The following is a 113984-nucleotide window of genomic DNA, read 5'->3' on the forward strand; positions in this document are numbered from 1 at the left end:
GAACTCGATTAAGCGCGATGCGCTTTAAGGAGTAAGAATGAAAAATACGACCGAGCCAAATGCGAGCTCGCCCTTATTGTCTTCAACACCCGCTTTTCAGGCTGATCCCGAAGGTGAGGGCTCATGCCCTATTCGCGAGGTGCTGGATCGCGTCGGTGATACCTGGAGCATTCTCGTGGTTTTCAATCTGCAAACGGGTTCATTACGTTTCAACGCTTTACGTCGCGCGATTGAGGGCATTTCCCAGCGAATGCTGACCGTTACCCTGCGATCTCTCGAACGCGATGGATTGGTCGCGCGTCATGTACGTCCAACATCTCCACCGGAAGTGACTTATTCACTTACCGAGCTTGGTCATTCGCTGGCCGTGCCGATTGATGTGTTGGGCCAGTGGGCGGTTAAAAATCGCGAGGAAATGCGTAGCGCCCGTTCACGCTTTGATGCAGCTACGGAAGATTAAGGAACCTGATATCGGCGCGCTCGTTGTTCTCTTGAAAAAGGGAGTAGGGATCATGCCAGCAAAATCACAGGCGCAGCAAAAAGCTGCCGGTGCAGCACTCGCTGCCAAGCGCGGTGAAATCAAAAAGAGTGAGCTGATCGGTGCATCGAAAGAAATGTATGAGTCGATGACCGAGAAGGAACTGGAAGAATTTGCGGAAACCAAACGCAAGGGCTTGCCGGAGCATGTTTCAGACAAGAAGAGCAGCTGACTTTTAATCAGCTGCTCTCCAAGATTACAAAACTATAGCCTATTTTGCCCCTTTTCCGGTCGCAAGCTCAATAGCTTTCAGCTTGCCGCCGGTAATTCCACAGCGCAAAGTGATTGTATCCCACTGCGCACCGCTTCTATTGCGCGCTTCTCCCGGAACAGAAATCACCGCAGAAACCTTGCTTGCGTCTTTCGCGCTGAATTTCGATGATTTGTCATTCGTAGTGGCTGCTGCAATGTCCGCTTTGGTGAAGCCAAGGCGGTCGTATTTTTTGCTTTTCTTCACATAGTCATAGGCGCTTGCAATGCAGTCGGCCACCTGCGGCGATGCCTGCTGATCTTTTGCGAGCGTTTGGTAGTTTCCGGTAAAATCTTTCGAGCGCTTAGGTACCGCATCTGCATGGGCTGCGCCCGCAATTCCAAGTGTAAAAATTGCAGAAAGTATAAGTTGGGTCGATTTCATGGATCGCTTCCTTTGAACAGCTACCGCGCAAAGTGCGGTAAGCAAATCGATAATGACGATGCTATTAGAAACGCAGATTGGATTTTTTTGTGTTTTCCCCGTCACCTAGAGCGCATCCCGAAAAGTGCGAAGCGGTTTTCGGAAAAAGATGCGCGTAGAAACAAATGGATAGAGCATTTCCAATAATTCAATCAAAACAGGAAATGCTCTAGCAGAATATCTTACTGGCAGATTCGAGCAAGGCAGGATTTGCCGTGACAGCCCTGATCCAGATGCATGTTTGTGCGATGCGCAGCATCGCCGTCGGGCCCGATCACAGTCATGAAAAGCTTGCAGCTCGCACCATGCACCGCGCGCCAGAAAGTTTTCTCTTTTTCAGACCCATTCCAACCGCTTTCGAGCTCCGTCTTCGAGCCATCTGAAAACTTAAATGACATGATATCAAGCGCATTGGCGAAAGCGTGTTCTGACACTCGCCCCGTCGAAGCACCATTGACCTTGCGGCACTGGTAATCCGAACCGGTGCCGATTTCAGTGATCTTGATGCTGTCGCCGTACACTTTCTTCGCGGCGTCACTGACATCTTTCGACCACTCAGCAAGCGTCACAGCCATGGCGCAATTTGTCGTGACTGCGGTGGCGAATTTCAGCGGCTCGGTTTTTCCTATAGCTGTGAGCGATAGAGGCGAACGAGCGCTGCATTGCGGGCCATCTTCAATCGGTGGCAACAGCTTGCCCTCTACGTCTCCGGCCATCAGTGCAGGACATGACACTTGATAGACACGTTCGGACTTTGCAGGGGGTGCTGGTGCGGGGGGCGGTTCAGCGCTTTCTACCGGTTGCTCTGGTTTTTTATCGGGAAGTGGAGCCTTTTCAGTAGGAGGTGTTTGAGTAGGCTCCGATTGTTCAGGCTGCTTTGCTGTTTCCTCTTCGCGGCGAGGTGATGGCGTCGGTAACGGAATAACCACGGGTGCGGGGGTAGCTGAAGGGCTAGGCGCAGCAGGCAATGCTTTTGATTGCTTTTGTTTGGCTATACGCTTTTTCTTCGGTCGCTTGTGGGAAGATGTGTGTCTGGCGTTACCGTTTAACACCCTTTCGATAAGGTTCTGCGCGTTAGCGCTCGAAAGACTGCCCCAGTTCTCTTGCGGAAACACCACAATCGCGAAAGTAGCGAAGGCGATAATCATCAGCCTTTGAAGGAAAGCGAAGGAAACGGCCATATTCACCTCTTTTGATATCGGGCGCTAACGAGTAATGTTGAAAGGTGATATGTCGTTCCTTCACGCTTGATGGCAGAACGTTGCAATTGGCTTCGATCAGACCCAGTTCGACGTGCTTCTTCTATAAATGATGCCTTGTGCCATTTAAGATCCGCTTTGAACTGGCCAAATGGCTTAAAATCAGGGCTTCAGCCTTGACAAGATGACACTCCAATGACTAAAAGCCGCCATCGCTGGAGCCTAAACGCTCCGGCGTTTCATTTGACGTGTCCCGTGGATGAAGATCGCAGCTGCGCGCTTCATTCTGTCAGTCCTTGAAACCCAAGGGCAGAGGAGGGCGCGTTTCCTGTCTGCGCCGTAAGGTGCACTAACTTTTTAAAGGAAATGCGATGAGCAAGCGCGAATCCGCTAAGTACAAAATTGATCGCCGCCTTGGCGAAAACATTTGGGGCCGTCCGAAGTCCCCTGTAAACCGTCGTGAATATGGCCCAGGCCAGCACGGTCAGCGCCGTAAGGGCAAGCTGTCCGACTTCGGTGTACAGCTCCGCGCAAAGCAGAAGCTCAAGGGCTTCTACGGCGATATCTCGGAAAAGCAGTTCCGCAAGACCTATGACGAAGCAGCTCGCCGCAAGGGCGATACCGGTGAAAACCTCATCGGCCTGCTCGAATCGCGTCTGGACGCTGTTGTGTACCGCGCAAAGTTCGTTCCAACGATCTTCGCTGCACGCCAGTTCATCAACCACGGTCACGTCAACGTAAACGGCCGCCGCGTCAACATTCAGTCCTACCGCCTGAAGGCTGGTGACGTTGTTGAAGTTCGCGAAAAGTCGAAGCAGCTCGTTGTTGTTCTCGAAGCTGTTGCGCTCGCAGAACGCGATGTTCCTGACTACGTTGAAGTCGATCACAACAAGATGGTTGCGACCTTCGCACGCGTTCCAGTTCTCGGCGACGTTCCATACGCCGTTCAGATGGAACCAAACCTCGTCGTCGAATTCTATTCGCGTTAATTTTGAGCCTCTGGCTCATTTAGCTGAAATAAATGGCCGCCCTCGGTTTTCCCGAGGGTGGCTTTTCTGTATGTAAACATAATCTCTCTTATTCGCAGGAAGCATCATGAACGCTTTTGATCCTAACATCGGGTCAGATATCGCAGACGAAAACGGAGGCGATGGCTGCCACCCACTTTTCCGCGATGTGCCAGCCTCGGTTGAGTTCAACAAGCTGCGTAAACGTCTCCTGCGTCATACGCGCCAGGCTATCGAAGACTTTGCCATGGTAAAGCCTGGTGAGCGTTGGATGGTTTGCCTTTCCGGAGGTAAGGATTCCTACGGTCTGTTGGCGCTTCTGCTCGATCTCAAATGGCGCGGTGTGCTGCCGGTGGAATTGCTGGCGGTCAATCTCGATCAGGGTCAGCCAAATTTTCCGAAGCACATTCTGCCGGATTTCCTGAACAGCTACGGTATTAAGCATCGCATCGAGTATCAGGACACCTATTCCATTGTTACTGAAAAGCTGCCTGAAAACAGCACCTATTGCTCCCTTTGCTCGCGTTTGCGCCGCGGCAATCTCTATCGCATAGCGCGAGAAGAAGGCTGCTCGGCCGTTGTTCTTGGCCATCATCGCGAAGACATTCTCGAAACCTTCTTCATGAATCTTTTCCATGGTGGCCGTCTTGCCGCCATGCCGCCGAAGCTTCTCAATGACGAAGGTGATCTCATGGTTTTCCGTCCACTCGCCTATGCGGCGGAAGAGGATATGGAAAAGTTTGCGACTGCGATGCAGTTTCCGATCATTCCTTGCGATCTCTGCGGTAGCCAGGAAGGCCTGCAGCGCAATGCAATGAAGGCGATGCTGACCGATATCGAAAAGCGTATGCCGGGCCGTAAGGACACGATGATCCGCGCCATGACCAATGTGCGCCCGAGCCATCTTCTCGACCGCAAACTGTTCGATTTCGCAGGCCTGATGGCAAATTCCGACGTGGAGAATGATAGTGCAGTTTGATGAAAAGCAGATTGATTGGCTGGCCGATCTTCTGGCAGACGCAGCCAACGAAGAAATCATGCCTCGCTTTCGCCAGCTGGGGCAGGGTGATATTCGACAAAAGACTTCTGCTGCCGATCTCGTCACAGAAGCCGATGTGAATGCCGAGCGCTATATCACGGCGCGCCTCAGTGAACGCTTTCCCAACGCGCTGATCGTGGGGGAAGAGGCTTGTTCTGATGATGAGGCTTTGCTTGATGGGCTCGGTGATGCGGATCTTGCATTCACGATCGATCCAGTCGATGGCACCTTCAATTTTGCTTCAGGTGTTCCCCTGTTCGGCGTAATGCTGGCGGTTGTATCCAAAGGCGAGACAGTTGCCGGCATTATCTATGATCCGGTCGGCAAGGACTGGATTCTTGCTTCAAAGGGTAGTGGCGCGCATATTCGCCATGCCAATGGTTCAACGAGCCGCGTGAGTGTGGCTGAGCCTGTTGATATTTCGCAGATGACCGGTGCGGTTTCCTGGCAATATACTGTCGATCCGATCCGTTCGCGCCTTGCACGCAACCAGACGAAGTTTCTCTCCAAGATCGGCTATCGCTGTGCGGCACATGAATATCGTATTATCGCGACGGGCGGCGCGCATTTCGCAGTCTATAACAAGCTGATGCCTTGGGATCATTTGCCCGGTGCGCTTATCCATCAGGAAGCGGGTGGGTATCTCGCACGCTGGGATGAAAGCGACTATCTGCCGTCGCACACCGGCGGTGGGCTGCTGATTGCACCTGACAAGGAAAGCTGGAAAGCCATTCAGGCAGCTCTTTGGGAAGAATAAGAAAAGCCCGCCATTTGGCGGGCTTTTCAGTTTCTAATCAGATTGGCTTGTTGTGCGGCTTGAACATCTTGCCGCGCTCAGCAATCAAAACGCAGATGAATGCGATGAAGCCCAGCACACAATAGCCTGCGGCGACCGGTGTTGTCGTTCCATCGAATGCCTGACCGATGACTGCGCCGAGTGCTGCGCCGATGACTGTCTGTGCAAAGCCCAAAACGGAAGATGCCGTACCGGCGACTTCGCCCAGAGGCTCCATAGCCAGCGCATTGAAGTTAGCCGTTACAAGGCTGAACGAGAACATGATGGTCATATAGATCGTCATCAGCATCCAGAATGGCACGGGACCACTAAACGTCACAGAAAGCACGACCCAAAGCAGGCTGAAGCCGACAAATACCAGCAGCATTGTTTGTGAAATGCGGCGCATACCGTAGCGACCAACAAGGCGGGAGTTGAGGAACGATGCGAGAGCAAGCGTCATGGCGACGGCAGCAAAGGCCAGCGGAAACAGCGATCCAAGCTTGTAGATATCAACAAAGATCTGCTGCGCCGAGTTGATGTAGCCGAACAGCGCTCCAAGAATGAACGAGGTACCGAGCATGTAGAAGAGCGCTACGCGGTTGGACAGAACGATGCCAAAACCACCGATTACACTCTTGACTGTCAACGGACGACGATGGCTGACGGGCAGCGTTTCGGGCAGGCGCAAATATGCCCATACACCGATTATAACAGCCATAAGCGCCATAGACAGAAAGATCAGATGCCATTCACCGAACAGCATAATCAGCTGACCGGTTGCTGGAGCGACCACTGGCAGGATCATGAAGACCATCATGACGAGCGACATGACTTCAGCCATCTGACGCCCGGCGAACTTATCGCGAACAACTGAAACGGCAATTACACGCGTTGCTGCAGCACCCAGTCCCTGCAATACGCGCAGAACAATAAGTGTTGTGAAATCCGTTGCAACGGCTGCACCAAGTGCTGCGAGTATATAGATCAGCAAACCGCCAAAGAGAGGCAATCTTCTGCCGAAACGGTCGCTCAGCGGACCATAGAACAGCTGCGATACGCCAAAGCCGAGCAGATAGGCCGTAATGACAAACTGTGCGTGATTTTCTGAGAGCACGCCAAGGCTGGCACCAATTTGCGGCAGACCAGGCAGCATAATATCCACTGCCAACGCATTGATTGCCATGATCGCTGCAATGAGAGCGATGAACTCGCCGCGCCCGCGCATGGAAGTCTTCTGGTCCGGAGAACCATTTTGAATGTCGATTGGCATTTGGGTAGTCCTCGATAAACGGCACACCGGTCAGGGGAGTGCCGGTGTAGTAGTCAGAATTTAGAAAACAGCGGCCCGGCAGCAGATGCTGCCTATGATGGCTATGCATCGGGCAATAGAAAAGGCGCCATGAAACGGCGCCTTTTAGAAAAGGTGAGCTTTAAAAGCCGTATGAGGGGTAATTAATCCTCAAGCGGCCTTGGTTGCAATACCCTTATCGGTAAAAAGTGCCTGTAGTTCGCTGGACTGGAACATTTCGCGGATGATGTCGCAACCGCCAACAAATTCGCCCTTTACATAGAGCTGAGGAATGGTTGGCCAGTTGGAGTAATCCTTGATGCCCTGACGGATTTCGTCGGAAGCAAGAACGTTCACGCCCTTATAATCGACGCCGATATAGTCGAGAATCTGAACGACCTGACCGGAGAAACCGCACTGTGGGAAACCTGGTGTGCCCTTCATGAACAGCACGACGTCGTTGGTCTTCACTTCATTGTCGATGAAATCGTTGATTCCGGTCATTTTAGTTCCTTTCAGGATGCCGGTTCAAATCCCGGCCCGCGTAGGGAGAGGTTCTACCCCAATATAGTAAGCTGAGCTTTGGTAATCACCCTCTAAAGGTGAAAGCAAGTCAAATTAGCGCGAAATCCGGCTGTTTTGGGGGCAACATCTTGCCGCAGGAAGAAAATCACCGCCCGGATTGTCGTTTCCAAGTGCCATTGCGTGTATTTCAACACTTGGCTAAAGGCTGGAAAGCTCAACCGAGGGCGGTGTTGGATTAGTTTATTCTGGTACGCTGGTCTGGAGGGCAAGGGCGTGAAGCACGCCGCCCATGTTGCCCTTGAGGGCGTCATAGACCATCTGGTGCTGCTGCACGCGTGACTTGCCACGGAAACTTTCCGCAACAACTTCCGCCGCATAATGATCTCCGTCTCCGGCAAGGTCGCGGATCGTAACCTTTGCGCCGGGAATACCTTCGCGTATCAGTTTTTCGATCTCATGAGCGTCCATAGCCATACAAAATCTCCTGCCTTTTAGGGCTTCTTCTTGTTCGTTTCGAATCGTAACGCATCATCGTGATACGTCAATATTCAACTGTCTAACGTTTAAATTGCCGACAAGCAAACGCCCGGCGCGGTGTTCCCGGCCGGGCGTCAATTGGTAACAGTTCTAACCAATAACGATTAGTTGTCGACTGCAGCTTCTCCACTCATGAAGCCCGGGAACCAGCCTTCAAAAGCATTGTTAAGCTCTGCAATTGCGACATCAACCGTTGCACCGAACTTCAGGCGGTCGCCGCCGACCGTGCCGAGTACACGGAACGGAACGCCAGCACCTTCTGCATTGAGCGCAATGAGTTTCGCCATTTCAGGTGTTGCTGCAACAACATAACGCGACTGATCTTCGCCAAACAGCGCGGCATGTGGCAGGCCGTCGCCCGCATCAAGAACCGCACCCTTGTCGGACTTGATTGCCATTTCAGCAACAGCAACGGCAAGACCACCATCGGAGAGGTCGTGACAGGCTGTCACCTGGCCATTGCGGATCGCCGAACGGACGAACTCGCCGTTACGCTTTTCAAGCGCAAGATCAACCGTTGGAGCAGGGCCATCAGCACGATCAAAAAGATCGCGCAGATAGACTGACTGACCCAAATGGGTGCCGTCGCCGCCCAGCAGAACCAGCGTGTCGCCATCCTGCATTCCGCCGATCTTGGCCATCTGCGACCAGTCAGGAATGAGGCCGACGCCGGCAATGGTCGGAGTTGGCAGGATCGCCTGACCGTTGGTTTCGTTGTAGAGCGATACGTTGCCCGAAACGATTGGGAAATCGAGCGCACGGCAAGCTTCGCCGATACCTTCAATTGCCTTGACCAGCTGGCCCATGATTTCCGGCTTTTCAGGATTGCCGAAGTTGAGATTGTCGGTTGATGCAAGCGGCTCAGCACCGGTTGCGGTAATGTTGCGCCAGCATTCGGCAACAGCCTGCTTGCCGCCTTCAAACGGATCAGCCTCGCAATAGCGTGGTGTTACGTCTGACGAGAAAGCGAGTGCCTTGGTGGCATGACCTTCAACGCGGATCACACCAGCATCGCCACCCGGGAGCTGCAGCGAGTTGCCCTGAATGAGTGTGTCATACTGTTCGTAAACCCAGCGGCGCGATGAACCATCCGGCGAGCCGATAAGCTTGAGCAGCGCATCCGAATAGTCTTCAACCTGCGGCACATTGCTGGCAGGCAGCGGTGCGTGCTTACCCGGTTCCATCCATGGACGATCATACTCAGGAGCTTCGTCACCGAGTTCCTTGATCGGCAGGTTTGCAACTTCTTCACCCTGATGGATGACGCGGAAGCGCAGATCATCAGTGGTCTTGCCGACAATTGCGAAATCGAGGCCCCACTTACGAAAGATTGCCTGTGCTTCGTCTTCCATTTCTGGCTTGAGAACCATGAGCATACGCTCCTGGCTTTCCGACAGCATCATTTCGTAAGCTGTCATGTTTACTTCGCGAACCGGAACATGGTCGAGAATGAGCTCGATACCGAGATCGCCCTTCGCACCCATTTCAACGGCAGAACAGGTGAGACCTGCAGCACCCATATCCTGAATGGCGATAACCGCACCCGAAGCCATCAGCTCAAGGCAGGCTTCCAGAAGGCACTTTTCGGTGAATGGATCGCCAACCTGAACGGTTGGACGCTTTTCTTCGATCGATTCGTCAAATTCAGCCGATGCCATCGTTGCACCGCCAACGCCATCGCGGCCCGTCTTGGCACCGAGATAGACAACCGGGAGGCCAACGCCCTTGGCTTCCGACAGGAAGATGCCGTCATGCTTGGCAAGGCCAGCTGCGAATGCATTGACGAGGATATTGCCGTTATAGCGCTTGTCGAAGTTCACTTCGCCACCAACGGTCGGAACGCCGAAAGCATTGCCATAACCGCCAACGCCGGAAACAACACCGGAAACAAGGTGGCGGGTCTTTGGATGGTCGGGCTCACCGAAACGCAGGGCATTCATGGCTGCAATTGGACGAGCACCCATCGTGAAAACGTCGCGTAGAATACCGCCAACGCCTGTCGCCGCGCCCTGATAAGGCTCGATATACGACGGGTGGTTATGGCTTTCCATCTTGAAGACGACGCAGTCGCCATCGCCAATGTCAACAACGCCAGCGTTTTCACCCGGACCCTGGATAACGCGTGGGCCGGTTGTCGGAAGAGTACGCAGCCACTTCTTCGACGACTTGTAGGAACAATGTTCATTCCACATGGCCGAGAAAATGCCGAGCTCCGTGAAGCTTGGTTCGCGTCCGATCAGGTCGAGAATACGCTGATATTCGTCCGGCTTGAGGCCGTGAGCAGAGATAAGTTCCGGCGTGATGTCGCGCTTATTGGAAATAGTCATCGAGATGAGGGACCCCGTCGCAGGCTGCGGTACCCGGAAACTTCTGCCGAAGGGCGGACACCTAAGGTTTCAAGGGGCCTCTTTAACCTAACTCTGTTGGAAGCGCGACAGGAAAATGCCGATTTCCCGGCTCAAATGCTGCCTTCATAGCCTACTTGTTCATTTTCCAGCAATTGCCGCAAAGTTGCGAAGCCATTTTCGATCAGATTACGATCCGTCGGTGAGGAAAAAGCAATACGAACCCGGTGGTAAGTTCGATCAATGCGCCCGGCTTTGAACTCGTCTTCATCGTCGATCAGTAGTCCGTTTTCATAGGCGGCTGCTTTGAATGTACTGGCAAGCCATGGTTCCGGCAGTTTCAGCCAGAGGATCGGAACATGCGGTGAAGAAACAAAGTCGTAACCGGCGAAGACCTTGCGGGCCAATTGCTCGCGCCATTCGATTTCAGCCGAGCACTTGTCCAGCAGGGCATTCGCCTGACCTGAAAGCACCATCTGTGCGGTAGTTTCAGCGAGCAGAAACGAAACGCCGCCCGTCATCAGCTTGTGGGTCACGCGTAAACGTTGTGCGCAATGCGGCGGGCAGGCCACCCAGCCGCAGCGCAAGCCAGCCGTTACGGCCTTTGAAAGACTGCCGAGAAGAAATGTGCGTTCCGGTGCAATATCGGCAATCTTCGGGATATTTGACCGGGTCATAACCCCGTATGTGTCATCTTCAATAAGCCAGACATTGTGTCGAGCCGCGATATTGGCAATCGCCACTCGGCGCTCATAGGGCATGGTCGCAAGCGTTGGATTGTGGATGCTTGGCATGAGAAACGCCATTGTCGGGTGCTGCTGGTTGCAGACCCGCTCGAATTCTTCCGGGATCATGCCATATTCATCGCTTGCAGCAATCGCGACGCGGCGTCCGGCAATTTTCACGGACCGGCTCACTTGTGTGTAAGTGAGATCTTCAAAAACAATCCTGTCGCCGGGCGAGGTGAAAGCCGTAATCGCCGCAATTGCACCAGCATGTGCGCCGTTGGTGATAACAATATTGCTCGCATCGGCAGGAGCGTTTTCCTGATTGAGCCATTGACGTCCGGCTTCAAGCCAGTGTTGCGGGAAATGTCGCGTGTAGTTGACAACCTCATGCGGGAAATTGCGAATAACAGACGCAATCAGCGGCTCAAGTATCGTATTTTGTCCGACGTCAGGAGCTGCCGTCGTATCGAAGCGCCCCTTGTCGAGTGGTGCGTCCTGAATACGTGTGCCAGCAATGCCATCGCTCGAATAGGCAGGCGGCGCATTCTTGCCGTCGGTCCTGCCAAGCACATAAGTTCCGCGACCAACTTCGCCGGTTACAAGTCCACGCTCATGCGCGAGAGCATAAGCGCGCCCGATTGTACCGATTGTCACCTTCAGATCATAAGCCAGATTGCGTTGCGGCGGTAGCTTCTGTCCCGCAGGCAAAGTTCCAAGGGCGATCGCTTCTTCAATTGCGTCAGCAAGTTGAAGATAGAGTGGGCCGGATTTTCCGGTGAGGTCGGGAAGCCAATTTGTCATGGTCACAATATAAGCATTGTACCGATATTTGAGTCAATTGTATTTACGTTTCACGCATCAGATTGATGCATAATATCGGCTAAGCCCAGTTTAAAAGGCTCTTTGCTATGACATATACGTCAGTTAAGTACGATGAGATAGATACAATTGATACAATCCAGACAAGGGAAAGCGATTTTTGTTACGCTTCTCGTTCTGTCTGGCAGCGTTTCATTGAATGGTGCTCTCTGCGTCTCATGCTGCGCCGCAGCCGCATTGAATTGATTGATCTGACGGACGAGCAGCTTCGCGATATAGGTATTACGCGGAACGAGGCAGATGTGGAATCGCGCAAGGTCCGTTTCCACATCCGTTAAATTTGAACGTCAGCAGCCTTTTTGGCCCGATGCCCAACGATTAATGTCAGCACTGATGCGACTGCTATGACCCTGTTGCATCATCGGGCCAAAAGCTTCAATGCGTGCTGGATTGCCTTCTGCTTGCACAACCAGGAGCGGGCGTCCCGCCAGATTTCGAGCAGGAACCACCAACATACGTGGACGCCCTGAAAAAGAATTAAGTTCCGGCGCAAATGCATAGCCGCGAAAATCCTTATCATTGGATTTGAACCAACAGCTATTCGCTCCCACAGCGATCCGCTCCATGGTTGCCAAGGCTGCTTTGCTAACACTTGTGGGTGTGGGAGGCGTCGGTTTCGGCGTGCAGGCTGCAAAGAGTGCCAGAGCAGGCAGTGCAACGAGCGCAATGGTCTTGTTCTTCAAGGAAGGCTCCATAAGAACGTTTTCGGCAAGACCAACAAAAGAGTGGCTTGCCGATAAACGCGTAGAAACAATGTGTTAAAGCGCATTCTCAAAAATGCGCTTTCTATTGGACGGGATAATTCAGGCAAGCTGCGGCATGAAAGCCTTTAACCCGTCACTCATCTCATTCCATATGAGTTCGAACGCAGGGTCCTGCTTTGCTTTCACCGCATATGTGTCGAATTTTGGGTAAGCAGCCAGTAAATCGTCTTTCCCCGAAAGCTTCTTGAGCGGCTCCATGAGGAAGCGTACTGGCAGCAGCCATGCATCAGCAAGTGTCGGAGCATCGTTGAGTGCAAAATCGTGATCGGTGAGACGTGATTCAACCACGCTCAAGCCTTTGTGGAGCTTGGTAAACAGCCGCTCGATAGTGGCCTCGTCCCTTTCAGGCTTGCTCTGAAGAATGAAGAGTTTCATCGCAGGGCCGAGAACTTCCAGCTCCGTCACACGCGCCAGAAGGCGGATCAGAGCGCGCTCGCGCGGGCTGCCGGGCAGAACGGGAGTATCCGGAAAATGGTCTTCCAGATATTCCGCAATGACGGCTGCTTCAAACAATGTCTCGCCAGAGCCGGTAATCAGCACCGGGACACGCTTTAAAGGTGTCACATGAATGAAGTCTTCGGGAAATGGATAGGGGAGGTTAATAGGTTTGAACGGCAGTTCCTTGAGATAAAGAACACCGCGCACAAAAGCGGAATAGGGGGAGAGTGGGCGTGAATATAACTGCATCGATATCGTTCCCCGATTCGGTTTACTCAGGAAGTATCTATCGATCAAGCTGCCACGATTTTGTGCGTGGCGCTAGAGCGCATTCCGAAAAGTGGGATCGGTTTTCGAAACCAGATGCGCGTAGAAACAAAAATATCGAGAGGTTTCAACGCTTCGATATCAACTGGAACTACTCCAGAGTGTCGTGTGTCTTATTGGATCAGAAAAATCGCTACAAATAACTGTTTTTACAGCATAATTTTATCTTACATCGAGTTAATTTTTAGGAGCTAGGCTCTAGGTCCTGAAAGGACGGTTCGCTTTTGCGGCCTCAATTTTGCATCTGGGTTGGGCAACAAAAAATGGCCTCCGTTATGCAACGAAGGCCATTTAATCTGCTTGGTCGAGCTTTAAAGTTTTAAGCTGCAATACCCAATGCGCCTGCAAAAAGTGCACGGCCGTCATCGCCGCCATGTGCACCTTCGATCAGGTTTTCAGGATGTGGCATCATGCCGAGAACATTGCCGCGCGCATTGACGATGCCCGCAATGTCATTGACCGAACCGTTCGGATTGGTGCCGTCTGCATAACGGAACACAACTTGCCCTTCGCCTTCGACGCGCTTCAGGGTTTCAGCATCAGCAAAATAGTTGCCGTCATGATGGGCAACCGGGCAACGGATGATCTGGCCTGGCTGATAACCGCGCGTGAACGAGGTATTCGCATTGCTGACTTCAAGCTTCACTTCGCGGCAGACGAACTTCAGCGACGTGTTGCGCATCAGCGCACCCGGCAGCATTCCTGCTTCGACGAGAATCTGGAAGCCGTTGCAGACGCCAATAACCATGACGCCCTTGTCGGCCTTCTCGCGAATGGCCTGCATTACCGGCATACGCGCTGCAATTGCACCGCAACGCAGGTAATCGCCATAAGAGAAACCGCCGGGAATCAGGATCAGATCGACATCATCGGGGATGCTCGTGTCTGTCTGCCATACGGTGATTGGTGCCTGACCGGAAATCTTGGTGATGGCCGCAATCATGTCGCGGTCACGGTTGAGGCCCGGAAGAAGAACGACTGCTGCTTTCATGGCGTTTTACGTCTCTTTGAATTTGAGTGCCCTTCAAACCCGCTGTGAAGCGGTGTGAAGGCGCGCAAAAAACTATACTTAAGCCGCAGCGCGTCAGGCGATGACGATTGCGTAATCTTCAATAACCGTGTTGGCGAGCAGCTTCTCGCACATGGCCTTGATTTCGGCTTCAGCTTTCGCCTTGTCCGAGCCTTCGAGTTCGAGATCGAAGACCTTGCCCTGACGGGCGGAATTGATGCCTTCGAAGCCCAGGCTGCCGAGCGCGCCGACAATAGCTTTGCCCTGCGGGTCGAGAACGCCGTTTTTCAGTGTAACGGTGACGCGTGCCTTGATCACTCTGTAGTTCCTGCTGATTTAATTTAACAACAATGAAAACAGCCCGGAACGCGAGTTACCGGGCTGTGCGGATCTTTACTTCACAAGCGTAGGGCCGGAAGGACGGGGCGTGTCGTTCTCGTTCATGATGCCGAGACGGCGCGCTACTTCCTGATAGGCCTCAACCAGCCCGCCCATATCGCGGCGGAAACGGTCCTTATCGAGCTTGTCATTTGTGTTGACATCCCAAAGGCGCGCCGAGTCTGGCGAAATTTCGTCGGCAACGACGATGCGCATCATGTCGCCTTCAAACAGACGTCCGCATTCCATCTTGAAATCAACAAGCTGGATGCCGATGCCCAGGAACAGACCGGTGAGGAAGTCGTTGACGCGGATGGCAAGAGCCATGATGTCGTCGATTTCCTGCGGGCTGGCCCAGCCGAAAGCGGTGATGTGTTCTTCGGTGACCATTGGGTCATCGAGGGCGTCTGCCTTGTAATAGAACTCGATGATCGAGCGGGGCAGAACCGTGCCTTCTTCGAGGCCCAGACGCTTGGACATCGAGCCTGCGGCGACGTTGCGAACAACGACTTCAAGCGGGATGATCTCAACTTCCTTGATCAGCTGCTCACGCATGTTGAGGCGGCGGATGAAGTGGGTTGGAATACCAATGCGGTTCAGCTGGGTGAAAATGTGCTCGGAGATGCGGTTGTTCAACACGCCTTTTCCGTCAACAACTTCATGCTTCTTCGCGTTGAACGCGGTTGCGTCATCTTTGAAGAACTGGACAAGAGTACCGGGTTCAGGGCCTTCATAAAGAATCTTGGCCTTGCCCTCGTAAATACGGCGGCGACGGTTCATGGCTTTTCTCGGATTTCCAAAAATGTGATGATCGGCTTTTGCCGCTATTCTCGCGGGCTACGTATAGCAATTGTGGGCTTTTAACAATCCTGCTTTGTACCCGTTCCCCCGTTTTAAGCGTTTCAGAGCCAGATAAATCAATAAAGTGACTTTTGGCTCTTGTATAATCTTGCGCCCCTTGCCAGCTTTAGGCAAGAGAACGGTTGACGATCTCACATAACTTAAAGTCTTGGGAGTTGTATGAATGGCCACTGGCATGGATGATCGCCGCAACACATTTGAAAGCAAATTCGCACTGGATGCAGAACTTCGCTTCAAGGCAGAGGCTCGCCGTAACAAGATCCTCGGCCTCTGGGCTGCACAGCTTCTTGGCAAGCACGATGCAGACGCTGATGCCTATGCTCGTGAAGTTGTTGCCGCTGACTTTGAAGAAGCTGGCGATGAAGACGTTTTCCGCAAACTACGCGCCGATTTCGATGCGGCAGATGTGAAGGTAACGGACGAAACCATTCGCGAGAAAATGTTTGCTTTCCTTGAGGAAGCGATCCAGCAGGTTCAGAAAGACTAACTCGTAGTATAAAGGGCGGAAATGCAAAATGCGTTTCCGCCCTTAGTTTTTTGTAATGCAGGGGAATAAGCATGTCTTTGTCTTCGCGTCTTCGTGCCGGAGAAACAGTTCTTTCCGCGTGGTCATCTCTACCGGAAGCACTGACAGTTGAAGTTCTGGCGCACAGCTCCTTTGAAGCAGTTACGCTTGATATGCAGCATGGCGGCCATGATGAGCAGAGCGTGTTGCGCAGTCTCGGATTGATCCTCAATGCTGGTAAGCCGCCAGTCGTTCGTATTCCGGTTGGTCGCTTCGATATGGCAAGCCGCGCGCTCGATTTTGGCGCACAGGCCGTGATTGCGCCAATGATCAACTCGGTTGAAGACGCGCGTAAGTTTGCAGCCGCAATGAAATACCCGCCGATTGGCGAGCGTTCATGGGGTGTTTTCCGCGCCAATGCTGATTACGGAGCGCCGGGCTCGAACGATTATCTCGTAACCGCCAATCAGGACACGCTGGCTTTCGCCATGATCGAAACGCGCGATGCCTATGATGCGCTGGATGCGATTCTTGACGTGCGCGGTATCGATGGCGTTTTCGTAGGTCCTGCCGACTTCTCGATTGCCTGGAGCAATGGCCGTGAAGCCAATCCGGATTCCGAAGCGATCATCGAGCCAGTGAGCATCATCGCTCGTAAGGCCGCAGCTGCTGGAAAATTCGCTGGCATTTATTCGCCGTCAGCAGAGTTCGCACGGCGCTACATCCCGCTTGGCTTCCAGTTCCTGACACTTGGAAACGATAGCGGCTATCTGCGTCTTGGCGCAAAAACTCTCGTTGACGCTGTCCGGGCTTAAATAAATAAGCGGCAGATCATTCAATCTGCCGCTTTCAAAACTGTTCTGAATCTATTTGATCAGAAAATTAGATAACTCTTTGATTCAATGCATTTTTGGCGGCTGAAGATTGGTCATAAATTCAGCAAAAACCATAGAGCCTTCCGGCCACGGACCATGTCCGGATTCCGAGTTGATATGCCCTGCATTGCCTGCATCGATGAGCAGCGCACCCCAGTCCTTCACGATATCTTCTGCGGCTTCAAAGCTTGAGAAGGGATCATTGCGGCTGACGACGGTAATCGTCGGAAATGGCAGGCGCTCACGCGGATAAGGGCCGAATGTCATCAGGTGCTTTGGCCGGATCTTTTCGTTCGACACATCGGGAGGCGCTACAAAGAAAGCACCGGCTACCTTGTGTTGAATTTGCGGAAGAGCGTGAAGCGCAGTTGCAACGCCGAGCGAATGCGCAACAAGCACGATCGGCTTCGTCGTCTCATTGGCTGCTTTGACCAGCTGTGCCACCCAATCGTCTTTGACTGGCTTCGACCATTCGGCCTGTTCGACACGTCGTGCCGTCGAGAGTTTATTCTCCCAGCGCGTCTGCCAATGGTCGGGTCCGGAATTGGTGTAGCCGGGGATGATAAGAATATCTGCGTCTTTGACTTTCATGCCCCCTATTTAGAGCCGTTTCAACGCATCTTCAAGCTCAGCTATAGCGCGTCAAAAAGAACTTAGATGTCGCAAATGATGAACAGCTTGTTCGCTGATCGCTATCTTGTGAAACACTCGCTAAATTGTGATCTTTAGCGGGAAGATAATTACGGAGAGGATTTGACGGCCATGACGATAAGCAGAAGAACGATACTTGGTTCTGCAGGTGCTGCCGTCATGAGCAATATTCTTTCCGCGCGCGCAGAAATGCCGCCGAAGGAGAATGAAATGACTGAAACACTGAAGATGGCCGCTGCTGATAAGGGTGGTTCGACCGCTGCCACTGTAAAGAGCGCTCCTTTGCCTTTTGCTATGACGACACCGGTACGTGTGGCGCGCATTGGCTTAAAGGCGCGCGATGCAGAAACTCTGGCTGAGTATTATCGTGATGTGGTGGGCTTGCGTGAAATGACGCGTCGTGGCGCTTCCATTGTATTGGGTGCGGGCGATCGTGAATTGATAGAAATCGAACAGTTTTCGGCTGCCAAGCCTGATGATCCACGCAGCGCTGGTCTCTACCACACGGCTTTCCTGCTGCCGACGCGTGGCGATCTCGCCCGCTGGTCGCGCCGCGCCATCGACAAGCAGCTGCCTGTTGCCGGTGCGTCTGATCATAATGTCAGCGAGGCAATCTATCTGACTGATCCTGAAGGCAACGGTATTGAGATCTATTCCGACCGTCCACACAATACGTGGCAGTGGAATGGTGATCGCGTGAATATGGGCACCGAGGCGCTCGACGTGAAGAACCTTCTCGACCTTATTGATCGTGAAGGTGGTGAATGGAACGGTGCACCGCAGAACACGGTTGTTGGTCACGTTCACTTGCGTGTTGGCAATGCGAAGGATGCGGAATCCTTCTGGCATCAGCAGCTTGGCTTTGACACCGTCCAGACCTATGGCGACAAGGCCGTGTTTCTGTCCACTGGCGGCTATCACCACCACATTGGTGCCAATGCCTGGCAGAGTTCAGGTGCCGGCTTGCGCGATAAGGATCGCACGGGTCTTGCATGGGTCGAAATGGAAGATACACGTGGCGGTAACAACCACGTCTTTGAAGACCCATGGGGCAATGTGATCAATACGATCAAAAAGAGCGCCTAATCCGAAATAATAAAAAGCCCCATGTTTACAGAAACATGGGGCTTTTTGCAGATTCAATTTATCAGCGTTAGTGATTTTGGTTATGGCGTCCGAAAATCGTGGCTTTCGAGAACCGGAGCGCAGCGTACTCAAGGTACGTGATCACCGGAGGCGCTCCGCATAATCCCGAAAAGTTGCAGACTTTTCGGAGAAAATTATGCGGTTTTAAAAAATTCACGCGATTTGCAGGCCGCCAGAGCCTAAATCTCAGCCGAAAACGCGCTTGAAGATCGTATCAACATGCTTGGTGTGGTAGCCAAGATCGAACTTTTCGCGGATCTGTTCTTCGGAAAGTGCTGCACGCACTTCCGCGTCACCGAGCAGTTCTTCGAGGAAGTCTGCACCCTGTTCCCAGACCTTCATGGCATTGCGCTGCACGAGGCGGTAGGAATCTTCACGCGAAACACCAGCCTGTGTGAGTGCGAGCAGAACGCGCTGCGAATGCACAAGACCACGGAACTTGTTCATGTTTTTCAGCATGTTTTCCGGGTAGATCACCAGCTTCTCTACAACGCCAGCCAGACGGTTCAGCGCGAAGTCGAGCGTGATGGTGGTGTCTGGGCCAATTGCGCGTTCAACGCTCGAATGCGAAATATCGCGTTCATGCCAGAGAGCGACGTTTTCCATCGCAGGCACAACCGACATGCGAACCAGACGGGCGAGGCCGGTCAGGTTTTCGGTCAGAACAGGGTTACGCTTGTGCGGCATCGCCGACGAGCCTTTCTGGCCGGGCGAGAAGAACTCTTCAGCTTCCAGAACTTCCGTGCGCTGCATGTGGCGAATTTCGATGGCTACGTTCTCAATCGACGAAGCTATAACGCCAAGCGTTGCAAAGAACATGGCGTGACGGTCGCGTGGAATAACCTGCGTTGAAACTGGCTCTGCTTCGAGACCGAGCTTTTCGCAGACATATTCTTCAACGCGTGGGTCGATATTGGCAAAGGTGCCAACAGCGCCCGATACAGCGCCTGTCGCGATTTCTGCGCGTGCTGCAACGAGACGCGCGCGATTACGTTCCATTTCGGCGTAGAAACGTGCGAAAGTCAGACCCATTGTGGTTGGTTCGGCATGAATGCCATGGCTACGGCCGATACGAACGGTATCCTTGTGTTCAAATGCGCGCTTCTTAAGCGCTGCAAGCACACGGTCCATGTCTGCGAGAAGCAGATCAGCTGCGCGGACCAGCTGCACATTCAGCGTCGTGTCGAGAACGTCCGACGAGGTCATGCCCTGATGCACGAAGCGGCTGTCTGGGCCGATGAATTCTGCCAGATGCGTCAGGAACGCGATGACGTCATGTTTGGTGACAGCTTCGATTTCGTCGATGCGCGCAACGTCGAACTTGGCGGCATCACCCTTTTCCCAGATGGTCTTTGCGGCTTCTTTCGGGATTACGCCGAGTTCGGCAAGCGCCTCACATGCATAGGCCTCAATTTCGAACCAGATGCGGAATTTGGTTTCGGGAGACCAGATGGCGACCATTTCTGGTCGGGAATAGCGCGGGATCATGGGCATATCCTGTTTTGGCGGCCCGTCTGCCGGGCTGCAGGTCTTGGGTAAAGGGAATGCGCGGTGTTTAGCAGAGCCTGATGCTCAGCTCAACGCACTCCCCCGGAAAAGTGGCTTCAGTTTATCGTGCAGCTTCTGCTGCTTCGCGAATGGCTTTGATGTTAGCGGCATAGCTCTCAACCGAGTTGCCTTTGTAAACGGCAGAACCCGCAACGAGAATGTTTGCACCGGCTGCAACAACCGATCCGGCAGTCTCAGGCGTGATGCCGCCATCCACTTCGATATCGATTGGGCGGTCGCCAATCATCTCACGCACTTGGCTGATTTTGTCGAGCATCGGCGCAATGAACTTCTGGCCGCCAAAGCCCGGATTGACCGTCATGACGAGAACGAGATCAACGTCATCAATGACGTTCGTCAATGCTTCGACAGGGGTTGCTGGATTGAGCGCCAGACCAGACTTTTTGCCCAAAGCGCGGATGCTCTGGAGCGAGCGGTGTGTATGTGCGCCAGCTTCTGCGTGGATTGTAATGAGATCGCAGCCAGCATCCGCAAATGGTTCAAGATATGGATCGCAAGGCGCGATCATCAGATGCGTGTCGAAGAAAGCCTTGGTGCGTGGACGAATTGCTTTCACTACCTGCGGACCGAACGTGATGTTCGGCACGAAATGACCATCCATGACGTCGATGTGAATCCAGTCGGCACCGGCTTCAAGCACGGCATCGACTTCTTCTCCCAGACGCGCAAAGTCGGCGGAAAGGATGGATGGGGCGATAGCGATAGGACGCATGGTTGTCTCCCTTGCAGGATGTTTTCACATCATAAAATAAAAATGCGTCCGGCCAGTTTTGACCGAACGCAGATATTGAGTCTCTAGCCCCAACGCTTGTGGAACCACATCCACTGGCCAGGATATTCGCGCACCCATTCCTCAACGGTGTCGTTGAGAAGCTGCGCGGTCGCGGCGATATCGATCTCGCCTTTTTCGTCGCGTGGCAGCTCCATGCGCTCTTTCAGCTCAAGCCGATATCGACCGCCAGGCAGGCGGATACAGCGTGCCGGATAAACATCGCAATCATACTGTCGCGCGAGTTTGGCGAGCAGCGGATTGGTTTTTACCGGGCGATCAAAGAAGGTTGAGGGAACGCCACGCTGGAACTTCTGGTCAACCAGCATTCCGACATTACCGCCAGCATCCAGAACCCGCGCCAGCGACCAAGCGGCACCGGCCTTTGATGGCACCAGATGGCCCATATTTGTTTTGCGTGCTTTGAGAACGGTCTTCGCAATATAGGGATTGTTCGGCGGACGGAAGAGGGCCGTCACATCAAGACCAAACGTACCGGCACAGATCGGCAGAAGCTCGAAATTGCCGGTATGCGCGGTGAAGAAGATATGCGGCTTTGTCTCGTCACGCAGACGCTCGAAAATCGGGATGCCGTCAACTTCGATCAGGCCTGGCTCGGTCGCATTGGGATCAAAATCGAAAATCGCATCGAGGAAGATGTATTCCGCGAAAAGACGCGCCATCGAATCCCACATTTCGACGGCGATCTTTTCAATTTCAGCATCGCTCTTCTCAGGATAGGCAAGGCGCAGATTGTTGGTTGCAACCTTGTGCCGTGGCGTCAGCGGTCCCACCTTGCGCGCGAACCATGCGGAAAAGCGGATTGCGCTTTTCGCAGGCAGGAGACGCAGCAGAGCCAGAGCCATAAAGACGGCCTGCGCCCAAAGCCAGTAGTTGAACTGCTTGAGCTTACGCGACCATTTGAAGAGAAGAAGCTTAATCTTGAACATAAAGGCTTAGTCGATCTGCAACACGATCTTGCCGAACACGTCGCGGCCTTCCATGCGCTTGAGAGCCGTACCGATGTCGTCAAAGCCGACAATGGTGTCGATCACTGGATGAACAACGCCCTGCGCCATTTTCTGCATCGCATCAGCCATGTTTTCCATGCGGCAACCGAAGGAGCCGAGGATTTTAAGCTGCTGCTGGAAGAGCTGCATCAGGTTCATATTGGTTGAAACACCGGAGGTCGAACCACAAGTGACGAGACGCGCACCGCGCTTCATGCAGAGCATTGAGCCTGCCCATGTGTCGGCACCAACATGCTCAAACACAACGTCAACGCCCTTCTTTTTGGTGAGCTTACGCACAACACCTTCAAAGCGGTCAACGCGGTAGTTGATGACGTGATCGGCACCCAGTGCCTTGGCCTTTTCGATCTTGTCGTCGGAGCCAACCGTGGTGATGACGGTGCAGCCCATCTTCTTGGCAAGCTGGATCGCAGCCGAACCAATGCCGGAACCGCCAGCCTGAACCAGAACGGTTTCGCCCGGCTGGAGTTTCGCATTGTCAAACAGCATATGCTCGACCGTACCAAAGGTAACGGGAGCGACTGCTGCACCAATGGCGTCAACGCCGGGAGGTGCTGGAACGAGCAGACGTGCTGGCAGATTGACGGCTTCACAGGCAAAGCCATCGAGATGGAAGCCATGAACGCCGCCTACGTGTTCACACAGATTGTCGCGACCTTCGCGGCAGGCTTTGCAAAGACCACAGGTGCGTGCGCCATAGATCGAAACTAGCTGGCCTGGCAGAACATTCGACACGCCGGGTCCGATTGCATCGACAACGCCGGAAGCTTCCGCACCGATGACCAGTGGCATCTTACGCTTGGCAAATGCCATGCCGCGCCAGCCCCATACGTCGATATGGTTGAGTGCGACGGCCTTGATACGGACCGTAACTTCGCCATTGCCGGGCGCGGCTGGCGGAGCAATATCGGTCATTTCAAGGCGACGATCGTCGAGGAGCTGTAGGGCGCGCATGAATTTATCCTTTTCAAGACATAATCCCGGGCAGCGTTTCGCTGTCCGGGATTACCGAGAATATATAACTGCAGATCCGATTAATTCGGATTTGCCGTCAAAACAAGGCTCGTGTTCTGTCCACCAAAGCCAAATGAGTTGGAAAGCACGGCAGAAACCTGTCCATCACGCTTAACATTTGGCACGACATCCAGCGGAATTGCCGGATCTGGATTGTCGTAATTGATGGTCGGAGGCAATGTGCCGGTTTCAATCGTCAGCAGCGAGAATACGGCTTCAATTGCACCAGCGGCGGTCAGTGTGTGACCGATCATCGACTTGTTGGACGAAACAGGAATCGAAGAAAGCTGCTCACCAAACACGGTTGAAAGGGCAAGATATTCCATCTTGTCATTTTCAGGTGTCGAAGTGCCGTGAGCATTGACATAGGAAAGCTGATCTTCGGTCAGTCCCGCATCTGCAAGTGCTGCGCGTACCGTGCCGATTGCCGGTGAGGCATCCGGCTTGGAGCGGGTGCGATGGAAATCATCAGCCTTTTCACCGCAACCAGCGAGAATGCCGAGCACCTTTGCACCGCGTGCGATGGCGCTTTCAAGCGATTCCATAACCAGAGCGCCGGAGCCTTCAGCCATGGCAAAGCCGTCACGATCCTTGGAGAACGGCTTGGATGCCTTTTCCGGCTTGTCATTCTGGGTAGACAGCGCCGATAGCAGCGAGAAACGGATCAGAGCTTCAGCCGAGACCGATCCGTCGGTGCCGATTGAGAGAACACGATCACTTTCGCCGCGACGAATGGCTTCAACGCCAAGCTGAATCGCGGTTGCGCCCGAAGCACATGCGGTCGACAGTGTCACTGGCAGGCCGCGTGTGCCAAAAGCCTCAGACAGACGCTCGGCAATGTAACCGAACTGCGTCGTATTGAAGAGGGCATCCTGACGGGCACGGCGGCAAGCTTCTAGCAGAAGCTGATAGCTTGCGGGGCCTTCATCCTTGATGCTGGCATCGAGTGCAAAGCGGCTTTTCCAGTCGAGTTCAACCGGAGGAGCTGCGAGGAAAAGCGGTCCGCCAAAATTGGTCACTGAAAGACCGGACTGGGCGAGGGCTTCTTCACCGGCAAGCCGTGCAAGCGCTTCCGAAAGAGGTGATGCACCAACTTCGCTTTCAGGCAGAAAATCAACAGTACCCGCAAAGCGCGTGTTGAGATTATCGGACGGGAAGCGTGTGATTTTATGAATGCCGGAACGTCCACCGGTCAGTGCAGCCCAGTTGTCTTCCTTGCCCTGTCCAAGGGAGGAAACAACACCTGCACCGGTAATTGCAACAATGGGGCGGCCGAGATGGTCTGTATATTTGGTCATCTTATGCTCTCACCAGCTTTGCAGCACCTTCGGCGCGTGTTGCGCCAATGGTGGTGACGATGGCTTCACTGACGGCTCCGTCTACGGCCTTCTCAGATGGGCCCGATGGAGCAAACGCTTCGCCCTTCCAGACCGAAATGGCTGCAAGTGCCAAGGCCAGCGGGAACTGCGCTTCGCGCAGGTGGCCGGTCAGGCTTGCAACGCCGCGATATGCGGCTGAAACGCCTTCAAGAGCTGCTTTTTCAGCGGCCGTTGCTTCATGTGCGCCGGAAGCGCCGGAGACAACATAGCCAGGCTCTGCGCCGCCATTGGCTGCGAGCACCAATTCATGCACGGTTTTGGCAAGATCAGCAGCATCGCGGCGGATCTGCGCGCTTTCGATGCTGGCAATCTCTGCATAGGCGCGTGCACCGCGTTTTTGCGCATGGTCTGCGCTTTCGAGCACGAGGAAAACACCGCCAGAGCCGGAAATCATGCCGCCACCGGCGCTGCCTTCACGTTCCCAGAGCGATGCCCAGCCGTCGTGCTTGAGCAAACCACCAAGCTCGTGACCGAGAATCATGTCGAAATGTTCAGAATTATAAGAGCCGCCGACCAGCGCATGGGTGCTCTGGCCTGAACGAATACGTGCAGCAGCTGTTTCAATCGCCGCGATGCCGGAGCCTTCTTCGCCCATGAAGGTACGGGAAGAACCAGTCACTTTATGGACGATGGAAATGTTGCCTGCCAGCAGATTGGAAAGCTGGGCAAGAAACAGGGTAGGGCGCAGCTCCGTCGACAGCTTTTCGTTGAGCATCACACTGCGATTGTTGCTGGTGCGACCTTCTTCGAGGATCTGCATATCGACAGTAATGTCGCGCTCGCCGCCACCGGCACCCACGATCATATCCATGCTTGCGCAAAGCGCTTCGTCGTCTTTAATACCTGCATCGTCAAGCGCCAGGCCTGCCGCATAGGTTCCAAGTCGCTGCCATGTCTCCATCTGGCGCTGGTCGCCACGCTTGGGGATTTGCAAACCCCAGTCGACTTCGCCAAGCGGATGAACTGTGTAAGGCGCAAAGTTTTCTTTTTCGAGGCGAGGTTCAGTACCTGCCTTGGAGAAAGCGTTCCAATGCGCATCCAGTCCTTCGCCTAGCGAGGAGATGATGCCAATGCCGGTTATGACGACTTTATTGCTCTGCATGGTTCGGTCTGCCCGTAAATGCTGTGCTCAAGAATGCTTGCTTGTTCCAGAAACGGAATCAGGGCGAACACGGATGTTCACCCTTCAATACCGTCAGCTTGCGTGGCTGTTCAGCCCTTCTTGGCTGCGACCAGCTCGTCAATCTTGGCGCAGAGGTTCTTCAGAACGAAGTATTCTTCGGTCGGAGCCTTGCCTTCGTTCACTTCCTGCGTCCACTGTTCCAGCGGAATCTTGATGCCGAAAGCTTTGTCGATAGCGAATACGATGTCGAGGAAGTCGAGGCTGTCAATGCCAAGATCGTCGATGGTATGGCTATCCGGCGTGATGGTGTCACGGTCGATTTCGCTGGTTTCGGCGATGATGTCGGCGACTTTGTCAAAAGTAGAGGACAAGTTTCGATTCCTTTATTCTTGGCGATGCCTCAACAGGCATGCGTCTGAGTATCTGCGCGTGTCTAGCGTGTTTCCGGCGATAGGGAAAGTCATATTGCTTTCACAATAGCCAGAGCGTTAATTGCGCATATAAGGTGCCTGCTACGCGAAGCGCAACATAAAGCGAATTACAAATTTTTGAAATATTGTTGGAAAAGAGTTGTTCACGGTTCGCTTCTTACTCGCTTTATGAAGTACCAAAGCCCGACCGCAGTACAGGCAAGCATTACAATCGCGAGCGCATATTGTACCGGTCCATTGCCGGAAGCAATGGCTGCGAGACCTGATGCCGCACTTCCCAGAGTTCCCAGTGCTTCCGGATGTTTAAGCACAGTCTTAACTGCCGTATCACATTGCTTTGCTTTGGGTGAAGCGTTGGCATTCGGTTTTGCAAATTCTGTTACGGTTGGTGTCGCTGCCAGCATCAATGCGCGTGACCGAACCCGTTCAACCCGGGCCAGCCAGCCCGCGCCAAATGTCGAAGCTGTGGACAATCCTTTAAGCCAGGCGGCACGAGCATCGCAAAGCGCATTGATAACCGCCTCGGGAGAGCGGCCGGAAAGGGCGGAAATCGTTTTGACGCCAATGACCCCATCCTGGGGCATGTTGAGGGTGGCCTGCAATGTTTTGGCAGCTCTTCCGGGGCCGGAGTTCACAGCAAAGTCGAACACAGCATAATCAATACCTGACGGAAGACTGTCACCGTCGATCTTGTTCCAGAATTGCTGTTGGTAGATTTTCGTTGTGGTCGAGCTTGAAAGGCTCTTCACGTCGGCAGCCGAAACTGTATGGCCTTCCCATGCGGAAAGTGTAGACAGAGTAATTCCCATATTCGTGGCGCCGCCGGGATCACGAGGATTGTCAACATAGCCACCTTCTTCACTAAAAATATAGGGTATAACTTTTTGGAAATTTTCCTTCATTGCTAAAATTCCTAATTTATATAATGAAGATAAAGTAAGTATTTTTAATATGGTTAGTTTAAACTATCATGTGACGGAATAATATTTATTTGTTTCTGTATTCCCGAATAAAATCGGGTCGTAATTTGATCCTGGTGAAGCGGGTATCGATAAGATTATTCTTCAAATAGAGATGTTTAACCCCGAGTGGCGATTGAATTTTTTCAAGGCGTGGATAGCGCCAGCATCTTGAGACGCCCTTGGTATAACGCGCTGATTTGATGCACTCAGATCAAAATGCATTCCAAGGGGCAGTGTTGCTGCGAATGCCTCTTGCGCAGGCTCGAATGATACGGCTTGATGCGGCTCTCATAAATGCATCAAAACGGGCGAACAAAGTGACATCGGAAATTTTCGGAAATGCACCGGACGGGCAGGCGGTTCATCGGCTTACGATCGCAAACGGTCCACTTGAAGCAAAAATCATTACATGGGGCGCATCCATACAGGATCTCCGCATGGAAGGGCATGATGCTCCTTTGGTCATAGGTTATCGTGACTTTGCGGATTACCCGGCGCATTCGCCCCATTTAGGCTCGATTGCCGGCCGTTTTTCCAACCGCATCCGCAATGCGCGCTTTGTGCTCGACGGAAAGGTCTATGAGGTAGAGCCGAATTTTCAGGGAATCCACAATCTGCATGGTGGCAGCAAAGGTCTCGGAAATCGTGTCTGGAAAATCACCGGCTCAGGTGCTGAGTTCGTGACACTTGCGACGCTTGCGGCCGATGGCGAGATGGGTTTTCCGGGTAATCTCAACGTGAGCTGCACTTATATGCTCAACGCAAAAGGCACATTGATTGTGCGTTTGGAAGCAGTGACCGATAAGCCAACAGTCTGCAATCTCTTGCATCATAGCTATTTCAACCTCGACGACGGCGGCGAAGGCGATATTCTCGATCACCAGCTCAAGATTGAGGCTGATGCCTATATGCCGGTCGATGAGGCACTGATTCCTGATGGGCGTGTTTTGCCGGTCAAAGGAACGGCTTATGATTTCCGGGATTTCCGCCCTATCCGTTTCGAAGAGGACGGCAAACAGGTCGAGTATGACAGCAATTTCTGCATGACGGCTGCGCGCGGCCCGTTACGGCCATGCGCTTCCGTTAAAGGAGCTCGCTCAGGGATTAGGCTTGATATCGAGACGACAGAACCCGGTGTTCAGTTCTACGCGGGCAATACGATGGCGAATGATTGCATTGGCCTGACCGGAAAGCCTTACGGCAAACATGCAGGTTTTTGCCTTGAGCCGCAGGTCTGGCCCGGTTCTCTCGAATATCCATACGTGCCGCAGGCAATTCTCCGTCCGGGCGAAGTTTACGCCCAGACAAGCCATTTCACTTTTTCGCGGGATTAAATCACGCTGAATAAGCGGCGCGCGCTGTTTCCATGGGAGCAAGCGCGCCGCGGATTTCAACGACCCGAGCCGCAACTGCGTGGGCTTTGTGGGCAGCATCGACAGGTGACAGGCCTTCGAGGCGTGCAGCAAGATAACCGCCGTTAAAGCTGTCGCCAGCGCCTGTCGTATCAACGGCATTGGCTTTCACCGACGGAACAAGCGTTTGTCTGCCATCGGCAATGATGAGCGCAGGTTCGGTGCCGTCTTTGACCACGATTTCCTTCACACCCAATCCGATCAACCGATCAGCGCAGGCTTGAGCGGTTTCATCGCCAAATAGTGCCTGTTCGTCGGGGAAGGTCGGCAGGGCAATATCCGCGATCGTCATTGCTTCGCTGATGATCTTTTTCGCTTCTTCCCGATCTGGCCAAAGCTGGTGACGGAAATTGGGGTCAAAAGCAATAAGCGCGCCTTCCGCGCGGCATTCGCGCAGGGTTTCAAAAAGCGTTTCCCGGTGTTCTGCAAACACAATTGCTACCGAAATGCCGGAGAAATAAATCATGTCGCGCCCGGCAAGGCTGGCCTTCAGCGCCTGACGGTCGCTTGCAAGGCGCTTTGCAGCGGCATCGCTACGCCAATAGGTAAATGAGCGCTCCGCACCATTGAGTGTGATCGCATAAAGCCCGGGGTGTACGCCCTGAATGACCGGGCTTTGCGCAATGCCAATGCCATTGGAAGCAAGGAATGCCCGTTGCTTCTGCGAGAAATCGTCCTCACCGAAGGCACTGACGTAGTCCACGGGGTATGATTGCTCGGTCAGAGCGCGCATGTACCAGGCCGTATTCAGCGTGTCGCCGGCATATCCCATGCGCCATTGATCGCCATCATTGCCTGAAAGCTCGATCATGCACTCACCGATCGACGCAAAACCACCCATAGTCATCTCCTCATTTTTAACCGGACGTAGGCCTATACCAATTTGCCGTGATGTAAAATCCCGATGTCATCCACCCTTTATCGACTTGCCACATTCCGCGTGTAAGCATCGCGCCAAAAGAGGAATCACTATGCGTTACGCGATTTATTTCACGCCGCCGTCGGGCGATGCGCTTCTTAAAGTGGCTGCAAACTGGCTTGGGCGCAGCGCGTTTAGCGGTGAGGCGGTAAAGGTTCCGGCGATTCGCACTCTCGCCGCAGAAGATGTCGCAGCATTGACCGAAGAGCCGCGTCGTTATGGTTTTCATGGGACGCTGAAAGCGCCTTTCCGGCTGGATGAGGCATATCAGGAGAGCGATCTGCTTTCGGCGCTGATGTATTTTGCGTCATCAAGCGCACCGTTTATTATCCCACGTTTGAAACTGCAGGGCATTGGACCGTTCTTCGCACTTGTGCCTGAAGAACCGGTTGCGGAGCTCAATCAGCTCGCCAATGACATCGTAGTCTCATTTGATCGTTTTCGTGCGCCTTTGCGTGACGCGGAAATCGCCAAACGCCGTCCAGAGCGTCTGAGCGAAGCGCAGCGGCAGAATCTTGACCGTTGGGGCTACCCTTATGTGTTCGACGAGTTCCGCTTTCATATGACGCTCACCGGTCCGGTGGATGAGAAGCAGCGCTCACAGGTGGAGCGCACGCTCGACGATTTTTTTGCACCCGTGCTGGAGGATCAGGTCGAGGTAGCCAATCTGGCTTTGTTCGTTGAACCAGAAAAAGGTGCACCGTTCGAGATTCATTCGCTGCATCCGCTGACGGGTGGTAATAAGGTGTCGAAACGGTCTTCGCGGGCCGTGGGGAGGCCTTGAAGAATGACGACGGAAACAGTTCTTAAAAATGCAAATATCGTGTTGCCTGATGAAGTTATCATCGGCACCGTTAAAATCGTTGATGGCATTATTGTCGATATCACGTCTGGTTCGTCCGTATCTGGCGAAGATATGGAAGGCGATTATCTGACACCCGGTCTGGTGGAATTGCACACCGACCATTTGGAAGGCCATTATGCACCGCGCCCGAAGGTGCGTTGGAACCCGATTGCAGCAGTTCAGGCCCACGATGCTCAGATTGCGGCTTCCGGTATTACGACCGTTTTCGATGCATTACGGATCGGCTTTGATCAGGAGGCGCAGACGGGTATCGATGATATGCGCAAGCTATCTTCGGCAATTGCTGAAGGTCGGGAAGCGGGGCGCTTGCGTGCGGATCATTTTCTGCATTTGCGCTGCGAGGTTTCAGCGCCTGATTGTTTGAGCGCATTCGAGCGCTTTGGCGTTCACCCACTGGTCAAGCTTGTGTCGCTGATGGATCATGCACCCGGACAACGCCAGTTCACGGATATCGAGACCTACAAATCTTATTACATGAGTAAGCTCAAGGTCTCGGAAGAAGAGTTCATTCGCTATTGCGAAAAGCGCATGGGGCAATCGCAGCAATATTCGGCATCGACGCGCAAAGCGATTGCCAATGCCTGCACGGAACGTGGCATTGTCCTTGCCAGCCATGACGATGCAACAGTGGATCATGTTGCAGAAGCAACGGAGCAGGGCATTCGCGTGGCTGAGTTTCCGACCACGCATCTGGCCGCAAAGGCATCGAAAGAATCCGGGATGTCTGTTCTGATGGGCGCGCCAAACGTGGTGCGTGGCGGTTCGCATTCCGGCAATGTTTCGGCGCGAGAACTGGCCGAAGCGGGTCATCTCGACATCATTTCTTCGGATTATATTCCGGCAAGCATGATGCAATCGGCGTTTTTCATGGCTGACGTGATGGATGCAATCACGCTCCCACAAGCAATCAAATTCGTTTCAAGCAACCCCGCGAAGGCCGTTGGTCTTCAGGACCGAGGCGAAATTGCTATTGGTAAGCGTGGCGATCTGGTGCGTGTGCAGATTGCCGAGCATGTGCCGATCATCCGTACTGTTTGGCGTGAAGGACGGCGCGTGATCTAGAGCGCATCCCGAAACGTGCGAAGCGGTTTTCGGAACGAGATGCGCGTAAAAACAAATGGATAGAGCATTTCCAATGGTTCAATCAAAACAGGAAATGCTCTAGAGAGCCGTGCGCCCTGTTGGGCGCACAAAGGTCGCTCTTAACGCGCCATTCTCATCATATCAAATAGTGGCGTCTGCCAGCGAAAGTATTCCTGTTTCATCATCTACTGACAGCTTCAACTCTTTATAGCTGTTGATGCTCTTATGCGATGTTTCTGGTGAATGCGGATGTGTGGCAGTCACGACAACGACGCGTGCGCCAGCAGTTTCGCCGGCAACAATGCCCGCAGGCGCATCTTCAAACACAAGACAATTGTGCGGATCGAAGCCAAGCCGCTTGGCACCCAGCTGGAAGCATTCAGGGCTTGGCTTTCCGCGCTGAACATCTTCCGCGGAGACGATTGTTTTTGGCATTGGAAGGCCAGCAGCCTGAAGGCGACGGCGAGCCAGCTCGATTGGCGCAGAGGTTACGATTGCCCAGCGGTCTTCGGGTAGCGAGTTCAGGAAGTCCAGCACGCCTTCAATCGCGACGATACCATCAAGATCTGCCATTTCCGCATCAAGCAGGATTTTAGCTTCCGTATCTGGATCAAGATGTGGCAAGCCGAGCCGACGGACAGTATCGACCGCACGCACGCCATGAATTGTTGGAACAAATGTTACCGGATCAATGCCATGACGGATGGCCCATTGGCCCCAGACGCGCTCGGTTGCAGCAATAGAGCTAAGCACAGTGCCGTCCATATCAAACAGAAAGGCGTCGAACGGCTTATCGAAGGGGGACAGATCGGTCAAAATAAGGTCCTCGGAATTTCATGCCAATTGTGGGCCAAGAATCGGGTGGGTTTGTTCGCCAGAGATCATAATGCGGAAATGCGAGCAAAGTCACAGTATTCGACGGATGAATCGCGTTTGTCATAGCGTGAGTATGAAAAATCAGATGCGCCACCTATATTGAGAGTGCTGGATCTGGCGACAAAACTTGATCATTTGCCATCTTTGTGGCTTTTTGCGCCACCTGACACCACCTCTAAAAGACGAGAACGAATAGCGGCGTGAATCGCATTCTCAGGATTGTTGTTTAAATGACTGAAATAACAGATAAAAATCGCAACTATCCGGATTATCGGTTTTCCGTCGCGCCAATGCTCGACTGGTCGGACAGGCATTGTCGCTATTTTCATCGCCTGTTTTCCAAACATGCGCTGCTTTATACGGAAATGGTTGTGGCTGACGCCGCGATCCACGGCCCGCGCGACCGTCTCATGGGTTTTGATAATACCGAGCATCCTATTGCTTTGCAGCTCGGTGGCTCTGATCCCGTAAAATTGCAGGAAGCGGCACGCATCGGCGAAGGTTTCGGTTACGACGAAATCAATCTGAATGTCGGATGTCCGTCTGATCGCGTTCAATCGGGAACGTTCGGCGCCTGCCTGATGCAGACACCCGATGTCGTTGCGCGTTGCGTTGCGGCCATGAAAGAGGTTGTTTCTGTGCCGGTCACGGTGAAGTGCCGGATTGGCGTTGATGACCAGGATCCAGAAGCTGCACTTGATGCCGTTTCAGATCAGGTGCTTCAAGCGGGCGCAGATGCGCTTTGGGTTCATGCCCGCAAAGCATGGTTGAAAGGCCTGTCACCGAAAGAAAACCGCGATATTCCGCCACTTGATTATGACCGTGTTTATCGCCTCAAGCAGCGCCTCAACACGCCGTTTGTGGGCATCAATGGCGGTATAGGCACTCTGGAAGAAGCTGCTTTGCATCTCAACCATGTAGATGGCGTCATGTTGGGGCGTGCCGCTTATCATAATCCGGTGCTTCTGGCTGACGTTGACCAGCTCATCTATGGTAGCGCCGAAAAGCCGAAAGACATCGCGGAAGTTATTGAAGCCATGTGCGAATATGTCGACCGGCATATTGCCGATGGAGGCAGGCTTTCGCATATAGGTCGCCATATGGTTGGCCTGTTCATGGGGCAACCCGGTGCACGTCGTTGGCGCCAAATATTATCGACCGATGCGACCAAACCCGGTGCAAACAGCGATGTGTTGCGTCAGGCTTATGCGTCCGTCATCGAAGCGTGCAACGAAGCAGCCTGATTAGAGCGCTGATTTGATTCATTCAGATCGAAACGCGCTCTAATCCATCATGATCAGCTGGTCGCCGCGAACGCTGAAACCACCAAGGGTCTGCAGGAAGTTCATGCCGAGCAGGCTGCCGGTCATTAAACCTTCCTGTGTCACCATCGCACGAATATTGTGCCGCTGAATGTCGCCGATCTGTAGGGTCGCGATTGTGATGCTGGCTGCAGTCGCTCTGCCGTTAGCCGTATTGATCGGCACATTATAGGCAAGGGACGATGTGTCGATACCTGCCCGCTCAGCATCTTCCTTGGAAAGCACCACTGACGATGCGCCCGTATCGACAAGGAAATGCACGCGGGCATCGTTGACGCGGCCATTGACTTCAAAATGTCCGTTAGCGGATTTTGCCAGTGTGACTGTCAGTGATCCATCAGATGCACGACCAGAAATCGGGCTGCCTGGAATAAGGCCAGCTGTTATGCGGCTTCCAACATCCTGAAGCTCATAGCGATATTGATAGGCTGCAACGAGACCGAGAATAATGACAGCCCAAACAGCCATGTTGCGCACGAAGTCGGTAAGTTTGATACCGGAGCCGAGCAGACCAGCTGCAAGCACAACACCCCATATGCCCATATAGGCGGCTTGACCGAAGGCGTCATTAGCAATGCCAAGCGTTGTGCCGCTGTCATTATTGGCCATCAATAGCAAAATAACGACTGCAATGGCTGCAATCACAATCCAGAACAAACGCCCCATCAGCCTTCCTTCTTTTCCAGTCTTTCATGTCGCGTCGGTAAAAGCGTCATGATTGCTCGCCGTTCGTCTTGGCCCATGGAGGACCACTCGGCAATTTCATCGAGTGTGCGGGCGCAGCCGAGACAGTATCCTGTCCGACTGTCGATTACGCATACCAGAATACATGGCGATTCGATTGTTGCCGTGTTCATGAAATGAATGTGGTTGCCTCAAAGCGCGCTGACAAGGCCAAGCAGCACTGCAACAACGCCAATCTGTTGAGCGGCACCCAGTGTATCACCTGTTTGCCCGCCAATTTTCGCAGTGCAGAGCTTTGCAAAGCCGAAGATCAATACAATGCTGAAGAGCAGTGCTTTGATAAAACCTGCAAGACCGGCGACCGGAATAGCCGTCACAATAAGGATGCCAAGGCCCAGCGAGCAGGCGCAGACGAGGGTTTCCCAGCTTGGTTGCCCAAGGTTATCGGCGAGTCCACCGGGGCGTGCGGATGGCAACCCATACCAAAGCGAGAGCATGGCAGCGCGGCTTGCAGCTTCTGCACCGATCAGCGCAAGTGTTGCATAGCACGGACCTGCGCGATCGATGATAGCGGCCAGCAGTGCCAACTTGAGGCCTGTCCAGATGATGAGTGTCAGTGCTGCAAAGGTCCCAATGCGTGAGTCCTTCATGATGTCGAGGCGACGTTCTGGGTTGGATGAGCCAAAAAAGCCGTCCGCTGTATCACCCAGCCCGTCTTCGTGCAGTGCGCCGGTCATGGCGGCCAGTGCGCCAACGGCGATTAGGCCCGAAACAACCGAAGGCAGGCCGAGATGATCTGAAACCAGAAGGGCGATACCTGCCAAAAGGCCAAGAACAGCGCCAGCCAAAGGAAACGCGCGCAAGCTTTTCCGGAGCGAATCGCCCATGCTATCTTCAGTTGTGGTCAGCCAGTTTTGAGGCAATGGCAAACGGCTAAGAAAGCCCAGAGAACGAAATGTGTCTCTTATAAAGCTATTTCGCTGCAACTATTTGCTCCGCTTTAAAACTACAACGTCGACTGGGTCGAATATTTGCGGCCAATAAGGCTTGGCGCAAAGAGGTGATTTGAAAATTTGATTAAGTGCTTATAGGACGAGCACAACAGTTTTGCATCCTCCATTGATTGATTGGACTAGACGATATGAGCGCCAGTGGCCTTCCTTTTGACGATTTTCGCGAACTCATCCGCAATCTGCCGGGGCCTGATCTTGGTGCCGAAGCAGCTGTACGAGCACGAGACGCCACTCTGACCAAGCCTGCTGGCTCGCTTGGGCAGCTTGAAGAAATTGTTGCTTGGCTGGCTGCATGGACCGGCAAGTCCATACCGCAGATCAATCGTCCGCTGGTCGCAGTTTTTGCTGGCAACCACGGCGTAACTGCCAAGAACATCACGCCATTTCCATCAAGCGTTACTGCGCAGATGGTGGAGAATTTTGCGGCAGGCGGTGCAGCAATCAATCAGATCTGCATTGCACATGATCTTGGCCTGAAGGTTTTCGATCTCGCACTGGAGCATCCGACCGGCGATATCACTGAAGAAGCTGCAATGGACGAACGCACCTGTGCAGCTACCATGGCATTTGGCATGGAAGGCATCGCGGGCGGGACGGATCTTCTTTGCATCGGTGAAATGGGGATCGGCAACACCACGATTGCCGCTGCAATTTCTCTGGCGCTTTTCGGCGGCACTGCTGAGGATTGGGTCGGGCCGGGCACAGGTTCAACTGGTGAGCTTCTGCAACGCAAACTTGCTGCTGTTCGTGCAGCGGTCAATCTTCATCAGGATCACCTCAAAGACCCGCTGGAAGTGCTGCGCCGTCTGGGTGGCCGCGAAATCGCTGCTATGGCAGGCGCAATCCTTGCTGCACGCATGGAGAAAATTCCGGTTATCGTCGATGGTTTTGTCGCAAGTGCCGCAGCAGCAGTACTTTATGCAGCAAATCCAACGGCTGTCGACCATTGCCTGTTCGGCCATGTATCTGCTGAACCGGGCCACAGGCTGCTCCTGGAGAAAATGGGCAAAAAGTCACTTCTCGATCTTGGGATGCGTCTTGGCGAAGGTACTGGTGCTGCATTGGCTGCAGGGATCGTCAAAGCCGCAGCGCTTTGCCATAGTGGAATGGCAACATTTGAACAAGCTGGTGTCACAAGTTCCACAAAATGAACACAAAAAAGCCCGGAGTTTTCCGGGCTTTTTTGTGGCTATAAGCGTTTAATTGCTCTCTTTATCGAGCACCATGTAGTCGAGCGGCAGCTCAGTCGTGTACTTGATTTGCTCCATCGCGAACGACGAAGAGACGTCACGAATTTCGATCTTACCGATCAGACGCTTGTAGAATGCATCATATGCAGCAATGTCCGGTACCGCCACGCGCAGAAGATAATCAACGTCACCGCTCATGCGGTAAAACTCGATAACTTCAGGAAATTCCTGAACCACTTCCGAGAAGCGCTTGAGCCATTCATTGCTGTGCGAGCTGGTGCGGACAGAGACGAAGACCGTTACGCGCGTGTTGACACGCACTGGGTCGAGAATGGCGACACGGCGTTTAATGACGCCGTCTTCCTCAAGTTTCTGGATGCGGCGCCAGCAAGGGGTCGTGGATAGGCCAACCTTTTTGGCGACATCAGCGACCGCCAAAGTTGCGTCTTCCTGCAGTAAGCGCAGTATTTTTCTATCGAGCCTGTCCATACGTTTTTAATCCCGGTATTAGAAATCGTTTCCCGAAGTGTCCGGATGAGTGAAACTTCATACCTTATCGTTTGCATTCGCCCGAATTTACAGGAAAAAAATTCCATTGAGAACTGAAGTTCTAAAAATTATTTTCCGGGATCAATGAGTTTGCGTATTTTCTGCTGAAGAGCTGGTACGGTTTCCGCATCAAACCACGGATTTCGTTTAAGCCAGCCACTGTTGCGCCACGACGGATGCGGCAGAGGTAGAGCCGTTCGGCCGTCGGCATTTGGAGTTTCCATGAAGCTGCGCCAGTTCTGAACCGTTTCGGTGAGGCTGGTTTTGCGCCATTCAGGCAAATGATAGGCAAGGGCGTATTGCCCGACGACGAGAATGAACTCCAGTTGCGGCATGGCGGCAAATACGCGGTCATGCCACGTCTGCCGGCACTCTCGGCGTGGAGGAAGATCTCCGCCATGTTTGTCATAGCCTGGAAAGCAGAAGCCCATTGGCACAATCGCAAAACGTGCGGGGTCGTAAAACTCTTCTCGTGTGGTACCGAGCCATTGCCGCAGACGGTCACCTGATGGGTCGTTGAAGGGCAGGGAGCTGTTATGCACGCGAATACCCGGCGCCTGTCCGCAAATGGCGATGCGTGCGGTATCCGATATGATGCAGACGGGATTGGGTTCGTGCGGCAAAGGCGGCAGATATTGAGGCGTGTCACGACAAATACGACACGCCTGGATCGAGTGTCTGAGCTCGTCCAGATTTTTCATTATCGCAGTGCCGCTCCGCATCAGAGTGAATTAATAAACGAAAATAGCCGATCTTTGATATAGATGATGGTGCCGCTGATTACATCGGTTGATGGTGCCTCATGGCCTGTTTCGGGTTCAGCATTCGGCTTTTGGTGTTCTCTGCGCCATTGAAAGGGCATTTCAAAGCTGCCAGCCCATATTCCGCGTTTCTCGCGACGGGCGGAAGCTTCAGCGCTGCGATAGTCGCCATAGGAAACCGCCCAGCCTTGTTCCACCATCCACTGGTTGAGATCCGTGTCACCCAGATAGCAACGTCCGAGATCTCGACCATATTTATCAAAGCCTTCTTTTTCACACCGAATCGCGGCTTTGCCGATTCTGATTTTCAGCGCATCGCGGGCATCTCGACCGCAGGCATAGTCACTGCCTTCGATCCGACAGGTCTGCTCCATCTCAGGTGCGTCGATACCGAGAAGGCGGATATGTACCTTATTCAGTATGACTGTATCGCCATCAATGACATAAACTGATCCTGTCGCAGATTCCCGCGGCTGTCGGTTAACCGGTAGGGAAACAATGACGGGCCCAAGAATTAAAAAGATTAGTAAAGTTAAGAGGATGCCGCCAAATCCTCCACCCTTTTTTCGGCTTCTTGGTTGATATGGCCGCTTATAATAGCGCTGCCTTTTGTTCATTGTTTCATGCCCCCAATCGCGCCCCACACTTAACGCATCTGCAGCTTTTTGCGAAGTTCAGCGTATTTTGGATTGAAGATGCACGGCAACTTATTGGGATCAACTCAGAGCGGTTTTGTGTTGATTCAGCAACAGTCTTTACCATTGCTTTAGTCTAAAAAGACGGGACACACATTTTGCCCATTTCCCGCCACAAAGGCACGTCACCGGATAGGAAAGGCAAAAGCTATTAAACACTTCTGGGAAACTTTGGTTCCCTCAGGACAGGCGAAAAATGAAGCAAGGCGCATTGTTATATAACGATCCGTTTTCGAGCAGTGGAAAGACTGCCTCAGCTTCTTTTTCTTATGCGCACAATAGCCGAGCTTTTTTCCGTCAAAATCGGGTCTCAGTGTTGACGAAAAGACAATGCATTCTGTCGTTTATGTCATCAACTTCCAGCCAATGTGAAAGACCAGCGTTGTGATGCGTATCCGCAGTTTTTCATATCCCCTTATCGCTGCGGCACTTGGCTTGGCCATTGTATGCAACAGCGCTTCGGCTTTTGATTTAAACGATGACTCGGAAAAATCACGTAGTCCGTTTGAGCTCTTCAAATTCGGTTTCTCCGCTTACAAAAGCGGCCATAAGGACGAAGCCATCAAAGCTCTTCGTTATGCTGCTGAACGCGGTCATCAGGGCGCTAAGTGGAAACTGGCTCGTATGTATGCCGACGGTGACGGTGTTGCCGAGAATGACTACGAAGCTTACCAGATTTTTGAAAAGATCGTCCGTGACGGTGCAGAACCAGGTTCCGAGAATGAGCCTTATGTTGCTGACGCGCTGGTCGCGCTTGCTGGTTACGTGAAAGTAGGCATCCCGGGTTCCCCGGTGAAGTCCAATCCAAAGTTTGCTCGCGATCTTTATGTGCAGGCAGCGTCGAATTTTGGCGATTCGGCTGCCCAGTATGAGCTCGGCAAGATGCTCCTGGATGGCGAAGGCGGTGAGCGCAACTCGGTTCAGGCTGCTGGTTGGTTCCAGTTGGCTGCCAAAAAGGGCAATGCGAGCGCCCAGGCAATGCTCGGAAACATGCTGTTTCAGGCTGGCAAGACCGTTCGTGGTCTGGCTATGCTGACCGCAGCATTTGAACGCTGCCCCACGGAAGATTGCACATGGATCCGCGATATGCAGGAACAGGCATTCTCAATTGCAGGTGAAGCAGATCGCCGTAATGCCATTGCTCTCGCAGGCGACTATGCCGTCAAGGGCGACTACTAATCATGCTTTATTCCTTGAACTGATCCAAGTTTAAGGAATTATGCTCTATACATTTGTTTTTACGCGCGTCTTGTTCCGATAACCGCTACGCCCTTTTCGGGATTCACTCTAGCGGTGTGATTACACCGCCAATGTGACTGTGACCGGAACATGGTCGGACGGCTTTTCCCACGCTCTGACGTGCTTCTCTATATCCGCAGCAACAAAATGGTTGGCCGCTTCTGGTGAAAGCATCAGATGGTCGATGCGAATGCCATTATTTTTCTGCCAGGCTCCCGCCTGATAATCCCAGAAAGTATAGACGCCATCTTCATCAGTTGAAGCGCGAACAGCTTCCGTGAAACCCAGATTTTCAAGTCGGCGAAACGCCTGACGTGATTGAGGTTGAAACAGCGCATCACCCAGCCACTGCTGCGGGTTCTTCGCATCGTTTGGCTCTGGAATAACGTTATAGTCACCGGCAAGTACTAGCGGTTCTTCGAGCTCAAGCCTGTCTTTGGCCCATGCTTCAAGGCGCTGCATCCACGAAAGCTTGTATGGAAATTTTTCTGTGTCGATCGGATTGCCGTTTGGCAAATAGAGCGAGACCACACGGAGAACGCCCTTATCTGTCGAGAATACCGCCTCGATAAAGCGCGCTTGTTCATCGCTATCGTCGCCCGGCAAGCCACGATTAACCTCGTCAGGCGACTTCTTGGACAGAATCGCAACGCCGTTGAAGCCTTTCTGGCCGTGCGTTTCCACATGATAGCCGAGCGCTTCAATCTCCAGCCGTGGGAACAGTTCGTCCACCGACTTGATTTCCTGAAGGCAAGCGATGTCAGGCGACGATTCCTTCAGCCAATGCTGGAGGTTTTCGATACGCGCCTTGACGCCATTAATGTTCCATGTCGCAATTTTCATCTGTAAATGATTAGGCGGAAGACGAGGCGAGGGCAAGCGCCGCTCACTCTCCATCACAGAATTTCGCCTCGGTCTGATAATTATTCAAATGCCATTTGTATTGCCGCTTTTGCGTTCCTATCTCCATGAAACCGTAGCCAAACAGGAGATTTTAATGTTCGACGCCAAAAAGCTTCTCGATCAGTTTCTGGGATCGCAAATACCGGGCATGTCAGGAAGCGTTCGTGACAAGGCAGGGCAGGCCACTGATCTCGCGAAGAAAAACCCATTGGCTACGGGGGCGATTGCGGCTGCAATCTTAGGCACTAAAACCGGACGTAAGCTTGCAGGTAATGTGGCAACTGCGGGCGGTATCGCTGCAATCGCGGGCCTTGGTTATCTCGCCTACAAAAATTATAAGTCCGGCCAGTCGCCACAGACCGCTGAACAGCCTGTAGCAAAAGAGCCAGAGCTGCTCCCGCCGCCTCCAGCAGATTCTCCATTTCATCCGCAGTCCCCGACGATGAGCAATAGCTTCGCGCTTACACTCATTCAGGCAATGATTGCCGCTGCAAAGGCTGATGGCCATATCGATGACGCTGAACGCGCACATATCATGGAGAAGGTGCAGATTTCGGGTCTCGACAATGAGGCTGAAGCCTTCTTCGAGAAAGAATTGGCTGATCCGATTGATATTGATGCGCTGGTCGCTGCAGCACAGACCGAAGAACAGAAGGTCGAGCTTTATACTGCTTCCCGTCTGACGATTGATCCGGACACCCGTGCGGAGCGCGGTTATCTCGATATGCTGGCCGGTCGTCTTGGCCTTCCGGATGCGCTGGTCGATCATATTGATGCGACCGTTTCATCGGTAAAAGCCTGATAAAATAAAGCGGCTCCAGTCCAACTGGAGCCGCTTTATACAGCTGAATCTTACTTAGGAATTAGAGCGCATCCCGAAAAGTGTGTAATGGTTTTCGGATAAAGATGCGCGTTAAAACAAGTGTTTAGAGCGACAATCTGATTCAATCAGATCGAAACGCGCTCCAAAGTCTGATCAGATCGCGAAGCTTGTGCCGCAACCGCACGATGCAGTCGCGTTCGGGTTGCGTATCTGGAACGATTGCCCCATCAGATCATCAACGAAGTCGATTTCCGATCCATCCATGTACGGCACAGAGATTGAATCAATCAGCACCTTGGCGCCGAGCTTTTCAATAACAATGTCATCGTCGGATTGATCGTCTACGAGGTCGTACTTGTAAGAAAATCCGGAGCAGCCGCCGCCTTCGACCGAAACGCGAAGTGCAGTTTTGCCCGGTTCAGAACCGATAATATTTGCAATCCGCTTGGCTGCGGATTCGGAAACGGTAATGTCTGTCATCTGCCTTGTTCCGCTTGCAATTGCGAGTGTCGAGTTGGAATTGTCTGGATTTACGACAAACGCATACTTGCCTTCATGTTTAGCTGATAGCTATGAACGCAACGTGTGGAAGTCAATGTCCGCAAGATATTTGCGTAATCATATTACAGTGAGGAATGCATCGCAATGTCCGCTGAAGAAATAGGGCAACTGGAAGGAATTGGCTTCGGCTATCGCGAAAGAGCGCCCTATGCCAGTAATCCTGCGCTGAGCCGAGGTCGGCTGGTGCCGGAGCCTGAAAGCGCTACACGAACGCCTTTCCAGCGGGATCGCGATAGAATCATCCATTCCACCGCTTTTCGCCGTCTCAAGCATAAGACACAGGTGTTCATCGCCCATGAGGGGGATCATTATCGAACCCGCCTGACCCACACGATTGAAGTGGCGCAGATTGCCCGTGCTTTGGCGCGCGCTCTGAGGCTTGATGAAGATCTCGCCGAAGCCGTAGCACTCGTGCATGACTTTGGTCACACGCCTTTTGGGCATACCGGCGAAGATGCGCTGAATGAGCGTATGAAAGCCTATGGCGGCTTCGATCATAATGCGCAGTCTTTGCGTATCGTGACCAAGCTTGAACATCGCTATGCAGATTTTGACGGATTAAACCTTTCTTGGGAAACGCTTGAGGGACTGGTCAAACACAACGGCCCCCTTGTTGGTCCGTTCGCCACGCACTCAGATGAGCCGGTCCCGCAACCGATCCTTGATTTCAACGAACGTTATGATCTCGAATTATCGCGATTTGCGAGCCTTGAAGCGCAATGTGCCGCGATTGCCGACGATATTGCCTATAACGCTCATGACATTGACGATGGTCTTCGGTCGGGTTTGCTTAAGCTGGAGGGGCTTGATGAGGTGCCGCTCACAAAACGCCTTCTGGATATCGTGAGGACACGCTATCCAGCGCTTGATGCGGTGCGCACCGGTCACGAACTGGTCCGCCGCCAGATCACCATCATGGTTGAGGACGTAATCGCTGAATCGCAGCGCCGTATTGCGGCAGCCAATCCGCAAAGCGTTGAGGATGTTCAGGCACAACCGTGTGCGCTTGTTGGCTTTTCAGATAAGATGCGGGATGAAGAAAAAGTCCTGAAACGCTTTTTGTTCAAGAACCTCTATTTTCATGACAGCGTCGTTGTTCGCAGGCACGCTGCAGACAAGATCGTTCAGGACCTGTTCGATATCTGCTTCAGTGATCCATCAATCATGCCGTCAGAATGGCAATCAGGCTGCGAAACGCTTGATGATGCAGGGCGCGCGCGCCGCATCGCCGACTATCTTGCGGGGATGACTGACAATTATGCAGTGCGAGAACACCGACGATTGTTTGACCATACACCCGATTTAGCTTAATCGGGGCGGGACGAAGCGGGTCTCGAAGCGCAAATGCCTCCGGGATCGCCGCTATTTTTATGACGAACAGAAGCCGGACAGCAGAAATTAACCGGACGGAAGCCTCACAGGACGAACCATGAATATCTTTGCAGATTTCGACGCGCGTATCAAAAAAACGTTGCAAGATATTGATCTTAAAGCAAAGGACGGTGGCGATCTCGATTTATCTCGTATCACCGTTGAGCCTCCGCGCGATGCAACGCATGGTGACATCGCCACCAATGCCGCGATGGTGCTTTCCAAGGCTGTCGGTCAGAACCCGCGTGAGCTTGCGACAATTATTGCTGATGCGCTGAAGGCTGATGCCGATGTTGCAACGGTCGATGTGGCTGGCCCTGGCTTCATTAATCTCCGTCTGAAAGATGTTTATTGGCAGCGCGAACTCTTTGCGATGCTCAATGAAGCAACCGACTTCGGCCGCTCCAAGCTTGGTGCTGGTACGAAGGTCAATGTCGAGTATGTTTCCGCCAACCCGACAGGACCGATGCATGTTGGTCATTGCCGTGGTGCAGTGGTTGGTGACGTGCTGGCAAATCTGCTGAAATTCGCAGGTTTCGACGTTACTAAAGAATATTACATCAATGATGCTGGTGCGCAGATTGATGTTCTTGCCCGTTCGGCGATCCTTCGCTACCGCGAAGCGCTAGGTGAGAACATTGGCGAGATCCCAGCGGGTCTTTATCCGGGCGATTATCTGGTGCCGGTTGGTGAGGCGCTTGCCAAAGAGTTTGGCAACAAGCTTCTTGAAATGCCGGAAGATGAAGCGCTCGTTATCGTTAAAGATCGCACGATCGATGCCATGATGGGCATGATCCGTGCCGATCTGGAGGCGCTGAACGTTCATCATGACGTTTTCTACTCCGAGCGCACGCTCCATGTTGATCATGCACGCGTCATTCGCGCCGCAATCAACGATCTGACGCTCAAGGGCCATGTTTACAAGGGCAAGCTGCCGCCGCCAAAGGGGCAGTTGCCTGAAGAATGGGAAGACCGCGAGCAGACCTTGTTCCGTTCGACAGAAGTCGGTGACGATATTGATCGCCCGCTGATGAAGTCTGATGGCACTTTCACTTATTTTGCGGCTGACGTTGCTTATTTCAAAGACAAGTATGACCGCGGCTTCAACGAGATGATCTATGTGCTGGGCGCCGACCACGGTGGCTATGTCAAGCGTCTGGAAGCTGTCGCTCGAGCCGTTTCCGACGGTAAGGCCAAGCTGACAGTTCTGCTGTGCCAGCTCGTCAAGCTGTTCCGTGACGGCGAACCAGTTCGTATGTCCAAGCGCTCTGGCGAATTCATCACTCTGCGTGATGTGGTCGATGAGGTTGGTCGTGATCCGGTCCGCTTCATGATGCTTTATCGGAAGAACGATGCGCCGCTCGACTTCGACTTTGCGAAAGTGACTGAGCAGTCGAAAGACAATCCGGTGTTCTACGTGCAGTATGCGTCCGCGCGTTGCCATTCGGTTTTCCGTCAGGCAGTCGACCAGCTTGGTCTGTCGGGTCTTGATCGCGTTTCGATGGCTGAACATTTCGGCAAACTGACCGACGAAAGCGAAATCGCACTCGTTCGTAAGCTTGCAGAATATCCGCGTCTGATCGAATCTGCAGCCACACATCAGGAGCCGCATCGCCTGGCTTTTTACCTCTATGACCTGGCCAGCGCGTTCCATTCGCAATGGAATAAGGGCACTGAGAACCCAGACTTACGTTTTATTAAGGTTAACGATCCAGAATTGTCTCTAGCAAGGCTAGGGCTAGTACAGGTCGTTTCCGATGTGCTGACTTCCGGTTTGACTATAATCGGTGCGGATGCTCCAACGGAAATGCGCTAGGACGGTTTCTATACGCGCAAGTTCAACCAGAGTGTTGAGCGGGTATAGATAAGTCAAAATGATGGAAGATCAGCGAGTATCCAAGTCGTCGATCTTCCTTCAGGCGCAGGAAACTTCCGTCAACTTTTGCCCACATTGCCTCGCTACAACGTAATGTATCGAGACGTCTTGCGGCGTCCAGGGTTTGAGTTAGGAACACACCATGACGGACAGCAGTGCTAATCCCCGTAGTTACGGCGAGCGTCCGCTGCACGAAGACGATCCGCTGATGGAACTTTCACGGATCATGGCTTTCGGCGCGTCTGCAGATAATAACGTTGCTCGAAGCGAATATAGACCCGAACCAAATTTTGATTCTGGCGACAATGACCTTTCGTTCGATCTCGAGCGAGAGTTGCTTGGTGATTTCGGTAATTCAATCGAACCGGAACAGCATTCGGCTCCATATGTGACACCAGCTTACGAGCCGCATTCCTATCAGGACGCAGAACCTGCGGTGCAGGAAGACGCGCTGGCGTCTGCGCTTGAAGAAGAGTTCGATCTTCATCTCGATGCAAACGAGCCGCTTGCTCCTGCTGAATCTTTTGAATTTGTTGAAGCTGATCGTTCCGAGCCTGTGCCTCAGTTCGATTACAACGACTATTCAGAAGCCCGCACGGCTTATGAAGAAACTCATCCGGATGCCTATGCTGCACAAGCGCCTGTAGAGCCGCTGGAGCAGAACTATTCGAACTATAATCCGTCTGCTTATCAGCCGTCGGAAGATCCTTACGACAATACTTATGCGACGGAACCTGCACCGCTGCCGTCCGATGGCAATGATTGGGAATTCCAATCCGCCAAGCCATTCGAGGCCAGCTACGCCGTGGAGCCATCGCATCAGCCGCTTTCGTTAGAAGACGAGCTGGAAAACCTGCTGTTCAGCGACGAGCCTCAGTCTGCTCAGGTCACAGAGACTGCTTACGATGAGCAACCTGAGCCGTTTTCGGCCTATACGCCACGTTATGCTGAACCTGCAGCAGAAGCCCCAACTTCGGCTTATGCAGAGCCTGCTTATCGCGAAGAATCTGACCCTGTGTTTGATGACTTTCAGCTGGATGAGCCAGAGGCTTATGAACCAGTCGAAGCCGCTGTAAACTATGCGCCGGAACCAGTAGAAGAGCCACAGGCTGCTTCACAATCTGCACAGACACCGATCTATCCGCATTACGCACTCAGCAACTTCGCGGCGGGTGCCGCAACGGCTGGCGTCTTGTCGCCAGAACCTACGCAGGCTGCTGCAGAATACGAATCAGAACAAGTCGAACTCGACGATGATTTCTCTTTCGATGACGACTTCACGCTTGAGACCGAACAGTCATTTGCACCTGTCGCGGTTGAAGCAACCGGCGATGAACTTTCCGGCCTTGATGAAATCTCGTTCAATGAAGACGATTTCGGTTTCGAAGCCTCGGGCGATGCATCTTCGCCAGTTGCGGCTGACGATGCGAACCTCTTCACTGAAGAAGACTTCTTCACTGCAGATGATCTCGATCTGAGCGTGGAAGCCGAGAGTGAACAGGTGGAAACACCTTACGCTCACGCTACCTATTCCGAGGAAGAGCAGCATCCTGCCGCTCCGTCCTTCACGAACTACGCCGACCCGCGTTCTTCGTTTGCAGCACTAGCACCCGAAATCGAAACGCTGAGTGTTGCTGACAGCAAGGTGGAGCAGACCCATTCGCTCGATTTGCCGGAAGTCAGCTATGGCGAAGAAGAAAATAATGCAGGTCTGACTGATCTTGAGACTGAGTTTGCAGAAGTCTTCAACACGATTGGAGTTGATGAGACCGCTGCAAAAACAGATGCTCAGAGCGAAGCTGACAAGGCGTTTGAAGATATTTTCCGCGAAAGCGCTTCGTCCTACATGCCAAACGCAGGTGTTGCAGCTGGTACCGCGCTAGGAGTTGGAGCGGCTGCAGCTGCTGCAACAATGGCTTATGGACGTGCCAACCCTACGGCACAACCAGCATCACCGCAGAACCCAAGCGGTAGCAGCGATGATTTCTATAATCACTGGGCCGCGCAGGGTGCGCAGACTATGGAAAGTGGCGAGTTCGGCACTCGTGCTGCAATGCAGCCCGAAGATGATCTCGGTAGCGCTGCGGAAGCCTATCGCAATCGTCCGGTGCGCGGCCGCCGTGGTCTTATCCTCGCAAGTGTTGCTGGTATCGCTGTTCTTATCGGCGGTATTGGCTACCATTTCCTCGGCGGTAGCGGATCGGGTGAGCCGGTTGTGATTCGCGCCGATAATCAGCCAATCAAGGTTCAGCCGGAAAATCCGGGTGGCGCTACGGTTCCTAATCAGGACAAGGCTGTCTATGACCGTGTCGCTGGTACATTGCCAAACAATCCTGAGCAGAAGTCATTGATTTCTGCGGGCGAAGAGCCTGTTGATCTTGGTGCAACACAGGACAATGAAGTTGGCACGGATGGTGCACCTGAGCCTAATCAGGCTGCCGGAAACTCCGCTGAATCCGGTCAAGAATCACCGCTGATTCAGCCTCGTGAAGTTGAAACGATGATCGTTCGTCCTGATGGCACCATTGTTCAGGCCCAGCAGCCTGCGCAGACACCTCCACAGGCCGCTCCAGTAAATACTGCAAACAATTCAGCACCAATCGCGCCTCCAGCGGAAACTGATGAGATTGCAGCTCTTGCTGCAGGTAATGCGCCTCAGGAACCAGTTGCAAACACGCCTGTAACGCAGCCGACACCTGCAACTCAGGCTCCAGCGCCTCAGGTGCGGGCACCTGTCGTGCCTTCACGCCCGGCTGAACAGCCAACCACTATCGTGGGTAATGTTCCGCAGCGTACTCAGGCACAGGCTCCTGCTGCAGCACCTCAGGTTGCTTCTGCAGCCGGTGCAGGCGGTTACTTCATTCAGATCGCTTCGCAGCCATCTGCTGAACTGGCACAGAAGTCTTATGCCAACATGGCGCAGCGTTATGGCAGCGTGATTGGTGGCCGTGCAGTCGATATCAAGCGTGCTGACATTCCGAACAAGGGCACTTACTACCGCGTTCGAGTTCAGGCTGGTTCGAAGGATGATGCATCCGCACTATGTGGTCGTCTCAAGACTGCTGGCGGTAGCTGCTTCGTGACGCAGTAAACGCTTCAAGATTGTGAATTGAGAGAAGGGCGACACCAGTCGCCCTTTTTCGTGTGACTACCATGCTCACTGTTTTTGGGTTAAACCGTTACCGCTGATTTGAAGGCGACGAACAGATCGAAGGAATGCTGCATGAAAGAGTGCAAGGCGTGGATTGCTGGTGTAGCCGGAACGAAGTTGACGCCGGACGAGGTGGCCTTTTTCCGGGATGAAAAGCCTTGGGGTTTTATTCTCTTTGCGCGCAATGTTGAAAGTCTTGAACAGGTTGCCGAGCTCACTGCGCAGTTGCGCGAAGTGACAGACAGGCCTCAGACGCCTGTTTTCATTGATCAGGAAGGTGGTCGTGTTCAGCGTCTTCGTCCGCCACTGGTTCCTAACTATCCAGCCGCAGCTCAAATTGGTGCGATCTATGATCGTGATCCCGAAGCAGGACTTCGTGCTGCTTGGCTTCATGCACGCCTTCATGCTTTCGATCTTTTGAAGGTCGGCGTGAATGCCGATTGCCTGCCGGTTCTCGACGTTCCAATCGAGGGCGCTCATGATGTCATCGGCGCGCGCGCATATTCCAAGAATCCGCACAATGTTGCGGCCATGGGAAGGGCTGCCGCAGAAGGTCTTCTCGCTGGTGGCGTGTTACCTGTGGTGAAACATATGCCGGGGCATGGCCGTGCATTCAGCGATACGCACAAGGAGCTGGCGCGCGTTAATGTGCCGTTGAGCGAGCTGGTAGCCCACGACTTTGTGCCGTTTAAGGCATTGAATGACTTGCCAATGGCGATGACGGCGCATGTGATCTTTGACAGTCTCGATCCCGAACGCCCTTCGACTATGTCGCCTACGGTCATCAACACGGTTATTCGTGACGTTATCCAGTTCGATGGTCTGGTGATTAGCGACGACATTTCGATGAAGGCGCTTTCAGGTGATCTGGGCGATATCGCTGAAGGCATCACAAATGCCGGTTGCGACATCGTTCTTTATTGCGCGGGCGTTATGGAAGAGCTGGTGAAAGTAGCTGCTCGCGTTCCCGTCCTTGACGGAAAGTCGCGCAAACGTGCTGATCTTGCAGAAGTTTATGCAGGCGACCCTGATCTTTCCGATGAAGCGGAATTGCGCGAAGAGTTTGGACAAATGTTCGAACTGATGGCGTAACCGCCAAAACTTGGTAGACTATAAACTCCGGCGCTGTTTACGCGCCGGACAGAATCTACAAACAGGACGAGCGGGTGGCTGAATCTGAAGCGAACACAGGCGGAAAAGACGGTGCTAACGTGCCGATGGATGCTTTGTGGCAAGGTGAAGCCGAGCGTGCAGAAAGCGAACCATCGCTGCTGATCGACGTGCAGGGTTTTGAAGGCCCGCTTGATCTTCTGCTGCATCTGGCCCGCAATCAGCGTGTCGATCTTTCACGGATTTCTGTTCTCGCACTTGCCGAGCAGTATCTCGGTTTTGTGGAGCAGGCACAGGCGCTTCGGCTCGAGCTGGCAGCAGACTATCTGGTTATGGCCGCATGGCTGGCTTACCTTAAATCCAGATTGCTTATTCCCAAGCAACAGGATGATGATGGTGCCACAGGCGAAGAACTGGTTGCTTCGCTGCAATTTCGTCTTAAGCGCCTCGAAGCGATGCGGGATGCTTCCGCAAAGCTTGTAAATCGCAACCGCTTGGGCCGTGACGTTTTCGCCCGCGGTATGCCTGAACTGGTCGTCGTGGATAGATCAAGCCAGTTTGCTGCTTCACTTTATGATCTGTTGACGGCTTATACATCGCAACGCCAGCGACAAGCCGTATCTCATGTGCAGATTGAAAAGCGCGCGGTATGGTCGTTGAGAGAGGCGCGTGTTGCTCTTGTAAGATTGATGGGAGTGAGCGGGGACTGGGTTTCCCTTGATCGCTTTCTTATTGATTATACGTTGTCTCCACAGGAGAGAGCGTCAGCCTTGGCAAGCTCATTTGCCGCAAGTCTGGAGCTTGTTCGTGAGGGTAAGCTGGAGGTGCGACAGAACGCGCCTTTCGCGCCAATCTACATGCGGGCGTCGGGCGAACTGAATGAACTGGATGAGGGCGACAATGTCTGAAGCGGAAGCGGCAATGGATGAATATGAAGACGATGCACAGCATCCGGCTTCGTCGCTGACTTTAGCCGAGCTGGCTCGCATGGTTGAAGCAATAATCTTTGCATCATCCGAGCCCGTGTCCGAGCGTGCATTAGCCGAGAGACTGCCGAATGCGACTGATCTTTCTGCAGCACTTACTCATCTGCAGAAGGTCTATGCGGGACGTGGCGTGCATCTCGTTCAGGTCGGCACAGCATGGGCTTTCCGCACCGCTCCTGATCTCGGCTTTCTTATGAGCCGCGAGAGGGTGCAGCAGCGCAAACTTTCGCGCGCTGCCATGGAAGTGCTTGCAATCATTGCATATCATCAGCCGGTGACGCGCGCGGAACTTGAAGATATTCGCGGTGTGGAAACCTCCAAAGGCACACTTGATGTGCTGATGGAGACGGGCTGGATCAAATTGCGCGGACGTCGGCGCACGCCTGGCCGCCCTGTGACTTACGGCACGACGGACACGTTTCTGGATCATTTCGGTCTGCCGGAAATCCGCGATCTGCCTGGATTGGAAGAACTGCGTGGGGCAGGGCTTTTGTCTGCCCGCATCCCATCCAGTTTCTCGGTTCCGGTTCCAAATGTTGATCCGGATGAATTGACGGATGAGGAAGAGCCACTCGAAGATATCGATCTTGAAGGGCTCGGACTGTTAGCACCACGCGGAGATTGATAAGAAAATTGAGCTACAACAAATAAATTCGTTGTATCTTGGTTCACAGTCATACTTCTGTTTGAAAGATTTGTTGAAAGCGCTTAAATCGTAATCAGCAATACAGGAATAGGCCGTGCTCTAACGGCGATGAGAGGAATGAAATGGGTAGCTTTTCTATTTGGCACTGGCTGATCGTTCTCGCGGTTGTGCTGCTTCTTTTTGGCCGTGGCAAAATTCCAGAACTGATGGGCGACGTCGCCAAGGGCATCAAGAACTTCAAGCAGGGCATGTCTGAAGAAGATGCTGCTAAGGAAGACGCCAAGGCAGATGCACGTACAATTGATGCGCGGGCGGATGAAACCGTCAACGATGTCAAGAGGACGACAAAGTCCTGATGTGATCTAGATGCTGCTGCGTGCAATATTGTGCGCAGCATGTTTTGTCATGACAGCATGATCCCGTGAGTTGAACGCCGGTTTTCGGGACCCATCATGCGCAATAATAACAGGTTGATTGCAGGGCTTTCTCACCAGAGATGCATTTGTAATCTGGATTGCGGTTTTCCGCCGAAAGACGGGACGCGCGCGTCAGAAGCGCGGAGTATCAAATTATGTTCGATATCGGTTGGTCTGAACTGCTGATAATCGCAATCGTGATGATTGTGGTCGTTGGTCCCAAGGATTTGCCGAAGATGCTCAGAGCTTTCGGTAAGGCGACAGCGCGTATGCGCAGCACCGCCAACGAGTTCCGGCATCAGTTCAACGAAGCTTTGAAGGAAGCCGAACTTGAAGATGTGAAAAACATCGTTGATGAAGCTCGCAAGCTTGATCCGCGTTCGAAGCTTACTCAGGTTTTCGATCCGATTCGCAGCGCCGGTGAAGATATTCGTTCCGGTCTCCAGTCCACGACATCAATGTCTCCTGCTGAGCCTGCAAAGGTTGCCGAGGTGACGACACCTGTCGAAGCGAATGGTACGACGGTCCCGGTCGAAGCTCCTGCAGAAAAGCCTGCGCCAAAAGCACAGGCTGCCAAGCCTAAAGCCCCGCGCAAGAAGGCCGCTCCAGCTGTTGAAGCAGAGGTTCCGGCTGCATCCAAGCCTGTCAAAGCTAAGGCAGTGGCTGCAAAACCTAGAGCTGCCGCCAAGGTTGAGCCTGTTGCAAATGCAGTGGCTTCGAAGAAAACTGCTTCGGCAAAGCCAGCAACGCCAAAAGCAGCAGTGCCTGCTGCTAAAAAGACCACCAAAAAGACGACTGAAAAGACAGGAACCAAAGCGTGAAACGGGACGAGGACGAAATTGAACAGAGCGCCGCTCCTCTGCTCGAACACCTGATCGAACTGCGCCGCCGCCTGATTTGGGCGATTCTGGCGTTTTTTGTCGCTTTTGTTATCTGCTTCGCCTTTGCAAAGCATCTCTTCAATATGCTCGTCGTGCCTTACCAGTGGGCTATCGACTGGGCTGGTATGGATCGCTCGAAGGCTGAGCTGATTTATACCGCGCCGCAGGAATTCTTCTTCACGCAGGTCAAGGTCGCGATGTTTGGCGGTCTTGTGCTGGCTTTCCCGATCATCGCCGCACAGATCTACAAGTTTGTGGCGCCGGGCCTGTATAAGCACGAGCGTATGGCATTTTTGCCGTTCCTTATTGCTTCGCCGATCCTGTTTCTGATTGGTGGCGCGCTCGTCTATTTCTTCTTCACGCCGATGGTGATGTGGTTCTTCCTGGCCATGCAGCAAAGTGGCGGCAATGGTGAAGTGCAGATTTCGCTGCTGCCGAAGGTTTCCGAATATCTGAGCCTCATCATGACGCTCATTTTCGCTTTCGGTCTCGTTTTCCAGCTTCCGGTCGTTACAAGCCTTATGGCACGCGTTGGCTTGATTACGTCAGCGGGCCTGAAAGACAAACGCAAGTATGCAATCGTCATTGCCTTTGTGGTGGCAGCGGTTCTGACACCGCCGGATCCGGCAAGCCAGATCGGTCTTGCCATACCGACGATCCTTCTCTACGAGATTTCCATCATATTGGCTCGAATGATTGAGAAGCAGCGCGAAGAAGCTAAGGATGAAGCCGAAGGCGATCCTGATGCTGAAGATAGCGCTCCGACTTCCTGATCCGGACATATGTTAAACAGAGGCTGCGGGATCGCAGCCTCTCTTCTTGTTAAATTTCATGAAACGGCTTTTCCCATGCTCGATATCAAATGGATTCGCGAAAACCCTGAAGCTCTCGACAAGGCGCTTGCAAAGCGCGGAGCAGGGGCACTCTCGTCCGAACTGATCGCGCTGGACGAGAAGCGTCGTGAGCACGTCGGTAAGGTTCAGGCCGCGCAGGAACGCCGCAACGCGGCTTCCAAGGAAATTGGCAAAGCCATGGCTGAGAAGGACGCGGCAACTGCTGAAAAGCTCAAGGCTGAAGTTGGTGAGCTGAAGACCTTTCTGGCTGAAGCTGAGGAAGCAGAACGCCGTCTGGTCAAGGAACTGAACGACGCGCTTTCGAGCCTGCCAAATGTGCCAGCAGATGATGTGCCGCTTGGTAAGGACGAGGCAGATAATGTCGAAGTCCGCCGCATTGGCAATCAGCGTAATTTCTCGTTCCAGCCAAAAGAACATTATGAGCTGGGTGAAGCACTTGGCTACATGGATTTCGAACGCGCGGCAAAGATCGCCGGTGCGCGGTTTACGATTCTCAAAGGCCCGCTCGCCCGTCTTGAACGTGCGCTTGGCCAGTTCATGCTTGATCTGCACACCACCGAAAACGGCTATACTGAAACCATGCCGCCACTGATGGTGCGCGACGAAGCCGTTTATGGCACAGGCCAGCTGCCGAAATTTTCGGAAGACCTGTTCCGCACCACGGATGGTCGTTGGTTGATTCCAACGGCGGAAGTGCCGTTGACCAATCTGGTTGCGGACGAGATTGTCGATCTCAAGTCGCTGCCTCAGCGTTATACCGCGCTGACACCTTGCTTCCGTTCGGAAGCGGGTTCTGCAGGCCGTGACACCCGCGGAATGCTGCGCCAGCATCAATTCATGAAGGTTGAGATGGTTTCTGTCACTGACGCAGACAGCTCGGCTGCTGAACATGAACGCATGACAGCCTGTGCGGAAGAAGTTCTTAAGCGCCTTGGTCTTCCGTTCCGTACTGTTGTTCTGTGCACGGGTGATATGGGCTTTGGCGCGCAGAAGACCTACGACATTGAAGTATGGATGCCTGGACAGAACGCCTATCGCGAAATTTCCAGCTGCTCGGTCTGTGGCGACTTCCAGGGCCGCCGTATGAACGCGCGCTATCGCCCGGAAGGTGAGAAAGCCACGCGTTTTGTTCATACCCTCAACGGTTCGGGTGTTGCTGTTGGTCGCGCTCTGATTGCTGTGATGGAAAATTATCAGCAGGAAGACGGCAGCATTCATATTCCTGAAGCATTGCAGCCATACATGGGCGGCCTCTCGCGCATTGAGAAAGCCGCGTGAACTAAAACATTAATGATGTGAATGAAGGAGAGACGACGTGCGAATTCTGCTGACGAACGATGATGGTATCCACGCTGAAGGCCTCGCAGTTCTGGAGCGTATCGCACGCCAGCTCTCCGATGATGTCTGGGTCGTCGCTCCCGAAACTGACCAGAGCGGCCTTGCACACTCGTTGACGCTGTCAGAGCCTCTGCGCCTGCGCAAGATTGATGATCGTCATTTTGCACTGCGTGGCACGCCGACTGATTGCGTCATCATGGGCGTTCGCCATGTTCTGCCAGAAGCGCCGGACCTCATCCTGTCGGGTGTAAATTCGGGTGCCAATATGGCTGATGACGTGACCTATTCAGGCACGGTCGCCGGTGCAATGGAAGGCACGCTTCTCGGTGTGAAGGCAATCGCGCTGTCACAGGAATATGACTACGAAGATGGTCGCCGTGTTCTGCCTTGGGAAACAGCAGAGGCTCACGCACCTGGGCTTATCAAGAAGCTGGTTGAAGCTGGTTGGCCAGAAGGCGTCCTGCTCAATCTGAATTTCCCGAATTGCGCACCGGATAAAGTCAAAGGCACACGCGTCACTGCACAGGGCAAGTTGAGCCACGATGCACGGCTCGATGAGCGTCGCGACGGTCGCGGTTTCCCTTATTTCTGGCTGCAGTTCGGTCGCACCAAGGCAGAAGTCGCCAGCGATAGCGACATTGCCGCAATCCGCGCTGATTACATCTCGGTGACGCCGCTGCATCTCGACCTGACAGCACAGAAGGTTCGCGCTGAATTGAGCAAGACTCTTGGGGTTGAAGCATGAATCAGGCTGTGTCTGAACGCCCGCAGCTTTCGGACAGGGAAGGATTTGCATCCTTCGTAATGCGTATGAGAGCGCGTGGCATCAATGATGCCCGCCTCTTTGCGGCAATTGAAGCGACCCCGCGACAGAGCTTCATGGGCTCTTCATGGGCGCATCTTGCTTTCAGCCAGCGCACCGCACCGCTTGATTGCGGTGAGTATATTGAAGGTATCGACGATCAGGCGCGGGTTATCTCTGCGCTTAATCTGGAAACGGGACACCGTGTTCTGGAAATCGGTACAGGTTCGGGCTTTACAGCCGCCGTCATGTCTATGCTTTCTGGCCGCGTGACGACAGTTGAACGTTATCGCAAGCTCTGCGACCGTGCCTTGCAGCAATTCGTGACGCTCAAGCGCGAAAATATCATGGTGAAGCACGCGGATGGTCGCCATGGAATGCCGGGTGGGCCATTCGATCGTATCGTGATCTGGCTGGCCTGTGAGGATATTCCGCGCCATTTTGTGGAGCTTCTGGCAACGCATGGCGTTCTCGTTGCGCCAGTGGGGCCGGGCGATGGTATGCAGATGGTAACGCGCATCGCAAAAGTAGGTAGCCGTTTCGAGCAGGAAAACATTATGCCTGTTCGTTATCAGCCGTTTATCGAGGGCATTTCCTCCGTTTTGTGAGGAAGTGGCCCGCGTATTTATCCTTTAAAAGCTCAGGGTTTGTGGAGCATTGCGGGCAATGCCGTGGCACTTTTGTGTGCTTATGGTGTTTAATTGGTGAATATTTTTTCGAAGAAATCTCGATTCTTAACCAGCGAGTAACATTAACGCGTTTTAATGAGTCCTAGTGAGTTTTAGAGTTGGGCGAGTTGAACATGCGTTTTCCAATATTGCAGCATACGTCCGAACGTCTTCTGCGGAATGCAGCGATCGTTCTCATTGCCGGTTTTGGTGCAGGGTGTAGCGCCGATACAATGCGCTTCACGGATGGTCTTTACACAGGCTCCACGTCTAATCAGCGTGTTGTGCAACAACAGCCTGCTGGCGATGTTTACGCATCTGCGCCAGTGGCGGCGGCTCAGCCGGTTTCGAGTGGGTCCGTACAGCGTAACAGCCTGCCTCCTGTGTCGTCTGCACCGGTCGCGGCTGCTGCAACGCAGGCACAAAATCAGGTTTATCAGGCACAAAATAATGCCGCCAATCACGTGAATGGCGCCGTTAACAATGCCGGAACTCAGGTCGCCAGTGCCGCCGGCGCTGCAAATAATGCAGCTGCCAATGCGAAGTCGCAGGTTCTGGGTCAGCTGCCTGCCACCGCAAATGGCGTTCCTCTGCCTGCCGCAAATCATACTGTTGCTCCTGCTCCAGTCGCGAACGCTGCTCCACAACCTGCTGCAGCTGGTGGTGGCTACACGGTTAAGTCAGGTGATTCGCTCTTCTCGATTGCGCAGAAGCACAACGTACCGGTTGAACAGTTAAAGCAGGCAAATGGTCTGACAAACGGAGCAATCCGCGTCGGTCAGAATCTGGCTATCCCATCGGCAGCAGGTGCGGCAACGCAGGTTGCAGCCGCTGCACCTCAGCCAGTGAAACCTGCAGCTCCTGCACCTGTGCAGACCGCTTCAGTTGCACCTGACGCAGCATCGAACGTCAAGCCTTACACGCCGCCTCAGGCGAGCAACAAGGTCATTGAAGATGCTGAAAAGGATCAGTCCGCTGCGCCATCTTCAACCGGTATCTCGCAGATGCGGTGGCCAGTTCGCGGTCGCGTTCTCGCAAGCTTCGGTCAGCGTGACGGCACTTCCGTGAATGATGGCATCGACATTATGGTGCCGGAAGGTACCGCTGTTAAGGCTGCTGAAAACGGCGTCGTTATTTATGCAGGTGACGGTCTGAAAGAATTTGGCCAGACAGTTCTTATCCGCCACGACAATGGTCTGGTTACGGTTTACGGCCACAACAGCCAGATTCTCGTGCAGCGCGGTCAGAAGGTTCGTCGCGGTGAAGATATCGCCAAGTCTGGCATGAGCGGCAACGCAAAGTCGCCAAAGCTGCACTTTGAAGTGCGCAAGAACTCTTCTCCTGTCAATCCGTCCAAGTATCTGGAATCCTGATCGGAATTGGATCATGTAAATAAGAAAGGCGGGTCTCGGACCCGCCTTTTTCTTTAAGCTTTCAGTTACAGTGGTCCAGTTAAGAATGAATCCCTGGACCCGCTTTAACTGCCTGTTTTTATGCATCATCCGACGAACAGCCGCTTCGCACTTTTTCTGGAAACGCTTAAATCGCTTTGCCGAGCCGGCCAGCGAGATCCTGAATATATTGCCAGGCAACACGGCCTGAGCGATTGCCACGCGTGGTCGACCAGGTCAGCGCCTCTGCGTGCATCGCCTGCGGATCGTAATCCAACTTATAATGCGCGGCATAGCCATCAACCATCGCCAGGTAGTCATCCTGACTGCATTTATGGAAACCGAGCCACAGACCAAAACGATCGGACAGCGAAACCTTTTCTTCAATCGCTTCCGATGGATTAACGGCAGTCGAGCGCTCGTTATCGATCATATCGCGCGGCATCAGATGACGGCGATTGGACGTCGCATAGAAAATTACGTTGTCTGGACGGCCTTCAACGCCACCTTCAAGTGCAGCTTTCAGCGACTTATAGGACGTATCATCGTGATCGAACGAAAGATCATCGCAGAACAGAATGAAGCGATAGTCCGTATCCTTGATGATATTCATCAGGGCAGGCAGGCTGTCGATATCTTCGCGGTGGATTTCAACGAGCTTTAGCGGCAGTTTGTCGGCCTGTTCGGCGTTGACGCTGGCTTGAGCAGCCTTGACGAGCGATGATTTGCCCATACCACGAGCGCCCCAGAGCAGGACATTGTTTGCCGGATAACCTTTGGCAAAACGGCGGGTATTGTCGACAAGCTGGTCACGCACCAAATCAACGCCACGAATGAGCGCTATATCGACGCGATTAACACGTTTGACCGGATCAAGTGTCAGTCGCTCCGGTGCCCAGACGAAGCAGTCAGCGGCTTCAAGATCAGGTATGCCTGGTTGTGGTGGTGCAATGCGCTCCAAAGCAGCAATCAGGCGGTCTAGTTTCTGGCTGAGTATATTTTCGGTGGTCATTCCAAGCCCTCAAATAGTGAGGATCAGGGCTTAACATGCCACAGCAGGCGGGAAAAGTGTGTGACCTTGGCGCAGTAGGGCCTTCGCCGGTTGCAATTGTCGCGCTAACCATTGTAATGCCGTAAAGAATTTGTCTTCGAGACTTCAGAGGAGTTCCTAATGTTCGTAACACCGGCTTTTGCACAAGCCTCCGGCGGCGCCGCTGGACCAGACATGCTCATGAGCATCCTGCCTTTCGTCCTGATTTTCGTAATCATGTATTTCCTCATCATTCGCCCTCAGCGTACCCAGATGAAGAAGCGTCAGGAAATGCTGGCAGCAGTTCGTCGCGGCGACACGGTTGTGACCGGTGGCGGCATCGTTGGTAAGGTCCAGAAGGTCCATGACGACGGCGAGCTCGATGTTGAAATCGCTGAAGGCGTTAAGATCCGCGTTCTGCGCAGCGCTCTCTCTGAAGTGCGCGTTAAGGGCGAACCAGTCGCCGACAACAAGAACAAGTAATTTTTACCAGACTAATCGAGCCCCGGTAAGGTTTCCATAACCGGGGCTCGATCATTATCGTGCATGTGCCTTGTCTTTGGATATGGCGCGTTCACAAAGCCGGAGGGCAGTTCGCGAATGCACTCCTCCAGCACGATCTACCCAAGCCGAAACGGATTTGCTGCTCGATGCTTTATTTTTCACGTTGGAAATCGGCTCTGATCTGGTTGGCAATCATTGCCAGCTTCATCATTGCGTCGCCTAATTTTTTCTCGCGTGAAACACTGGCAAATCTGCCCGGATTTTTGCCCACAAAGCAGGTCGCACTCGGCCTTGATCTTTCGGGTGGTTCTCGGCTCGTCCTTCAGGTGCAGAATGCTGCCAGTGGCGATCTTGATCGCACTAAAGACATTATGCGGCAGCGTCTGGAAGAACTTGGCTACGGCAGCCCTATCGTCGAGGAAGAGGGCCGTAATCGGATTCGCGTTGAAGTCCCGGGCCTTTATGACGCCCAGCTTCTGAAAGATATTCTCAGTATTCGTGGCAATCTCTCATTCCGTTCGGTTGATGACAGCATGTCTCCCGACGATGCGATCCGCGGAGAACCACCAGCTGACAGCGCGGTGGTCTATTCCTATGACGATCCACCAGTCGGCTATCTCGTCAAGAACGAGCCAATTTTTACCGGTGAAGATGTCACCGATGCAAAAGCAACCCTTGCCGAAGACGATAACGAACCAGTCATTACGCTGACGCTGGACGAGAAGGGGCGCAGCAGTCTCGCTGCTGCGACCGCTCAGGCCGCTGGCAAGAGCTTCGCAATTGTCATCGACAATCAGGTTGTTTCAGCGCCTGTCGTTGACGGACAGCTTGACACGAATGGGCTTGAAATTTCTGGCGGCTTTGATCTGCAGGCAGCCAATAATATGGCCGTCGTTCTGCGTTCGGGCGCATTGCCAAAGGCTGTTTCGGTTCTTGAAGAACGTACCATCGCTTCGGCTCTGGGTGACGATTATGCAAGTGCAGCGGTATCCGCAGCACTTCTGGCGGCGCTGCTAGTCGGCCTCTTCATGATCCTCTCCTATGGCATCCTCGGCGTGATCGCCATGGTGGCGCTTGTCGTCAACATGATCATTCTGATAGCGATCATATCACTGATTGGAGCATCGATAACGCTTGCCAGCGTTGCGGGTCTGGTGCTGATCATCGGTATGGCCGTTGATGCCAATATTCTGATTTACGAACGTGTGCGGGAAGATCGCCGAAAAGGCTATTCCGTTGTTCAGGCGATGGAATCTGGTTTCTATCGCGCGCTTTCGACCATCGTTGACGCCAACCTCACAACGATGATTGCAGCTCTCGTTCTGTTCCTGCTTGGCTCAGGTCCGGTACATGGCTTTGCGCTCACTGTTACAATCGGTATCCTTACAACACTATTCACGACGCTGACCTTCACGCGTTTGCTGATCGCCCAATGGGTGCGCACGGCAAAGCCGAAAGAAATCCCGAAGCGTCGCCTGAAGCTCGTTCCGACCGTTACGCATATTCCGTTCATGCGTCTTCAGTTCGTGACCCTCGGCATTTCCGTTCTGGCTTCAGCAATCGTTGTCGCTCTCTTCGTCAATATCGGCATCAATTACGGCATCGATTTCCGTGGTGGTTCGATGGTCGAATTGCAGGCTCGCAGCGGTGACGCCAATCTGGCTGACATTGAAGAACGCATGAGCGAACTCAATATTGAGAGCGCGCGCGTGCTGCCTGTCAAATCCCCACGTTCTGCGCTTGTCCTTATTGGTAGCCAGGAAGTGGGCGACGATGCGGAACAGACCGTTGCGGTGAAACTGCGCGGTGAATTCGAGCAGGACTACTCGTTCCAGCGTGTTGAGGTTGTCGGCCCAACCGTTTCGGAACAACTGTCACAGGCCGGTCTTCTTGCGCTGTTCCTGTCGCTTGCCGGTATCTTCGTCTATGTCTGGATCAGGTTCCGTTGGCAGCTGGCGCTTGGCGCTGTTCTTTCGACGCTACACGACGTCATCATTCTGGCGGGTGTCTTCATTGTCTTCCGCATGGAATTCAATCTTTGGAGTGTTGCGGCGGTTCTGACAATCATCGGTTATTCGCTGAATGATACCATCGTGATTTATGACCGCGTGCGTGAAAACTTGAAGCGCTATAACAGTGCGCCGCTGCCCGCAATTATTGATGCCTCCATCAATCAGACCTTGTCGCGTACATTGCCAACAGCCTTTGTGACTTTCATTGCGCATATTCCGCTCTATATGTTTGGTGGAGCAGATATCCGCATGTTTGCACTGGCATTGAGCGTGGGCATCATCGTGGCAACCTATTCTTCGATCTTTATCGCAGCACCTCTGCTCGTACAGTTCGGTCTCAAGCCGCGCGCTGCTGATGGTGACGATGCAATGGGCGATGATCTTGCACAGTCGCTCAATCTGGATAATTAGAGCGCATCCCGAAAAGTGTGAAACGGTTTTCGGATTAAGATGCGCTTAAACAAACAGATAGAGCATTTCTGATGTCTCAATCTAAACTGGAAATGCTCTGAAATGGCAAAAGGCATAGAAATTCGTGAGGCCCACTTTCCGGGCCGCGCACCAATTGATGCATATGGTAATGGCGGTTTCCGCTTCGCCGATATGTCGCATATTGGCTCTATTCTGTGCCTGCCATCCGGCATTCATGGCTGGGAACCGCAGACGCCGCCAATCCTGTCACGCCGTGATCTGGGCGCCATTCTTGAACAGGCGAGCGACATTGAAATCCTGTTGGTGGGAACGGGAATGGATCTTCGCCGCATTCCGGAAGATGTGCGCGCTATGCTGCGCGAGCATCGTATTTCCTCTGATCCAATGAGTACGGGCGCTGCCGTGCGCACATATAATGTGCTGCTCGCCGAAGATCGTGCAGTTGCAGCGGCGCTGATTGCGGTAGACTGATTTCCATGAACCAGAATGAGGCACATTGTCTGGCGCTTCTGCGCGAAGCCGACCGGGATCGTTATCTTTCGGTGCTCTATGCGCCGGAAGAAAAACGCGGCGCGCTTGCTGCGCTTTATGCGTTTAATGCAGAAATTGCTCGGATTCGCGATCTGGTACACGAGCCATTACCCGGTGAAGTCCGTCTTCAATGGTGGCGTGATCTCATCAATGGTGAGGAACGGGGCAGTGCAGATGCCCACCCTGTTGCTGCAGCGCTGATCGATACGATTACCAAATATGATCTGCCGCGCGTGGCTTTCGACAATTATTGCGATGCCCGCATTTTCGATCTCTATGACGACCCGATGCCAAGCCGGAACGATCTGGAAGGCTATTGCGGCGAAACCGCGTCGGCACTTATCCAGCTAGCGGGTTTCATTCTTGATCGTGATGCGGCGCAGGCCCATACCGAGACAGTCGGCCATGCCGGAGTTGCACAGGCTGTGACTGGCCTCTTGCGCCTTATGCCGATTCATCGTCGTCGCGGGCAGCTTTATGTGCCTGCTGATATGCTGCAGGCGGTTGGCGTGACGCGCGAAGCCTTCCTCGGCAACGACGACAAGTCCGCTCATGAGCGCGTCATCACTGTGATGATGGCTCTCGCGCGTGAACATCTGGCAATCTTTGATAAGGCTAAGAAAGATCTGCCCAAAAGCCTCAGCCCTGCATTTCTACCGCTGGCGCTTGTTCCGGCTTATCTCAGCTCTGTTGAACGGCTTGGTAGTAAAGCTGCCGATCAGGTGGCCGACCTTTCAGCCATACGAAAACAATGGCTGATGTTTCGATCTAATTTTTAAAACAGATAGGGCGGTGTTCCTGAATAAGAAAACCGTCTTATCTATTTGAATTAAAACTATAAATATCTTTCGAAGCTTACGCGTTTTTGCCGAGCCATTCCTGGAAATCTGCGAGTGCGCGTGCGGATAGCGCGCGCTTTTTTGCAAGCGTCTTTTCCTTGCCGCGCAGTCGCTTGCCTTCTGGTTTAGGCACTTCGATTGGTGGGAACAGACCAAAATTCACGTTCATTGGCTGGAATGAGCGTTTACCCGGTTCATCGTCGTCAGCAACAATGTGGCCGCCAGTGATATGGCCGAGCAGGGCGCCAAAAGCTGTGGTCTGCGGCGGTGCCACCGGTGTCTTGCCAAGCTTTTCAGCAGCGGTGAAACGTCCGGCCAGCAGTCCGATTGCCGATGATTCGACGTAACCTTCACAGCCGGTAATCTGGCCAGCGAAGCGAAGGTTTTCGCGAGACTTCAACCGCAGCACATTATCGAGCAGCACTGGCGAATTGAGATAGGTGTTGCGGTGCAGGCCGCCGAGACGCGCAAATTCTGCATTCTCAAGGCCGGGGATCATTTTGAAGATGCCGGTCTGCGAGCCGTATTTCAATTTCGTCTGGAAACCGACCATATTGTAGAGTGTGCCAAGCGCATTATCCTGACGCAACTGCACGACCGCATAGGCCTTGACCGTTGGATTGTGCTCATTGGTGAGGCCCATTGGCTTCATCGGGCCATGGCGCAAGGTTTCCGGGCCGCGTTCGGCCATCACTTCGATAGGCAGACAGCCATCGAAATAGGGAGTGCCTTCCCATTCCTTGAAATCGGTCGTGTCGCCTTCGATGAGGGCAGCAACGAAAGCCTCATACTGCTCCTTGTCCATAGGGCAGTTGATGTAGTCCTTACCGGTGCCGCCCGGCCCAACCTTGTCATAGCGCGACTGGAACCAGCACACATCCATATTGATCGAATCAAAATGAATGATCGGCGCGATGGCATCAAAGAAAGCGAGCGCATCAGCACCTGTTTGTACTTGAATCGCTTCTGCAAGAGTCGGCGCAGTCAGTGGGCCGGTCGCAACAATCGTCGTGCCCCAGTCTTCGGGCGGTAGGCCGGTGACTTCTTCGCGCTCAATGGTAATCAGCGGGTGCGCTTCTAGTTTTGCAGTCACTGCCTGCGAAAAGCCTTCACGATCGACCGCAAGTGCGCCACCAGCGGGAACCTGATGTGCGTCGGCACAAGCCATAATCAGCGAGCCTGCAAGGCGCATTTCGGCATGAAGTACGCCGACGGCATTGGTCTCAGCGTCGTCCGAGCGGAAAGAATTCGAGCAGACCAGCTCTGCAAGCTGCTCCGTCTTATGCGCGTCTGTGCCGCGAACGGGGCGCATTTCATGCAAAACCACAGGAACGCCAGCCTGCGCAATTTGCCACGCGGCTTCGGAGCCTGCGAGGCCGCCGCCAACGACATGTACGGGGGAGAGATTGGTATCTTTTGACATGGCAAATCCCTTACCTCCTTTGAATGTCGCCTTCAATGGGAGAAGCGCATCAGAGCAGGGAACCTATACCACAAAAACAAATGGCATCCGGCGCGGGAGGAGGTGCGACGGATGCCATTATTGTCAGACCGGAATTGGGAGGAGGAGAGACCGGTCTTGGTATCGCAAAGCATGGGAGGAGGAGTGCTTTGCGACGAACCGGGCCTGATGGGAGGAGGATTCAGGCCCAGCAAAGTCAAATCTGATTAGCGTCCCTTGGACTGACGTGCGACAAACGGAATGTCTGCGCGGGAAATGCCAAGATCGTTAAGTTCGCGAGTCGAAAGCTGGTTAAGCTCGTTGACAGTATCGCGGTAACGGCGCCAGTTGTTGTATGAGCGAAGCAGGTTCATCGTTTTATTCCTTCATCTTTGAGGAACTGTGGTTCAATTCATCTCGTTGTGTTGCCCATTATATAACTCATTGTTTTCGCTACTTGCAGGCCCGAGTTTGCATAGCTGCTCTGCGGGTTCTGCACGACGGACTAAATCGATTAGACTGTTCAGGCACAAAATTGCCGTAAAGGACCTCGACCTAACTATTTGCCGGCTGGCGAGTTTCTTATATGTTTCCTAGTGGATTGAATTTGACGTTTGGACACGGACCGACATACATGCTGCTCCAAACGTCAAATTCGAAAAATCCACTAGATTCATAATATTGCTGGTGGTTTTTAGGTTCCGATATTTGTTCAACGCGAGTCTCGTCCGGTTACAAATATCGGAATCTAACCACCAGCCACTTGGATTAAGCTTCGTATCAACGGATAGATTGTTCGGGAGTTGTTTTGTCGTTTTCAGTTTCAGTAGAGCGCCTGATCGAGCGATGGCAGCATGATGGCCTTATCGATGCCGACACGGCTTCGCGGCTGAATGCCGATCTTGAAAAACGTGGCCCCCGGTTCAGTCTCGGCTCGGTTCTCGCAACACTTGGCGGGCTGTTGCTTGGCGCCGCGGTCATCATGCTGGTTGCAGCCAACTGGCAGGATATGCCGCGCATCATGCGTATCAGTTTTATCTTCGCATTGATCTGGGTGTGCTATATCGGCGGCGCATGGCGTGAGCTGCGCGGCGACAAGCTGTTACCGCAGGTGCTCTATATAATAGCCGCAGCATCATTCGGCGCAGGCATCGCACTTGTTGGTCAGATGTATCACCTGTCTGGCGATGTTCATTCGGCGGCTGTGGTCTGGGCGGGCGGTGTTCTTGTAGCAGCGTTTCTGCTGCGCTCTCCGGTTCTGGCTGTGTTCGGTGCAGCCGTCGCCTGCTTTTATTTGGGGACCTATGCGTTCAGCAACGAATATGGCGACCTGAATTACCGATGGGTAGGCCCGTTGCTGGTTCTTGTTGGAGCAGTTGCCGCGCGTTTCACGCAATCCCGCCACGCAGCCCACTTGTGGTGCCTGTTCGTTCTCGGCTGGGCGGTGCTTCTTTATTCGGAAAACGAAAGCCGGGCGATTCTTGGCATGATGCTGGTTATCGGTATTGCTTTCATGCTCGCCGACGCCTTTGCCCATGATGCGCTTCAGAAGCTCACACGCTTTGCGCATCCGCTGGCATCCTACGGCCTGCTGCTTGCGCTATTGGCGCTTGGCATTCTGCAAGTCGACAAGATGCTTTCCATCATCTTTGATAAGAACATCACGCAGGATGTCGTTTATGGCATTCTCATTCTGGCGCTATCGATTGGTTCGTTAGCCGTGTGCGGGCGAGACAATGGCAGTTTGCGTTCCATTGCCTATGCAGCTTTCTCGTTTGAAGTGCTTTATCTCGCCTTCTCGACGGTCGGTTCGATGATCGGCACATCCGGTTTCTTCCTGACGGCAGGCGTGCTGGTGCTGCTCCTTGCAGCCTTCGTGCGACGCATGGAGAGCCGGTTCGGGCGAAAGCGCCAAGTGGAGGCAAAACCATGAGCTTATTCAAGAGTAAGTGGCTTTATGCCGGTGCCGTTGTCGCTGCAGTGCTCCAGACAGGCATTCTTTATGCAAGTATTGAGAAACGCGCCTCAGTGCTTCGGTCTGGCAATGAGATCGTGCTGCAGACACGACCGATTGATCCGCGTGATCTGATGCGTGGTGATTACGTTATCCTCGGCTATGACATAACATCGATCAACCGCAACATCATTCAGGGCAAGCCTAGGGACGGTGCCCGCACAGTATATGTAGCGCTGAAGCCCGACGCCCAGGGCTTGTGGCATCTTTCGCGTGCGTCCTTTGAGCTGTTTACTGATCTCGCTTCTGACGAGAAGCAGATTCGCGGCCATTCGGTCTATGCGATTTCTGATTATCCTGATGCGACCATCAGTATGCGTTACGGCATAGAACGCTATTACGTGCCGGAGGGTGAGGGGCGTGCAATTGAGGATAGCCAGCGTGATTTACAGATCACTGCCGTGGTTGCCGTTGACGATACAGGCACGGCTGTCATGAAAGCTTTACGTGATAATGGCGAGCAACTTTATCAGGAGCCGCTCTATTAATCGGCTTCTGAACGAAAAGGGGCTTGGCTAAGACGACAAGATCGCTATATAGGGGCGGAAAGCACGAAAGCGCTTCGGCTTGAAAGAGCTGGCAAATCTATGCCGGTAAAACGGCTTTTTTCCTTTGAACCGGGAAAATTGAATGATATAGAGACGCGCGCTTTCGAGAGGCGGTTCAATATCTGAGGCGAATTTAGTGCGTTCGGTGGAATGCACTTCGGTTCAGAGGCGGATATGGCGAAATTGGTAGACGCACCAGATTTAGGTTCTGGCGGGAGACCGTGGGGGTTCGAGTCCCTCTATCCGCACCAACTGCCTTAAGGCAAAAGAATTTCTCTCCCGCGACGAGGCACAAACGCCGGAAACGGCGGGACAATGACAAGAAGTGAAGGTTTGAACATGCAGGTTACCGAAACGCTCAATGAAGGGCTGAAGCGCGAGATTAAAGTCGTGGTTCCGGCCGGAGATCTCGAAGCCAAGCTCTCTGAGCGGCTCGAAACTGCCCGTGGTCGCGCCAAGATCAATGGCTTCCGTCCAGGCAAGGTGCCAACGGCACACCTGCGCAAGACCTACGGCAAGTCCTTCATGGCTGAAATCGTGAACGAAATCCTCAATGATTCGTCGCGTTCGATTCTTGCTGACCGCAACGAAAAGTCGGCAACACAGCCTGTCGTTTCGATGTCGGAAGACGAAAAAGAAGCTGAACAGGTTCTGGACGGCAAGGCCGATTTCGTTTTCTCGCTGACTTACGAAGTTCTGCCAGCGATCGAAGTCAAGGACTTCTCGAAGATTGCTGTGACCCGTGAAGTCGTGGACATCTCGGACGAAGAAGTTGACGAACAGGTTAAGCGCGTTGCTGCTTCGACCCGCACTTTTGAAGCCAAGAAGGGCAAGGCCGAAAATGAAGATCGCGTAACGATCGACTATCTCGGCAAGCTCGACGGCGAACCATTTGAAGGCGGCGCAGACACCGATGCGCAGCTCGTTCTCGGTTCGGGTCAGTTCATTCCAGGCTTTGAAGAACAGCTCATTGGCCTCAAGGCTGGCGACGAAAAGGTTATCAACGTAACTTTCCCTGCTGAATACGGTGCCGCGCACCTCGCAGGTAAGGAAGCAACCTTCGACATCACCGTTAAGGGTGTTGAAAAGGCTGGCGAACTCGTTCTCGACGACGAAACCGCTAAGAAGCTCGGCATCGAGTCGCTTGAGCGTCTGCGTCAGGTTGTTCGTGAACAGATCGAAAGCCAGTACGGCCAGATCACCCGTCAGAAGGTAAAGCGTCAGATTCTCGACGCACTCGATGGCGATTACCAGTTCGAAACGCCAGAAAAGCTCGTTGAAGCAGAATTCAACAACATCTGGCAGCAGATCAACTTCGATCTGCAGCAGGCTGGCCGCACCTTCGAAGACGAAGAAACCACTGAAGAAGCTGCTCGCGAAGAATACCGCAAGCTTGCTGAGCGCCGCGTTCGCCTCGGTCTGGTTCTCTCCGAAATCGGTGAAAAGGCAGGCGTGGAAGTTTCTGAAGAAGAACTGCAGCGCGCTGTTTACGACCAGGTACGTCGCTACCCAGGTCAGGAAAAGGAAATCTACGAATTCCTGCGCAAGACGCCGGATGCAGTTGCTAACCTCCGCGCACCTATCTTCGAAGAAAAGGTCGTTGACCATCTGCTCGCAAACATCAACGTGACCGACAAGAAGGTCTCGAAAGAAGAGCTGACTGCAGAAGACGAAGATGCAGCTTCGGAAGCAAAGCCAGCCAAGAAGGCTGCTGCGAAGAAGAAGGCCGCTCCTAAGAAGAAGGCAGAAGAAAAGTCCGACGAGGCTTAATTCTTCCAAGTCTGAACTATTCGAGAAGGCCGCGCACTGCGCGGCCTTTTCATTTGAAGCTTAGTTCGTCCGTTGAAGGTGTGACATGAATGGATTGCCATATCTCCATTTGGAGCTGACGATGCAGGAAGAGCCACGCCAACCCGCATGGCCGGCCGATGTAAGTGTGGCTACCTTCTCTGATGAACATGCACGAGCTGCCCATGATTTGCTGCTTCGGGGCTATGCCAGCGGCGGCGGTTCGGTCACTGATTTCGACGACTGGTACAATGGTTTGATAGCCGATAGCGAATATGATCCGGAGCTCGCCGTTTTGGTTCTCAATCAGGCCCGTCGCCCTGTAGCATTTGTGCAGTGTTGGAATAGCGCTTTCGTAAAGGATTTGGTTGTCGATCAAAGCAGGCGGCGGGAAGGGCTCGGCGAAGCGCTTTTGCTTTGTGTTCTTCGGCTTTTCTTTCAACGTAATCAGACGACGGTGAGTTTGAAAGTGGAGCAGAATAATCCCTCTGGAGCCGAAAAGCTTTACAGGCGTATAGGCTTTAGCGAAGTTTCAGTGACGAAACTGCCTATGAAACCTTGAGCAAATTACACTGAAGGGCAGAGAAGGCTTGCCAGTCCTCGCCGTTTGTTTTAGCCAAAGTCAGATAGAATTTTTGCTGCGCATTGCGTCGCACAGGAAGAGATAGACGAGTTACTATGACCCTTATTGATACGCGTACGCCTGAACCAAAACGTTTCATCTCTGGCGCCACCGGCGACTGGGAAATCGTCATTGGCATGGAAGTCCACGCTCAGGTCACGTCCGAGTCCAAGCTATTTTCCGGCGCTTCCACATCCTTCGGTGCAGACCCGAATGCGAATGTGTCTCTGGTGGATGCCGCGATGCCGGGCATGTTGCCTGTAATTAATATTGAATGCGTCAAACAGGCTGTGCGTACCGGCATTGGCCTGAATGCTCAGATCAATCTGAAGTCGGTTTTCGATCGCAAGAATTATTTCTACCCCGATTTGCCGCAGGGCTATCAGATTTCACAGTTCAAGCAGCCAATCGTCGGCGAAGGCAAGATCATGATCTCCGTTGGTCCTGACAATAAGGGCCAATTCGAAGACGTAGAGATCGGTATTGAGCGTTTGCATCTTGAGCAGGATGCGGGCAAGTCGCTGCACGACCAGCATCCAACGATGTCCTATGTCGATCTCAACCGTTCCGGTGTGGCGCTTATGGAAATCGTTTCCAAGCCAGACCTGCGTTCGTCCGACGAAGCCCGCGCTTATCTGACCAAGCTGCGCACGATTGTCCGTTATCTCGGCACTTGTGATGGCAACATGGACGAAGGTTCGATGCGCGCAGACGTCAACGTTTCCGTTCGTCGTCCGGGCGGCGAATTCGGCACCCGTTGCGAAATCAAGAACGTCAACTCGATCCGCTTCGTCGGTCAGGCGATTGAATATGAGGCACGTCGTCAGATCGCTATTCTGGAAGACGGTGGCTCTATTGATCAGGAAACGCGCCTGTTTGATCCTGTGAAGGGCGAAACCCGTTCGATGCGCTCCAAGGAAGAAGCGCACGACTATCGCTATTTCCCTGATCCGGATCTTCTGCCACTCGAATTCGATCAGGCATTCGTTGATGCGCTTGCCGCAGATCTTCCTGAGCTGCCGGATGTCAAGAAAGACCGTCTGGTCGAAAAACTCGGTATCTCGGTTTATGACGCGTCGATTCTGGTCTCGGAAAAGGCAATTGCGGACTATTACGAAGCGGTATCCGATGGTCGTGATGGCAAGCTGGCCGCAAACTGGGTCATCAACGATCTACTTGGTGCGCTGAACAAGACGGGCAAGGACATTGAAACATCGCCTGTTTCACCAGTTCAGCTCGGCGCGATCATCGATCTGATCAAAGACGGTACGATTTCCGGCAAGATCGCTAAGGAACTGTTTGAAATCGTCTGGAATGAAGGTGGCGACCCGAAAAGCCTCGTTGAAGAACGCGGCATGAAGCAGGTTACGGATACCGGTGCGATTGAAAAGGCCGTTGACGATATTATCGCAGCCAACCCGGATAAGGTCGAACAGGCCAAGGCCAAGCCAAGCATGGCTGGCTGGTTTGTCGGTCAGGTGATGAAGGCAACGGGTGGCAAAGCCAATCCGCAGGCTGTCAATGATCTGGTCAAGTCCAAGCTCGGGATTGAAGAATAATGTGGGTTCGCAGCGCCAGTGAGGCAGATCTTAAGGCCGTGCATGAATTGCTGGTCTCGACCTGGCACGCGACTTTCGACGATATTCTTGGCCGGGAAACGGTGAATGCCGTCACCGGCAAATGGCACTCGGTTGCGGCGCTGAAAGCCAATCTCAAGAAGCCGTATTCTGAATTCATCGTTGCAGATAACGGCGAGGGCGGTATCGACGGCATGGCTTTTGCGAGCCAGACCGGAGAGGGCAAGGCCTCGCTCCATCAGCTTTATGTGCGTCCTGAATCGCAGGTGCAGGGCATCGGAACGATGCTTCTGGCAGAAGTCGAAATGGCTTTTCCGGGCGTAAACACGATGCGGCTTGAAGTGATCGAACGCAATGAAAAGTCGGTGCGCTTTTACGAGCGCAAAGGCTATGCCCGCGTGGGCCGCAGTGAAGATTGGGGCGATCCCAATTGCAAGGAGCCCGTGCTGATTATGGAAAAGTCTCTCGAAGGCTGGAGTATGTAGTCTTTTGCTTTAACGCGCATCATATCCGAAAACCACTTCACACTTTTCGGGATGCGCTTCATACTCTTGTGACAGCGGCAACTTGCCCCTTGCCTTGGGCCTTTGATAGGGCCATAAGCGTTGAAAACCCGGCAGTTAATCTGCCTGTGGCAATAACGGATCTGGATAGGTCATGAAGAAATTTCTTACGCAAGTCTTCACCTGGTGGAATGGCCAAACGCTTGGCACCCGCCTTCACACCTGGCGCAAAGGCGAACGGGTCGGCGAAGATGAGTTCGGCAATGTCTACTATCAGGGTGGCAAGGACTCTGAAGGTCGCACCCGCCGCTGGGTCATTTTCAATGGCTATGCGGAAGCAAGCGCTATTCCTCCGGGCTGGCATGGCTGGATGCATCACCGCGTTGATACGCCGCCAAGCAAGGAAGACTACAAGCCGCGTGACTGGCAGAAGCCACACCTGCAGAACCTGACTGGTTCGTCGCTGGCTTATCGTCCGAAGGGATCGATCGCGATTCCGGGAACCACTCCTGCCGAACGTCCACGCGTAACCGGCGAATACGATGCCTGGACACCGGGCAGCTGATTTGAATCTTTAAACCGGCATGGATTTCATGCCGGTTTTTTCTCTTTTGCGGTATGAGAGCACAATTCGACCGGCGTGAATCGGGGTCGATAAGATTATGCTCAACATCAAAAATTTTAGAGCGCCGATTTGATTCATTCAGATCTAAAGCCTGTCTAACGCAAAAGGTTTGAGGATAGTTGGATCACACATACGGTAGCAAAGCATTGCTGCTTGCAGCTGGGCCACGAATCGTCACAATTGACGATTAGGAGTTGTTCCGGCTCATTATTTAACCAGATTAATACGGATATCCGTTTTGACGAAGCATTCCACCGGCACGGCTATTAACGGAAAGAACTGGTTCAAGCAGGCAGCAAAGGTGGCTTTGCTCACTCTGCTCGCCGGCACTTCAAGCTTTAATGCAGCTTATGCTGAACGTATTTCCAATCCTGTTGCAGAGTTTTCGGGTCTCGACAAGATCACCGGCCGTATCACCAGTTTCGATGTTTACATCAATGAAACTGTGCAGTTCGGCGCGCTTCAGGTAACGCCAAAGGTTTGCTATTCGCGCACCGAGAACGAAGCGCCGCGCACAGACGGTTTTGTCGAAGTTGATGAAATTACCCTCGACCGCAAGATTCGCCGTATCTTTACCGGATGGATGTTTGCCGATAGTCCGGGTCTCAACGCTGTTGAACATCCGATTTATGACGTGTGGCTTAAAGACTGCAAGCAGAAGTCCGACGTTCCGCCGCCAGATCAGCGCAAATAATCTTTGATTTCAGAAAATGGCGGTGCCCTGAAGTGCTTCATCGAGAAGCCCTTCATATTTTTTGCGCCTCACTTCGATTGCACCGAAGCGCTCCAGATGGGCTGTCGTGAACTGCGTATCAAGCAGTACAAATCCCTGTCGTTTCAGATGCTCGACCAGATAGGCGAGGCAGACTTTTGACGCGTCGCGCTTGCGTGTAAACATGCTCTCGCCAAAGAAGGCGCGTCCGAGCGTGACGCCATAAAGCCCACCCACGAGCTGACCGTCATGCAATGCTTCGACTGTGTGGCAATGACCAGCGTCAAAGAGTTTCCGATAGGCTTCGCGGATCGGCGCGTTGATCCATGTCCGCGCTCGTTCGCCGGTACCGCTTGCGCAGCCGTCGATAACGCCCTCAAAGTCATTATCGAGCCGGATTTCAAAAACTGCTTGTCTGATGGTTTTCTGCAGGCTTTTCGGAATGTGAAAGCCATCGAGCGGGATGATACCGCGCTTTTCAGGACGAACCCAGAAAATCTCAGGATCGTCTGCTTCTTCGGCCATCGGGAAAACCCCGGTGGCATAGGCCCGCAGGAGCAGCTCCGGTTCGATTGTATAGTCGTCCGGTGAGGCTCCTGCGGTCACTTTATTTATGCACCCATGTTCTTATGTATTTGGAGTTTCTGACTGCTTGGCCAGATACTTTTCTAGCCAATGGATGTCGTAATCACCATTGGCAATGTCCTGATTGGAAATCAGATCCTGGAACAGGGGCAGGGTCGTCTTGACGCCATCGACCACGAACTCATCAAGCGCACGACGCAGACGCATCATGCATTCAACGCGGTTCCGGCCATGTACGATCAGCTTGCCGATGAGGCTGTCATAATATGGCGGAATGCGGTAGCCGGAATAGACGCCCGAATCCACACGGATACCAAGGCCACCTGGCGTATGGTAATGGGTGATCAGGCCCGGTGAAGGCGTGAAGTTACGCGGGTCTTCCGCATTGATGCGGCATTCAATGGCATGGCCATGGAAGCGTACATCTTCCTGCTTGACGGAAAGGCCCAAGCCTGCTGCCACACGGATCTGCTCGTGAACGAGGTCGATGCCAGTGATTGCTTCGGTAACTGGGTGCTCCACCTGAAGACGGGTGTTCATTTCGATGAAATAGAACTCGCCGTTTTCATAAAGGAACTCGATCGTGCCTGCACCGCGATAGCCCATATCAGCAACAGCATTGGCACAAATCATGCCGATCTTGTCGCGTGCTTCGGCATTCAATGCTGGAGAGTTGGCTTCTTCCCAGACCTTCTGGTGACGACGCTGCAACGAGCAATCGCGCTCACCCAGATGGATTGCATTACCTGCACCATCGCCCATGACCTGCACTTCGATGTGGCGCGGCTTTTCGAGATATTTCTCGATGTAAACGGCATCATCACCAAATGCTGCACCAGCCTCGGTACGCGCAGTTGCAAGAGCTACTGCCAGATCGTCTTCAGTGCGGGCAACCTTCATGCCGCGACCACCACCACCGGCGGATGCCTTGATGATGACCGGATAGCCGATTTCTTTTGCGATGCGCTTGGCTTCGTTTTCATCGGTTACGCCACCGTCCGAACCCGGAACGACTGGAATGCCGAGGCGCTTTGCAGTGCGCTTGGCTTCAATCTTGTCGCCCATGGTGCGAATATGCGAAGAGGTCGGTCCGATGAAAGTAATGCCGTGTGCTTCAAGAATTTCAGCAAACTTGGCATTTTCCGAAAGGAAGCCGTAGCCCGGATGGATTGCATCCGCGCCGGTGATTTCGCAAGCAGCAACGATTTGATGAATATTCAGATAGCTGTCGCGTGATGGAGGCGGTCCAATGCAAACGCTTTCGTCCGCAAGGCGAACATGCATCGCATCGGCGTCGGCTGTGGAATGAACTGCGACCGTCTTGATGCCCAGTTCTTTACAAGCCCTGAGCACACGAAGAGCGATTTCGCCACGATTGGCTATGAGTATCTTTTGAAACATTGCGCTTTGCTGCCCGTTCATTGAATAAGCCTGAATTCTACTGACCAATGGGTCGTCTTATTCAATGACGACAAGCGGTTCGCCGAATTCAACAGGCGCTGCATCTTCAACCAGAATAGCCTTGACCGTACCGGCGCGAGGCGCGGAAATCTGGTTCATGGTCTTCATGGCTTCGATGATGAGAAGGGTCTGGCCTTCCTTGACCTGTGTGCCAACTTCGATGAAGTTGCGTGCGCCAGGAGCAGGGGCGAGATAGGCGGTACCGACCATTGGCGAAGGAACAGCATTCTTGCTGAGTTCTGCCTTTGTTGGTTCTGCTGCAACAGCAGCAGCCACCGGCGCTGCAACTGCGGCTGGTGCAGCCTGCATCACAGTAGCCGCAGCCTGAACCGTTACATTGCGCGAAACGCGGATGCGCAATTCACCATGTTCGACTTCGATGTCGGTCAGGTCGGTTTCATTGAGAATGTTCGCTAGATCGCGAATGGTTTCTTTGTCGATGACGGAATTTTTGCTGGACATATAAAGGCCCCTTTACGCTTGCCCGTTGTTTTCTTCTTCTTTGGCAATTGCCGCGAGTGCGCGCAGGCCGAGCAGGTATCCTTCCGCGCCAAAGCCGCAGATGACGCCTTTGGCGACTGCGGAGACATAGGAGTGATGCCGGAAAGCTTCACGCGCATGAATGTTCGACAGATGCACTTCCACGACCGTAACTTTGGCCGAACGGATGGCATCATGAATAGCAACCGAAGTGTGGCTGTAAGCTGCGGGATTGATCAGAACATAGGCGTTTTTATCGCCCGCTTCCTGAATCCAGCTAACCAGATCACCTTCGTAATTAGTCTGGCGAAAATCGACAGCAAGGCCCAATTGTTCAGCCTCGCGCTTGCAGCCCGCTTCGATATCTTCGAGCGTTGCCACACCGTAGATGCCCGGCTCGCGCTTCCCAAGAAGATTGAGATTGGGGCCGTTCAGAACAAAAACCGTTTTCACCATATTCGTCCGTGATCGATAACGGGCCTATTACGAAAATTCAATTACACTTCGCATTTCATATAGAGGGCTTGGACGCAAGTCGAAACCCTCTAAATTAAAGCTAATGTTTCACCACAGCGTTTTTCCCGCTATTCTTTGTGGAATGAACGCTATTTGTGGCAAAAATAGTCATTTATCACTTCTGATTTATTGAATGTACCTTGCCAATAATCAACAAGACGCGATCTCAATCAGATCAGCTTTTTTTGGCTGAGCGCGCTGCAGCGATTCTTTCAATCAGGCCTTCTGCGCCGATTGCACCGGGAACGAGGTCGTTTCCGATGATGTAGGACGGCGTGCCGGTGATGTTGAGCTTCTGGGCGAGCTGATAGGTTTCCTGGAAGGCATTGGTGATTGCGGGGTCTTTCATCTTCTCGCGAAGTTGTGCTTCATCTGCGCCGAGCTTGACCGCATCAGCAATAGCCGAAGCTTCTGTTGCGCGTTCCTGCGCACCGAGAAGAACTTCATGATACTCGGCATATTTCTCCGGCATAAGGGCTTTAAACGCCTGCGCTACAATGTGGGCGCGCATGGAGTCCGGTCCGAGGATCGGGAATTCCTTCATAACGAAACGGACGTTTGGATCGTTCTTCAGGATTGCTTCCATGTCTGGAAGCGCGCGCTTGCAGTAGCCGCAATTGTAATCGAAGAACTCGTAAACGGTGACATCGCCGTTTGGATTGCCGAAGACAGCATCGTGTGACGGATTGAAAAGCTGATCCTGACTTGATGCCAGAACCTGCTTGACCTGTTCTTGAGCAGCTTCTGCCTGTTTGGTTTCAAGTGCGGTCTGCACCTCAACCATGATCTCTGGGTTCTTCAGCAGATAATTGCGAACGATTGTCTCTACCGCCTGCTGGTCCAATTGCGGCGCTGCAGCCATTTCCACAGGTGCAACTATAGGGGCCACGGGCGCTGGCTGATGTGCGGTGCCGGCATAATAGCCGAGTGCAAGCGCAGCTGCACCGACGACGGCACCACCGATTGAACCAAGAATGACGTTCTTCATAGCAATCACTTTCATACGTTCTGAAATCTCACTTAAAGTGCGGCTTGGGTGGCCTCTTAAGTGGCTTACTTTTTAGCTTTGGCGTTGATGATGTCCTGCGCACGCAGCCAGTCGGGAGTTCCTGACTTCATTTGCTTTTGCGCGCGAATGGCAAATATCTGGGCCTGCTGCAGCTTTCCGGAATAGTAGTTCATGTCGGCTGTGGCAAGGTCAGCGCGGGCCATATCGCCAGACTGGCCATAGGCTTGCGCTAGATATCCATATCCGCCGGGAAACTCTGGGTCGGCCGCAATACCTGCTTTCAGCTCCTTGATAGCATTGGGCATATTGGCCTTGGTGCCAGTAAGCATCAAGGCGCGGCCGTAGCTCATGCGCAGCAGTGGAGACTTGCGCGTATCAAGAGAAACTGCACGTTGGAAAGCTTTTGCAGCACCTTGTGGGTTGTTAGCCTTAATCAGCACTTCGCCCATCATTTCCTGGAAATATGGATTCTTTGGCTGTTCTTTGATGAGTGCCTCAAACTTCGGCAGTGCGGCGCGGGCAGAGCCATTCAGATAAGTTGTGATTGCGCTGCCATAACGGGCCGGCAGGCCTCCGGGATTACCGCGGAACATACGCTGCAAAGCGCCCATATTGTTGGAGTTGGCTGCGATCTTGGCGCGTGCCATATCATGTCGGAGTTGCAGCGCTGCGGAATCCGTCTTGTTATAGTTCGGGCTTTTTTTGGCCAGTTCTTCAAGGTTGGAAATTCGCTCGCGTGGCAACGGATGGCTGATACGATACTGATCGATCTGGGTGCCGGACAGCGAAAGTGCCGACGCGAAGCGCTGGAACGTATCAAGCATTCCTTTTGTCGACTGGCCGGTGGCATTGAGATAATTAACAGCCAGACGGTCGGCGGTCATTTCTTCGGTACGCTGATAGCTGAGCAGGCTGCGCATTGCCATTTCCGTACTGCCCATTGCAATGCCGCCACCTGCACCCGCAGCAGCACCGCTGCCTGAAGCTGCACCGGCAACGCCTGCGCCAACGCCCAGAAGCATACCAATAACTGCCATGGTGCGTGCGCGGCTCAACTGTTCACGCAAGCGATCCTGATGCCCGCCAGCGATATGACCAGCTTCATGCGCAATGACGCCGATGATTTCGTTCGGTGTTTCTGCCTGCATGATGGCGCCTGTATTAATGAAAATACGACGGCCATCGACAAAGGCGTTGAAGCTCTGGGAATTGACGAGAATAACGCGGACACCACGTCCGCCTAATCCGGCGACTTTGAGGATCGGAGCTGCATAATCGGCGACAAGCGCTTCGATTTCAGCATCGCGTACGATTGGAACGCCGCCACCGCCACGCGATTGCGCCTGTGCAGGCAGGACGCCTGTAACGGCAACAGCTAGGGCTGCAAAGGCAGCAACTGAACGGCGCATCACATTCTGAAAAGAAAACGCTTTGGTCGTGAAAGTTGCAGTCATGCTCCCCATAGTGCTCCTCATCCTGCTCAAACGAAACAAAAGCGAATCTTACAAATCCGGCCTAGTTTAAGGGCTTTATATCAATCTTCATCGCTGTTTTTACTACAGCGCTGTTGCTTTACCAATCCGGCGATTATAGGGCGGGTGAGTTGCATTGCATTCCCCGCTTTTCTGGAGGCTAAGTTGAATACTCTTTCCAACCGTAGCGCAGTCGAACCGTTTCACGCCATGGATGTTCTGGCAGAGGCCAATCGTCGTCGCGCTGCGGGCCATCCAATCATTTCGATGGCAGTCGGGCAACCGGCAGACCCGGCACCGCAAATCGTGCGGCTGGCTGCGGAACGCGCCCTGAAAGATGGCCGTATCGGTTATACCGATGCTCTAGGGCTGATAGAGCTGCGCGAAGCAATTGCCGCGCATTATGCTGACAACTATGGCGTAACCGTCTCGCCGGAACGCATTGCGATTACGACAGGGTCATCGGCCGCGTTCAATCTGGCGTTTCTTGTCTATTTCGATCCAGGCGATCGCGTTGCAATCACGCGCCCGGGCTATCCAGCCTATCGCAATATTCTGACAGCGCTTGGCCTCGAAGTGGTTGAAATCGCCAATGAAGGCGGCGCATCAGGTGCACTGACCGCTCAGGCATTGGCTGCCGCTCATGCCGAGAAACCGTTGAAGGGCGTACTTTTTGCAAGTCCCGCCAATCCAACCGGCGCTGTGATTGACAAGCCGGAACTCAAGGCCATCATTGAAACTGCGCGCGATCTTGGTATCCGCGTAATTTCTGACGAAATCTATCACCGTCTTTCATATGAGAGCGAAGATGTGACGGCACTGCAGATCTCGGACGATGTCACCATCATCAATTCATTCTCAAAATACTACTGCATGACCGGCTGGCGTATTGGCTGGATGGTTCTGCCAAGTGCTGATGTGCGTGCCATCGAACGCCTCGGCCAGAGCCTTTATATTTCCGCGCCTGAACTTTCGCAGCGCGCGGCAATTGAAGCGTTTCACGCCACCGCAGAGCTGGAACGCGTGAAAGACCGCTATCGGCAGAACCGACAAATCCTGCTCGAACACCTGCCGCGCATAGGGCCAAGCCTCGCCGCGCCCATGGACGGCGCGTTCTATGCCTATTGCGATGTTTCGCGCTTTACCAATGACAGCATGGAATTTGCGCGACGCATGATTGCCGAAACCAACATTGCGGCTACTCCGGGACGGGATTTTGATCCGATCGACGGGCACCGCACCATGCGCTTTTCTTATGCAGGCAGCATAGAAGAAATTGAGGAAGTGGTTCGCCGTCTTGAAGAGTGGCTTCCACAACAGCGCGCCTGATAGCTAGAGCATTTCCTGTTTTAATTGAGTCATTGGAAATGCTCTATCTATTTGTTTTTGCGCGCATCTTGTTCCGAAAACCGCTTCGCACTTTTCGGGATGCGCTCTAGAGCGGTCCCAGTTAATATTGAATCGTGGAACCGCTCTATGTTTCTGTTTTTACGCAAAGCCGCTTCGCACTCTTGCTGGAAATGCTTTAATTACTAAAACAAAAAGAAAACCGGCGTTTCCGCCGGTTTTCTTATATTCTACATCAGAAGTGAGCAGGGCTTAGAAAAAGCCCTTCTTCTGCCACCAGCCGCCGCGCTTCGGCTTCTGCTCTTCCGTATCGCTGGAGGTGACGACAGGCTCGGTAACCTTCTGCGCTTCTGCAACAGGGGCTACCTCTGGCTCCACCGCAACTTCCTCAACTTCCGGCTTTACAGCAGTCTTGCGTGTACGACGCTTAGGCTTTGCGGCTTCTGCTTCTTCAGCAGGAGCTGCAACTTCTTCCTCAGCAGCCTTCTTGCGCGAACGTGTCTTGCGAGCAGGCTTCGCAGGTTCTTCTGCTGGCTCTGCAACGACGACATCGTCATTCGCCGCTTCTTCGCTCTTTGCAGTCTTACGACCGCGTGGCTTGCGCGCTGGCTTCGCAGGCTTTTCGTCTGCAACTGTTTCAGCAGCCGGAGCAGCTTCAGTCGCTTCAACAGTGACGGTTTCAACCGCAACGGCCTCAGCAACAACCACATCAACAGGCTGTTTTTCTACCTTCGCAGGAATGACAGGCGTGTAACCGACGAACTCAGGATCAGGTACTTTGTTGAACTGAATATCGTCTTCACGACGGTTCTTGCGACCGCCACGACGACCACGACGACGCTTCTTGCGACGATCTTCATCGCTCTGCGAGGCATTGCTCGAAGATGCGTTGTCTTCTTCATCGTCTTCGTCTGAATCGTCAGAGCCTGCTTCAACCTGCTCAGTCTGTTCGCGATTGTCGCGATCACGACCACCACGACGGCGACGGCGACGACGGCGCTTGCGATCGCCTTCTTCGCTGCTTTCTTCGCGAGCAGGGGCTTCAGCCTTGATTTCTTCTTCGGCGTCGTCGTCCTCAAGTGGAATCTCAGGATCTTCGATATCGTCTTCGTAAATCATCGGCTGTACAGGCTGGATGGTTACTGGACGTGTCGAAGGCGCACCCTTGTCGATGACAAAATGCTGATGTCCGACGCTTTCATCGGCATCGATGCTAATATTGGCGCCGAAACGGCCTTCCAGATCAGCAAGCAGCTGGCGCTTGTGATTGAGGACATAGAGAGCCGACGCTGCAGGCGTGCGAACGACAATGTCGTAGCCCGAATGACGCAGCAGATAGTCTTCGATGCCACGGATGATATGGAGCGCCATGGACGAGTCGGAACGGATATGACCGGTGCCGCCGCAATGCTGGCAAACCTGCATCGTGCTTTCGAGAACGGATGCGCGAATACGCTGACGCGACATTTCCAGAAGGCCGAAATGCGAGATACGGCCGACCTGAATGCGGGCACGGTCGTCCTTCAGGCAATCCTTCATCTTCTTTTCGACAGCGCGATTGTTGCGCTTTTCTTCCATGTCGATGAAGTCAACGACGATAAGACCTGCAAGGTCGCGCAGACGCAGCTGGCGCGCAACTTCTTCAGCTGCTTCCAGATTTGTCTGCAGTGCAGTGTCTTCAATCGAATGCTCACGGGTCGAACGCCCGGAGTTCACGTCGATTGCAACCAGAGCTTCGGTCTGGTTGATGATGAGATAACCGCCGGATTTCAGCGTTACCTGTGGCAGAAGCATACGATCAAGCTGTGCTTCCAGACCATAGCGCGTGAAGACTGGCACCTGTTCGCGGTAAGGCTGAACGACCTTGGCGTGGCTCGGCATGAGCATACGCATGAAGTCCTTCGCTTCGCGATAACCGGTTTCACCTGATACGAGAATCTCGGTGATGTCTTTGTTATAAAGATCGCGGATCGAGCGCTTGATCAGGCTGCCTTCTTCATAGACGAGGGAAGGCGCTGTCGACTGCAATGTCAGCGTGCGGACATTTTCCCACATGCGCATCAGATATTCGTAGTCGCGCTTAACTTCCGCCTTGGTGCGGTTTGCCCCAGCGGTACGAAGGATCACGCCCATGCCCTGCGGCACTTCGAGTTCCTTGACGATTTCCTTCAGGCGCTTGCGATCCTGCGGATTGGTGATCTTGCGCGAAATGCCGCCACCGCGCGCGGTGTTTGGCATCAGAACCGAGTAACGGCCAGCTAGCGACAGATACGTGGTGAGAGCTGCGCCCTTATTGCCGCGCTCTTCCTTAACGACCTGAACGAGAATGATCTGGCGGCGCTTGATGACTTCCTGAATATTGTACTGACGACGGCTGGTGCGGCCATGCGAAGGAAGTTCTTCCATCGCATCTTCCGAGCCTACCGATTCAACGATGTCTTCTTCGTTCTCAACATCATTGTCGTCATCATCGTCACCATTGTCGGTGTCGATTGCTTCGGAAATGACATGTCCAGCTTGCTTCATCAATACGATGGCAGGAGTGCCAGGAACGTAATTTTCAAAAGCCGGTCCGACAGGTTCCGCTGCAGGCAAGCCGCTGTTCGAACCGCCTGAATGCGAATCACCGTTCTGGCCATCACGACGTCCGCGACGGCGATGACGGCGCGAACGGTCGTTCTTTGCCTTCGGCTCTTCGTCTTCATCTTCTGCGCGCGCAGCTTTTGCTTCCGCTTCGAGCAGGGCCAGACGATCGGCAACCGGGATCTGGTAATAATCCGGATGAATTTCAGAGAATGCGAGGAAGCCGTGGCGATTGCCGCCATATTCCACGAACGCAGCCTGAAGAGATGGTTCGACGCGGGTAACGCGTGCGAGATAGATATTACCCTTCAGCTGCTTCTTATGTTCCGACTCGAAGTCGAATTCTTCAATCTTGTTCCCACGCGTTACGATAACGCGCGTCTCCTCCGGGTGGGAGGCATCTATAAGCATTTTGTTGGACATTATTGTCTTTCCTGCCGGCGCTAAGACGCAAGCCGCGTGCGCCGGACGAAACCCTGAAGGCTGTCGTCCTGGCTGGGATGCGTCTGCCGGATGATAATGGGTTCGTCGGAATAAAAGCTGCTGTCCTTGCGCGCGATGGCCTCATGGCGATCACGGTCTTCAGGCTTGCGATGGTCAGTCTTGCTTGACCCATAGCTGTTCCGAACGAAACGACCTCATATATGACCCGAAAAAGCCGGGCCGACCTCTTTGCTCTTTTCAGAGCACTGGCGACAGCGCGTATCAGTACGCAGTCGGCCGATTAAAAAACGGAGGCGGCAGGGGAGCCGTATTCCGTTGAATTCTGTGCGGGCTATTGGAGCAACAAACGTATATGCCACTGTTTTCGCTGCTTTTAGTAACGGTTCAAATTGAGAACCGGCAAACGATTCTGGCAGCTGCTCCATAACCTAACTAAGCTTTTATGGCGTCAATTGAACTATGACAAGTACGAATATCAGTTGACACCTTCATCGTAATTTTGCCGAAAGATGATTATAGGGCTCAAAATGCCCTGCTAGTGGTCTGATTTCGACATTTGCGTCCCTCTGATACAGGCGCCGAGCAAATGTCGGAATCGCAAAGATCACTAGTAACTTTAAGCATCTACTGGATTTTTCGCATTTGACGTTTGAAGCAGCATCTCATTCAGTCGGGATTCAAGCGTCAAATTCAATCCAATAGAGCCATCAGATGCGAGCGGAAAAGTGTTCATTAACTATAATTTTGTACGGGTAGATTTATGAAGTGCGCGCAATCATAGGTCTTGGCTGAAATGTCAGGATTTGAGATTATTCGATAATATCTGGATCGCGATTACGGATGCATTGTCTGAGCTTTAAAAACGCAGCAAACAAAATTTCGGCAGTTCGAAGCACGCTCGCGCTTCTGGCGATGGTTTTCGCCGCTATTTTCCATGTCGGTTCGGCCGTTGCTGCTGACGAAGCGCCACTTTCTGCTCTTACATATCGTATGGCGGGGGACGATCTGCGAATGCGGGTCGTTGTGATGTTTGATCGTAAGCCCGAAGTTTCGACGTTGCTGCTCGACAATCCGCATCGCCTGGTCTTTGATCTTCCAGAAACGCGTTTCGGCTTTGATGAAAAAAGCCTGGAGGCGAGGGGAATTGTATCGCGCGTGCGCTATGGCCTGGTTGGAAAAAGCCGGTCACGTCTTATTCTCACCTTGCGTGGACCATTCAACGTCGAAAACGTTCAGGTGATCCAAAACGAAACAACGTCGGGTTATCGGCTTGTCGCGGATATCATTGCGTCCTCTGATCGCGAGTTTTCTGAAAGGCTCAAGTCGCAGCATGAGGTTACTGGCTCAACTGAGCGTAAGTCCGCAACGGCTGCTAAGGCACTTGCATCTGAATCCGGCGGGGCGCGGCCATTCATCGTGATGTTAGATCCCGGCCATGGTGGTATCGATAGCGGTGCTGAAAGCCTGAGTGGTATTAAAGAAAAAGATCTGACACTTGCCTTTGGTCAGGAGCTGCGCGATCGGCTGGGTAAGGAGAAGAATATCAAAGTCATGATGACGCGAGATGACGACACATTCCTGCGTCTCTCAGAGCGCGTGCGACTGGCTCGCCAGTACGAGGCTGATCTTTTCATTTCCATCCATGCAGATACGATCAATCAGGGCGATATACGCGGGGCGACGGTATATACAATTTCCGACAAAGCCTCTGACTCCGTTGCGCGAGCCATGGCTGAACGTGAAAATAAGTCGGATAGCGTTGCGGGCGCCGTTCCAGAAGAACTCCCGGAAGTTGCCGATATTTTGCTTGATCTGACTCGCCGGGAAACACATACATTTTCGTTGAGCTTTGCCGAGAAGGTCATCAGTTCCCTGCAGGGTGAGGTAAACCTCATCAATAATCCGCATCGCTTTGCCGGTTTTCAGGTTCTGCGTGCGCCTGATGTGCCATCAGTGCTTATCGAAATCGGATACCTCTCCAATGCTGAAGACGAAAAACTAATCAGTAATCCTGAGTGGCGTCGCAAATTGGCTGACCGTATTGCCCGGGCGGTAAAAGCGTTCGAAATCCAAAAACATCCGGACACTTTGTCAAAAGGCTAGAATTATGTAATGTTTAGTGGGGGCTCATATTCATCCCTGCTGATAAGATGCATGGTTGCAACAGTTTCTTGGATTTTTGTCGCTGCCCGGCATTTGCATGCGTTAAATTGGTAAAAACATAGAAACGATCTTGCCTTTGACGCATTTGATGGTCACTAAACCAGCTTGTTGCCAATGCGGCATAGGTCGACGGGTGCTCGTTTTGATTGCCCCTAAATATATGCGAATGATCTGAAGGCAGGATCCCGGATTTATGGTAAGGCTTATCGGATATTTCTTCGGAATTGGTACGGTTCTGGCACTTTTGGTTGCTGGCGGCGTTGCCGTCTATATCGGTAGCGTCACAAAGGAACTGCCTGATTACGAAGTGCTCGCAAAGTACGAGCCTCCTGTCATGACGCGTGTTCATGCATCTGACGGTAGTCTGATGTCGGAATTTGCGCGTGAACGCCGCATGTATTTGCCGATTCAGGCCGTGCCAAATCGTGTCAAAGCTGCTTTCATTTCTGCTGAAGACAAAACATTCTACGAACACCATGGTCTCGATTTTGGTGGTCTCGCGCGGGCAGTGCTGACGAATGTTAAGAACATGGGTTCTGGCCGTCGCCCGGTTGGCGCATCGACCATCACGCAGCAGGTCGCAAAGAACTTCCTTCTAAGCTCTAACCAGACCTATGACCGCAAGATCAAAGAAGCGATTCTTGCGATGCGCATTGAGCAGGCCTATTCCAAAGACCGTATTCTTGAGCTCTATCTCAATGAAATCTTTTTCGGTCTCGGTTCCTACGGCATCGCCAGCGCTGCACTCACTTATTTCGACAAGTCTGTTGGTGAGTTGAGCATTGCTGATAGTGCGTATCTCGCCGCACTGCCAAAAGGTCCAAACAACTATCATCCGTTCCGCTACCCAGATCGCGCGATCGAACGCCGCAACTGGGTTATCGATCGTATGGCCGAAAACGGCTACATCACGATGCAGGAAGCGGATGAAGCGAAGAAAGAACCGCTCGGCGTAAAGACCCGTACTGCTACCCATTATCTGTTTGCTTCGGAATACTTCAGTGAAGAAGTGCGCCGCCAGATCATCCAGAAATATGGCGTCGATGCCCTTTATGAGGGTGGTCTTTCGGTTCGTACAACTCTTAACCCAACCATGCAGGTCGAAGCGCGCAAGGCGCTGCAGGCAGCTCTGCTCCGTTACGACGAAGCACGCGGCTGGCGCGGCCCTGTAAAGCACGCCGAGCTTGGTAGCGACTGGGCTTCTGCCTTCGGTGATTTGCAGGCGTATCCCGATGTGCCTGAATGGCAGCTCGCAGTTGTACTCAATGTATCCGCTGCAGGCGCTGATATCGGGCTTCAGCCTGAAGTCGAAGGTTCTGGTTCCCGCAGCAAAGAGCGCACACGTGCCTTTATTGCGGCTGATGACATGAAATGGGCAATGCGGGTCACCAATATCGGTGGCAAGCGCAGCAGCGCCAAGTCGCCGGAAGGTGTGTTGAACACTGGCGATATTATCTATGTATCCAAGGTCGGTGACGGCGGTTCGCGTTTCCGTCTGCAACAGCCGCCAAAGCTACAGGGCGCGCTTGTCGCGATGGACCCTCATACCGGTCGTGTGCTGTCGATGGTTGGCGGATTCTCATTTGGTGAATCTGAATTCAACCGCGCGACACAGGCCTATCGCCAGCCAGGCTCATCGTTCAAGCCGTTCGTCTATGCTGCTGCACTCGACAATGGTTATACCCCGGCTTCCGTTGTGCTGGATGGTCCGTTGGAAGTTAATCAGGGTGGCGCACTCGGTGTGTGGGCTCCGAAAAACTACTCCGGTAAGTTCTCCGGCCCCTCGACGCTCCGCTACGGTATTGAACAGTCGCGTAACGTCATGACCGTGCGCCTCGCGCAGGACATGGGCATGAAGACGGTTGCAGAATATGCAGAACGCTTCGGTGTTTACGACAAGATGTTGCCGGTTCTGTCGATGTCGCTCGGCGCTGGTGAAACAACGGTTCTGCGGATGGTTACGGCCTATTCTGTGATCGCAAATGGCGGACAGAGCATCACACCTTCGATGATTGACCGTATTCAGGATCGCTACGGCAAGACGGTGTTTAAGCACGATGGACGCCAGTGCGAAGGCTGCAATGCCCAGCAATGGTCCAATCAGGAAGAGCCAACTCTGATCGATAATCGCGATCAGGTGCTTGATCCGATGACCGCTTACCAGATCACATCCATGATGGAAGGTGTCGTTCAGCGCGGTACTGCTCAGCTTCTTAAGAGCCTTGATCGTCCACTTGCCGGTAAGACCGGTACGACCAACGACGAAAAAGACGCCTGGTTTGTCGGCTTCACGCCTGACCTGGTTGTCGGTGTATTCATGGGTTATGACACGCCAACTCCGCTTGGTCGCGGGGGTACTGGTGGCGGTCTCGCTGCTCCGGTCTTCAAGGAGTTTATGGGGCAGGCTCTGGCTGGAACGCCGAAGGTTGATTTCCGTGTCCCTGAAGGCATGACGCTGATTGCGATCAACCGTAAAACCGGTATGCGCACGAATAAGGGCGATCCGAACCTGATCATGGAAGCCTTCAAGCCTGGGACGGGACCGTCTGATACCTATTCGGTCATTGGTATGGATCAGTTCCGCGAAGGATCACCGGTTCAGCCGCAGTCGCCACAGGCAACCCGCGCTATCAATTCGGGTTCAGGCGGACTTTACTGACGTCAGCCTCTTTACACTGCGCCGCGTGCTAATTATGGTCCGCGGCGCTTGAATGGTTTTAACTTTAGCCATTCTGCGTTGAGGCAGAGCGCATCGCTTTGGTGGGATGCGCTTCAGAACAAAGCGGCTCGCTTCGAGCCTCTGTTCTCTCCATCCACGACTGAATTATTGAAGGAACGATTTGCCCATGCGCGCGGAAATCGAGACGCTGGTTGACGAAATCCAGCAGGCCATAAGCCTGCTGAGGAGGCATCTTTGACTGGGATCAGGCAATCAAACGTCTGGGCTATCTGAATCAGAGAGCTGAAGATCCGACCCTTTGGAATGATGCACAGGAAGCCCAGAAGCTGATGCGTGAGCGGCAGCAACTGGAAGACAGCATCAACGGCATTAACGGCCTGAAGCAGACGCTTAACGACAGTATCGAACTCATCGCCATGGGCGAAGAAGAAGATGACAAGTCGATTATCGCGGATGCTGAAAACACCATTCGCGATCTGAAGAAGGAAGTCGACAGCCGACAGATCGATATGCTGCTTTCAGGTGAAGCGGATGCCAACGACACCTATCTTGAAGTCCATGCTGGCGCAGGCGGCACGGAAAGTCAGGATTGGGCGTCGATGCTTCTGCGCATGTACACACGCTGGGCCGAACGCAGCGGACGTAAAGTTGAAGTGATGGAAGTGCATTACGGGGAAGAAGCAGGCATCAAGTCTGCAACGATCCTGATCAAGGGCCATAATTCATACGGTATGGCGAAGACGGAATCCGGCGTGCACCGTCTGGTTCGTATTTCGCCTTACGATTCGAATGCCCGTCGTCACACTTCGTTTGCGAGTATCTGGGTTTATCCGGTCATTGATGACAACATCGATGTGCAGGTAACGGAAGCGGATGTCCGTATCGATACCTACCGTGCATCGGGTGCCGGTGGTCAGCACGTCAATACGACTGACTCGGCCGTGCGTATTACGCACATTGCGTCGGGTATCGTGGTGCAGTGTCAGGCCGAACGTTCGCAGCACAAGAACCGCGAAAAGGCTTGGTCGATGTTGCGTGCGCGTCTTTACGAGGAAGAACTCAAGAAGCGCGAAGAAGCAACTGACGCAGCCAACGCCACCAAAACCGATATCGGTTGGGGGCATCAGATCCGCTCTTACGTGCTTCAGCCGTATCAGCTCGTTAAAGACCTTCGTACGGGCGTTGAAAGCACAAACCCGCAAGAAGTGCTTGATGGCGCGGTCACACCGTTCATGGAAGCAGCCCTCGCACATCGCATTCAGGGCGGTGGCGAAGCAATCGAAGATATTGATTGATCGCTTCCCGATAACGTTAAATAGAAAACCCGGCCTTGTGCCGGGTTTTTTGCATATGCATGTCAGATTATGCCGGAGAAATTTGCGGCCCTTACTAAGCGTCAGGAATCTTTTGACGCCGTGCGCTTGATCTCAGCTCTTGGCTTATAGGCCCGCGGACCAGTGATAATGGGATCAATGCCCTGAACATTTGGCGCATTATCGGGAATAAGCAGCTCTTGCTGCGCAGAAATATTCGGCATGGGCTCAGATGGCATTTCTGGCAACGGCTGCATCGCCGAAGAACCTTTTAACAGCGACGCGAGCTTGCTGTTCTGCGGTTTATCCGAATTGCCACCATCAGTATTGAGATAGATACCAACGCCAAAGCAAAGGGCGAACGTAACAGCGCCAAATCCAAGGACTTTAGATCGAATTCCGAACATGCCGATTGCTTTGCTTTCCATGCTTTCGAATCAACGAAATTCTATCATGGTTAACAAAGCTTATCCGAAGCTTTTGTGGTTAGATCGAAACAGGTGACAAGTTGCGATAAATGCGTGCGCCAGTTCATTGAACGGCGGCTTGAGGTCACTCGCGGAAATTGCTCTGATGGCATTCCCCGCGCAGAGACGGTTCAAACCTTTGCTTTTCAGAGTGCGCGCGCTGCCTCAAGAACGGCTTCAGCGTGACCTGCGACTTTTACTTTTTCCCAGACGTGGGCGACGCGGCCATCTGCATCAATAAGAAAAGTGGCGCGTTCAACGCCCATGTATTTACGGCCATACATGCTCTTTTCTACCCAAACACCGTAGGCTTCCAAAGCGGTTCGGTCTTCATCTGCTGCAAGCTCGACCGTCAGGTCATGCTTTTTGCGAAATTTGGCATGTTTTTCCGCGCTGTCGGGCGACAGGCCAATGATGCGAGCGCCGATTTTGTCGAATTCAGGCTTTAGCTGCGAAAACGCAATCGCCTCTTTGGTGCAGCCGGATGTGTCGTCTTTCGGATAGAAATAAACGACGACTGGTCCGCCTTTAAGTGAAGACAACGAGATTGCACCATTATCGGATGGCAATGAAAAATCCGGTGCCAGATCTCCAACTTGGGGACGAGCCATATCTAGGCCTTTCTTTTATGGATAAACGGGGAAACTGCCTGTTACACTCAAATCTATCGCATTCAGGGTAAGCTCATGCAACCGTTCAAGTGCAGCTTGCAGAGACCTTTGACGGGTGTTGATAATTCATCGGATTCGATCAAGAATGTTTCGGATGCGATGAGGAAGTGAAATAAAAACAGAAAGTTATTGAGCTCTTATAAACCGTCTCGTGAGGTCTTCCATTTGCGGAAATATGTAGTTCGGCTGGAATATTGACAGATAAACCGCGCCAGATCCGCTTTACAAAGCGGGAGATGAAAAGAATCGAACGCCTCGCAGCTGAAGGCGAGGATTGTGCTGCGCTTGGACTAACGCGGCCTCGGCGCTCGTTTGTCACCTGGTGTTCTCACGCTTTTCTTTCTTTGTGCATCGTGCTCGTCCTCATCGGTGGCGCAGGATTTGTCATTTTACGTGGCGGCGTAAACAGCGATCTCTTGCGCGACGAAGCGCAAAAGAGCCTTAGCGGAATTCTCGGTGAAGAAGCATCGGCTTCCATTGCGAGTGCGGGTTTGTCGCTTGACCAAAACAGTCTGGTTGCACTTGAAGCGCGGGGCGTGTCGATTTCTGAGCCAAAGCAGGGGCTGGAAATCAAAGATATCAGATCGGTAAGATTGGGACTGGCCCCACTGCCGCTGTTGACGGGCAAGGTCCGCGTTGCAGAGCTTGAAATCGACGGTGCGAGTTTCGACCTGCCTGAGCAGAAGGGCGCAGGTTTCTGGAAGTCCCTGCCTTACGACAACAACGGCTATATAGATTTTGATGCGGTTTCAAACGAGTTGTTCTCGACAATGCGCCGCAATCTCGAATTGCTGAGGAATCAGAATACTCAGGCAATTGGCCTTCTGAATACAACAATCCGATTTAAGACAGGCGACACGCAGCAAAGTGTTGAAGTTAAGAAGCTTCGACTGGTCGAAAACAATGGCAAGATTTCAATCGAAGGCAGTGTTGTCTGGCAAAATAAAACCATAGCAATTGATGGGAATATTGATCGCAAAGGGCAGGAAAATGATCTTGACGCTTTCCAGATCAAGGTCAGCAACCTGCCGATTGACCTTGGTTCGCCCGAAGAAGTGGCGCCAATAATTGATGGAAATCGGGTTAATCCAGCTCATTTCGATTTGCAGGGTAAGGCGAGCCTCGCCCTGTCAGGCAAGGCAGCGAATGGTGAGAATCCAGAACGCGTAACCGCCGATCTCGCCGTTGATGGCATCGAGATGGAAATTGGTCGCGTGAATGATGTGCTCGGTAAAGCGGCTCTCCGCATTGAGCATTCTGTTGGGAGTGGCAAACTTGAAATCAAGCCGTCCCGAATCCAGCTTGGCGGAATGAACGCGTCGTTTAACGGAGCGTTTGGACCAGACCCTGATTCTGAAAACAATGCGGGTGGTCCGAGCTATCGTTTTGAAGTCGTGACAAGTTCAGCCACCAGTATGCCAGCCGAATCGAGCGATCCTGAATTGCCGTTTGGTGTTAAAATTGCGGGTCGGTTTCTTGCCAATCAGCAACGACTGCAGTTCTCCAATCTGGATGTTAAGACTGAAACAGGGGAACTTTACGGGCAGGGCAGCATGGCCTTCGGCAATGGTTCGCCCGAGATGATTTTCATGCTGCGCATTCCAGAAATGCCTGTAGCGGACGCAAAACATCTCTGGCCGATTGATGTCGCTGACGGCGCGCGCGAATGGGTACTGAAGAACCTCTACGGCGGCATTCTGAAAGACAGCCGCATTGATATTTCTTTGGCGGGTGGACGTTTTAACGGTCCAGGCTTACCGCCTCCATTGACCGGCGAAGAGATCAAAGCAGACTTCAATGTGTCGGATACGCGCTTTGATGTGATCGGTGAGTTGCCGCCCGTTCGCGATGTTACGGGGAACATCTCAGTGCGCGGTGCGCATACGACGATCAAGCTGGAAAAGGGTGTTGCCTACACACCGGATAATCGCAAGGCATCCGTTTCGGACGGCACGCTGATTATCCCATGGGGACCACAGCGCCCGGTTATTGCTGATCTTGATCTGTTGGTATCTGGGGATGCAGCGGCAATTGCTGAGATTGCAGGCAAAAAGCCGATTGATGTGCTGAAAAGCGTGCCGTTTGTGCCAGAAGATGTGACCGGCGATGTCAAGGCAAAGGTGAAAGTCGGGTTTGCTGTTTCCAAGGGCGCTCCTCCCGGAACATTGACATGGAATGCCGATATAGGATTCACCGACCTTGCGATTGCCAAGCCCGTTGGCGGCTCCAATGTGAGCGATGCGACGGGCAGCATCAAAGTTGATCAATCTGCTGCGCTCATAACAGCAGATGCAAAGCTTGATGGCGTCCCTGCCAAGATATCGATGACTGAGCCGGTGGATCGTTCTGGCCCCGTCAAGCGCGAGCAGAAGATTAAGCTTGAGCTCGATGATAGCTCCCGGGACAAGCTTTTGCCCGGATTAAAAGATCTCTTCTCTGGCCCGATATCCGTTGATCTCGGTATGGAGAATAACGGCCAAAGACGCGTTTCTGCGGATTTGGACAAGACACAAATAAGCTTGCCCTGGCTTGGTTGGCGCAAAGGTAGCGGCGTTCCGGCTAAGGCGACATTCGATCTGGTAAAAGCCAGCGGCACTGACGGCAAGCTTGATATCCGCAATTTGGTTCTGACGGGCGATGCATTCGGCGCGAAGGGCAATCTTTCGATATTGGGCGGCGATTTCCAGTCGGCTGACTTCAGCGAAATTCGACTAACGCGTTCGGACCGAATGAGTGTAAAAGCCACCAAAAGCTCCGGCGGCTATCGTGTGACCGTTCGCGGCTCGCAGTTCGATGCTCGTTCAATCATCAAACAGATATCTGATATCCAGAAGAAGAGCGAAAGTTCGGGGGGTAAAAGCCCACGCATTGTCGTCAGCGCCCAGGTTGATGAAGTGAGCGGGTTCAACGATGAAAAACTTCGTAACGTAGCTGTTTCTTATGAGAATGCAGGCAACAAGATTTCCGGCGTTTCCGTGAATGCCGTTACCTCATCTGGTGCAGCTTTCGTTGCGACAAACAACGATCAGGGTGATGCCCGTTCGGTCTCGCTGCAATCCAATGATGCCGGTGCAGTTCTGCGCTTTTTCGATTTTTATGACAAAATGCGCGGCGGGAAAATTACCGTTGGTCTTGCCGGCCAGGGCAATGGACCATTGAGTGGGCAGATTGATGCGCGTAATTTCGCGATTATCAATGAGCCGCGATTGGCCAAGATCGTTTCCAGCTCTCCTTCAAGCGGTGGCACCAGCCTCAATCAGGCAGTTAAGCGGGATATCGACGTCTCACGGGTTGACGTTGAACGTGGGTTCTCTCTGATCGAAAAAGGTGAGGGTTATCTCAAGCTTTCCAAGGGTGTGGTACGCGGCCCATCTGTAGGGACGACCTTCCAAGGCACGCTTTATGATCAACGTGGCAATATGTCGATCACCGGCACATTCATGCCCGCTTATGGCGTGAATCGTATTTTTGGTGAGGTTCCAATCTTCGGCGCGCTGCTTGGCAATGGCCGTGATCGTGGACTTCTCGGCATTACCTTCAAGCTTGAAGGCAGCGCTAAACAGCCGCAAGTAATGGTCAATCCAATCTCGATTATTGCACCGGGCATTTTCCGCTCGATCTTCGAGTTCTAAAGCGCATCCCGAAAAGTGCTAAGCGGTTTTCGGAACAAGATGCGCGTAAAGACAAATGTATAGAGCATTTCCAATGACTCAATCAAAACAGGAAATGCTCTAAGAGAGACCAAATCAGAGCATAAAAAAAGCCGGGCTTAGCCCGGCTTTTTTCGTTATGCGATAAGCCCTTACGCTGGGCGGATCAGAACGTGACGCTTCTTGCCGAGCGATACCTTGATAACGCCCTGATCGTTGAGAGCGGAAGCGTTGATCGTCAGGCGCGGATCGGTAACAGGCTCGTCATTGATACGAACTGCGCCACCTTCGATGTGACGACGTGCTTCGCCGTTGGTTGCGCAGAGTTCTGCAAGAACCATGAGCGCCAACACACCAATACCGGCATTTAGCGTTGCTTTGTGGACGCCAACCGTTGGAAGATTTTCCGACAGTTCACCGTCTTCAAAGGTCTTGCGTGCGGTTTCCGCAGCTTCTTCAGCAGCAGTACGGCCATGCAGGATTGCGGTAATCTCGGTTGCAAGGATCTTCTTTGCTTCGTTGATTTCCGAACCACCCAGTGCTGCAAGCTTTGCAATCTCATCCATAGGCAGCGTCGTGTAGAGCTTCAGGAAGCGTTCTACGTCTGCATCTTCCGTATTGCGCCAGTATTGCCAGAAATCGTAGGCGCTGAGCATATCGGCGTTAAGCCAGATCGCACCACCCAGCGACTTACCCATCTTCTGGCCGGAAGCCGTGGTGAGCAAAGGCGAGGTCAGAGCGTAAAGCTGTGGTGTGCCCATGCGGTGGCCGAGGTCAATACCGTTGATGATATTGCCCCATTGATCCGAACCGCCCATCTGCAGGCGAATGCCATGACGCTTGTTCAGTTCTACGAAGTCGTAGGCCTGAAGGATCATGTAGTTGAATTCGAGGAACGACAGCGACTGCTCGCGATCAAGACGTGTCTTTACCGAATCAAACGACAACATGCGGTTGACCGAGAAATGACGGCCGACATCGCGCAGGAATTCGAGGTAGTTGATGTTGCGCAACCAGTCGGCATTGTTGACCATCATGGCGTCGTTTGGACCGTCACCGAAGGTCAGGTAATTTGCGAAAACGCGTTTGATGCCAGCAATGTTCTCGGCAATCGTGTCTTCGGTCATCAGCTTGCGTGCTTCATCCTTGAAGGATGGATCGCCAACCATGCCTGTACCGCCGCCCATAAGGGCTACGGCGCGATGACCCGTCTGCTGGAACCAGTGCAGCATCATGATCTGGATAAGACCGCCAGCGTGAAGGCTTGGCGCTGTAGGATCGAAGCCAATATAGGCCGTCACGGTTTCCTTGGCCAACAATTCGTCGAGGCCGCTTTCATCGGAAATCTGATGAATAAAGCCGCGCTTGGAAAGTGTGCGAAGAAAATCGGATTTAAAACCGGACATGCCCTTTTCCTGACTGATTAGGCGAGAATGGAAACAACAGTAATCAAGTGCTTACCGCCTTATGATATTTTGCCTTTAGCATCATTCAAGCGGGAATAACAAGGAAAGTCCGGTATGGCCGATTTGAAACGCGCAATAGGACTGATGAGCGGTACTTCGATGGATGGTATCGATATTGCGCTTCTGACCACTGATGGCGAAAATTGGGTCGAGCGTGGACCTTCCAGTGCTGTGTCTTATTCGGAAGGGTTTCGTGGGCGCTTGAAGGCAGCGCTGGTTGATGCACGCAGTATCAACAAACGCAGTGAACGCCCCGGTGTTCTTAAACAGCTTGAGCACGACCAGACCCTTCTTCATGCGATAGCGATTCAGGATTTCCTATACGCGCATTCGTTAAGGCCTGATGAGATCGATGTGATCGGTTTCCATGGTCAAACCGTGCTGCATCGTCCACGTGAGGCGCTGACTATTCAGATAGGCGATGGGCGGCTACTGGCTGAAGAGACGGGCATTCCCGTCGTCTATGATATGCGTGCCGAAGATATGCGGCACGGCGGCGAGGGTGCCCCTCTGATTCCGGCCTATCACGCAGCTTTAGCGGCCAATCTTCCGTTTGGCCTCGATGGGCCGGTGGTCTTCGTCAATATCGGCGGCATATCCAACCTGACCTATGTTGGCGAGGGCGGTGCGCTGATGGCCTATGACAGTGGGCCGGGCAATATGCTGATCGATCAGTGGATGGAGCTGCATGAACAGGGAAGCTTTGATCCAGGCGGCATCACGGCGATGAGTGGCACTGTGGATGAGACCTTGGCTTTGAAATATCTCGATCACGAGTTTTTCAAAGGGAATCATCGTCGTTCTTTGGATCGGGGTGATTTTGTCGTTCCTGCGAAAGATGAAGCGAACTTGGCAACAGGCGCACGCACGCTTGCTTATGTCAGTGCGGCCGCCATTCTGCGGTCGGCTTCGCATCTGCCGTCGAAGCCTCGAACCTATGTCGTCAGTGGCGGTGGACGTAAGAATGCAGCGATCATGGCTGAACTGAGTGCGCTTGCAGAGCGTGAAGGCGCACGCGTTTTGGATGCTGATAATGCGGGTTTTGATGGCGATGCCATGGAAGCGGAAGCCTGGGCCTATCTCGCTGTGCGCTCAATGCGTGGGTTGCCGCTCACCTATCCGACGACAACGGGCTGCGATAAGCCTGTTTCCGGCGGTGTTCTTGCACTTCCGCCAAAATAAAAGCCCGGTGAATATTCTCACCGGGCTTCAGTAGGATCAGCCTTTTAAGGCTTTTAGCGCAGACGCTTCTGGCGGACTTCAACCAGTTCGCCAGCAAGACGGCGCTCCAGATATTCCGAGCATTCGTCGATCAGCTGATCGCCCATGCCGGTGAAGAAGTGGTTCGCACCCGGAATGGTATTCTGGGTAATGGTGATACCCTTCTGCGTCTTGAGCTTATCAACGAGCCCCTGAACATCCTTTGGCGGTGCAACCTTATCCTGATCGCCATGAATGATCAGGCCCGAGGACGGGCAAGGCGCTAGGAACGCAAAGTCGTAGGTGTTTGGCTGCGGCGCGACCGAGATAAAGCCTTCGATTTCCGGACGGCGCATGAGAAGCTGCATACCGATCCACGAACCAAACGAATAACCGGCGACCCAGCAATTCTTCGAATCCGGATGCAGAGCCTGCACCCAGTCGAGCGCGCTTGCCGCATCCGACAATTCACCTGCGCCGTGGTCGAACTCGCCCTGACTGCGGCCAATGCCACGGAAGTTGAAGCGAAGCGTTGTAAAACCGCGCTGTTGGAACATGTAGAACAGATCATAGACGATCTTGTTGTTCATCGTTCCACCGAACTGCGGGTGCGGATGCAGGATAAGGGCTATAGGCGCATTCTTTTCCCGTGAAGGCTGATAGCGGCCTTCAAGGCGTCCGGCAGGGCCGTTGAAAATGACTTCTGGCATGTGTACTCCGCTGGTGATCGGAAGATCGGCTTCAGGGTGGCGAACTTGACGTGGGGGTGCGCCGCTTCTAGAACCGATTTGAAATTTCGTTAGACTGGACCGTAGTTCAGTACCTAATGTGGCTTAATAGGCTTTTCCTGATTGAAAATTCAAGAAAATTGCGCTTCTGGCCACTTTATGGTGTCGCTTAGGAGATAGTATCGGTGATCGGAACCGGCAAGAGGCTCTATCTGGACTATAATGCCAGTGCGCCTTTGCTTGATGAAGCGCGCAATGCAGTCATCGAGGCATTAGGCATAACCGGCAACCCTTCATCCGTGCATCGCGAGGGTAGGGCTGCCCGCGCGCTGGTCGAATCGGCTCGCCGTAGTGTGGCAGCACTCGTGAATGCCAAGCCAGAGCATGTCTTTTTCACATCTGGCGCCACCGAAGCCGCATCCACCTTGTTGACGCCGATCTATATGATGGGGCGTTCGCCGGTGCGTCTGTCGCATCTTTACGTAAGTGCAACTGAGCACCCCTGTATGTTGGCGGGCGGACAATTTGCTCCAGACAACATCACGGTTCTTCCGGTCGATGAAAATGGTATCCTTCGTCTGGATGCGCTTGAACAAGCGCTGAAAGCGCACGACAAGAGCGCGGGCTTGCCGCTAGTTGCTGTGCAGGCCGCCAATAATGAAACCGGAGTAATTCAGCCCATTCGCGAGATCGCAGCACTCGTCAAAACGTCAGGCGGTATCTTCGTTGTCGATGCGGTACAGGCAGCTGGACGTATTAAGATCGATATTACAGAGGGTTGTGGCGATTATCTCATAATCTCTTCACATAAGATCGGTGGTCCGAAGGGTGTTGGTGCCGTGATCGCAATCTCCGATCTCATGATGCCGAAGGCGCTGGTCCGGGGTGGCGGTCAGGAAAAGGGACATCGCGCAGGCACAGAAGCGCTTCCATTGATTGCAGGCTTTGGTGCGGCTGCGGATGTTGCAGCCACCCGACTGAATGGCAATGGCTGGTCTTTCGAAGCGCGTGACCGGCTTGAAACCGGTCTCATGGAGATTGCACCAAGTGCCACGATCCACGGTAAATCCGTTGATCGTCTCCCCAACACGACCTTCTTCTCGCTGGATGGACAAAAAGCTGAAACCGTTCAAATCGCATTTGACCTTGGCGGAATAGCTCTGTCGGCAGGATCAGCCTGTTCTTCGGGAAAGGTCGGACCAAGTCATGTGCTGGCTGCAATGGGCCTTGAGGAAGGGCCGGGCGCGATCCGTGTTTCGCTCGAACCAAACGCTCCAATAGAATCTGTTGATCAGTTTCTTGACGTTTTGCGCAAAATCGTTGCCCGTCACGAGCGCTCAAAGGCCAGTTAAACGCCTAATCGGGCCTAACCTCGTAAATTATTCTTGAATTTTACCAGCAAATTTAAAGCCGGGCTTGAAATTTAGTTTAGAGAGGTTTTAAAGAAGCGTCACGCACACTATATTGTGGCGAGGATAGCGACTATCATCGCCCTGACGTTTGCAACTGTCGAACCTTGAATTCGACGAGGATGGAGAACGCCAATGCCTGCAGTGCAGGAGACCATTGATCAGGTTCGCGGCTTGGACGTGGACCAGTATAAGTACGGTTTCGAAACAACGATCGAATCCGAGAAGGCCCCAAAGGGTCTTAATGAAGATATCATTCGCTTCATTTCCGCTAAAAAAGAAGAGCCGGAATGGATGCTTGAGTGGCGTCTGAAGGCCTATGAACGCTGGCTCACCATGGAAGAGCCATCATGGGCGCGCGTGGATTATCCAAAGATCGATTTCCAGGATGCGTATTATTACGCAGCCCCAAAGAATCAGACAGGCCCGAAATCGCTGGATGAAGTCGATCCGGAATTGCTTCGCACATATGAAAAGCTTGGTATTCCCCTGCGTGAGCAGGAAATCCTCGCTGGCGTGCGCAAGCAGGGCGATCCAAGCGAAATCGACGGCAATCCATCGGACAACGTTTATGCATCGGGCCGCGTGGCTGTTGATGCTGTGTTCGACAGTGTTTCCGTTGTCACGACCTTTAAGGCAGAGCTTGCCAAAGCGGGCGTGATCTTCTGCTCGATTTCGGAAGCCATTCGCGAGCATCCCGAACTGGTTCAGAAGTATCTCGCTTCGGTTGTTCCGGTTTCGGACAATTATTATGCGACGCTGAACTCGGCTGTCTTCACCGATGGTTCGTTCGTCTATGTACCAAAGGGCGTTCGCTGCCCGATGGAGCTTTCGACCTATTTCCGTATCAATGAAAAGAATACGGGCCAGTTCGAGCGCACGCTGATCATCGCGGAAGAAGGCGCTTACGTCTCCTATCTCGAAGGCTGCACCGCACCACAGCGCGACGAAAACCAGCTCCACGCAGCAGTCGTTGAACTGATCGCGCTCGATAATGCCGAGATCAAGTATTCGACCGTTCAGAACTGGTATCCGGGCGATAGCAGCGGCAAGGGCGGTATCTATAACTTCGTTACCAAGCGTGGCGATTGCCGTGGTGATAATTCCAAGATTTCGTGGACGCAGGTTGAAACCGGCTCCGCTGTAACGTGGAAATATCCTTCCTGCATTCTGCGCGGCGACAATTCGCGTGGCGAATTCTACTCGATTGCCGTTTCCAACGGCTATCAGCAGATCGACAGCGGCACCAAGATGATCCACCTCGGCAAAAACACGTCGAGCCGCATCATCTCCAAGGGTATTTCGGCAGGCAATTCCAACAATACCTATCGCGGTCAGGTTTCAGCCCATCGTAAGGCTGAAAATGCCCGCAACTTCACCCAGTGCGACTCGCTCCTGATCGGCAACGATTGCGGTGCGCATACCGTGCCATATATCGAGGCAAAGAACGCCACGGCACAGTTTGAGCACGAGGCAACCACCTCCAAGATTTCCGAAGACCAGCTGTTCTACGTTATGCAGCGCGGCATTCCGGAAGAGGAGGCTATCGCCCTCATCGTCAATGGTTTTGTGAAGGAAGTTATTCAGGAACTGCCAATGGAATTCGCCGTCGAGGCGCAGAAGCTCATTGGCATTTCGCTTGAAGGCAGCGTCGGTTAATCCGGCGCGCTTTACTGCCTTAAAACATCCGATTTTCTGGCCAGCCCTTTAACTGGCATAAGCAGCTCTTCGTGAGCCTGCGCTGAGAGACAAGGTTTATACCCATGCTTGAGATCAAGAACCTTCATGCAAAGATCGCTGACACGGACACAGAAATTATCCGTGGTCTGAACCTCACTGTGAACAAGGGTGAAGTTGCCGCCATCATGGGCCCGAACGGCTCGGGCAAGTCGACGCTGTCCTACATCCTTGCAGGTCGCGATGATTATGAAGTGACCGAAGGCGACATTCTTTACAACGGCGAGTCGATCCTCGAGCTCGATCCGGCTGAACGCGCTGCCAAGGGCATCTTCCTGGCGTTCCAGTATCCGATGGAAATCCCAGGCGTTGCCACGATGGAGTTCCTGAAGGTTGCGATGAACAGCCAGCGCAAGGCGCGTGGCGAAGCGGAACTGAAGATTCCTGAATTCATCAAGCGCGTGAAGGAAGCCGCTGGCGGCCTTAACATCGACATGGACATGCTGAAGCGTCCGCTCAATGTTGGCTTCTCGGGCGGCGAAAAGAAGCGTGCTGAAATTCTTCAGATGCAGCTTCTCGAACCAAGCCTCTGCGTTCTCGACGAAACCGACTCCGGTCTCGACATCGATGCGCTGAAGATCGTTTCGGATGGTGTGAATGCTCTGCGTTCGCCAGACCGCGCTGTGATCGTGATTACTCACTATCAGCGTCTGCTCGATTACATTGTACCTGATAGCGTCCATGTTCTTTACAAAGGACAGGTCATCAAGTCGGGCGACAAGACCCTCGCAAACCACCTTGAAGAAAATGGCTATGCCGACATTATCGGCGAAGTAGCCTGAGGAGCGGATTATGAACATCCAGACCTCTAAACCAAGGACACCAGCTGAAAGCGCACTGATTGACAGCTTCGCCACTCGTATGGGCGAACTGCCGGGCAATGGCGATGTCGTCGTTGCACGCGACAACGCCCTGGAATCGCTGAAAGTGCATGGTCTTCCGTCACGCCGCATTGAAAGCTGGCACTACACGGATTTCCGTACGCTGCTTAAAGGCGTTGCTGACTTCAATCCGACTGCTGGAACCAATGCGCTTCCTGCACTGCTCGCAGGCTCGTCCATCATTGCTGCAAGCAATGGTGCAGCACTTGACGCAAAGGCTCCGGAAGGTGTGACCTTGACTGCTGTGCGCGACGCACTTGCTGACGGCTCGCTCGTTCCACAGCTTACCGTTCGGGGAACCGATGACACGATCGGCCAGATCAACGCTGCTTATGTAAGTGATGGCTGGGCATTATCGATTGCCGATGACGTTGAGCTGGAAGCACCGCTTGAGCTGCAGAACATCCAGAAAACCGGGCAGGGCCACACGCGCTTCCCAGTCGAAATCGGTTCAAACGTCAAGGCAACGATCATTGAGCGTCAGTCAGGCGGTGAAGGCGATGCTTTCTCGACCTCTGTAAGCCATGTGAGCGTTGGCGATGGCGCCGATGTCATCTGGGTTATCCTGCGTGATTTTGGTCAGGCAACGCAGCTTGCCCAGTTCAACGCAACGATTGGCGCAGGATCGAAGCTTACGCTTTACATCGTCAATGCTGGTGGCAAGCTGGTTCGTCAGGAAGTGCATCTGACTGTTGCAGGTGAAGATTCAGACTTTGAACTTCGCGGCCTCAATCTTCTGTCTGACGATTCCCACACCGACATTACAATGACGGTGGCGCATCTGGTCGAAAATACACGTTCGACCCAGATCATCCGCAACGTCGTCAAGGATCGTGCGCGTGGTGTATTCCAGGGGATGATCCGTGTCGCACAGATCGCCCAGAAGACCGACGCCCGCATGGCCTGCAACACGCTGCTGCTGTCTGACGATGGCGAGTTTGATGCGAAGCCGGAGCTGGAAATCTTTGCGGATGACGTGGCTTGCGGCCACGGTGCCACGGTTACTGAGCTGTCGAAAGACTATCTCTTCTATCTGATGGCACGCGGTGTTCCTGAAAACGAAGCCCGCGGCCTGCTGATCAAGGCTTTCATCGCCGAGATTATTGAAGAGCTGGAAAACGAAGCTCTCGTTGAAGCACTGGAAGAAGTGCTCTCGAACTGGCTCGCAGCCCACGCTTGAGTAAATAAGGCGGAGTAATAATTGCTCCGCCTTTTCTGCCTGAAGGGTAGAAGGAGCGATCATGGATCAGAAGAATCCAATTGTTGCGGCTTACGATGTCGAAGCGATCCGCAGAGACTTCCCCATCCTGTCACGACAGGTTCATGGCAAGCCGCTCGTTTATCTCGATAATGGCGCGTCTGCGCAAAAGCCGCAAAGCGTCATCGACGCTGTTACGCATGCCTATGCGAATGAATATGCCAATGTCCATCGCGGCCTGCATTTTCTTTCCAATGCTGCAACAGATGCCTACGAAAAGTCGCGCGAAACGGTTCGTCGCTTTCTGAATGCCGGTTCCGTTGACGAAATCGTCTTCACCAAGAATGCGACTGAAGCGATCAATACGGTCGCTTACGGTTACGGTATGCCAAATATCGGCGAGGGTGATGAAATCCTTCTGTCGATCATGGAGCATCACTCCAATATTGTTCCGTGGCACTTCATCCGCGAGCGGCAGGGCGCAAAGCTTGTCTTTACACCGGTCGATGACGAAGGCGTGTTCCATATCGAGGAATTCGAAAAGCGTCTGACCGAGCGTACGAAGCTTGTTGCAATCACCCACATGTCCAACGCGCTTGGCACAGTCACTCCGATCAAGAAGATCGTTGAACTGGCTCATGCGCGCGGCATTCCGGTGCTGGTTGATGGCAGCCAGGGCGCTGTCCACCTGCCGGTTGACGTGCAGGATCTCGGCTGTGACTGGTATGTCTTTACCGGCCATAAAGTCTATGGCCCGTCAGGCATCGGCGTTCTTTATGGTCGCGCTGAAATGCTCGAAAAGATGCGCCCGTTTCAGGGTGGTGGCGAAATGATCGAGGAAGTGACAGAAGAAAACGTCACTTACAATCACCCGCCACATCGCTTTGAAGCTGGCACACCGCCGATCGTTCAAGCGATTGGCCTTGGCGCTGCGCTTGAATATATGGAAAAGATCGGTCGTCATGCGATCGCGGCCCACGAAGAAGACTTGCGTATTTATGCGCATGAACAACTGGGCAAGATCAACAGCTTGCGCATTTACGGCAATGCTCCGGACAAGGGGGCGATCATCTCGTTTGCGCTTGATGGTATTCACGCGCATGACGTATCAATGGTCATTGACCGGGCAGGGGTTGCCGTGCGTGCTGGCACGCATTGCGCACAACCGCTCTTGAAACGCTTTGGTGTCACCTCTACATGCCGTGCATCTTTTGGGATGTATAACACCCGTGCTGAAGTGGACGCGCTGGCAGAAGCCTTGGAAAAGGCAAGGAAGTTTTTCGGATGACCGAGATCGAACAAAAAGTTCAGGAACAGACTGAAACCAAGACGGACGATGCAAGCGCATCGGCAGATGGAAAGTCTGTTTTCTCTGCCTCTGCTATTCCGCAGGAAGAGCTGCTTCGGCTGACCGATGATATCATCAGCGCGTTGAAGACTGTTTATGATCCTGAAATACCAGCGGATATTTACGAGCTCGGTCTGATCTACAAGATCGACATCGAAGATGATCGCACGGTCAAAATCGAAATGACGCTGACTGCCCCTGGTTGCCCTGTTGCTGGCGAAATGCCGGGCTGGGTCGAGAATGCCGTTGGTGCAGTCGAAGGTGTTTCGATGGTTGAAGTAACCATGACATTTGATCCGCCGTGGTCCGCTGATCGCATGTCAGAAGAAGCGCAGGTCGCTGTCGGCTGGTACTAAGAACGAAAAAGCCCCGCACAATGCGGGGCTTTTTATTTGTTCAGAAGCCTGTCGTGTTCGCGTAGTGCAGGGAATTCTTTCCGATACTTCCCTGTATGAGGCCAACTAGCCCGCCTAGCGCCGTGGCCGCTGATACGAGCCCTTGGCCGCCTCGGAAAGATATAGACAGTACGGCACCCATAAATTTGAGTGCACGGCCTACGATCTTCATTGGCAATTTTTTCAATGTCTTGTTCGGGTTTTCGCGATAACGAGCGCCGAACTCTGTGATGTTGTGGTCACGGTTGCGACGATAATGATAGCTCAGCGTCAGTCGAGACGACGGCACTGTTTCATAGACGATCGCATCGCAAGCCCAGCCGGTTCTTGCGCCAAGCGATTTTGCTTTCGCCCAGAGGTTCCAGTCTTCACCCCCGGTCAGCCCGAAATGGGAATCGAAACGCAGTCCGGTGTTGCGGAAGAAATCTAGTCGTCCCATCCAGCTGCCTGTGGCAACTTTGATGGAGTCACCGCGACCTGCAGCACATTTGCGGCGGCATCTTTTCTCAGCGTTATAACCACTGCGTTTAATACCCGACCAGACAAGCTTTTGAAGAATTGTCAGGTTTTCATCAAAAGGTTTTGGTCTTACCGGGGAGCCTATAATATCGAGCTCCAGTCGATCTCGTTCTGCGAGCAATGTCGCAAGCCAGTTCGGCTCAACAAATTCATCGTCATCAACGTAGACTAGGAAGTCAAAACCCTGTTCGATTGCGTGATTCAACGCTCGATTTCGTGCCGAAGAAATGCCTAAAACACCTTCCACGATATAATCGATATGATCGCCTGGCATTTGCGCGCGAAACGTTTCGACGGTCTCATCAAGCGTCGGTGAAAAGTTATTCTCGACAATGAGAAATGAAACGTTGACGTTGTTAGGCTTCTGAATGGAAGCAAGTGATGAAAAAAGGTTGCAGAGCATTTTCGGTCTGCTGCGAGTTACGACGGAAACACAAATGCGCCGTTGACACATGATATATTAAACCAAAAAAGTTTATTTGCGATATTATGCAAGCTTAATATGTATTTGTTATGAATGCAATAGTTGTAAAAAAGCAACGTTGCAACCGCAGGAAAGAGAACGCAGTCTCTTATTCTTGCAGCTATTTGAATTTGTAAGGGAAAAAACGAGCGCTTGATAAATGCGCTAGTGGTGCCCCCAGAGAGACTCGAACTCCCGACCCCCTGATTACAAATCAGGTGCTCTACCAACTGAGCTATAAGGGCAGCACAGGCGTGGAATTAGCATAATTTTCAGCCGTGTAAAGCGAAAATTCACATTCAGCGGGTGATGGTAAGCAGGTTTTGCATATGATAGCCATCATGTCTGTGGAAAATGCACGCTTTGGCTCGCTGGAACGGATAAAAATGAACGATACATCCTTGGCGCTTCACTTCGTTTCTTCAGGGACAGAAGAATCACTCGCAGCTCAGAAAGAGCTGGTGAAGCGTTATGGTCATGTTGCTGCAGAAGATGCCGACACAGTTGTCGCGCTGGGTGGCGATGGTACAATGCTGCAGGCCTTGCGGGATTTCATGAACAGCGGTATTCCCGTTTACGGTATGAACCGTGGTTCAGTGGGCTTTCTGATGAACGAGTTCAGCGTCGAAGATTTGCCTGCGCGCATTCATGCAGCGCAGAAAGAAACAATTCGCCCTCTGGAAATGATTGCGGAAACGGAATCTGCTCCGCCATTCAAGGCTTTGGCAATAAATGAGGTTTCGCTTTTCAGGCAGTCCTATCAGGCCGCCAAGGTGCGGATCACCATTGATGGTAAGGTTCGGCTGGAGGAGCTCGTTTGTGACGGTGTGATGGTCGCGACGCCTGCAGGGTCCACCGCCTATAATCTTTCGGCGCAGGGGCCAATCCTTCCGCTGGAAGCGCCACTTCTAGCTTTGACGCCCGTAAGCCCTTTTCGACCGAGGCGATGGGGTGGGGCACTTTTGCCAAAGCATGTAACTCTGCGCATGGACTTGCTTGAAACTGAAAAGCGACCAGTGAATGCAGTTGCTGACAATAACGAAGTTAAATCCGTGAAGGCAGTTACTGTGCGTGAAGACCCGGATAGTCGGGTTGCTATCTTGTTTGATCAAAATCATTCATGGGACGAGCGCATTCTGACAGAACAGTTTAGACATTAGTTGGCTATGAATTTAGTAGTTTCACGCTTTAGTGTTCGGCGAAACCTAATAAAATACAAATAAATAAGCATTTTTATATTCTCTCCGGGTATTTTAGTTGACTTTTGCACGTTCTGGACGTAGGCGATGCTGCAAGAAAACGCGTATAGCGTTGCAGATGCCTTTTCTGCCTTGGTTCCTGCGCCGGATGACGCGGCTGCAATGACAGGATGGGTGGAACTCACTTCCAAACAGAGAGCTGCGCCTCCATTGACAACATTTGCCGAACTCGGTCTTTCCCCGAAAGTGCTCGCTGCTGTTGAAGCCGCGGGATACACCGCGCCTACGCCTATCCAAGCGGGAGCAATTCCTCCAGCGCTCGAGCGTAAGGATGTGCTTGGTATTGCACAGACGGGCACCGGAAAGACTGCATCTTTCGTTCTGCCTATGCTCACGCTTTTGGAAAAAGGCCGTGCTCGCGCTCGTATGCCTCGCACACTCATTCTCGAACCAACGCGCGAACTCGCAGCACAGGTCGAAGAAAACTTTGTGAAATATGGCATTAATCAGCGTTTGAATGTTGCTCTGCTCATCGGCGGTGTTTCGTTTGACGAGCAGGAACGCAAGCTTGAACGCGGCGCAGATGTGCTGATCGCCACGCCTGGTCGTCTTCTCGACCATTTTGAGCGCGGCAAATTGCTGCTGACAGGTGTTGAAATTCTCGTCATCGACGAAGCTGACCGTATGCTCGACATGGGTTTCATTCCCGACATCGAGCGTATCTGCAAGCTGATCCCGTTTACCCGTCAGACGCTGTTTTTCTCGGCAACCATGCCGCCGGAAATTACCAAGTTGACCGAACAGTTCCTGCATTCGCCAACGCGTATCGAAGTTGCCAAGGCTTCTTCAACCGCAAAGACTGTGACGCAGCGTCTGGTCAAGTCGGGTAAGAAGGACTGGGACAAGCGCGCAGCTCTGCGTGATCTGATCCGCAGCGAACAAGATTCGCTCAAGAACGCGATCATCTTCTGTAATCGTAAGAAAGATGTGTCCGAGCTGTTCCGTTCGCTTGTTCGTCATGAGTTCAATGCAGGCGCTTTGCATGGTGATATGGATCAGCGCGCACGCATGACGATGTTGGCAAACTTCAAGGAAGGCAAGTTGCAGTTGCTGGTTGCCTCTGATGTTGCTGCACGCGGCCTTGATATTCCTGATGTGAGCCACGTCTTCAATTACGATATTCCGATTCATTCGGAGGACTATGTCCATCGTATTGGTCGTACTGGTCGTGCCGGTCGTTCAGGCAAAGCATTTACGCTGGTAACCACTGCGGACACGAAGTATCTGACCGCAATCGAATCCATGATTGGTGAAAAGATCGAATGGGTGGACGGTGATCTTTCTACATTGCCAGCGGCTGACGAATCTGAAGATACGTCACGCAAGGGCAAGAATGCCCGAGGTAAAGGCAAAGATGCCAAGGGTAAGTCGAAAGACAAACAGAAGGTCGAGGCACCTGTGATCGTTCAGGCCGATGAACCGCAACCAGTTATCAATGAAATAAAAGATCGCCGCGATGCAATCCGTCATTCAAATGACGACCGTCGCGGCAAGCCGCAGCACGATAATCATAAGCGTCGCCGTGATCGCGATGATGATGATGGTCCAGTGCCGATTGGCTTCGGTAACGACATTCCAGCATTCATGCTGATCCCAACAGGGATACTGGCGTAACGCTTAGAAGAAACAAAAAGCCGCTCTTTCAGTGAGCGGCTTTTATTTTTTGGCTTCTGATCTGAGGCTGGCTGCAAATGCAAGTCGCGCCCATTCGGTCATGATTTCTGGATCATCATAAGCTTCGTCCGGCACACTCCAATAGGGCATTGCAATGGTTTTTCCGTTCTTGCGGCCGTCGTAAGTCCACTGTGTTGATCCCGCAGCGATGAAAGCCGGTGCGCTTTCCTGATCTGCCTTTAAAAGCAACTCATCCTGAACAACAAGCGCTACGATCAAACCCTGATGGTAGATACCTTTGCCGCCAAACATGCGGCGGATGCTAATCGTCCCTAAGCCTTCAAAAAGGTCTCGTAGAGATTGATCATCCATGGAATGGGTAATCCTGAACGGTTAAGCAGCGCCCTGCATCTGGCGAAGGCTTTCTGGTGACGCTGCTGTGAGCTCGACAGACTCACCGCAACCGCAAGCCGATGTCTGGTTTGGATTATTGAAAACAAAACCAGTGCGCAACGTGGTCACTTCGAAATCCATTTGAGTGCCAAGCAGGAATAACACGGCTTCTGGAGCGATATAGACCTTAGCTCCGTTCTTTTCGACGGAATCATCACCGGCCTTTGGCTCAGTGACGAGATCAATCGTATATTCCATGCCAGCGCAGCCGCCTTTTTTTACGCCTACGCGGATACCGAGGGCACCGTCACGGGAAGCCATGATTTCATTAACGCGCGCTGCGGCTGCATCGGTAAGCGTCAAGACTGAGAAACGGCCCATGTTCATCTCTTCCGGTGTTATGCTGGTTTGTGACTGAAGAATCATCCAGTCTGTTCGCAACGTTGCGCTTTTCTGCGCGATTGCCACGTTTTTACTATAGTTAGTGTTGTAACATCATTACTGCAAGACACCAAATCAGTCGTTGTCCTGGCTGGCAAACACATCTTGGTGTGCTGCAACCAAAGAATTGCTGGAAGAGGAGACGCGTATGTTGATTGAACGCATGAAGCCTTTGATGCTTGCCGGGATTGCTGGCGTTTTCAGCACGATGATTTTGGTCTCTGGCACGCAAGCGCAGGAAGCGCCTAAGAAAGCAGCTTCTGAGCAGGAACAGACCAAGCCGGTCGAAGAGACAAAACCGTCTGAGCAGACGCAGGACGCGTCTGTTGGCGTTACGGTGCCTGATTATCGCGATGATAGGTCCACGCCGCAGGCGCTAATGGAATCCTATTATAATGCGATCAACCGCAAGGAATATGCTCGCGCTTATAGCTATTACTCGGAAGAAGGACGTGAACCGGACTTTAAGGTCTTCGTTAAAGGTTATGAAAAAACCAAGAGCGTGAAGGTTGCAGTTCGTAAGACTGATCCAGATCCGGGGGCAGGGCAGATTTACTGGAGTCTTCCGATTGCAATCGAATCCGAAAGCGATGATGGCAAGAAGGAAGTTTATACCGGCTGCTATACAATTCGCCTTACCAATCCCGGTATGCAGGAAGAGCCACCATATAAGCCCATGCAGATTATGACTGGTTCGCTCACCAAGTCGCCGCTTGAAATTGAGAAAAGCGTTCCGGAAAGCTGCGAAGCGCCATAATGAAAGATGTTGCTTGACCTTACCACGATGGGAAGCTGCATTGTGGGTATAGTGAAAGCAAGGAGTGATTTGATGGTTACGTTTTCAATTCCCAAGATGAAATGTGGCGGTTGTGCTGAGAGCGTTACAAATGCACTGCACAAGATCGATGGAGCATCCACGGTGGATATTGATCTCGATAAGAAAGAGGTCAAATTCGTAAGCAATGCTTCAAATGACGATGCACTCAACGCACTTGCTGCAGCGGGCTATCCAGCAACGATCACGCAATAATGTGATCAACCTCACAAGCGTTTTGATAATGCATGACTTGTAAGACGCTTATCCAAAGCCTAAGTGCCGGACGCAGATGCGCCCGGCATTTTTGTTTTGATAGAATGATATACGGTGCGGAGAGGCGACCAAGTGCTGCAGCTAGGCCTGCAAAACTTGTGTTTGATTGACTGGAAGGCCGATTTTTGCCACATCAGCGGCAAATCTCGTTTATGGTGCCCCGTAACGACAGCGAACTGAGATGATAGCATTGGGTGCGTTATCCAGGCTCTGTTCATAAAGGGTGCCAGAAGGCATAATCATCGCGTTATCGCGATATAGAAGGATGTAGGGCATGGCTATGGCAGCCGATTTCCAGGATCTTCGCACGAAGATGGTCGATAACCAGATCCGTACCACGGATGTAACGGACCTTCGGGTCATCGACGCTTTTCTGACCGTTCCGCGCGAAGTTTTTGTTCCGGCAAACCGTCAGGTGCTTGCCTATATCGACGAAGACCAGCTTCTCGAAGGCGAGGGCACTGCGCCACGCTATCTGATGGAGCCGTCACCTTTTGCAAAGCTTATTCAGCTCGCAAAGGTAAATAAGAACGACGTCGTTCTCGATATCGGCTGTGGCACAGGTTATTCTTCGGCCATCCTTTCTGAGCTGGCAGGTTCGGTTATTGGTCTTGAAAGTGATTCCTCTTTGTCAGCTATTGCAGCGGCTCGTTTGCAGGAATTGAGCCATGACAATGTTGTGATCGTTTCAGGCGATTTGAAAGCAGGCTACCCTTCAGAAGCGCCTTACGATGTGATTTTCATCGAGGGTGCAGTTGATTTTGTACCGGAAGTACTTTTCAATCAGCTAAAGGAAGGTGGTCGTTTGATCGCCGTCGAAGGCCGTGGAAACGCCGGAGTTGCAAGGATTTACGTGAAAGAAAACGGCGTGGCTTCTGGTCGTAGCGTTTTCAACACTGCAGTTCGTCCGCTTCCAGGTTTTGAGCGTGTTGAGCAGTTCGAGTTCTAATCCAGAGCATGGGGCAATTCTGCAACGATGCGGAAATTGTTTGTGAAAGCACTGGCGGGAAAGATGGAAATAGCGGAATTTACACGTTATTAAGTCTTCCCGAACCGATCGGTTCGATTATAGATTCGTTTGTTCTTATATGAGGTATACGGTGTTCAAAGCGTGCAAAGGACTTATGGCGGCGGCAATACTCCTGTCGGGCACCGTTTTATCGGGCCAGGCCGCTTTGTCAGAGACGCTGAACGGCGCTCTCATGAAGGCGTATAAGAACAATGCTACCCTGAACTCATCGCGGGCAGGTGTGCGTATTCAGGACGAAAATGTTGCGATTGCAAAATCCGGCTATCGTCCACAGATCACCGGTAGCTATAACGTAGCTCGTGGCAAGTCGCCTACCTCTGATTATAGAACGACCGGCACTTACGGCATTGAGCTGAACCAGATGTTGTTCGATGGTTTTCAGACCAAGAACAACGTTGCTTCAGCAGAAACCACAGTTTTTGCTCAGCGCGAGAATCTCCGAAATGACGAACAGAACACGCTCCTAGAGGCCGTTCAGGCCTATATGAACGTGTATCAGCTTCGCCAGATTGCGGCTTTGCGCGAGAAAAACCTGGCCGCTATGAATGAGCAGGTGCGCGCCTCGCGTGCTCGCCTTGACGTCGGTGAAGGCACTCGTACCGATGTTGCTCAGTCAGAATCGCAGCGTTCTACTGCAATCGCGCAACTCAACTCTGCTCGTGCAGACGTTAAGTCTGCCGAAGCGACCTATGTTCAGGTTATCGGCTCACAGCCAGATCGCCTTTCTACGGCACCAGCTGCAAAAAATCTGCCACGTTCACCAGACCAAGCCTACGCGAATGCAGTGACCGTGCATCCTGGTATTCTTGCCACTCAATATGCAGTTAATGCGCAGGGCTTTAACGTCAAGGCCAAGGAAGGCGCTTTGCTGCCGACTGTCGGTCTGACGGCAAGTGCCAGCCACCTCGACACCTATGCCGGTACGAGTGTAGGCGACGGTAACTCTGCTTCGGTCGGTGTAGGTGTAAGCATTCCAATCTATACCGGTGGCCGCACCTCTGCACAGGTCCGCCAGGCAAAGGAACAGCTCGGTCAGGCACGTATCGAAGTCGATATCGTTCAGGATAAAGTTCGTCAGGCAATCAGCTCTGCTTGGTCGCAGCTTGAAGCAGCTCGTGCATCCGTGAAGGCGAACCGCGATGGCATCGCAGCAGCTCAGCTTGCTCTCGATGGTGTGATTGAAGAGCGTAAAGTTGGTCAGCGCACGACGCTAGACGTATTGAATGCTCAGAATGATCTCGTCAGCGTACAGATCGCACTCGTTCAGGCTGAACATGACTCGATTGTTGCAAGCTATGCGCTTCTAAATGCCAGTGGACGTATGACGGCACAGGACATGCAGTTGCAGGTCGCTCAGTACAAGCCTGAAGAACATTACAATGCGGTCAAGGACAAATGGTTCGGTTTGCGTACACCAGATGGTCGCTGAGCCCTATCATAAGCATTAATAAAAACGGCGCCCTCATCGGCGCCGTTTTTGTATGATTCGTCTTTCGGTTCGTAAATCTTAATAAAATGATAAAGCTGTGGGTTCGGATCACACATACCTGTGCAGGGATTCTCAAATCGCTGCATGTCCGATACCCTTAATCCATTGATTCTCTGCCTGTGTGAGTAATTGGCAAAAAGGGAAAGACGGACAGCTATGGCACAAACATCCAGCGCAGCACGCGAACCGTCGATGGAAGAAATCTTGGCTTCCATTCGCCGGATTATCGAAGATAGCGATGTTACGCGTCATCCGGCGCCTGCCGCATCCGCATTTCCTTCTCGTGGTGAGGTCGCCAAATTCCGCCGACCTGCAACGATAGAAGAGCAACAGCCTGAAGCAGTGGAGAAGCCGGTGGCAAAAGCCCCGATTTTCTCTGAGGAACCAATCCTGCGCGGCCCGATTGTCGAACCTGCAAAAGAGGTTGCTGTTGCTGACGAAACTGTCGATGCCGACGAAGAAGAGGCTGACTTCATTCCTGACGCGCAAAACGATGACAATCGTAGCGGAATCGTCGAAACTACTGGCGAGATAGACAATACCGTGTCGGCTGAAGCTCAAGTTGACGATAAGATCAGTGCGTCATGGACCGAAGACGTGTCAGAACCAGAGGCTGAAGTGGCTCCAGTTGCTGAGGCGCAGCTTGCTGACTTGAAAGCGCAGGGCGCAGCACATATTTTGTCGGAAGGCACAGGACGTAAAGTAGCTGCAGCATTTCAGGATTTGAATCACGCTGTTCATTCCGAACCGCGCCGTTCCTTTGATGAAATCGCATCAGATCTTTTGCGTCCAATGCTACAGAATTGGCTCGATACCAATCTGCCTCCGCTTGTCGAGCGACTTGTTCGCGAAGAAATCGAACGTGTGGTGAGAGGCGAACGCTAACCGTCGCACGTCAGATTGGACTCTTTAACCCGTCTGTCATGCAGGCGGGTTTTCACTTTTAGGGTGATTTGTCGGCTGTTAGTTGCTATTCACCCGTCAATCAATTCATTCCGCATAAAGACCGGACGTTTCCATGCTTGAGAAGACTTATGACGCCGCGGCCGTAGAGCCGAAAATCGCTGAACGCTGGGAAGAAGCTGGCGCATTCAAGGCGGGTGCAGGTTCAAAGCCTGGCGCCGATCCATTTGCTGTGGTTATTCCTCCGCCGAATGTGACGGGGTCGCTTCACATGGGCCACGCGCTCAACAATACGATTCAGGACATCATGGTCCGCTTTGAACGTATGCGCGGCAAGAACGTTCTTTGGCAGCCAGGTATGGACCATGCGGGTATTGCCACGCAGATGGTTGTTGAGCGCCAGCTCGCTGAGCGTCAGGAACCAAACCGTCATGCCATGGGCCGCGAAAAGTTTATCGAACGCATCTGGCAGTGGAAGTCGGAATCCGGAGGCTTGATTTCCAATCAGCTTCGTCGCCTCGGCGCATCATGCGATTGGTCGCGTGAACGTTTTACGATGGACGAGGGGCTGTCACGCGCTGTTCTTGAAGTGTTTGTCTCTCTTTACAAGCAGGGACTGATTTATCGCGACAAGCGCTTGGTCAACTGGGATCCGAAGTTGCTTACCGCAATTTCCGATATTGAAGTCGAATCCCGCGAGATCAAAGGCCATCTGTGGCATTTGCGTTATCCGCTGGAAAACATTCCTTTCGATCCAGAAAACCCACATACATTCATTGTTGTCGCCACCACGCGGCCTGAAACAATGCTTGGTGATACGGGTGTTGCTGTTAATCCGAAGGATGAGCGTTATCACGCTTCAATTGGCAACAATATCGTACTGCCACTCGTTGGCCGCCGTATTCCGATTGTTGCGGATGATTATGCTGACCCGGAAGCAGGTTCCGGTGCGGTTAAAATTACGCCTGCTCATGACTTCAACGACTTTGAAGTTGGCAAGCGTAATGACCTGCGTGTCATCAATATTCTCACGCCTTCTGCTGCGATCACTCTCAAGGGCAACGTTGATTTCCTTGAAGGTCTGGAAGTAACGCCTGAGCTCAATGCGCTTATCAACGAGTTTGAAGGACTAGACCGTTTTGCTGCGCGCAAACGTCTTGTCGAAACGCTTGAAGAGCGGGGTTATCTCGAAAAGATCGAGGATCACACGCATGCGGTTCCGCATGGTGATCGCGGTGGCGTACCGATT

At 52.9% G+C, this 113984-nt stretch carries 110 protein-coding genes and 2 tRNA genes (1 of these 112 cut by a window edge); 63 read left to right on the plus strand and 49 right to left on the minus strand.

Going from position 1 to position 113984, the window contains the following annotated elements:
- Positions 1 to 37 precede the first annotated feature (37 nt).
- Positions 38 to 460, plus strand: a complete 423-nt coding sequence (locus ABWV94_RS01975; protein WP_007874578.1) for a winged helix-turn-helix transcriptional regulator — start codon at positions 38 to 40, stop codon at positions 458 to 460.
- A gap of 52 nt (positions 461 to 512) precedes the next feature.
- Complete coding sequence (locus ABWV94_RS01980) at positions 513 to 710, plus strand: DUF3008 family protein (RefSeq protein WP_007874579.1); 198 nt, start codon at positions 513 to 515, stop codon at positions 708 to 710.
- Positions 711 to 749: 39 nt separating this feature from the next.
- Here the strand turns inward: ABWV94_RS01980 and bspC are convergent, their stop codons facing one another.
- Both bspC and ABWV94_RS01990 read right to left on the minus strand, forming a co-directional pair.
- A complete protein-coding gene (gene bspC, locus ABWV94_RS01985) occupies positions 750 to 1172 on the minus strand; it encodes a type IV secretion system effector BspC (RefSeq protein WP_113485129.1) in 423 nt (140 codons plus the stop codon).
- A 221-nt stretch (positions 1173 to 1393) separates the two neighbouring features.
- Complete coding sequence (locus ABWV94_RS01990) at positions 1394 to 2392, minus strand: extensin-like domain-containing protein (protein WP_113498596.1); 999 nt, start codon at positions 2390 to 2392, stop codon at positions 1394 to 1396.
- 389 nt (positions 2393 to 2781) lie between these two features.
- Between ABWV94_RS01990 and rpsD the strand changes: the two genes are divergently transcribed.
- From rpsD to ABWV94_RS02005, 3 genes are all read left to right on the plus strand, one after another.
- The gene (rpsD, locus tag ABWV94_RS01995; protein WP_007874584.1) at positions 2782 to 3399 is read left to right on the plus strand and encodes a 30S ribosomal protein S4; all 618 of its coding nucleotides are present in this window, start codon (positions 2782 to 2784) and stop codon (positions 3397 to 3399) included.
- A gap of 106 nt (positions 3400 to 3505) precedes the next feature.
- Positions 3506 to 4396: a tRNA 2-thiocytidine(32) synthetase TtcA gene (gene ttcA / locus ABWV94_RS02000; RefSeq protein ID WP_007874586.1), complete on the plus strand. Its 891-nt coding sequence runs from the start codon at positions 3506 to 3508 to the stop codon at positions 4394 to 4396.
- Positions 4380 to 5213: an inositol monophosphatase family protein gene (locus ABWV94_RS02005; RefSeq protein WP_502905148.1), complete on the plus strand. Its 834-nt coding sequence runs from the start codon at positions 4380 to 4382 to the stop codon at positions 5211 to 5213. The genes ttcA and ABWV94_RS02005 overlap by 17 nt, the downstream gene beginning before the upstream one ends.
- Positions 5214 to 5250: 37 nt before the next feature.
- On the opposite strand, the gene ABWV94_RS02010 is transcribed toward ABWV94_RS02005, so the two are convergent.
- The 5 genes from ABWV94_RS02010 to ABWV94_RS02030 all read right to left on the minus strand — a co-directional run bounded on the left by ABWV94_RS02010 (position 5251) and on the right by ABWV94_RS02030 (position 11458).
- Entirely contained in the window at positions 5251 to 6504 is a 1254-nt protein-coding gene (locus tag ABWV94_RS02010) for a multidrug effflux MFS transporter (protein WP_007874590.1), read from the minus strand.
- A gap of 189 nt (positions 6505 to 6693) precedes the next feature.
- Complete coding sequence (gene grxD, locus ABWV94_RS02015) at positions 6694 to 7026, minus strand: Grx4 family monothiol glutaredoxin (RefSeq protein WP_007874592.1); 333 nt, start codon at positions 7024 to 7026, stop codon at positions 6694 to 6696.
- A gap of 261 nt (positions 7027 to 7287) precedes the next feature.
- On the minus strand, positions 7288 to 7521 hold the full coding sequence (locus ABWV94_RS02020) for a BolA/IbaG family iron-sulfur metabolism protein (RefSeq protein WP_007874594.1): 234 nt from the start codon (positions 7519 to 7521) through the stop codon (positions 7288 to 7290).
- Between the two features lie 167 nt (positions 7522 to 7688).
- Positions 7689 to 9911 (minus strand): phosphoribosylformylglycinamidine synthase subunit PurL, encoded by a 2223-nt coding sequence (gene purL / locus ABWV94_RS02025; protein WP_113498601.1) that lies wholly within the window; start codon positions 9909 to 9911, stop codon positions 7689 to 7691.
- Positions 9912 to 10042: 131 nt separating this feature from the next.
- On the minus strand, positions 10043 to 11458 hold the full coding sequence (locus ABWV94_RS02030) for an aminotransferase-like domain-containing protein (RefSeq protein ID WP_113498603.1): 1416 nt from the start codon (positions 11456 to 11458) through the stop codon (positions 10043 to 10045).
- Between the two features lie 236 nt (positions 11459 to 11694).
- Here ABWV94_RS02030 and ABWV94_RS23350 point away from each other — a divergent pair, with 236 nt between their 5' ends.
- Positions 11695 to 11814, plus strand: a complete 120-nt coding sequence (locus ABWV94_RS23350; protein ID WP_231194110.1) for a YjiS-like domain-containing protein — start codon at positions 11695 to 11697, stop codon at positions 11812 to 11814.
- Positions 11815 to 11823: 9 nt separating this feature from the next.
- Here ABWV94_RS23350 and ABWV94_RS02040 read toward each other — a convergent pair whose 3' ends face one another.
- From ABWV94_RS02040 to purC, 5 genes are all read right to left on the minus strand, one after another.
- A complete protein-coding gene (locus ABWV94_RS02040; RefSeq protein ID WP_007874615.1) occupies positions 11824 to 12219 on the minus strand; it encodes a hypothetical protein in 396 nt (131 codons plus the stop codon).
- A 120-nt stretch (positions 12220 to 12339) separates the two neighbouring features.
- The gene (locus ABWV94_RS02045) at positions 12340 to 12987 is read right to left on the minus strand and encodes a glutathione S-transferase family protein (protein ID WP_007874617.1); all 648 of its coding nucleotides are present in this window, start codon (positions 12985 to 12987) and stop codon (positions 12340 to 12342) included.
- Between the two features lie 397 nt (positions 12988 to 13384).
- Entirely contained in the window at positions 13385 to 14056 is a 672-nt protein-coding gene (gene purQ, locus ABWV94_RS02050; RefSeq protein ID WP_064320489.1) for a phosphoribosylformylglycinamidine synthase subunit PurQ, read from the minus strand.
- Positions 14057 to 14149: 93 nt separating this feature from the next.
- Entirely contained in the window at positions 14150 to 14392 is a 243-nt protein-coding gene (gene purS, locus ABWV94_RS02055; protein ID WP_079211779.1) for a phosphoribosylformylglycinamidine synthase subunit PurS, read from the minus strand.
- Positions 14393 to 14467: 75 nt separating this feature from the next.
- Entirely contained in the window at positions 14468 to 15232 is a 765-nt protein-coding gene (gene purC, locus ABWV94_RS02060) for a phosphoribosylaminoimidazolesuccinocarboxamide synthase (protein ID WP_007874627.1), read from the minus strand.
- Positions 15233 to 15476: 244 nt separating this feature from the next.
- Between purC and ABWV94_RS02065 the strand changes: the two genes are divergently transcribed.
- Both ABWV94_RS02065 and ABWV94_RS02070 read left to right on the plus strand, forming a co-directional pair.
- Positions 15477 to 15800, plus strand: coding sequence for a DUF1476 domain-containing protein (locus tag ABWV94_RS02065; RefSeq protein ID WP_113498607.1), 324 nt, complete (start codon positions 15477 to 15479; stop codon positions 15798 to 15800).
- A 65-nt stretch (positions 15801 to 15865) separates the two neighbouring features.
- On the plus strand, positions 15866 to 16633 hold the full coding sequence (locus tag ABWV94_RS02070) for an HpcH/HpaI aldolase family protein (protein ID WP_200635756.1): 768 nt from the start codon (positions 15866 to 15868) through the stop codon (positions 16631 to 16633).
- Between the two features lie 84 nt (positions 16634 to 16717).
- Here ABWV94_RS02070 and ABWV94_RS02075 read toward each other — a convergent pair whose 3' ends face one another.
- A complete protein-coding gene (locus tag ABWV94_RS02075) occupies positions 16718 to 17284 on the minus strand; it encodes an alpha/beta hydrolase (RefSeq protein ID WP_113498609.1) in 567 nt (188 codons plus the stop codon).
- A gap of 288 nt (positions 17285 to 17572) precedes the next feature.
- Between ABWV94_RS02075 and ABWV94_RS02080 the strand changes: the two genes are divergently transcribed.
- Positions 17573 to 18430, plus strand: coding sequence for a VOC family protein (locus ABWV94_RS02080; protein WP_237853831.1), 858 nt, complete (start codon positions 17573 to 17575; stop codon positions 18428 to 18430).
- Between the two features lie 246 nt (positions 18431 to 18676).
- Here the strand turns inward: ABWV94_RS02080 and purB are convergent, their stop codons facing one another.
- From purB to ABWV94_RS02120, 8 genes are all read right to left on the minus strand, one after another.
- Positions 18677 to 19978 (minus strand): adenylosuccinate lyase, encoded by a 1302-nt coding sequence (gene purB / locus ABWV94_RS02085; protein ID WP_007874633.1) that lies wholly within the window; start codon positions 19976 to 19978, stop codon positions 18677 to 18679.
- 121 nt (positions 19979 to 20099) lie between these two features.
- On the minus strand, positions 20100 to 20771 hold the full coding sequence (gene rpe / locus ABWV94_RS02090; RefSeq protein WP_079211780.1) for a ribulose-phosphate 3-epimerase: 672 nt from the start codon (positions 20769 to 20771) through the stop codon (positions 20100 to 20102).
- Between the two features lie 83 nt (positions 20772 to 20854).
- Positions 20855 to 21778 carry a lipid A biosynthesis lauroyl acyltransferase gene (locus ABWV94_RS02095; protein WP_113498611.1) on the minus strand — a complete coding sequence of 308 codons (924 nt, stop codon included), beginning with the start codon at positions 21776 to 21778 and terminating at the stop codon, positions 20855 to 20857.
- A gap of 6 nt (positions 21779 to 21784) precedes the next feature.
- Complete coding sequence (locus ABWV94_RS02100) at positions 21785 to 22813, minus strand: zinc-binding dehydrogenase (RefSeq protein WP_079211781.1); 1029 nt, start codon at positions 22811 to 22813, stop codon at positions 21785 to 21787.
- An 80-nt stretch (positions 22814 to 22893) separates the two neighbouring features.
- A complete protein-coding gene (locus ABWV94_RS02105; RefSeq protein WP_113498613.1) occupies positions 22894 to 24171 on the minus strand; it encodes a beta-ketoacyl-ACP synthase in 1278 nt (425 codons plus the stop codon).
- Between the two features lies 1 nt (position 24172).
- Positions 24173 to 25354: a beta-ketoacyl-ACP synthase gene (locus ABWV94_RS02110; RefSeq protein WP_113498615.1), complete on the minus strand. Its 1182-nt coding sequence runs from the start codon at positions 25352 to 25354 to the stop codon at positions 24173 to 24175.
- Positions 25355 to 25464: 110 nt separating this feature from the next.
- Positions 25465 to 25746 carry an acyl carrier protein gene (locus ABWV94_RS02115; RefSeq protein WP_007874646.1) on the minus strand — a complete coding sequence of 94 codons (282 nt, stop codon included), beginning with the start codon at positions 25744 to 25746 and terminating at the stop codon, positions 25465 to 25467.
- A gap of 203 nt (positions 25747 to 25949) precedes the next feature.
- Positions 25950 to 26708 carry a glycoside hydrolase family 108 protein gene (locus ABWV94_RS02120; protein WP_113498617.1) on the minus strand — a complete coding sequence of 253 codons (759 nt, stop codon included), beginning with the start codon at positions 26706 to 26708 and terminating at the stop codon, positions 25950 to 25952.
- 377 nt (positions 26709 to 27085) lie between these two features.
- Here ABWV94_RS02120 and ABWV94_RS02125 point away from each other — a divergent pair, with 377 nt between their 5' ends.
- Entirely contained in the window at positions 27086 to 28102 is a 1017-nt protein-coding gene (locus ABWV94_RS02125) for an aldose epimerase family protein (RefSeq protein WP_113498871.1), read from the plus strand.
- A 1-nt stretch (position 28103) separates the two neighbouring features.
- Here the strand turns inward: ABWV94_RS02125 and ABWV94_RS02130 are convergent, their stop codons facing one another.
- Positions 28104 to 29021, minus strand: a complete 918-nt coding sequence (locus tag ABWV94_RS02130; RefSeq protein ID WP_113498619.1) for a sugar kinase — start codon at positions 29019 to 29021, stop codon at positions 28104 to 28106.
- A 130-nt stretch (positions 29022 to 29151) separates the two neighbouring features.
- On the opposite strand from ABWV94_RS02130, the gene ABWV94_RS02135 reads away from it, so the two are divergent.
- Together ABWV94_RS02135 and ABWV94_RS02140 are read left to right on the plus strand one after the other, a co-directional pair.
- Positions 29152 to 29883, plus strand: a complete 732-nt coding sequence (locus tag ABWV94_RS02135) for a DUF1045 domain-containing protein (protein ID WP_113498621.1) — start codon at positions 29152 to 29154, stop codon at positions 29881 to 29883.
- A gap of 3 nt (positions 29884 to 29886) precedes the next feature.
- On the plus strand, positions 29887 to 31026 hold the full coding sequence (locus ABWV94_RS02140; protein ID WP_064320500.1) for an alpha-D-ribose 1-methylphosphonate 5-triphosphate diphosphatase: 1140 nt from the start codon (positions 29887 to 29889) through the stop codon (positions 31024 to 31026).
- A gap of 162 nt (positions 31027 to 31188) precedes the next feature.
- Here ABWV94_RS02140 and ABWV94_RS02145 read toward each other — a convergent pair whose 3' ends face one another.
- The gene (locus tag ABWV94_RS02145; protein ID WP_113498625.1) at positions 31189 to 31863 is read right to left on the minus strand and encodes an HAD family hydrolase; all 675 of its coding nucleotides are present in this window, start codon (positions 31861 to 31863) and stop codon (positions 31189 to 31191) included.
- A 290-nt stretch (positions 31864 to 32153) separates the two neighbouring features.
- On the opposite strand from ABWV94_RS02145, the gene dusA reads away from it, so the two are divergent.
- Positions 32154 to 33167 carry a tRNA dihydrouridine(20/20a) synthase DusA gene (dusA, locus tag ABWV94_RS02150; RefSeq protein ID WP_113498627.1) on the plus strand — a complete coding sequence of 338 codons (1014 nt, stop codon included), beginning with the start codon at positions 32154 to 32156 and terminating at the stop codon, positions 33165 to 33167.
- Positions 33168 to 33206: 39 nt separating this feature from the next.
- Here the strand turns inward: dusA and ABWV94_RS02155 are convergent, their stop codons facing one another.
- From ABWV94_RS02155 to ABWV94_RS02165, 3 genes are read right to left on the minus strand one after another with little or no spacing between them, the layout of a single operon-like run.
- Positions 33207 to 33911 carry a TIGR02281 family clan AA aspartic protease gene (locus tag ABWV94_RS02155; protein WP_079211785.1) on the minus strand — a complete coding sequence of 235 codons (705 nt, stop codon included), beginning with the start codon at positions 33909 to 33911 and terminating at the stop codon, positions 33207 to 33209.
- A complete protein-coding gene (locus ABWV94_RS02160; protein ID WP_113498629.1) occupies positions 33911 to 34102 on the minus strand; it encodes a DUF1289 domain-containing protein in 192 nt (63 codons plus the stop codon). Before ABWV94_RS02160 ends, ABWV94_RS02155 begins: the two co-directional genes overlap by 1 nt.
- Positions 34103 to 34120: 18 nt before the next feature.
- Positions 34121 to 34915 carry an adenosylcobinamide-GDP ribazoletransferase gene (locus ABWV94_RS02165; protein ID WP_113498631.1) on the minus strand — a complete coding sequence of 265 codons (795 nt, stop codon included), beginning with the start codon at positions 34913 to 34915 and terminating at the stop codon, positions 34121 to 34123.
- A 155-nt stretch (positions 34916 to 35070) separates the two neighbouring features.
- Between ABWV94_RS02165 and cobT the strand changes: the two genes are divergently transcribed.
- The gene (gene cobT / locus ABWV94_RS02170; protein WP_353412547.1) at positions 35071 to 36093 is read left to right on the plus strand and encodes a nicotinate-nucleotide--dimethylbenzimidazole phosphoribosyltransferase; all 1023 of its coding nucleotides are present in this window, start codon (positions 35071 to 35073) and stop codon (positions 36091 to 36093) included.
- Between the two features lie 48 nt (positions 36094 to 36141).
- Here cobT and ABWV94_RS02175 read toward each other — a convergent pair whose 3' ends face one another.
- From ABWV94_RS02175 to ABWV94_RS02185, 3 genes are all read right to left on the minus strand, one after another.
- Positions 36142 to 36621 (minus strand): Lrp/AsnC family transcriptional regulator, encoded by a 480-nt coding sequence (locus ABWV94_RS02175; protein ID WP_007874663.1) that lies wholly within the window; start codon positions 36619 to 36621, stop codon positions 36142 to 36144.
- 128 nt (positions 36622 to 36749) lie between these two features.
- On the minus strand, positions 36750 to 37382 hold the full coding sequence (locus tag ABWV94_RS02180) for a uracil-DNA glycosylase family protein (RefSeq protein WP_113498635.1): 633 nt from the start codon (positions 37380 to 37382) through the stop codon (positions 36750 to 36752).
- Between the two features lie 20 nt (positions 37383 to 37402).
- Positions 37403 to 38059: a thermonuclease family protein gene (locus ABWV94_RS02185; protein ID WP_113498637.1), complete on the minus strand. Its 657-nt coding sequence runs from the start codon at positions 38057 to 38059 to the stop codon at positions 37403 to 37405.
- Between the two features lie 465 nt (positions 38060 to 38524).
- On the opposite strand from ABWV94_RS02185, the gene ABWV94_RS02190 reads away from it, so the two are divergent.
- On the plus strand, positions 38525 to 39316 hold the full coding sequence (locus tag ABWV94_RS02190) for a tetratricopeptide repeat protein (protein WP_007874666.1): 792 nt from the start codon (positions 38525 to 38527) through the stop codon (positions 39314 to 39316).
- Positions 39317 to 39436: 120 nt separating this feature from the next.
- On the opposite strand, the gene xth is transcribed toward ABWV94_RS02190, so the two are convergent.
- On the minus strand, positions 39437 to 40219 hold the full coding sequence (gene xth, locus ABWV94_RS02195; protein ID WP_007874667.1) for an exodeoxyribonuclease III: 783 nt from the start codon (positions 40217 to 40219) through the stop codon (positions 39437 to 39439).
- Positions 40220 to 40373: 154 nt separating this feature from the next.
- Here xth and ABWV94_RS02200 point away from each other — a divergent pair, with 154 nt between their 5' ends.
- Complete coding sequence (locus ABWV94_RS02200) at positions 40374 to 41081, plus strand: tellurite resistance TerB family protein (RefSeq protein WP_007874669.1); 708 nt, start codon at positions 40374 to 40376, stop codon at positions 41079 to 41081.
- 174 nt (positions 41082 to 41255) lie between these two features.
- Here the strand turns inward: ABWV94_RS02200 and erpA are convergent, their stop codons facing one another.
- Complete coding sequence (gene erpA, locus ABWV94_RS02205) at positions 41256 to 41582, minus strand: iron-sulfur cluster insertion protein ErpA (protein WP_113498639.1); 327 nt, start codon at positions 41580 to 41582, stop codon at positions 41256 to 41258.
- 165 nt (positions 41583 to 41747) lie between these two features.
- On the opposite strand from erpA, the gene ABWV94_RS02210 reads away from it, so the two are divergent.
- The 13 genes from ABWV94_RS02210 to dipM all read left to right on the plus strand — a co-directional run bounded on the left by ABWV94_RS02210 (position 41748) and on the right by dipM (position 57135).
- Entirely contained in the window at positions 41748 to 42974 is a 1227-nt protein-coding gene (locus ABWV94_RS02210) for a deoxyguanosinetriphosphate triphosphohydrolase (RefSeq protein WP_113498641.1), read from the plus strand.
- 118 nt (positions 42975 to 43092) lie between these two features.
- Positions 43093 to 44850 carry an arginine--tRNA ligase gene (gene argS, locus ABWV94_RS02215; protein WP_064320508.1) on the plus strand — a complete coding sequence of 586 codons (1758 nt, stop codon included), beginning with the start codon at positions 43093 to 43095 and terminating at the stop codon, positions 44848 to 44850.
- Positions 44851 to 45052: 202 nt separating this feature from the next.
- Complete coding sequence (locus ABWV94_RS02220) at positions 45053 to 48001, plus strand: SPOR domain-containing protein (RefSeq protein ID WP_353412551.1); 2949 nt, start codon at positions 45053 to 45055, stop codon at positions 47999 to 48001.
- 132 nt (positions 48002 to 48133) lie between these two features.
- Entirely contained in the window at positions 48134 to 49153 is a 1020-nt protein-coding gene (gene nagZ, locus ABWV94_RS02225; protein WP_113498646.1) for a beta-N-acetylhexosaminidase, read from the plus strand.
- A gap of 74 nt (positions 49154 to 49227) precedes the next feature.
- Positions 49228 to 50079, plus strand: a complete 852-nt coding sequence (locus tag ABWV94_RS02230; RefSeq protein ID WP_064320510.1) for a segregation and condensation protein A — start codon at positions 49228 to 49230, stop codon at positions 50077 to 50079.
- Positions 50072 to 50782 (plus strand): SMC-Scp complex subunit ScpB, encoded by a 711-nt coding sequence (gene scpB / locus ABWV94_RS02235; protein ID WP_113498648.1) that lies wholly within the window; start codon positions 50072 to 50074, stop codon positions 50780 to 50782. Before ABWV94_RS02230 ends, scpB begins: the two co-directional genes overlap by 8 nt.
- A 143-nt stretch (positions 50783 to 50925) precedes the next feature.
- On the plus strand, positions 50926 to 51159 hold the full coding sequence (locus ABWV94_RS02240) for a twin-arginine translocase TatA/TatE family subunit (protein WP_353412554.1): 234 nt from the start codon (positions 50926 to 50928) through the stop codon (positions 51157 to 51159).
- Positions 51160 to 51374: 215 nt separating this feature from the next.
- Positions 51375 to 52040, plus strand: coding sequence for a Sec-independent protein translocase protein TatB (gene tatB / locus ABWV94_RS02245; protein WP_113498650.1), 666 nt, complete (start codon positions 51375 to 51377; stop codon positions 52038 to 52040).
- Positions 52037 to 52873, plus strand: coding sequence for a twin-arginine translocase subunit TatC (gene tatC, locus ABWV94_RS02250; RefSeq protein ID WP_007874680.1), 837 nt, complete (start codon positions 52037 to 52039; stop codon positions 52871 to 52873). The genes tatB and tatC overlap by 4 nt, the downstream gene beginning before the upstream one ends.
- A 75-nt stretch (positions 52874 to 52948) precedes the next feature.
- Entirely contained in the window at positions 52949 to 54232 is a 1284-nt protein-coding gene (gene serS / locus ABWV94_RS02255) for a serine--tRNA ligase (RefSeq protein ID WP_113498873.1), read from the plus strand.
- 37 nt (positions 54233 to 54269) lie between these two features.
- Positions 54270 to 55037 (plus strand): 5'/3'-nucleotidase SurE, encoded by a 768-nt coding sequence (gene surE / locus ABWV94_RS02260; protein WP_105518426.1) that lies wholly within the window; start codon positions 54270 to 54272, stop codon positions 55035 to 55037.
- A complete protein-coding gene (locus ABWV94_RS02265; RefSeq protein ID WP_064320513.1) occupies positions 55034 to 55702 on the plus strand; it encodes a protein-L-isoaspartate(D-aspartate) O-methyltransferase in 669 nt (222 codons plus the stop codon). The genes surE and ABWV94_RS02265 overlap by 4 nt, the downstream gene beginning before the upstream one ends.
- 179 nt (positions 55703 to 55881) lie before the next feature.
- A complete protein-coding gene (gene dipM, locus ABWV94_RS02270) occupies positions 55882 to 57135 on the plus strand; it encodes a cell division endopeptidase DipM (protein WP_064320514.1) in 1254 nt (417 codons plus the stop codon).
- Positions 57136 to 57301: 166 nt separating this feature from the next.
- Here dipM and ABWV94_RS02275 read toward each other — a convergent pair whose 3' ends face one another.
- Positions 57302 to 58165: an ATP-binding protein gene (locus tag ABWV94_RS02275; protein WP_064320515.1), complete on the minus strand. Its 864-nt coding sequence runs from the start codon at positions 58163 to 58165 to the stop codon at positions 57302 to 57304.
- 159 nt (positions 58166 to 58324) lie between these two features.
- Between ABWV94_RS02275 and yajC the strand changes: the two genes are divergently transcribed.
- From yajC to ABWV94_RS02295, 4 genes are all read left to right on the plus strand, one after another.
- Positions 58325 to 58666, plus strand: a complete 342-nt coding sequence (gene yajC, locus ABWV94_RS02280; RefSeq protein WP_007874694.1) for a preprotein translocase subunit YajC — start codon at positions 58325 to 58327, stop codon at positions 58664 to 58666.
- A 167-nt stretch (positions 58667 to 58833) separates the two neighbouring features.
- Complete coding sequence (secDF, locus tag ABWV94_RS02285) at positions 58834 to 61110, plus strand: protein translocase subunit SecDF (RefSeq protein ID WP_113498652.1); 2277 nt, start codon at positions 58834 to 58836, stop codon at positions 61108 to 61110.
- A 102-nt stretch (positions 61111 to 61212) separates the two neighbouring features.
- Entirely contained in the window at positions 61213 to 61602 is a 390-nt protein-coding gene (locus tag ABWV94_RS02290) for an Mth938-like domain-containing protein (protein ID WP_007874704.1), read from the plus strand.
- A 5-nt stretch (positions 61603 to 61607) separates the two neighbouring features.
- Positions 61608 to 62441 carry a phytoene/squalene synthase family protein gene (locus ABWV94_RS02295; RefSeq protein ID WP_007874705.1) on the plus strand — a complete coding sequence of 278 codons (834 nt, stop codon included), beginning with the start codon at positions 61608 to 61610 and terminating at the stop codon, positions 62439 to 62441.
- A 76-nt stretch (positions 62442 to 62517) separates the two neighbouring features.
- Here the strand turns inward: ABWV94_RS02295 and trmFO are convergent, their stop codons facing one another.
- Together trmFO and ABWV94_RS02305 are read right to left on the minus strand one after the other, a co-directional pair.
- Positions 62518 to 63924 carry a methylenetetrahydrofolate--tRNA-(uracil(54)-C(5))-methyltransferase (FADH(2)-oxidizing) TrmFO gene (trmFO, locus tag ABWV94_RS02300; RefSeq protein WP_113498654.1) on the minus strand — a complete coding sequence of 469 codons (1407 nt, stop codon included), beginning with the start codon at positions 63922 to 63924 and terminating at the stop codon, positions 62518 to 62520.
- A 245-nt stretch (positions 63925 to 64169) separates the two neighbouring features.
- On the minus strand, positions 64170 to 64316 hold the full coding sequence (locus tag ABWV94_RS02305) for a DUF1127 domain-containing protein (RefSeq protein ID WP_007874707.1): 147 nt from the start codon (positions 64314 to 64316) through the stop codon (positions 64170 to 64172).
- A 434-nt stretch (positions 64317 to 64750) separates the two neighbouring features.
- On the opposite strand from ABWV94_RS02305, the gene ABWV94_RS02310 reads away from it, so the two are divergent.
- The 9 genes from ABWV94_RS02310 to ABWV94_RS02350 all read left to right on the plus strand — a co-directional run bounded on the left by ABWV94_RS02310 (position 64751) and on the right by ABWV94_RS02350 (position 72313).
- A complete protein-coding gene (locus ABWV94_RS02310; RefSeq protein WP_113498656.1) occupies positions 64751 to 65875 on the plus strand; it encodes a DUF2157 domain-containing protein in 1125 nt (374 codons plus the stop codon).
- Positions 65872 to 66444 (plus strand): GDYXXLXY domain-containing protein, encoded by a 573-nt coding sequence (locus tag ABWV94_RS02315; RefSeq protein ID WP_113498658.1) that lies wholly within the window; start codon positions 65872 to 65874, stop codon positions 66442 to 66444. Before ABWV94_RS02310 ends, ABWV94_RS02315 begins: the two co-directional genes overlap by 4 nt.
- A gap of 228 nt (positions 66445 to 66672) precedes the next feature.
- Positions 66673 to 66755: transfer RNA gene (locus tag ABWV94_RS02320), tRNA-Leu, on the plus strand.
- 88 nt (positions 66756 to 66843) lie between these two features.
- Entirely contained in the window at positions 66844 to 68274 is a 1431-nt protein-coding gene (tig, locus tag ABWV94_RS02325) for a trigger factor (protein WP_268877849.1), read from the plus strand.
- Between the two features lie 121 nt (positions 68275 to 68395).
- Positions 68396 to 68854: a GNAT family N-acetyltransferase gene (locus ABWV94_RS02330; protein WP_113498879.1), complete on the plus strand. Its 459-nt coding sequence runs from the start codon at positions 68396 to 68398 to the stop codon at positions 68852 to 68854.
- Between the two features lie 116 nt (positions 68855 to 68970).
- Positions 68971 to 70473, plus strand: a complete 1503-nt coding sequence (gene gatB, locus ABWV94_RS02335; RefSeq protein WP_007874716.1) for an Asp-tRNA(Asn)/Glu-tRNA(Gln) amidotransferase subunit GatB — start codon at positions 68971 to 68973, stop codon at positions 70471 to 70473.
- On the plus strand, positions 70473 to 70976 hold the full coding sequence (locus ABWV94_RS02340) for a GNAT family N-acetyltransferase (protein ID WP_064320521.1): 504 nt from the start codon (positions 70473 to 70475) through the stop codon (positions 70974 to 70976). The genes gatB and ABWV94_RS02340 overlap by 1 nt, the downstream gene beginning before the upstream one ends.
- Before the next feature lie 172 nt (positions 70977 to 71148).
- Positions 71149 to 71559, plus strand: a complete 411-nt coding sequence (locus ABWV94_RS02345; RefSeq protein ID WP_064320522.1) for an NADH:ubiquinone oxidoreductase subunit NDUFA12 — start codon at positions 71149 to 71151, stop codon at positions 71557 to 71559.
- A gap of 283 nt (positions 71560 to 71842) precedes the next feature.
- The gene (locus ABWV94_RS02350; protein ID WP_039859697.1) at positions 71843 to 72313 is read left to right on the plus strand and encodes a DUF2155 domain-containing protein; all 471 of its coding nucleotides are present in this window, start codon (positions 71843 to 71845) and stop codon (positions 72311 to 72313) included.
- Between the two features lie 9 nt (positions 72314 to 72322).
- Here ABWV94_RS02350 and aat read toward each other — a convergent pair whose 3' ends face one another.
- The 6 genes from aat to ABWV94_RS02380 all read right to left on the minus strand — a co-directional run bounded on the left by aat (position 72323) and on the right by ABWV94_RS02380 (position 77845).
- A complete protein-coding gene (gene aat, locus ABWV94_RS02355) occupies positions 72323 to 72892 on the minus strand; it encodes a leucyl/phenylalanyl-tRNA--protein transferase (protein WP_113498881.1) in 570 nt (189 codons plus the stop codon).
- A gap of 66 nt (positions 72893 to 72958) precedes the next feature.
- Positions 72959 to 74317 carry an acetyl-CoA carboxylase biotin carboxylase subunit gene (gene accC / locus ABWV94_RS02360; RefSeq protein WP_064320523.1) on the minus strand — a complete coding sequence of 453 codons (1359 nt, stop codon included), beginning with the start codon at positions 74315 to 74317 and terminating at the stop codon, positions 72959 to 72961.
- A 57-nt stretch (positions 74318 to 74374) separates the two neighbouring features.
- The gene (gene accB / locus ABWV94_RS02365) at positions 74375 to 74839 is read right to left on the minus strand and encodes an acetyl-CoA carboxylase biotin carboxyl carrier protein (RefSeq protein WP_007874737.1); all 465 of its coding nucleotides are present in this window, start codon (positions 74837 to 74839) and stop codon (positions 74375 to 74377) included.
- A gap of 12 nt (positions 74840 to 74851) precedes the next feature.
- A complete protein-coding gene (gene aroQ, locus ABWV94_RS02370) occupies positions 74852 to 75313 on the minus strand; it encodes a type II 3-dehydroquinate dehydratase (protein ID WP_007874746.1) in 462 nt (153 codons plus the stop codon).
- A gap of 235 nt (positions 75314 to 75548) precedes the next feature.
- Positions 75549 to 76361 carry a DsbA family protein gene (locus ABWV94_RS02375; protein ID WP_113498883.1) on the minus strand — a complete coding sequence of 271 codons (813 nt, stop codon included), beginning with the start codon at positions 76359 to 76361 and terminating at the stop codon, positions 75549 to 75551.
- A gap of 65 nt (positions 76362 to 76426) precedes the next feature.
- Entirely contained in the window at positions 76427 to 77845 is a 1419-nt protein-coding gene (locus ABWV94_RS02380) for a M48 family metalloprotease (protein ID WP_113498751.1), read from the minus strand.
- A 174-nt stretch (positions 77846 to 78019) separates the two neighbouring features.
- On the opposite strand from ABWV94_RS02380, the gene ABWV94_RS02385 reads away from it, so the two are divergent.
- Positions 78020 to 79183 (plus strand): pyridoxal phosphate-dependent aminotransferase, encoded by a 1164-nt coding sequence (locus ABWV94_RS02385; protein WP_113498753.1) that lies wholly within the window; start codon positions 78020 to 78022, stop codon positions 79181 to 79183.
- 270 nt (positions 79184 to 79453) lie between these two features.
- On the opposite strand, the gene ABWV94_RS02390 is transcribed toward ABWV94_RS02385, so the two are convergent.
- Positions 79454 to 82207: an Rne/Rng family ribonuclease gene (locus tag ABWV94_RS02390; RefSeq protein ID WP_113498755.1), complete on the minus strand. Its 2754-nt coding sequence runs from the start codon at positions 82205 to 82207 to the stop codon at positions 79454 to 79456.
- 2 nt (positions 82208 to 82209) lie between these two features.
- On the opposite strand from ABWV94_RS02390, the gene ABWV94_RS02395 reads away from it, so the two are divergent.
- The 4 genes from ABWV94_RS02395 to prfB all read left to right on the plus strand — a co-directional run bounded on the left by ABWV94_RS02395 (position 82210) and on the right by prfB (position 88366).
- On the plus strand, positions 82210 to 82395 hold the full coding sequence (locus ABWV94_RS02395; protein ID WP_007874769.1) for a hypothetical protein: 186 nt from the start codon (positions 82210 to 82212) through the stop codon (positions 82393 to 82395).
- Between the two features lie 745 nt (positions 82396 to 83140).
- Positions 83141 to 84331, plus strand: coding sequence for an N-acetylmuramoyl-L-alanine amidase (locus ABWV94_RS02400; RefSeq protein WP_113485305.1), 1191 nt, complete (start codon positions 83141 to 83143; stop codon positions 84329 to 84331).
- Positions 84332 to 84584: 253 nt separating this feature from the next.
- Positions 84585 to 87050 carry a penicillin-binding protein 1A gene (locus ABWV94_RS02405; protein WP_064320527.1) on the plus strand — a complete coding sequence of 822 codons (2466 nt, stop codon included), beginning with the start codon at positions 84585 to 84587 and terminating at the stop codon, positions 87048 to 87050.
- A gap of 187 nt (positions 87051 to 87237) precedes the next feature.
- Positions 87238 to 88366 (plus strand): peptide chain release factor 2 gene (gene prfB, locus ABWV94_RS02410; protein ID WP_105518438.1). Its coding sequence is split into 2 segments (ribosomal slippage): positions 87238 to 87306 and positions 87308 to 88366, totalling 1128 coding nucleotides; the frame shifts between segments, so codons are not numbered across the junction.
- 101 nt (positions 88367 to 88467) lie between these two features.
- Here prfB and ABWV94_RS02415 read toward each other — a convergent pair.
- Both ABWV94_RS02415 and ABWV94_RS02420 read right to left on the minus strand, forming a co-directional pair.
- The gene (locus ABWV94_RS02415) at positions 88468 to 88812 is read right to left on the minus strand and encodes a hypothetical protein (RefSeq protein WP_113498757.1); all 345 of its coding nucleotides are present in this window, start codon (positions 88810 to 88812) and stop codon (positions 88468 to 88470) included.
- 185 nt (positions 88813 to 88997) lie between these two features.
- On the minus strand, positions 88998 to 89462 hold the full coding sequence (locus ABWV94_RS02420) for a peroxiredoxin (RefSeq protein WP_064320529.1): 465 nt from the start codon (positions 89460 to 89462) through the stop codon (positions 88998 to 89000).
- 296 nt (positions 89463 to 89758) lie between these two features.
- Here ABWV94_RS02420 and ABWV94_RS02425 point away from each other — a divergent pair, with 296 nt between their 5' ends.
- Positions 89759 to 93154, plus strand: a complete 3396-nt coding sequence (locus tag ABWV94_RS02425; protein ID WP_113498885.1) for an AsmA family protein — start codon at positions 89759 to 89761, stop codon at positions 93152 to 93154.
- A gap of 170 nt (positions 93155 to 93324) precedes the next feature.
- Here the strand turns inward: ABWV94_RS02425 and tyrS are convergent, their stop codons facing one another.
- Positions 93325 to 94578 carry a tyrosine--tRNA ligase gene (tyrS, locus tag ABWV94_RS02430; protein WP_113498759.1) on the minus strand — a complete coding sequence of 418 codons (1254 nt, stop codon included), beginning with the start codon at positions 94576 to 94578 and terminating at the stop codon, positions 93325 to 93327.
- A gap of 114 nt (positions 94579 to 94692) precedes the next feature.
- Here tyrS and ABWV94_RS02435 point away from each other — a divergent pair, with 114 nt between their 5' ends.
- Positions 94693 to 95820, plus strand: coding sequence for an anhydro-N-acetylmuramic acid kinase (locus ABWV94_RS02435; protein ID WP_353412564.1), 1128 nt, complete (start codon positions 94693 to 94695; stop codon positions 95818 to 95820).
- A 53-nt stretch (positions 95821 to 95873) separates the two neighbouring features.
- Here ABWV94_RS02435 and ABWV94_RS02440 read toward each other — a convergent pair whose 3' ends face one another.
- Entirely contained in the window at positions 95874 to 96548 is a 675-nt protein-coding gene (locus ABWV94_RS02440; protein WP_007874783.1) for an alpha/beta hydrolase, read from the minus strand.
- Between the two features lie 203 nt (positions 96549 to 96751).
- Between ABWV94_RS02440 and ABWV94_RS02445 the strand changes: the two genes are divergently transcribed.
- The 6 genes from ABWV94_RS02445 (at position 96752) to ABWV94_RS02470 (ending at position 103495) form a co-directional block, all read left to right on the plus strand.
- A complete protein-coding gene (locus ABWV94_RS02445; RefSeq protein WP_007874784.1) occupies positions 96752 to 97918 on the plus strand; it encodes a cysteine desulfurase family protein in 1167 nt (388 codons plus the stop codon).
- Between the two features lie 192 nt (positions 97919 to 98110).
- Positions 98111 to 99634: a Fe-S cluster assembly protein SufB gene (sufB, locus tag ABWV94_RS02450; protein ID WP_007874786.1), complete on the plus strand. Its 1524-nt coding sequence runs from the start codon at positions 98111 to 98113 to the stop codon at positions 99632 to 99634.
- Between the two features lie 104 nt (positions 99635 to 99738).
- Complete coding sequence (sufC, locus tag ABWV94_RS02455; protein WP_007874788.1) at positions 99739 to 100494, plus strand: Fe-S cluster assembly ATPase SufC; 756 nt, start codon at positions 99739 to 99741, stop codon at positions 100492 to 100494.
- A 10-nt stretch (positions 100495 to 100504) separates the two neighbouring features.
- Positions 100505 to 101773, plus strand: a complete 1269-nt coding sequence (gene sufD / locus ABWV94_RS02460; protein WP_007874790.1) for a Fe-S cluster assembly protein SufD — start codon at positions 100505 to 100507, stop codon at positions 101771 to 101773.
- Between the two features lie 61 nt (positions 101774 to 101834).
- Positions 101835 to 103079: a cysteine desulfurase gene (locus ABWV94_RS02465; protein ID WP_112804845.1), complete on the plus strand. Its 1245-nt coding sequence runs from the start codon at positions 101835 to 101837 to the stop codon at positions 103077 to 103079.
- Positions 103076 to 103495, plus strand: coding sequence for an SUF system Fe-S cluster assembly protein (locus ABWV94_RS02470; protein WP_007874794.1), 420 nt, complete (start codon positions 103076 to 103078; stop codon positions 103493 to 103495). Before ABWV94_RS02465 ends, ABWV94_RS02470 begins: the two co-directional genes overlap by 4 nt.
- 40 nt (positions 103496 to 103535) lie before the next feature.
- On the opposite strand, the gene ABWV94_RS02475 is transcribed toward ABWV94_RS02470, so the two are convergent.
- The gene (locus ABWV94_RS02475; RefSeq protein ID WP_113498764.1) at positions 103536 to 104507 is read right to left on the minus strand and encodes a glycosyltransferase family 2 protein; all 972 of its coding nucleotides are present in this window, start codon (positions 104505 to 104507) and stop codon (positions 103536 to 103538) included.
- 178 nt (positions 104508 to 104685) lie between these two features.
- Positions 104686 to 104761 (minus strand) — tRNA-Thr (locus tag ABWV94_RS02480).
- A 141-nt stretch (positions 104762 to 104902) separates the two neighbouring features.
- Between ABWV94_RS02480 and ABWV94_RS02485 the strand changes: the two genes are divergently transcribed.
- Entirely contained in the window at positions 104903 to 105676 is a 774-nt protein-coding gene (locus ABWV94_RS02485) for an NAD kinase (RefSeq protein ID WP_007874798.1), read from the plus strand.
- 249 nt (positions 105677 to 105925) lie between these two features.
- Positions 105926 to 107389, plus strand: coding sequence for a DEAD/DEAH box helicase (locus ABWV94_RS02490; protein WP_007874799.1), 1464 nt, complete (start codon positions 105926 to 105928; stop codon positions 107387 to 107389).
- A gap of 42 nt (positions 107390 to 107431) precedes the next feature.
- Here ABWV94_RS02490 and ABWV94_RS02495 read toward each other — a convergent pair whose 3' ends face one another.
- Positions 107432 to 107761, minus strand: coding sequence for a TfoX/Sxy family protein (locus ABWV94_RS02495; protein ID WP_079211818.1), 330 nt, complete (start codon positions 107759 to 107761; stop codon positions 107432 to 107434).
- Between the two features lie 21 nt (positions 107762 to 107782).
- Positions 107783 to 108163 (minus strand): Fe-S cluster assembly scaffold SufA, encoded by a 381-nt coding sequence (gene sufA, locus ABWV94_RS02500; RefSeq protein ID WP_007874803.1) that lies wholly within the window; start codon positions 108161 to 108163, stop codon positions 107783 to 107785.
- Between the two features lie 208 nt (positions 108164 to 108371).
- Here sufA and ABWV94_RS02505 point away from each other — a divergent pair, with 208 nt between their 5' ends.
- The 6 genes from ABWV94_RS02505 to ABWV94_RS02530 all read left to right on the plus strand — a co-directional run.
- Positions 108372 to 108980, plus strand: coding sequence for a Cif family virulence factor (locus ABWV94_RS02505; RefSeq protein ID WP_113498887.1), 609 nt, complete (start codon positions 108372 to 108374; stop codon positions 108978 to 108980).
- 72 nt (positions 108981 to 109052) lie between these two features.
- Positions 109053 to 109253: a heavy-metal-associated domain-containing protein gene (locus ABWV94_RS02510; protein ID WP_064320538.1), complete on the plus strand. Its 201-nt coding sequence runs from the start codon at positions 109053 to 109055 to the stop codon at positions 109251 to 109253.
- A 340-nt stretch (positions 109254 to 109593) separates the two neighbouring features.
- Positions 109594 to 110262, plus strand: coding sequence for a protein-L-isoaspartate O-methyltransferase family protein (locus ABWV94_RS02515; RefSeq protein WP_112805159.1), 669 nt, complete (start codon positions 109594 to 109596; stop codon positions 110260 to 110262).
- Between the two features lie 139 nt (positions 110263 to 110401).
- Positions 110402 to 111772 (plus strand): TolC family outer membrane protein, encoded by a 1371-nt coding sequence (locus ABWV94_RS02520; protein WP_079211819.1) that lies wholly within the window; start codon positions 110402 to 110404, stop codon positions 111770 to 111772.
- 216 nt (positions 111773 to 111988) lie between these two features.
- Positions 111989 to 112717, plus strand: a complete 729-nt coding sequence (locus tag ABWV94_RS02525; RefSeq protein ID WP_113498768.1) for a PopZ family protein — start codon at positions 111989 to 111991, stop codon at positions 112715 to 112717.
- Between the two features lie 133 nt (positions 112718 to 112850).
- Positions 112851 to 113984, plus strand: the 5' portion of a protein-coding gene (locus ABWV94_RS02530) for a valine--tRNA ligase (protein WP_113498770.1). 1599 nt of this gene lie beyond the right edge of the window; only the first 1134 of its 2733 coding nucleotides appear in the window; its start codon is at positions 112851 to 112853; the stop codon falls past the right edge of the window.

Source organism: Brucella sp. NBRC 12953, assembly GCF_040369775.1.
GTDB classification, from domain to species: domain Bacteria; phylum Pseudomonadota; class Alphaproteobacteria; order Rhizobiales; family Rhizobiaceae; genus Brucella; species Brucella pseudogrignonensis.

What these genes read in the sequence shown, in the direction of transcription:
- ABWV94_RS01975 (WP_007874578.1), top strand. Translation starts at nt 38, where the DNA reads ATGAAAAATACGACCGAGCCAAATGCGAGCTCGCCCTTATTGTCTTCA.
- ABWV94_RS01980 (WP_007874579.1), top strand. Translation starts at nt 513, where the DNA reads ATGCCAGCAAAATCACAGGCGCAGCAAAAAGCTGCCGGTGCAGCACTC.
- bspC (WP_113485129.1), bottom strand. Translation starts at nt 1,172, where the DNA reads ATGAAATCGACCCAACTTATACTTTCTGCAATTTTTACACTTGGAATT.
- ABWV94_RS01990 (WP_113498596.1), bottom strand. Translation starts at nt 2,392, where the DNA reads ATGGCCGTTTCCTTCGCTTTCCTTCAAAGGCTGATGATTATCGCCTTC.
- rpsD (WP_007874584.1), top strand. Translation starts at nt 2,782, where the DNA reads ATGAGCAAGCGCGAATCCGCTAAGTACAAAATTGATCGCCGCCTTGGC.
- ttcA (WP_007874586.1), top strand. Translation starts at nt 3,506, where the DNA reads ATGAACGCTTTTGATCCTAACATCGGGTCAGATATCGCAGACGAAAAC.
- ABWV94_RS02005 (WP_502905148.1), top strand. Translation starts at nt 4,380, where the DNA reads ATGATAGTGCAGTTTGATGAAAAGCAGATTGATTGGCTGGCCGATCTT.
- ABWV94_RS02010 (WP_007874590.1), bottom strand. Translation starts at nt 6,504, where the DNA reads ATGCCAATCGACATTCAAAATGGTTCTCCGGACCAGAAGACTTCCATG.
- grxD (WP_007874592.1), bottom strand. Translation starts at nt 7,026, where the DNA reads ATGACCGGAATCAACGATTTCATCGACAATGAAGTGAAGACCAACGAC.
- ABWV94_RS02020 (WP_007874594.1), bottom strand. Translation starts at nt 7,521, where the DNA reads ATGGCTATGGACGCTCATGAGATCGAAAAACTGATACGCGAAGGTATT.
- purL (WP_113498601.1), bottom strand. Translation starts at nt 9,911, where the DNA reads ATGACTATTTCCAATAAGCGCGACATCACGCCGGAACTTATCTCTGCT.
- ABWV94_RS02030 (WP_113498603.1), bottom strand. Translation starts at nt 11,458, where the DNA reads ATGACAAATTGGCTTCCCGACCTCACCGGAAAATCCGGCCCACTCTAT.
- ABWV94_RS23350 (WP_231194110.1), top strand. Translation starts at nt 11,695, where the DNA reads ATGCTGCGCCGCAGCCGCATTGAATTGATTGATCTGACGGACGAGCAG.
- ABWV94_RS02045 (WP_007874617.1), bottom strand. Translation starts at nt 12,987, where the DNA reads ATGCAGTTATATTCACGCCCACTCTCCCCCTATTCCGCTTTTGTGCGC.
- purQ (WP_064320489.1), bottom strand. Translation starts at nt 14,056, where the DNA reads ATGAAAGCAGCAGTCGTTCTTCTTCCGGGCCTCAACCGTGACCGCGAC.
- purC (WP_007874627.1), bottom strand. Translation starts at nt 15,232, where the DNA reads ATGAACCGTCGCCGCCGTATTTACGAGGGCAAGGCCAAGATTCTTTAT.
- ABWV94_RS02065 (WP_113498607.1), top strand. Translation starts at nt 15,477, where the DNA reads ATGGCCACTGGCATGGATGATCGCCGCAACACATTTGAAAGCAAATTC.
- ABWV94_RS02075 (WP_113498609.1), bottom strand. Translation starts at nt 17,284, where the DNA reads ATGAAAGTCAAAGACGCAGATATTCTTATCATCCCCGGCTACACCAAT.
- ABWV94_RS02080 (WP_237853831.1), top strand. Translation starts at nt 17,573, where the DNA reads ATGGCCGCTGCTGATAAGGGTGGTTCGACCGCTGCCACTGTAAAGAGC.
- purB (WP_007874633.1), bottom strand. Translation starts at nt 19,978, where the DNA reads ATGATCCCGCGCTATTCCCGACCAGAAATGGTCGCCATCTGGTCTCCC.
- rpe (WP_079211780.1), bottom strand. Translation starts at nt 20,771, where the DNA reads ATGCGTCCTATCGCTATCGCCCCATCCATCCTTTCCGCCGACTTTGCG.
- ABWV94_RS02095 (WP_113498611.1), bottom strand. Translation starts at nt 21,778, where the DNA reads ATGTTCAAGATTAAGCTTCTTCTCTTCAAATGGTCGCGTAAGCTCAAG.
- ABWV94_RS02100 (WP_079211781.1), bottom strand. Translation starts at nt 22,813, where the DNA reads ATGCGCGCCCTACAGCTCCTCGACGATCGTCGCCTTGAAATGACCGAT.
- ABWV94_RS02105 (WP_113498613.1), bottom strand. Translation starts at nt 24,171, where the DNA reads ATGACCAAATATACAGACCATCTCGGCCGCCCCATTGTTGCAATTACC.
- ABWV94_RS02110 (WP_113498615.1), bottom strand. Translation starts at nt 25,354, where the DNA reads ATGCAGAGCAATAAAGTCGTCATAACCGGCATTGGCATCATCTCCTCG.
- ABWV94_RS02120 (WP_113498617.1), bottom strand. Translation starts at nt 26,708, where the DNA reads ATGAAGGAAAATTTCCAAAAAGTTATACCCTATATTTTTAGTGAAGAA.
- ABWV94_RS02130 (WP_113498619.1), bottom strand. Translation starts at nt 29,021, where the DNA reads ATGGGTGGTTTTGCGTCGATCGGTGAGTGCATGATCGAGCTTTCAGGC.
- ABWV94_RS02135 (WP_113498621.1), top strand. Translation starts at nt 29,152, where the DNA reads ATGCGTTACGCGATTTATTTCACGCCGCCGTCGGGCGATGCGCTTCTT.
- ABWV94_RS02140 (WP_064320500.1), top strand. Translation starts at nt 29,887, where the DNA reads ATGACGACGGAAACAGTTCTTAAAAATGCAAATATCGTGTTGCCTGAT.
- dusA (WP_113498627.1), top strand. Translation starts at nt 32,154, where the DNA reads ATGACTGAAATAACAGATAAAAATCGCAACTATCCGGATTATCGGTTT.
- ABWV94_RS02155 (WP_079211785.1), bottom strand. Translation starts at nt 33,911, where the DNA reads ATGGGGCGTTTGTTCTGGATTGTGATTGCAGCCATTGCAGTCGTTATT.
- ABWV94_RS02160 (WP_113498629.1), bottom strand. Translation starts at nt 34,102, where the DNA reads ATGAACACGGCAACAATCGAATCGCCATGTATTCTGGTATGCGTAATC.
- cobT (WP_353412547.1), top strand. Translation starts at nt 35,071, where the DNA reads ATGAGCGCCAGTGGCCTTCCTTTTGACGATTTTCGCGAACTCATCCGC.
- ABWV94_RS02175 (WP_007874663.1), bottom strand. Translation starts at nt 36,621, where the DNA reads ATGGACAGGCTCGATAGAAAAATACTGCGCTTACTGCAGGAAGACGCA.
- ABWV94_RS02180 (WP_113498635.1), bottom strand. Translation starts at nt 37,382, where the DNA reads ATGAAAAATCTGGACGAGCTCAGACACTCGATCCAGGCGTGTCGTATT.
- ABWV94_RS02185 (WP_113498637.1), bottom strand. Translation starts at nt 38,059, where the DNA reads ATGAACAAAAGGCAGCGCTATTATAAGCGGCCATATCAACCAAGAAGC.
- ABWV94_RS02190 (WP_007874666.1), top strand. Translation starts at nt 38,525, where the DNA reads ATGCGTATCCGCAGTTTTTCATATCCCCTTATCGCTGCGGCACTTGGC.
- xth (WP_007874667.1), bottom strand. Translation starts at nt 40,219, where the DNA reads ATGAAAATTGCGACATGGAACATTAATGGCGTCAAGGCGCGTATCGAA.
- ABWV94_RS02200 (WP_007874669.1), top strand. Translation starts at nt 40,374, where the DNA reads ATGTTCGACGCCAAAAAGCTTCTCGATCAGTTTCTGGGATCGCAAATA.
- erpA (WP_113498639.1), bottom strand. Translation starts at nt 41,582, where the DNA reads ATGACAGACATTACCGTTTCCGAATCCGCAGCCAAGCGGATTGCAAAT.
- ABWV94_RS02210 (WP_113498641.1), top strand. Translation starts at nt 41,748, where the DNA reads ATGTCCGCTGAAGAAATAGGGCAACTGGAAGGAATTGGCTTCGGCTAT.
- argS (WP_064320508.1), top strand. Translation starts at nt 43,093, where the DNA reads ATGAATATCTTTGCAGATTTCGACGCGCGTATCAAAAAAACGTTGCAA.
- ABWV94_RS02220 (WP_353412551.1), top strand. Translation starts at nt 45,053, where the DNA reads ATGACGGACAGCAGTGCTAATCCCCGTAGTTACGGCGAGCGTCCGCTG.
- nagZ (WP_113498646.1), top strand. Translation starts at nt 48,134, where the DNA reads ATGAAAGAGTGCAAGGCGTGGATTGCTGGTGTAGCCGGAACGAAGTTG.
- scpB (WP_113498648.1), top strand. Translation starts at nt 50,072, where the DNA reads ATGTCTGAAGCGGAAGCGGCAATGGATGAATATGAAGACGATGCACAG.
- ABWV94_RS02240 (WP_353412554.1), top strand. Translation starts at nt 50,926, where the DNA reads ATGGGTAGCTTTTCTATTTGGCACTGGCTGATCGTTCTCGCGGTTGTG.
- tatB (WP_113498650.1), top strand. Translation starts at nt 51,375, where the DNA reads ATGTTCGATATCGGTTGGTCTGAACTGCTGATAATCGCAATCGTGATG.
- serS (WP_113498873.1), top strand. Translation starts at nt 52,949, where the DNA reads ATGCTCGATATCAAATGGATTCGCGAAAACCCTGAAGCTCTCGACAAG.
- ABWV94_RS02265 (WP_064320513.1), top strand. Translation starts at nt 55,034, where the DNA reads ATGAATCAGGCTGTGTCTGAACGCCCGCAGCTTTCGGACAGGGAAGGA.
- ABWV94_RS02275 (WP_064320515.1), bottom strand. Translation starts at nt 58,165, where the DNA reads ATGACCACCGAAAATATACTCAGCCAGAAACTAGACCGCCTGATTGCT.
- yajC (WP_007874694.1), top strand. Translation starts at nt 58,325, where the DNA reads ATGTTCGTAACACCGGCTTTTGCACAAGCCTCCGGCGGCGCCGCTGGA.
- secDF (WP_113498652.1), top strand. Translation starts at nt 58,834, where the DNA reads ATGCTTTATTTTTCACGTTGGAAATCGGCTCTGATCTGGTTGGCAATC.
- ABWV94_RS02290 (WP_007874704.1), top strand. Translation starts at nt 61,213, where the DNA reads ATGGCAAAAGGCATAGAAATTCGTGAGGCCCACTTTCCGGGCCGCGCA.
- ABWV94_RS02295 (WP_007874705.1), top strand. Translation starts at nt 61,608, where the DNA reads ATGAACCAGAATGAGGCACATTGTCTGGCGCTTCTGCGCGAAGCCGAC.
- trmFO (WP_113498654.1), bottom strand. Translation starts at nt 63,924, where the DNA reads ATGTCAAAAGATACCAATCTCTCCCCCGTACATGTCGTTGGCGGCGGC.
- ABWV94_RS02305 (WP_007874707.1), bottom strand. Translation starts at nt 64,316, where the DNA reads ATGAACCTGCTTCGCTCATACAACAACTGGCGCCGTTACCGCGATACT.
- ABWV94_RS02315 (WP_113498658.1), top strand. Translation starts at nt 65,872, where the DNA reads ATGAGCTTATTCAAGAGTAAGTGGCTTTATGCCGGTGCCGTTGTCGCT.
- tig (WP_268877849.1), top strand. Translation starts at nt 66,844, where the DNA reads ATGCAGGTTACCGAAACGCTCAATGAAGGGCTGAAGCGCGAGATTAAA.
- ABWV94_RS02330 (WP_113498879.1), top strand. Translation starts at nt 68,396, where the DNA reads ATGCAGGAAGAGCCACGCCAACCCGCATGGCCGGCCGATGTAAGTGTG.
- gatB (WP_007874716.1), top strand. Translation starts at nt 68,971, where the DNA reads ATGACCCTTATTGATACGCGTACGCCTGAACCAAAACGTTTCATCTCT.
- ABWV94_RS02340 (WP_064320521.1), top strand. Translation starts at nt 70,473, where the DNA reads ATGTGGGTTCGCAGCGCCAGTGAGGCAGATCTTAAGGCCGTGCATGAA.
- ABWV94_RS02345 (WP_064320522.1), top strand. Translation starts at nt 71,149, where the DNA reads ATGAAGAAATTTCTTACGCAAGTCTTCACCTGGTGGAATGGCCAAACG.
- accC (WP_064320523.1), bottom strand. Translation starts at nt 74,317, where the DNA reads ATGTTTCAAAAGATACTCATAGCCAATCGTGGCGAAATCGCTCTTCGT.
- accB (WP_007874737.1), bottom strand. Translation starts at nt 74,839, where the DNA reads ATGTCCAGCAAAAATTCCGTCATCGACAAAGAAACCATTCGCGATCTA.
- aroQ (WP_007874746.1), bottom strand. Translation starts at nt 75,313, where the DNA reads ATGGTGAAAACGGTTTTTGTTCTGAACGGCCCCAATCTCAATCTTCTT.
- ABWV94_RS02375 (WP_113498883.1), bottom strand. Translation starts at nt 76,361, where the DNA reads ATGAAGAACGTCATTCTTGGTTCAATCGGTGGTGCCGTCGTCGGTGCA.
- ABWV94_RS02380 (WP_113498751.1), bottom strand. Translation starts at nt 77,845, where the DNA reads ATGGGGAGCATGACTGCAACTTTCACGACCAAAGCGTTTTCTTTTCAG.
- ABWV94_RS02390 (WP_113498755.1), bottom strand. Translation starts at nt 82,207, where the DNA reads ATGTCCAACAAAATGCTTATAGATGCCTCCCACCCGGAGGAGACGCGC.
- ABWV94_RS02400 (WP_113485305.1), top strand. Translation starts at nt 83,141, where the DNA reads ATGGTTTTCGCCGCTATTTTCCATGTCGGTTCGGCCGTTGCTGCTGAC.
- ABWV94_RS02405 (WP_064320527.1), top strand. Translation starts at nt 84,585, where the DNA reads ATGGTAAGGCTTATCGGATATTTCTTCGGAATTGGTACGGTTCTGGCA.
- ABWV94_RS02415 (WP_113498757.1), bottom strand. Translation starts at nt 88,812, where the DNA reads ATGGAAAGCAAAGCAATCGGCATGTTCGGAATTCGATCTAAAGTCCTT.
- ABWV94_RS02420 (WP_064320529.1), bottom strand. Translation starts at nt 89,462, where the DNA reads ATGGCTCGTCCCCAAGTTGGAGATCTGGCACCGGATTTTTCATTGCCA.
- ABWV94_RS02425 (WP_113498885.1), top strand. Translation starts at nt 89,759, where the DNA reads ATGAAAAGAATCGAACGCCTCGCAGCTGAAGGCGAGGATTGTGCTGCG.
- tyrS (WP_113498759.1), bottom strand. Translation starts at nt 94,578, where the DNA reads ATGTCCGGTTTTAAATCCGATTTTCTTCGCACACTTTCCAAGCGCGGC.
- ABWV94_RS02435 (WP_353412564.1), top strand. Translation starts at nt 94,693, where the DNA reads ATGGCCGATTTGAAACGCGCAATAGGACTGATGAGCGGTACTTCGATG.
- ABWV94_RS02440 (WP_007874783.1), bottom strand. Translation starts at nt 96,548, where the DNA reads ATGCCAGAAGTCATTTTCAACGGCCCTGCCGGACGCCTTGAAGGCCGC.
- sufB (WP_007874786.1), top strand. Translation starts at nt 98,111, where the DNA reads ATGCCTGCAGTGCAGGAGACCATTGATCAGGTTCGCGGCTTGGACGTG.
- sufC (WP_007874788.1), top strand. Translation starts at nt 99,739, where the DNA reads ATGCTTGAGATCAAGAACCTTCATGCAAAGATCGCTGACACGGACACA.
- sufD (WP_007874790.1), top strand. Translation starts at nt 100,505, where the DNA reads ATGAACATCCAGACCTCTAAACCAAGGACACCAGCTGAAAGCGCACTG.
- ABWV94_RS02465 (WP_112804845.1), top strand. Translation starts at nt 101,835, where the DNA reads ATGGATCAGAAGAATCCAATTGTTGCGGCTTACGATGTCGAAGCGATC.
- ABWV94_RS02470 (WP_007874794.1), top strand. Translation starts at nt 103,076, where the DNA reads ATGACCGAGATCGAACAAAAAGTTCAGGAACAGACTGAAACCAAGACG.
- ABWV94_RS02475 (WP_113498764.1), bottom strand. Translation starts at nt 104,507, where the DNA reads ATGTGTCAACGGCGCATTTGTGTTTCCGTCGTAACTCGCAGCAGACCG.
- ABWV94_RS02485 (WP_007874798.1), top strand. Translation starts at nt 104,903, where the DNA reads ATGAACGATACATCCTTGGCGCTTCACTTCGTTTCTTCAGGGACAGAA.
- ABWV94_RS02495 (WP_079211818.1), bottom strand. Translation starts at nt 107,761, where the DNA reads ATGGATGATCAATCTCTACGAGACCTTTTTGAAGGCTTAGGGACGATT.
- sufA (WP_007874803.1), bottom strand. Translation starts at nt 108,163, where the DNA reads ATGGGCCGTTTCTCAGTCTTGACGCTTACCGATGCAGCCGCAGCGCGC.
- ABWV94_RS02505 (WP_113498887.1), top strand. Translation starts at nt 108,372, where the DNA reads ATGTTGATTGAACGCATGAAGCCTTTGATGCTTGCCGGGATTGCTGGC.
- ABWV94_RS02510 (WP_064320538.1), top strand. Translation starts at nt 109,053, where the DNA reads ATGGTTACGTTTTCAATTCCCAAGATGAAATGTGGCGGTTGTGCTGAG.
- ABWV94_RS02515 (WP_112805159.1), top strand. Translation starts at nt 109,594, where the DNA reads ATGGCAGCCGATTTCCAGGATCTTCGCACGAAGATGGTCGATAACCAG.
- ABWV94_RS02520 (WP_079211819.1), top strand. Translation starts at nt 110,402, where the DNA reads ATGAGGTATACGGTGTTCAAAGCGTGCAAAGGACTTATGGCGGCGGCA.
- ABWV94_RS02525 (WP_113498768.1), top strand. Translation starts at nt 111,989, where the DNA reads ATGGCACAAACATCCAGCGCAGCACGCGAACCGTCGATGGAAGAAATC.